Annotated in this window: 102 protein-coding genes and 2 pseudogenes (2 of these 104 cut by a window edge); 21 read left to right on the top strand and 83 right to left on the bottom strand. The window is 50.0% G+C overall.

From position 1 onward, the window contains the following. From araA to M1L66_RS05960, 9 genes are all read right to left on the bottom strand, one after another. Nucleotides 1-1,082: the 5' portion of an L-arabinose isomerase gene (gene araA, locus M1L66_RS06000; RefSeq protein ID WP_187023215.1), read on the bottom strand. Its footprint begins 412 nt before the window's first position; the window shows 1,082 of its 1,494 coding nt (coding positions 1-1,082); it begins with the start codon at nucleotides 1,080-1,082; its stop codon lies off the left edge, out of view. A 248-nt stretch (nucleotides 1,083-1,330) separates the two neighbouring features. Further along, entirely contained in the window at nucleotides 1,331-2,401 is a 1,071-nt protein-coding gene (locus M1L66_RS05995) for a hypothetical protein (protein WP_187023216.1), read from the bottom strand. Further along, on the bottom strand, nucleotides 2,391-3,254 hold the full coding sequence (locus M1L66_RS05990) for an L-ribulose-5-phosphate 3-epimerase (RefSeq protein WP_187023217.1): 864 nt from the start codon (nucleotides 3,252-3,254) through the stop codon (nucleotides 2,391-2,393). The genes M1L66_RS05995 and M1L66_RS05990 overlap by 11 nt, the downstream gene beginning before the upstream one ends. Before the next feature lie 21 nt (nucleotides 3,255-3,275). Further along, nucleotides 3,276-4,334, bottom strand: coding sequence for an L-ascorbate 6-phosphate lactonase (ulaG, locus tag M1L66_RS05985; protein WP_002601332.1), 1,059 nt, complete (start codon nucleotides 4,332-4,334; stop codon nucleotides 3,276-3,278). Between the two features lie 68 nt (nucleotides 4,335-4,402). Then, the gene (locus M1L66_RS05980; protein WP_434691533.1) at nucleotides 4,403-5,548 is read right to left on the bottom strand and encodes a glycoside hydrolase family 88 protein; all 1,146 of its coding nucleotides are present in this window, start codon (nucleotides 5,546-5,548) and stop codon (nucleotides 4,403-4,405) included. A gap of 31 nt (nucleotides 5,549-5,579) precedes the next feature. Next, entirely contained in the window at nucleotides 5,580-7,292 is a 1,713-nt protein-coding gene (locus tag M1L66_RS05975; protein ID WP_187023219.1) for a glycoside hydrolase family 3 protein, read from the bottom strand. A 16-nt stretch (nucleotides 7,293-7,308) separates the two neighbouring features. Next, complete coding sequence (locus tag M1L66_RS05970) at nucleotides 7,309-8,154, bottom strand: carbohydrate ABC transporter permease (protein ID WP_002601335.1); 846 nt, start codon at nucleotides 8,152-8,154, stop codon at nucleotides 7,309-7,311. Between the two features lie 12 nt (nucleotides 8,155-8,166). Beyond that, nucleotides 8,167-9,063: a carbohydrate ABC transporter permease gene (locus M1L66_RS05965; protein WP_002601336.1), complete on the bottom strand. Its 897-nt coding sequence runs from the start codon at nucleotides 9,061-9,063 to the stop codon at nucleotides 8,167-8,169. A 181-nt stretch (nucleotides 9,064-9,244) separates the two neighbouring features. Then, nucleotides 9,245-10,564 (bottom strand): extracellular solute-binding protein, encoded by a 1,320-nt coding sequence (locus M1L66_RS05960; RefSeq protein WP_187023220.1) that lies wholly within the window; start codon nucleotides 10,562-10,564, stop codon nucleotides 9,245-9,247. Between the two features lie 320 nt (nucleotides 10,565-10,884). On the opposite strand from M1L66_RS05960, the gene M1L66_RS05955 reads away from it, so the two are divergent. Then, entirely contained in the window at nucleotides 10,885-12,357 is a 1,473-nt protein-coding gene (locus M1L66_RS05955; protein WP_434691527.1) for an FGGY-family carbohydrate kinase, read from the top strand. A gap of 25 nt (nucleotides 12,358-12,382) precedes the next feature. Here the strand turns inward: M1L66_RS05955 and M1L66_RS05950 are convergent, their stop codons facing one another. The 6 genes from M1L66_RS05950 to M1L66_RS05925 form a co-directional block, all read right to left on the bottom strand. Beyond that, nucleotides 12,383-13,183 (bottom strand): DeoR/GlpR family DNA-binding transcription regulator, encoded by an 801-nt coding sequence (locus tag M1L66_RS05950; protein ID WP_002601339.1) that lies wholly within the window; start codon nucleotides 13,181-13,183, stop codon nucleotides 12,383-12,385. Nucleotides 13,184-13,496: 313 nt separating this feature from the next. Then, the gene (locus M1L66_RS05945; protein WP_434691525.1) at nucleotides 13,497-14,567 is read right to left on the bottom strand and encodes an ethanolamine utilization protein EutH; all 1,071 of its coding nucleotides are present in this window, start codon (nucleotides 14,565-14,567) and stop codon (nucleotides 13,497-13,499) included. 118 nt (nucleotides 14,568-14,685) lie between these two features. Beyond that, the gene (locus M1L66_RS05940; RefSeq protein WP_434691522.1) at nucleotides 14,686-15,873 is read right to left on the bottom strand and encodes a MalY/PatB family protein; all 1,188 of its coding nucleotides are present in this window, start codon (nucleotides 15,871-15,873) and stop codon (nucleotides 14,686-14,688) included. Nucleotides 15,874-15,883: 10 nt separating this feature from the next. Continuing rightward, on the bottom strand, nucleotides 15,884-16,714 hold the full coding sequence (locus M1L66_RS05935; RefSeq protein ID WP_187023223.1) for a carbohydrate ABC transporter permease: 831 nt from the start codon (nucleotides 16,712-16,714) through the stop codon (nucleotides 15,884-15,886). A gap of 10 nt (nucleotides 16,715-16,724) precedes the next feature. After that, on the bottom strand, nucleotides 16,725-17,603 hold the full coding sequence (locus M1L66_RS05930; RefSeq protein ID WP_002601343.1) for a carbohydrate ABC transporter permease: 879 nt from the start codon (nucleotides 17,601-17,603) through the stop codon (nucleotides 16,725-16,727). A 95-nt stretch (nucleotides 17,604-17,698) separates the two neighbouring features. Next, nucleotides 17,699-19,048, bottom strand: a complete 1,350-nt coding sequence (locus tag M1L66_RS05925) for an extracellular solute-binding protein (RefSeq protein ID WP_117622126.1) — start codon at nucleotides 19,046-19,048, stop codon at nucleotides 17,699-17,701. Nucleotides 19,049-19,330: 282 nt separating this feature from the next. On the opposite strand from M1L66_RS05925, the gene M1L66_RS05920 reads away from it, so the two are divergent. The 4 genes from M1L66_RS05920 (at nucleotide 19,331) to M1L66_RS05905 (ending at nucleotide 24,635) form a co-directional block, all read left to right on the top strand. Next, on the top strand, nucleotides 19,331-21,082 hold the full coding sequence (locus M1L66_RS05920; protein ID WP_434691518.1) for a cache domain-containing sensor histidine kinase: 1,752 nt from the start codon (nucleotides 19,331-19,333) through the stop codon (nucleotides 21,080-21,082). A 13-nt stretch (nucleotides 21,083-21,095) separates the two neighbouring features. Then, the gene (locus tag M1L66_RS05915; protein ID WP_434691515.1) at nucleotides 21,096-22,712 is read left to right on the top strand and encodes a response regulator; all 1,617 of its coding nucleotides are present in this window, start codon (nucleotides 21,096-21,098) and stop codon (nucleotides 22,710-22,712) included. A 1-nt stretch (nucleotide 22,713) separates the two neighbouring features. Further along, nucleotides 22,714-23,907 (top strand): M20 metallopeptidase family protein, encoded by a 1,194-nt coding sequence (locus M1L66_RS05910; RefSeq protein ID WP_434691513.1) that lies wholly within the window; start codon nucleotides 22,714-22,716, stop codon nucleotides 23,905-23,907. Between the two features lie 155 nt (nucleotides 23,908-24,062). Beyond that, nucleotides 24,063-24,635: a DNA-3-methyladenine glycosylase I gene (locus M1L66_RS05905; RefSeq protein ID WP_434691510.1), complete on the top strand. Its 573-nt coding sequence runs from the start codon at nucleotides 24,063-24,065 to the stop codon at nucleotides 24,633-24,635. Between the two features lie 51 nt (nucleotides 24,636-24,686). Here the strand turns inward: M1L66_RS05905 and M1L66_RS05900 are convergent, their stop codons facing one another. From M1L66_RS05900 to M1L66_RS05870, 7 genes are read right to left on the bottom strand one after another with little or no spacing between them, the layout of a single operon-like run. After that, nucleotides 24,687-25,175, bottom strand: a complete 489-nt coding sequence (locus tag M1L66_RS05900) for a PTS system mannose/fructose/N-acetylgalactosamine-transporter subunit IIB (protein WP_034533246.1) — start codon at nucleotides 25,173-25,175, stop codon at nucleotides 24,687-24,689. A gap of 4 nt (nucleotides 25,176-25,179) precedes the next feature. After that, on the bottom strand, nucleotides 25,180-26,742 hold the full coding sequence (locus tag M1L66_RS05895) for a hypothetical protein (protein ID WP_434691507.1): 1,563 nt from the start codon (nucleotides 26,740-26,742) through the stop codon (nucleotides 25,180-25,182). Between the two features lie 13 nt (nucleotides 26,743-26,755). Continuing rightward, the gene (locus tag M1L66_RS05890; RefSeq protein WP_434691504.1) at nucleotides 26,756-28,180 is read right to left on the bottom strand and encodes a sulfatase-like hydrolase/transferase; all 1,425 of its coding nucleotides are present in this window, start codon (nucleotides 28,178-28,180) and stop codon (nucleotides 26,756-26,758) included. Nucleotides 28,181-28,212: 32 nt separating this feature from the next. Beyond that, nucleotides 28,213-29,052, bottom strand: a complete 840-nt coding sequence (locus M1L66_RS05885) for a PTS system mannose/fructose/sorbose family transporter subunit IID (protein WP_029467392.1) — start codon at nucleotides 29,050-29,052, stop codon at nucleotides 28,213-28,215. After that, nucleotides 29,042-29,851: a PTS mannose/fructose/sorbose/N-acetylgalactosamine transporter subunit IIC gene (locus M1L66_RS05880; protein ID WP_055658897.1), complete on the bottom strand. Its 810-nt coding sequence runs from the start codon at nucleotides 29,849-29,851 to the stop codon at nucleotides 29,042-29,044. Before M1L66_RS05880 ends, M1L66_RS05885 begins: the two co-directional genes overlap by 11 nt. Nucleotides 29,852-29,869: 18 nt before the next feature. Continuing rightward, on the bottom strand, nucleotides 29,870-30,367 hold the full coding sequence (locus M1L66_RS05875; RefSeq protein WP_434691501.1) for a PTS fructose transporter subunit IIA: 498 nt from the start codon (nucleotides 30,365-30,367) through the stop codon (nucleotides 29,870-29,872). A gap of 52 nt (nucleotides 30,368-30,419) precedes the next feature. Further along, nucleotides 30,420-31,799, bottom strand: coding sequence for a sulfatase family protein (locus M1L66_RS05870; protein WP_434691498.1), 1,380 nt, complete (start codon nucleotides 31,797-31,799; stop codon nucleotides 30,420-30,422). A 233-nt stretch (nucleotides 31,800-32,032) separates the two neighbouring features. Here M1L66_RS05870 and M1L66_RS05865 point away from each other — a divergent pair, with 233 nt between their 5' ends. Further along, the gene (locus tag M1L66_RS05865; RefSeq protein WP_029467397.1) at nucleotides 32,033-32,746 is read left to right on the top strand and encodes a GntR family transcriptional regulator; all 714 of its coding nucleotides are present in this window, start codon (nucleotides 32,033-32,035) and stop codon (nucleotides 32,744-32,746) included. An 8-nt stretch (nucleotides 32,747-32,754) separates the two neighbouring features. Then, the gene (locus M1L66_RS05860; RefSeq protein WP_187023233.1) at nucleotides 32,755-33,423 is read left to right on the top strand and encodes a lactate utilization protein; all 669 of its coding nucleotides are present in this window, start codon (nucleotides 32,755-32,757) and stop codon (nucleotides 33,421-33,423) included. Nucleotides 33,424-33,541: 118 nt separating this feature from the next. Here M1L66_RS05860 and M1L66_RS05855 read toward each other — a convergent pair whose 3' ends face one another. The 14 genes from M1L66_RS05855 to M1L66_RS05790 all read right to left on the bottom strand — a co-directional run bounded on the left by M1L66_RS05855 (nucleotide 33,542) and on the right by M1L66_RS05790 (nucleotide 46,414). Then, the gene (locus M1L66_RS05855; protein WP_434691495.1) at nucleotides 33,542-33,991 is read right to left on the bottom strand and encodes a cytidine deaminase; all 450 of its coding nucleotides are present in this window, start codon (nucleotides 33,989-33,991) and stop codon (nucleotides 33,542-33,544) included. 40 nt (nucleotides 33,992-34,031) lie between these two features. Then, the gene (gene deoC, locus M1L66_RS05850) at nucleotides 34,032-34,700 is read right to left on the bottom strand and encodes a deoxyribose-phosphate aldolase (protein WP_434691493.1); all 669 of its coding nucleotides are present in this window, start codon (nucleotides 34,698-34,700) and stop codon (nucleotides 34,032-34,034) included. Nucleotides 34,701-34,719: 19 nt separating this feature from the next. Continuing rightward, a complete protein-coding gene (gene deoD, locus M1L66_RS05845; protein ID WP_187023236.1) occupies nucleotides 34,720-35,427 on the bottom strand; it encodes a purine-nucleoside phosphorylase in 708 nt (235 codons plus the stop codon). Between the two features lie 15 nt (nucleotides 35,428-35,442). Continuing rightward, on the bottom strand, nucleotides 35,443-36,225 hold the full coding sequence (udp, locus tag M1L66_RS05840) for a uridine phosphorylase (protein ID WP_187023237.1): 783 nt from the start codon (nucleotides 36,223-36,225) through the stop codon (nucleotides 35,443-35,445). A 26-nt stretch (nucleotides 36,226-36,251) separates the two neighbouring features. After that, the gene (locus M1L66_RS05835) at nucleotides 36,252-36,971 is read right to left on the bottom strand and encodes a Crp/Fnr family transcriptional regulator (protein WP_002601355.1); all 720 of its coding nucleotides are present in this window, start codon (nucleotides 36,969-36,971) and stop codon (nucleotides 36,252-36,254) included. Nucleotides 36,972-37,493: 522 nt separating this feature from the next. Then, nucleotides 37,494-38,414, bottom strand: coding sequence for an ABC transporter permease (locus M1L66_RS05830; protein WP_110323911.1), 921 nt, complete (start codon nucleotides 38,412-38,414; stop codon nucleotides 37,494-37,496). Then, nucleotides 38,407-39,531 (bottom strand): ABC transporter permease, encoded by a 1,125-nt coding sequence (locus M1L66_RS05825; RefSeq protein ID WP_187023238.1) that lies wholly within the window; start codon nucleotides 39,529-39,531, stop codon nucleotides 38,407-38,409. Before M1L66_RS05825 ends, M1L66_RS05830 begins: the two co-directional genes overlap by 8 nt. Then, nucleotides 39,524-41,059, bottom strand: a complete 1,536-nt coding sequence (locus tag M1L66_RS05820) for an ABC transporter ATP-binding protein (RefSeq protein ID WP_270811403.1) — start codon at nucleotides 41,057-41,059, stop codon at nucleotides 39,524-39,526. The genes M1L66_RS05825 and M1L66_RS05820 overlap by 8 nt, the downstream gene beginning before the upstream one ends. Before the next feature lie 65 nt (nucleotides 41,060-41,124). After that, nucleotides 41,125-42,216 carry a BMP family ABC transporter substrate-binding protein gene (locus tag M1L66_RS05815; RefSeq protein WP_187023239.1) on the bottom strand — a complete coding sequence of 364 codons (1,092 nt, stop codon included), beginning with the start codon at nucleotides 42,214-42,216 and terminating at the stop codon, nucleotides 41,125-41,127. 68 nt (nucleotides 42,217-42,284) lie between these two features. Next, the gene (locus tag M1L66_RS05810; RefSeq protein ID WP_434691486.1) at nucleotides 42,285-43,238 is read right to left on the bottom strand and encodes a YjjW family glycine radical enzyme activase; all 954 of its coding nucleotides are present in this window, start codon (nucleotides 43,236-43,238) and stop codon (nucleotides 42,285-42,287) included. Continuing rightward, nucleotides 43,235-44,728, bottom strand: coding sequence for a YjjI family glycine radical enzyme (locus M1L66_RS05805; RefSeq protein ID WP_187023241.1), 1,494 nt, complete (start codon nucleotides 44,726-44,728; stop codon nucleotides 43,235-43,237). The genes M1L66_RS05810 and M1L66_RS05805 overlap by 4 nt, the downstream gene beginning before the upstream one ends. 491 nt (nucleotides 44,729-45,219) lie before the next feature. Next, nucleotides 45,220-45,498, bottom strand: a complete 279-nt coding sequence (locus M1L66_RS05800; RefSeq protein ID WP_187023242.1) for a type II toxin-antitoxin system YafQ family toxin — start codon at nucleotides 45,496-45,498, stop codon at nucleotides 45,220-45,222. Then, complete coding sequence (locus M1L66_RS05795) at nucleotides 45,491-45,760, bottom strand: type II toxin-antitoxin system RelB/DinJ family antitoxin (protein WP_055659015.1); 270 nt, start codon at nucleotides 45,758-45,760, stop codon at nucleotides 45,491-45,493. The genes M1L66_RS05800 and M1L66_RS05795 overlap by 8 nt, the downstream gene beginning before the upstream one ends. Nucleotides 45,761-45,844: 84 nt before the next feature. Next, nucleotides 45,845-46,414, bottom strand: a complete 570-nt coding sequence (locus M1L66_RS05790) for a ferritin-like domain-containing protein (protein WP_025529219.1) — start codon at nucleotides 46,412-46,414, stop codon at nucleotides 45,845-45,847. 439 nt (nucleotides 46,415-46,853) lie between these two features. Here M1L66_RS05790 and M1L66_RS05785 point away from each other — a divergent pair, with 439 nt between their 5' ends. Further along, nucleotides 46,854-47,876: a PTS transporter subunit IIC gene (locus tag M1L66_RS05785; RefSeq protein WP_187023243.1), complete on the top strand. Its 1,023-nt coding sequence runs from the start codon at nucleotides 46,854-46,856 to the stop codon at nucleotides 47,874-47,876. A gap of 104 nt (nucleotides 47,877-47,980) precedes the next feature. Here the strand turns inward: M1L66_RS05785 and M1L66_RS05780 are convergent, their stop codons facing one another. The 11 genes and pseudogenes from M1L66_RS05780 to M1L66_RS05730 all read right to left on the bottom strand — a co-directional run bounded on the left by M1L66_RS05780 (nucleotide 47,981) and on the right by M1L66_RS05730 (nucleotide 57,504). Then, nucleotides 47,981-50,668, bottom strand: a complete 2,688-nt coding sequence (locus M1L66_RS05780) for an ABC transporter permease (RefSeq protein WP_434694203.1) — start codon at nucleotides 50,666-50,668, stop codon at nucleotides 47,981-47,983. 2 nt (nucleotides 50,669-50,670) lie between these two features. Then, a complete protein-coding gene (locus tag M1L66_RS05775; protein WP_002601366.1) occupies nucleotides 50,671-51,351 on the bottom strand; it encodes an ABC transporter ATP-binding protein in 681 nt (226 codons plus the stop codon). A gap of 82 nt (nucleotides 51,352-51,433) precedes the next feature. Next, nucleotides 51,434-52,441, bottom strand: coding sequence for a sensor histidine kinase (locus tag M1L66_RS05770; RefSeq protein ID WP_434691480.1), 1,008 nt, complete (start codon nucleotides 52,439-52,441; stop codon nucleotides 51,434-51,436). Further along, a complete protein-coding gene (locus M1L66_RS05765) occupies nucleotides 52,428-53,114 on the bottom strand; it encodes a response regulator transcription factor (RefSeq protein WP_434691478.1) in 687 nt (228 codons plus the stop codon). Before M1L66_RS05765 ends, M1L66_RS05770 begins: the two co-directional genes overlap by 14 nt. A 41-nt stretch (nucleotides 53,115-53,155) precedes the next feature. Next, entirely contained in the window at nucleotides 53,156-53,863 is a 708-nt protein-coding gene (locus M1L66_RS05760; RefSeq protein WP_434691476.1) for a DUF5131 family protein, read from the bottom strand. 51 nt (nucleotides 53,864-53,914) lie between these two features. Beyond that, entirely contained in the window at nucleotides 53,915-54,067 is a 153-nt protein-coding gene (locus tag M1L66_RS05755; RefSeq protein WP_434694372.1) for a hypothetical protein, read from the bottom strand. Then, on the bottom strand, nucleotides 54,016-54,480 hold the full coding sequence (locus M1L66_RS05750) for a class I SAM-dependent methyltransferase (RefSeq protein ID WP_434694201.1): 465 nt from the start codon (nucleotides 54,478-54,480) through the stop codon (nucleotides 54,016-54,018). The genes M1L66_RS05755 and M1L66_RS05750 overlap by 52 nt, the downstream gene beginning before the upstream one ends. 116 nt (nucleotides 54,481-54,596) lie before the next feature. Then, the gene (locus M1L66_RS05745; RefSeq protein ID WP_187023248.1) at nucleotides 54,597-55,592 is read right to left on the bottom strand and encodes a DUF4825 domain-containing protein; all 996 of its coding nucleotides are present in this window, start codon (nucleotides 55,590-55,592) and stop codon (nucleotides 54,597-54,599) included. 188 nt (nucleotides 55,593-55,780) lie between these two features. Next, nucleotides 55,781-56,230, bottom strand: a pseudogene (locus M1L66_RS05740) (RNA polymerase sigma factor); the annotation flags it as partial. Nucleotides 56,231-56,365: 135 nt separating this feature from the next. Beyond that, nucleotides 56,366-56,860 carry a hypothetical protein gene (locus M1L66_RS05735; RefSeq protein WP_434691473.1) on the bottom strand — a complete coding sequence of 165 codons (495 nt, stop codon included), beginning with the start codon at nucleotides 56,858-56,860 and terminating at the stop codon, nucleotides 56,366-56,368. 38 nt (nucleotides 56,861-56,898) lie between these two features. Continuing rightward, on the bottom strand, nucleotides 56,899-57,504 hold the full coding sequence (locus M1L66_RS05730) for a TetR/AcrR family transcriptional regulator (protein ID WP_434691472.1): 606 nt from the start codon (nucleotides 57,502-57,504) through the stop codon (nucleotides 56,899-56,901). A 211-nt stretch (nucleotides 57,505-57,715) separates the two neighbouring features. Here M1L66_RS05730 and M1L66_RS05725 point away from each other — a divergent pair, with 211 nt between their 5' ends. From M1L66_RS05725 to M1L66_RS05715, 3 genes are read left to right on the top strand one after another with little or no spacing between them, the layout of a single operon-like run. Next, nucleotides 57,716-58,060 (top strand): HXXEE domain-containing protein, encoded by a 345-nt coding sequence (locus M1L66_RS05725; RefSeq protein WP_187023251.1) that lies wholly within the window; start codon nucleotides 57,716-57,718, stop codon nucleotides 58,058-58,060. Then, entirely contained in the window at nucleotides 58,038-58,364 is a 327-nt protein-coding gene (locus M1L66_RS05720) for a hypothetical protein (protein ID WP_434691469.1), read from the top strand. Before M1L66_RS05725 ends, M1L66_RS05720 begins: the two co-directional genes overlap by 23 nt. Further along, nucleotides 58,346-58,876, top strand: coding sequence for a hypothetical protein (locus tag M1L66_RS05715; RefSeq protein WP_434691466.1), 531 nt, complete (start codon nucleotides 58,346-58,348; stop codon nucleotides 58,874-58,876). Before M1L66_RS05720 ends, M1L66_RS05715 begins: the two co-directional genes overlap by 19 nt. Before the next feature lie 407 nt (nucleotides 58,877-59,283). Here the strand turns inward: M1L66_RS05715 and M1L66_RS05710 are convergent, their stop codons facing one another. The 14 genes from M1L66_RS05710 to recA all read right to left on the bottom strand — a co-directional run bounded on the left by M1L66_RS05710 (nucleotide 59,284) and on the right by recA (nucleotide 73,891). Beyond that, nucleotides 59,284-59,649 (bottom strand): ACT domain-containing protein, encoded by a 366-nt coding sequence (locus M1L66_RS05710; protein WP_434691464.1) that lies wholly within the window; start codon nucleotides 59,647-59,649, stop codon nucleotides 59,284-59,286. Between the two features lie 19 nt (nucleotides 59,650-59,668). Beyond that, a complete protein-coding gene (locus tag M1L66_RS05705; RefSeq protein WP_434691461.1) occupies nucleotides 59,669-61,333 on the bottom strand; it encodes a methyl-accepting chemotaxis protein in 1,665 nt (554 codons plus the stop codon). Nucleotides 61,334-61,465: 132 nt separating this feature from the next. Continuing rightward, on the bottom strand, nucleotides 61,466-62,344 hold the full coding sequence (locus M1L66_RS05700) for a helix-turn-helix domain-containing protein (RefSeq protein ID WP_434691458.1): 879 nt from the start codon (nucleotides 62,342-62,344) through the stop codon (nucleotides 61,466-61,468). Between the two features lie 271 nt (nucleotides 62,345-62,615). Next, nucleotides 62,616-62,855, bottom strand: coding sequence for a ribonuclease HII (locus M1L66_RS05695; RefSeq protein ID WP_187023256.1), 240 nt, complete (start codon nucleotides 62,853-62,855; stop codon nucleotides 62,616-62,618). Nucleotides 62,856-62,974: 119 nt separating this feature from the next. Beyond that, complete coding sequence (locus tag M1L66_RS05690) at nucleotides 62,975-63,889, bottom strand: helix-turn-helix domain-containing protein (protein ID WP_434691456.1); 915 nt, start codon at nucleotides 63,887-63,889, stop codon at nucleotides 62,975-62,977. Nucleotides 63,890-63,914: 25 nt separating this feature from the next. Then, nucleotides 63,915-65,990 carry a HelD family protein gene (locus M1L66_RS05685; protein ID WP_434694200.1) on the bottom strand — a complete coding sequence of 692 codons (2,076 nt, stop codon included), beginning with the start codon at nucleotides 65,988-65,990 and terminating at the stop codon, nucleotides 63,915-63,917. Next, a complete protein-coding gene (locus M1L66_RS05680; RefSeq protein ID WP_187023258.1) occupies nucleotides 65,977-66,828 on the bottom strand; it encodes a helix-turn-helix domain-containing protein in 852 nt (283 codons plus the stop codon). The genes M1L66_RS05685 and M1L66_RS05680 overlap by 14 nt, the downstream gene beginning before the upstream one ends. 295 nt (nucleotides 66,829-67,123) lie before the next feature. After that, entirely contained in the window at nucleotides 67,124-68,338 is a 1,215-nt protein-coding gene (locus M1L66_RS05675) for a sensor histidine kinase (protein WP_187023259.1), read from the bottom strand. Further along, entirely contained in the window at nucleotides 68,335-69,015 is a 681-nt protein-coding gene (locus tag M1L66_RS05670) for a response regulator transcription factor (protein WP_187023260.1), read from the bottom strand. Before M1L66_RS05670 ends, M1L66_RS05675 begins: the two co-directional genes overlap by 4 nt. A gap of 48 nt (nucleotides 69,016-69,063) precedes the next feature. Beyond that, the gene (locus M1L66_RS05665) at nucleotides 69,064-69,369 is read right to left on the bottom strand and encodes a choline transporter (protein WP_187023261.1); all 306 of its coding nucleotides are present in this window, start codon (nucleotides 69,367-69,369) and stop codon (nucleotides 69,064-69,066) included. Between the two features lie 498 nt (nucleotides 69,370-69,867). Beyond that, on the bottom strand, nucleotides 69,868-70,017 hold the full coding sequence (locus tag M1L66_RS05660; RefSeq protein ID WP_187023262.1) for a hypothetical protein: 150 nt from the start codon (nucleotides 70,015-70,017) through the stop codon (nucleotides 69,868-69,870). A 225-nt stretch (nucleotides 70,018-70,242) separates the two neighbouring features. After that, nucleotides 70,243-71,802 carry a ribonuclease Y gene (gene rny / locus M1L66_RS05655; protein WP_187024247.1) on the bottom strand — a complete coding sequence of 520 codons (1,560 nt, stop codon included), beginning with the start codon at nucleotides 71,800-71,802 and terminating at the stop codon, nucleotides 70,243-70,245. A 276-nt stretch (nucleotides 71,803-72,078) separates the two neighbouring features. Continuing rightward, nucleotides 72,079-72,696, bottom strand: a complete 618-nt coding sequence (locus M1L66_RS05650; RefSeq protein WP_434691450.1) for a regulatory protein RecX — start codon at nucleotides 72,694-72,696, stop codon at nucleotides 72,079-72,081. 82 nt (nucleotides 72,697-72,778) lie between these two features. Then, a complete protein-coding gene (gene recA / locus M1L66_RS05645; RefSeq protein ID WP_434691447.1) occupies nucleotides 72,779-73,891 on the bottom strand; it encodes a recombinase RecA in 1,113 nt (370 codons plus the stop codon). A 661-nt stretch (nucleotides 73,892-74,552) separates the two neighbouring features. Here recA and M1L66_RS05640 point away from each other — a divergent pair. Next, the gene (locus tag M1L66_RS05640; protein ID WP_187024245.1) at nucleotides 74,553-75,413 is read left to right on the top strand and encodes a 3-isopropylmalate dehydrogenase; all 861 of its coding nucleotides are present in this window, start codon (nucleotides 74,553-74,555) and stop codon (nucleotides 75,411-75,413) included. A gap of 48 nt (nucleotides 75,414-75,461) precedes the next feature. Here M1L66_RS05640 and M1L66_RS05635 read toward each other — a convergent pair whose 3' ends face one another. Beyond that, the gene (locus M1L66_RS05635; protein ID WP_187024244.1) at nucleotides 75,462-78,539 is read right to left on the bottom strand and encodes a glycoside hydrolase family 2 TIM barrel-domain containing protein; all 3,078 of its coding nucleotides are present in this window, start codon (nucleotides 78,537-78,539) and stop codon (nucleotides 75,462-75,464) included. Nucleotides 78,540-78,683: 144 nt separating this feature from the next. Here M1L66_RS05635 and M1L66_RS05630 point away from each other — a divergent pair, with 144 nt between their 5' ends. After that, nucleotides 78,684-79,535 (top strand): AraC family transcriptional regulator, encoded by an 852-nt coding sequence (locus tag M1L66_RS05630; protein ID WP_187024243.1) that lies wholly within the window; start codon nucleotides 78,684-78,686, stop codon nucleotides 79,533-79,535. A 150-nt stretch (nucleotides 79,536-79,685) separates the two neighbouring features. Here the strand turns inward: M1L66_RS05630 and M1L66_RS05625 are convergent, their stop codons facing one another. From M1L66_RS05625 to M1L66_RS05615, 3 genes are all read right to left on the bottom strand, one after another. Continuing rightward, nucleotides 79,686-81,551 carry an aryl-sulfate sulfotransferase gene (locus M1L66_RS05625; protein ID WP_434691444.1) on the bottom strand — a complete coding sequence of 622 codons (1,866 nt, stop codon included), beginning with the start codon at nucleotides 81,549-81,551 and terminating at the stop codon, nucleotides 79,686-79,688. A gap of 116 nt (nucleotides 81,552-81,667) precedes the next feature. Then, on the bottom strand, nucleotides 81,668-82,063 hold the full coding sequence (locus tag M1L66_RS05620; protein ID WP_434691443.1) for a nucleoside 2-deoxyribosyltransferase: 396 nt from the start codon (nucleotides 82,061-82,063) through the stop codon (nucleotides 81,668-81,670). 26 nt (nucleotides 82,064-82,089) lie between these two features. Beyond that, on the bottom strand, nucleotides 82,090-82,770 hold the full coding sequence (locus tag M1L66_RS05615; RefSeq protein ID WP_187024240.1) for a Crp/Fnr family transcriptional regulator: 681 nt from the start codon (nucleotides 82,768-82,770) through the stop codon (nucleotides 82,090-82,092). A 175-nt stretch (nucleotides 82,771-82,945) separates the two neighbouring features. Between M1L66_RS05615 and M1L66_RS05610 the strand changes: the two genes are divergently transcribed. Continuing rightward, entirely contained in the window at nucleotides 82,946-84,409 is a 1,464-nt protein-coding gene (locus M1L66_RS05610) for an SLC13 family permease (protein WP_434691441.1), read from the top strand. A 95-nt stretch (nucleotides 84,410-84,504) separates the two neighbouring features. Here M1L66_RS05610 and M1L66_RS05605 read toward each other — a convergent pair whose 3' ends face one another. After that, complete coding sequence (locus M1L66_RS05605) at nucleotides 84,505-84,864, bottom strand: helix-turn-helix domain-containing protein (RefSeq protein ID WP_187024238.1); 360 nt, start codon at nucleotides 84,862-84,864, stop codon at nucleotides 84,505-84,507. 210 nt (nucleotides 84,865-85,074) lie between these two features. Between M1L66_RS05605 and M1L66_RS05600 the strand changes: the two genes are divergently transcribed. Then, nucleotides 85,075-86,376 carry a DEAD/DEAH box helicase gene (locus M1L66_RS05600; RefSeq protein ID WP_187024237.1) on the top strand — a complete coding sequence of 434 codons (1,302 nt, stop codon included), beginning with the start codon at nucleotides 85,075-85,077 and terminating at the stop codon, nucleotides 86,374-86,376. 91 nt (nucleotides 86,377-86,467) lie between these two features. Here M1L66_RS05600 and M1L66_RS05595 read toward each other — a convergent pair whose 3' ends face one another. Further along, nucleotides 86,468-87,358 (bottom strand): S8 family peptidase, encoded by an 891-nt coding sequence (locus tag M1L66_RS05595; RefSeq protein WP_002601427.1) that lies wholly within the window; start codon nucleotides 87,356-87,358, stop codon nucleotides 86,468-86,470. A 99-nt stretch (nucleotides 87,359-87,457) separates the two neighbouring features. Here M1L66_RS05595 and M1L66_RS05590 point away from each other — a divergent pair, with 99 nt between their 5' ends. Further along, nucleotides 87,458-88,618 carry a M20 family metallopeptidase gene (locus M1L66_RS05590; protein ID WP_187024236.1) on the top strand — a complete coding sequence of 387 codons (1,161 nt, stop codon included), beginning with the start codon at nucleotides 87,458-87,460 and terminating at the stop codon, nucleotides 88,616-88,618. Nucleotides 88,619-88,714: 96 nt separating this feature from the next. Here the strand turns inward: M1L66_RS05590 and M1L66_RS05585 are convergent, their stop codons facing one another. The 6 genes from M1L66_RS05585 to M1L66_RS05560 all read right to left on the bottom strand — a co-directional run bounded on the left by M1L66_RS05585 (nucleotide 88,715) and on the right by M1L66_RS05560 (nucleotide 97,349). After that, complete coding sequence (locus M1L66_RS05585; RefSeq protein WP_187024235.1) at nucleotides 88,715-91,183, bottom strand: transporter substrate-binding domain-containing diguanylate cyclase; 2,469 nt, start codon at nucleotides 91,181-91,183, stop codon at nucleotides 88,715-88,717. A 248-nt stretch (nucleotides 91,184-91,431) separates the two neighbouring features. Beyond that, nucleotides 91,432-92,142 (bottom strand): Bax inhibitor-1/YccA family protein, encoded by a 711-nt coding sequence (locus tag M1L66_RS05580; protein ID WP_187024234.1) that lies wholly within the window; start codon nucleotides 92,140-92,142, stop codon nucleotides 91,432-91,434. Nucleotides 92,143-92,586: 444 nt separating this feature from the next. Further along, nucleotides 92,587-93,855 carry a diaminopimelate decarboxylase gene (locus M1L66_RS05575; RefSeq protein WP_187024233.1) on the bottom strand — a complete coding sequence of 423 codons (1,269 nt, stop codon included), beginning with the start codon at nucleotides 93,853-93,855 and terminating at the stop codon, nucleotides 92,587-92,589. Nucleotides 93,856-94,073: 218 nt separating this feature from the next. Continuing rightward, nucleotides 94,074-95,510, bottom strand: a complete 1,437-nt coding sequence (pyk, locus tag M1L66_RS05570; protein WP_187024232.1) for a pyruvate kinase — start codon at nucleotides 95,508-95,510, stop codon at nucleotides 94,074-94,076. 18 nt (nucleotides 95,511-95,528) lie between these two features. Next, nucleotides 95,529-96,374, bottom strand: coding sequence for a rhomboid family intramembrane serine protease (locus M1L66_RS05565; protein WP_055659672.1), 846 nt, complete (start codon nucleotides 96,372-96,374; stop codon nucleotides 95,529-95,531). Between the two features lie 33 nt (nucleotides 96,375-96,407). Next, nucleotides 96,408-97,349 carry a magnesium transporter CorA family protein gene (locus M1L66_RS05560; RefSeq protein ID WP_002601434.1) on the bottom strand — a complete coding sequence of 314 codons (942 nt, stop codon included), beginning with the start codon at nucleotides 97,347-97,349 and terminating at the stop codon, nucleotides 96,408-96,410. Nucleotides 97,350-97,583: 234 nt separating this feature from the next. Between M1L66_RS05560 and M1L66_RS05555 the strand changes: the two are divergent. After that, nucleotides 97,584-101,833 (top strand): annotated as a pseudogene (locus M1L66_RS05555) (acyl-CoA dehydratase activase-related protein). 68 nt (nucleotides 101,834-101,901) lie between these two features. Here the strand turns inward: M1L66_RS05555 and M1L66_RS05550 are convergent. The 7 genes from M1L66_RS05550 to M1L66_RS05520 are packed head-to-tail and all read right to left on the bottom strand — an operon-like array spanning nucleotide 101,902 to nucleotide 108,134. After that, nucleotides 101,902-102,618, bottom strand: a complete 717-nt coding sequence (locus M1L66_RS05550; protein ID WP_187024230.1) for a creatininase family protein — start codon at nucleotides 102,616-102,618, stop codon at nucleotides 101,902-101,904. A gap of 4 nt (nucleotides 102,619-102,622) precedes the next feature. Continuing rightward, entirely contained in the window at nucleotides 102,623-103,243 is a 621-nt protein-coding gene (locus tag M1L66_RS05545; protein ID WP_187024229.1) for a bifunctional 4-hydroxy-2-oxoglutarate aldolase/2-dehydro-3-deoxy-phosphogluconate aldolase, read from the bottom strand. A gap of 11 nt (nucleotides 103,244-103,254) precedes the next feature. After that, nucleotides 103,255-104,172: a phosphotriesterase family protein gene (locus M1L66_RS05540; protein ID WP_187024228.1), complete on the bottom strand. Its 918-nt coding sequence runs from the start codon at nucleotides 104,170-104,172 to the stop codon at nucleotides 103,255-103,257. Nucleotides 104,173-104,215: 43 nt separating this feature from the next. Then, a complete protein-coding gene (locus M1L66_RS05535) occupies nucleotides 104,216-105,499 on the bottom strand; it encodes a PTS ascorbate transporter subunit IIC (RefSeq protein WP_110325532.1) in 1,284 nt (427 codons plus the stop codon). Nucleotides 105,500-105,529: 30 nt separating this feature from the next. Continuing rightward, complete coding sequence (locus M1L66_RS05530) at nucleotides 105,530-105,793, bottom strand: PTS sugar transporter subunit IIB (RefSeq protein ID WP_002601440.1); 264 nt, start codon at nucleotides 105,791-105,793, stop codon at nucleotides 105,530-105,532. Nucleotides 105,794-105,804: 11 nt separating this feature from the next. Then, nucleotides 105,805-106,242: a PTS sugar transporter subunit IIA gene (locus M1L66_RS05525; protein ID WP_002601441.1), complete on the bottom strand. Its 438-nt coding sequence runs from the start codon at nucleotides 106,240-106,242 to the stop codon at nucleotides 105,805-105,807. Beyond that, the gene (locus M1L66_RS05520; RefSeq protein ID WP_187024227.1) at nucleotides 106,236-108,134 is read right to left on the bottom strand and encodes a BglG family transcription antiterminator; all 1,899 of its coding nucleotides are present in this window, start codon (nucleotides 108,132-108,134) and stop codon (nucleotides 106,236-106,238) included. The genes M1L66_RS05525 and M1L66_RS05520 overlap by 7 nt, the downstream gene beginning before the upstream one ends. A gap of 379 nt (nucleotides 108,135-108,513) precedes the next feature. Here M1L66_RS05520 and M1L66_RS05515 point away from each other — a divergent pair, with 379 nt between their 5' ends. The 4 genes from M1L66_RS05515 to M1L66_RS05500 all read left to right on the top strand — a co-directional run bounded on the left by M1L66_RS05515 (nucleotide 108,514) and on the right by M1L66_RS05500 (nucleotide 112,526). After that, nucleotides 108,514-109,932 (top strand): cell wall-binding protein, encoded by a 1,419-nt coding sequence (locus tag M1L66_RS05515; protein WP_187024226.1) that lies wholly within the window; start codon nucleotides 108,514-108,516, stop codon nucleotides 109,930-109,932. A gap of 190 nt (nucleotides 109,933-110,122) precedes the next feature. Then, on the top strand, nucleotides 110,123-110,767 hold the full coding sequence (locus M1L66_RS05510) for an ABC transporter permease (protein WP_187024225.1): 645 nt from the start codon (nucleotides 110,123-110,125) through the stop codon (nucleotides 110,765-110,767). Between the two features lie 29 nt (nucleotides 110,768-110,796). After that, nucleotides 110,797-111,519, top strand: coding sequence for an ATP-binding cassette domain-containing protein (locus M1L66_RS05505; RefSeq protein WP_187024224.1), 723 nt, complete (start codon nucleotides 110,797-110,799; stop codon nucleotides 111,517-111,519). Between the two features lie 101 nt (nucleotides 111,520-111,620). Then, nucleotides 111,621-112,526 (top strand): glycine betaine ABC transporter substrate-binding protein, encoded by a 906-nt coding sequence (locus M1L66_RS05500; RefSeq protein ID WP_434691430.1) that lies wholly within the window; start codon nucleotides 111,621-111,623, stop codon nucleotides 112,524-112,526. A gap of 144 nt (nucleotides 112,527-112,670) precedes the next feature. Here the strand turns inward: M1L66_RS05500 and M1L66_RS05495 are convergent, their stop codons facing one another. From M1L66_RS05495 to M1L66_RS05485, 3 genes are all read right to left on the bottom strand, one after another. Then, entirely contained in the window at nucleotides 112,671-113,480 is an 810-nt protein-coding gene (locus M1L66_RS05495) for a hypothetical protein (RefSeq protein ID WP_434691427.1), read from the bottom strand. A gap of 6 nt (nucleotides 113,481-113,486) precedes the next feature. Next, a complete protein-coding gene (locus tag M1L66_RS05490) occupies nucleotides 113,487-114,035 on the bottom strand; it encodes a helix-turn-helix domain-containing protein (protein WP_025529170.1) in 549 nt (182 codons plus the stop codon). Between the two features lie 231 nt (nucleotides 114,036-114,266). After that, nucleotides 114,267-115,343: the end of a xanthine dehydrogenase family protein molybdopterin-binding subunit gene (locus M1L66_RS05485; RefSeq protein ID WP_434694197.1), read on the bottom strand. 1,209 nt of this gene lie beyond the right edge of the window; 1,077 of the gene's 2,286 nt are visible here — the last part of the coding sequence; the start codon falls outside the window, past its right edge — the gene reads right to left on this strand; the stop codon is at nucleotides 114,267-114,269.

Here is a 115,343-nt window from a genome sequence, read left to right as displayed (position 1 = left end):
TCCGCGATTGACGGGCATACCTCCAGCATATGTGCCTGCAGTATGCCTTCTTTTCCCGGAACCAGGTTATACGTGTAGTCTTCCATAAAGGAAGTTCCCTTCGCGCCTTTCATACCGGCTGTCATGATCTTCATCAAACGCACCATGGCGGCAGTCTTCCAGTCGCCCTCGCCTCCGAAGCCGTATCCTTTTTCCATCAGACGCTGAATCGCCAGACCCGGAAGCTGCTTTAAGGAACCTAGGTCTCCGAAATGAGTCACGATCGCCTGATAATCCTTTTCCACCAGGAATTTCTCAAATCCCAGCTCGATCTGTGCCTGTACGGCCACGTGATTCTTAAACTCTCCGGCATCTCTTCCCTCTAACAGAATATCGTACTTATCGTAGTACTCTTCCACCAGAGCGCTTACATCGCCTGCTGCCACGTCGTTTACATAATCTGCAATCTCGTTCACCGGATAGGCGTCGATCTCCCAGCCGAACTTCATCTGGGCCTCCACCTTATCGCCCTCGGTTACTGCTACATTTCTCATATTGTCAGCCACGCGGACGACACGGATATGGCTGCTCTCCATGATGCCCACCGCGGTTCTCATCCAGGAGCCGATCGCCGCCTGCACCGAACTCTCATCCCAGAAACCGACGATAACCTTTCTCTCAATGCCCATTCTCGTCACCATGTGGCCGAATTCCCGGTCTCCGTGAGCGGACTGGTTCTCATTCATGAAATCCATGTCAATGGTGTCATAGGGAATCTCCTGATTAAACTGCGTATGTAAATGAAGCAGAGGCTTTCTGTACTCCTGAAGGCCGAGAATCCAGGACTTGGCCGGTGAAAACGTATGCATCCACGTGATGACACCCGCGCATTCCCCGTCACTGTTGGCCTCATGAAACAATGCGCGGATCGATGTATTGTCGATCAGAGTCGGTTTCCAGATCACTTCATAAGGCAGAAGTCCCGACCGGTTAAGCCCCTCTACAATGATTCTGGAATGCTCTGCCACCTTTCTCAGACACTCATCTCCATAAAGATCCTGTGACCCCGTTGCGAACCAGAACTTGTATGCTTTCCTCTCCATAAAAAAATCCTCCTTATCACTGATATTATTATACTACAACAGTACCACTTGTACCATAGTGTGAACAAGTTGTTTTTTTATAATAATTGCACTGGTGAAATCGGAGTTCTGTCCCAATGATATTATTTTTCATGGGAAACGAGCACCCCGCCTGAGCAATAGCTGTACGGCAAAATACCCATTTCCCTTTCAATATATTTTTATGTGAAATATGGATTTGTCAATAGAAAAAGGAGGAGAAGCAATTTTCAGACACGCTCCAGTTCGTCAGAAGACGGCGTCACCGTATACATGGCGATTTCGTCGGTTTCCCGGTTGGCGGATATGATCACATCGTTCTGATTCACCATGTAATGACAGACATTGGCCGGACCACAGTCCCTGTCAATGATTTCGCGCTCATACGTCCCGCTCTCCCTGCAATAAGAAAATGATACGAGATTTCGTTCGCCCTTCCGGAAACCGATTACGACCCGGGGAATCCGGCACAGCGGGCCGCCATAAACGGCATGTAAGAATTCCATTTTATCCGGGCATTCATATACCTTAAAAAAGCCTTCTCCCCGGTCCTGATAGATCGAAAACGTATCTCCATGAAACGGCGACAGCACCGCCAGTTCCTTTCTGCCGTCCCCGTCCAGATCCAGCAGCACCGCATCGGAAGCCGGTATATCGAGGAGTTCCCGGATCTCCCACTCCCCGTTCCTCTGTTCCGGCGGAAGGAACTGAAATATACCGTTTTCACAGGAGATCACCGCCGTATCCATGCCGCCGTCTTCTGTCCTGGCGTAGCCATGGTTTTTCGTCAGCCCTTCCTTTAAGACCGTAAGCGGCAGCGGATGGGCCTCGTCAAAAGTGCTCAAATCATCCGGAAGCACGGCGCAGTAAACCTTTCCGGGGCAGCTCCAGTCATCCTTATATGTATGGCCGGACTTCAGCGTACAGGCGATCAAGTACTTTACACCGTTTCTGATGAGAATATCGAACCGGTGCACAAACGGAAGCTCCGCCAGGGTTTTCACCTCCCAGACTCCGTCTGCAGGCGTTACGGTTACAAGCTTTGCTTCTTTGGAATCATTGGGGGAATAGAACTTATGGGTCGCCAGAAACTGGCCGTCACTTCCCGGCACCTGGACCATCGTCATGACTCCGCCCGGCCCCTCCCATACGGTGTCCACCTCCTTTCCCGTCTCATCGAACAGGATACAGCGGTCTGTCTTCTCTGCTGCCACCAGAAAATGAAACCTTCCCTGATACGTCAGGGGGGCGATGGAATAGCACTTTGTTAAATTGGCCAGCACCTTTTTTTCAACTTGCATGTTCATCCTCCTTCGCCTGTCTGCCAAGTATGTCGGTCATCATCCGATTCGCCTTCCGGAGTTCATCCTTCCAGTCGCCGCCTCCTGTATACCAGAATTCCGTCACATATCTTCGGATACCCAGCCGCCACGCCTCTCTGATCGCCTCTTCAAAATTCACGTGGCCGCTTCCGTACGGAATCTCCCGGTATTTCCCCGGCACCGTCTCTTTTAAATGCATGGCCAGCAAACGGCCGCTCCCCGACTTTAAATCCTCAATCACATCAGTCTTATACTGCTTCGCCGCATTGGTGATATTGCCGATGTCGGGATATACTCCCAGATAATCCGATCCCATCAGCTGCACATATTTCATGGCCTTTCCAACCGTATTCATAAACTCGGTTTCCATGGTCTCGAAGCCCAGCAGTATGCTCCTGCTGGCGGCCATATCCACCGCTTTTCTCAAATTCATTTCAAACATCTTTTTTGTAAATTCGCTGGACTCCTCATAATACACGTCATATCCCGCCAGCATGATAATTCTGATTCCCAGGTCATCCGCCAGATTGATGGCCTTTTCCATGATTTCCATGCCGCGGATCCGAACGGATTCCTCGCTGCTTCCCAACGGGTATTTCCGGTGGCCGCTTAAACACATGGTCCGGATCGGAAGCCCCGCCTCGTACATATCCTGTACGAGAGAGGCCCGCTTTTCCACGCTCCAGTCCAGCCGCGCCAGTTTTTCTTCGGTTTCATCGATACTCATTTCCAGGAAATCATACCCCGCCTCTCTGGCATACGTGAGCTTTTCCCGAAAGCTTAACTCATTTGGCATGGATTTCTCATAAAGTCCCAAGGTATATAATTTCATCGTTACTCCTTTGCCCCGGTCTTACAGCAGGGAACGGAACGGTACGTTAGGCTCATCCGTAAAGCAGTCTTCAAAGCCGCGTCTGTAATGGTACTGGATCTTATCCCGGTCCACCGGCCAGACGTATTTGCCGCCCACGTCCCAGATAAACGGATGGAACTGGTACTGTAAAACGTCTTTCTTATAGTTGTAAAGCATGAGAATCTCAAGGGGATCTGCCTTAAAGTTGGTCCATACGTCGTAATGGATCGGAATCACCACCCTGCACTTTAATGCCTCCGCCATACGAAGAATATCCACGGATGTCATCTTATCCTGATTGCCCGCCGGATTCTCTCCGTAGGAACCAAAGGCAATATCAATGTCGAAATCCTTTCCGTGTTTGGCATAGTATGTACTGTAATGGGAATCCCCGGAATGGTACACGGTTCCGGCCGGTGTCTTAATCACATAGTTCACAGCCTTGTCGTCCATATCGTCCGGCAGCACGCCCCGGATGTCCTCATCCGCCGTGACGAGACACGTTCTGTCAAAGGAATCCGTGACCATGATTTCCACGTCCTTTATTTTAATCGTATCTCCCGGTTTGACCACTCTGCATCTCGATTCCGGAACGCCGTAGCTCAGCCACTTTTCCACGCTCTTCAGCGGACCGATAAAGGGTACCTCGCCGCCGCAGTTCTGCATCACAGCCGCCGCAAAGAACGGATCAATATGGTCATTGTGGTAATGGGTGGACAGTACCGCGTCAACGGCTGTAACAGCAAACGGGTCGTAGACGATGGGCGCAGCCCGGAGATTCGGCTGTGTCGCACGGCCGCCGGTCATATTCCGCATCTGATGAAACGGGTCCATCTCCTTCGTTTTCTGAGACCGTTTTCCATTGCCAAACCACAGATCGATGGCAATATTCGTTTTATTTTCTGTTTTGATCCAGAGTCCGGTACAGCCGATCCACCACATCGCAAAGGTTCCCGGCTTTACCTCCTCCTGGTCGATCTCTTCATTCAGCCATGTCCCCCATTCCGGAAACGCGCCTAAAATCCATTTTTCTCTCGTCAGTTCTGTTACTTTGCTCATATTTGCTTCCTCCATTTTCTACCGAGTGCCCTCGGAAACGCTTTCTGTCCGGTTTCTGTGAGTGCCCGTTACCACATTTGATAAGTTTCACCCCGAAGCTTAAAGATTGCTTCGATAAAATAGTAATCTCCATAAATGATGTGAAACTCATGATTTTTATGGTGATATGCCGCTGTACACTTTTCCAGGATACAGTCGCTGCCTTTTGAGAAATTGCACCGTTTCTCGTACAATGCCTTCAATAGCTTTTCTGCTGCGCGCCGATAGACCTCCGATTCACACGCTGCGGTCAGCCGCGCAAGCTCCAGAAGCGCGCTGGCTGCTGCCGCTGCCGCCGAGGAATCCTCATAATACGGCTGCTTCGGCGCCCGGAAATCAACCGGGATCAGGCCGTTTTCCGGTATATTGGCTATAAAGTAATGCGCCGTCCGTTTGGCGGTGTCTAAATAGCGTTCATCCTTCGTATGGATATAGCTCGACGCAAATCCATACATGGCCCAGGCCTGGCCTCTGGTCCAGCTGGAGCCCTCCGCATATCCCTGGCCGCCCAGAGCCCCTGTGAGCTCCCCGGTCACCGGATCGAACCTCATGATATGATTGGAGGAGCCATCCGGCCTGATATAGTATTTCATCACCTGGTCGGCATACATCACCGCCTGTTCCCGGAATCTGGGATCACCGGTTTCATCGGAGGCCCAGTAGAGCAGATTGATGTTCATCATGCAGTCAATAATGGCCCATCCCGCCGTGTCCTCATCCGGCGCGCCGCTCCACTGATCCCATGCCCGGAAGATCCGGGCCGCCGGATTGAAGCGGCCGGAAAGGATGGTGGCTGCCATCAGGCCGCGTTTTCTCGACTCCGGATTTCCCGTGATCCTGTAATCGGCCACCGCAGACGGAAGCCATACAAAGCCCATATCGTGATGCAGTCCATAGAAATCGGCAAATGCCTGATCCAGCTTTTTTTCCGCATACCGGGCGATATCCACATACCTTTGGTCCCCGGTGCGCAGATAGAGAAGCCACATGATTCCCGGCCAGAAGCCGTTGGTCCACCAGGAAACGCCGTCATCCCAGCCAAACTGCCGGTCCTCGTCAATCTTGTTGTCATGAGTTCCCGAAACCGTCGTATACGGGATTTTAAATCTGGATTTTTCTGAAACCCAGTCCATTTTTTCAATAATTTTTCGTTCTGCCTCGCAGGTCCAGTCCATCTCATTCTCACTTTCTGATGTCAAGCAGTCTTTAAAGCCGGGTATGGAACAGCCCGCAAAACGGATCCACCGGATTTTTCCCTGTAAACCGGCTTCTCCCCATTATTTTTTCGACTATGGCATCGATTACGTATCTGCTGGGTGTATAACCATTAATGTACGTCCTGACCTTTGGCACATCCAGGAGCATATAAGGGTTATCCACAGATATAAAGAGTGTCGGGATTTCATAAATGTATCTGGGTGTGTTGCATCCGCCCGGCGCGGTCCAGGAAATTCTGGAAACATTGTCACTGCCGGAAGTTTTCACGCTGCAGTAATACAGAATCAGGTCAAACCGCTTCGTCATGCTCTCTATGCTGTTCCCAATTGGAAGCAGATCTTTTCTGGAAGCATCGTAGACGGTTACTTCAAACCCTTCTCTCTCCAGCAGCCCGGCCAGATACTCCGCCTGATTGCAGATGGGATCGTGGTAACCGCCCTTGTCGCCCAGGACATGGAGCAGGATCCGTCTCTGCGTTTTGGGGCTTATGGGGAGCAGGTTCTGGGTGTCCTTAACCAGGGTAACCGACCGGTCCGCGCACTCCCTGGCCAGATTGCGGTTATCCTCGCGTTCAAACACCTTCAGCGCCTCATCTCCCGGAAACAGGGTTCCCTCCTCCATCTTTTTATGAAGCTTTAGATGAGCCTTCAATGCCAGAATCCGTGCAACCGCTTCGTCCAGACGTTCCCTGCTGATGGTCCCGTCTGCTGCCGCGTCCAGCACGTACTGGTAATCTTCTTTTAAATCCAGGGTAAACAGGATCATATCACAGCCTGCCGCCACCGCAAGGGGCAGGGCATCTCTTCTGGCCATGGTCTGCATGAATCCGGTCATCGTCGTGGCATCCGTCACCACCAGCCCGTTAAATCCCAGCTGCTCCCGCAGGAGCCTTGTGGTCAGATCGCAGGACAGGGAGCCGGGAAGAATCTCCTCATCCCGGATATCCGGATTCATCTTTCTGGAGTATGCCGGCAGCATGATATGGGCGGCCATGACGGTTTCCGCGCCGTCTTCTATCAATGCTTTATAAATCTTTCCATAGGAGGCATCCCACTCCCTGGCCGTGCAGTCGTTGATGGTGGTTACCATATGCTGGTCCCGTTCATCCCGCCCGTCTCCGGGCCAGTGCTTCAAGCATACGGCCATACCGTTTTCCATCTGTCCTCTGACAAACTCCCTGGACATCTGAAGGACCGTTTCCTGGTCGGAACTGAACACTCTCGTATTCGTAATGGGATTGTGATAATTCGTGTCAATATCCAGAATCGGCCCAAAGTTCCAATTGGCCCCGGTTGCCGCCGCCTCCTCCCCACAGACCCGCCCCAGTTCATACGCCCATCTCTTATCTCCGGCTGCCGCAACCTGCATCTGCGTTCCGAATAAAGTGCCTTCTTTGCAGATCCCATCCGCTCCCCGCTCGAGATTGGATGCGAACAGCAGAGGAATCCCGGTTCTGGCCTGAAGCTTTTTGAAATTTTCTTTTACTTTCCCCGCCGGAAAAACATCGGTCATATAGCCGCCCGGATAAAAGCCCAGGGCATCCATTTCCGCGGCCATCTCTTCCACCGGTTTATCCTTGATTAAAATACAGAACAGATGGCTGACCTTCTCTTCCACGGTCATTTTCTTCATACAGTCCTGTACCCATGCAATATCACTCTCATCCAGGAAGAATGGCTTTGCCTTAAAATCCACGTTCATACCGTACGCTCCTTTCTTATCCCTTGACACCGGAGGATGCCAGACTCTGCTCGAAGAAACTCTGGAAACACAGGAATACGATCAGGATCGGTATAATCGAGATGACCGATGCCGCCATGATCGGCCCGTACTCTGCCGTAAACTCGCTGATCATGTTGCGCAGTCCCAGCTGAATCGTATACAGTTCCCTGGAGTTAATGTAGATAAGCGGAGCCAGAAAATCGTTCCATACGGACACAGAGGTCAGGATCACCAGCGTTCCGATTACCGATTTGGAAAGAGGCATGATGATTTTGGAATAGATGCCGAACTCATTCAGGCCATCAATCCGCGCCGCCTCGCTCAATTCATTGGGAATTCCATCGAAGAACTGCTTCATCAGGAATACACCCATGGGGTTAAACGCCTGAATCAGGATCAGCGCCATATGGGTATTGGTGAGTCCGAATATCTTGATAACGGAAAACTGAGGAATCATAACCACCTGGTAGGGAAGCATCAGGGTTGCCAGGTACAGGATGAAGATCTTATCTCTCTCCGGAAATACCAGCTTGCTGAATGCGTAAGCCGCCAGGCTGCACGTCACGATCTGCAGAATGGTAATCACCACCGTCAGCTTCAGTGTGTTAAAAAACAGCTGCGGATAATTGGCCTTATTCCAGATATAGGAGTAATTTTCCAGTTTCAGATTCTGAGGGATCCACTGGATGGGGAAATTGAAGACTTCCAGACTGTCTTTAAAGGAAGAAGACAGCATCCAGAGGAACGGAAGAATCATAGTTAAAGACGATGCGATGACGACCGTATACTTGACAATCGATAAGAACAGCGCAAGTCCGGTTTTTTTCTTTTTTTCTGCCATGCTCTCTCCCTCCTAATCCTGTTTTTGACGTTTGAACTGAATCAACGTCACCACTAAGATACAGGCAAACAGTACCATAGCCTCTGCCGATGCGTAGCCAAACTTGTAATTCTGGAATGCCTCTTTGTAAATCTGGAGCACCAGCACGGATGTAGCGCGTCCCGGACCGCCCTTTGTCATGATGAAAATCGGCGTAAATACCTGGAACGAGTTGATGATGCACATGATGGTTATGTAAAAGGTAACCGGTTTAAGCTGTGGAATCGTAATAAACCGGAAGCGCTGGAACGAATTGGCCCCGTCTACGGTAGCCGCCTCATACAGCGAGTTATCAATCCCCTTTAAGCCCGCCAGATAAATGATCATATAGTATCCGATTCCTTTCCAGATAATCATGATCATCACAGCCAGCAGCGCCCAGTCCTTATCCGACAGCCACGCGGGAACATTTTGAAGGCCAATGCTGTGCAGGATCTGATTTAAGGGGCCGTTCTTGGAATAAAGAAACTGCCATACAACCGAAATCGCAACAATAGAGGAAATATGCGGAAAGAAATGCGCCGCACGGATTGCAGAAGAAAACTTAATGCCGGAATCCAGAATAAATGCCATAACCAGCGACAGCATGATGATAAACGGCACAGTCCCCACCGTATAAATAATGGTATTCCAAAGGGATATCGTAAAGTTTGAATCGCGAAACAGATTGATATAGTTTTTAATTCCCACAAACTTAGCAGCACCGGACCCGTCCCAATTCGTAAAGCTTAAACCGATTGCCCAAACAGCCGGTATTAAGGTAAAAACTGCAAATCCGATGATATTTGGCAGCAAAAAACAGAACGCCATCTTCCTGTTCCGGTTGACCACTACCTGGTTCGACTTGTATACTGCTGTCGTTTTTGCCATATCGTCCCTCCTTGTTATGAGCACTTCGCGGCGTTCCCTGGCCGCTCACGTGCAATACATGTCATCTCCGCTCAGCGCGTGACGCTTTTTAAAGTCTGAGCCGGCAGACTTGAATGCTGCACTGCGTAATAAACGGCGCAGTGCAGTGCTCAAAATATCGTACCGGCTCAGGAACCACCCCTTAGTTCTGAGACAGAATCTCTTCACGGCGGGTATTTAAGTTATCAGCCATCTCTTCCGGAGACTGGTTGTCTGTAAGAACAAGCTCAAGTTCTTCGTTTACCGCACTTGACATCTGGCCTAAATTCACGCTTGCCTCTCCAAGGCCGTAGCTGACATTATCCGTCAGCGCTTCCATGGATGATTCGTCAAGCCCTGTGCTCTCTTTAAATGTGGTCATAATCTCATCTGTCATGTATCCCGGAACCAGCATGGATTCTGCAACGATCTTTGCGCCCTCTTCTCCGCAGAGAAATGTCATCAAATCCCATGCCGCATCTAATTTTTCCGTCTTAGGATTGATCAGTACCGGCGTAGAGGTTGCGAAGCCCTTCTTCTCGGTTCCTTCCCAATAAGGAGATTTCACAATGCCGTAATCAAATCCAAGATCCTGTGCTTCCAGAAGCTGCGTCATCCAGGAACCGTTATACAGCATGCCCCATTTTCCCTGGTAGAAGTATGTCTGATCCTTCGACATGGAGACAGACTCCGCATAGTCTTCCCAGACTCCGTCTTTCATCGCTGCCATAACCTTTGCAGCTGCCGGCACCAGCTCATTAAAATCGCTGGAGGTAATATCAAACCCGTTTACGGCTCCTACGAGACACGGTGCGATAAATCCTGGTTTTGGATAGAACGCGCATCCGTAGACATCGTCATGGCTTAACTGCTTTCCGAGTTCAAAGAACTGCTCCCATGTCATATCATTGGTGGGATATGCAACTCCTGCATCATCAAAAATCTTCTTATTATAATAGATCACCCAGTCATTGGTCCGGAACGGAAGGGCATAGAGGCCGCCGTCAATCACATAATGCTGTTCCAGAACAGTTCCGTAAGGGGTGAGGTCAAATCCTTTTTCTTTCGCTATGGCATTTAAGTCGAGGGCAAAATTCTTCTGTACCAGCGTCGGATAAGAAGTATTGGATTTTGCAAAATATACGTCAATGTCGTCGCCGGAAGCCAGCATCGTGGTAAGCTTTGTCTCGTAATCGTTGGCTGGCGCGTTGATGACTTCCACTTCAATATCAGGATATTTCTGGTTAAACGCCTCCATCATGGCCGGGTATACAGAGCCCTCCACGTCATAGTCCCAAAGAGCCAGTTTTAATTTCGTCTTTTCTCCTGACGCATCTTTGCTTTCTCCCGCCATTGTTGTCGCAGACTCAGTCGCCGGAGCTGCTGTTGTGGTCTCTGTCTTTGTTCCGGTACCGCTGCATCCTGCTAGAACTGTCACTGCGGCTGCGGCTGCCAGCATTACACTTACGTTTCTTTTCTTCATGTGAATAATCCCTCCATTTTGAATGCCAATAAAAACCGCCAATCACTTTTACGATCATTTATTGGTTTTACGATTGTTTTGTACGTTCATTATATTCTTTTATGTACGTTATGTCAATAGTGTCAAGAAATATTTTTCGTTTCTTGTTGTTTTTATGCGTTTTTTCGTCTCAAGCTGTTCATTTAAGTACTTTTATGAATTCTATTTTTATCTTTTATTGCAATGCGTGCGATTTTCTATTGATTTATTGTACATTTTTTGGTATGCTGTCCCTGTATTCTCAAGTTTTTTCTATTTTTTCGTTCATTCAGGAGGATTATATGAACGTTTTAGTGATTGATGTTGGTACTTCCAGCATGAGGGGGATTTTATACGATGCGCACGCAGCTGAACTGAAAAAGATTCAAATTCCCTATTCCCCGTTCTATATTGATCAGATTTGTGTAGAGCAGAATGCTTCTGACTGGACCTCGGCACTGATCCGGATCTGTTCCGGATTGGCGCAGGCCGCCAAAGAAGAAAACAGGAAGATTGATGTGATGTCTCTCACCTCACAGCGATCCTCCGTGCTTCCTCTGTCGAAGGATATGGAACCGCTGTCTCCGGCAATCATGTGGCAGGACAAACGCACAATGTCTCTCTGCCATGATTTAAAGAAGTCTGATCCTGTCATAATCCAAAAGGCAGGAAGCCGGATTAATCCGGTTTACTCCGGCAGTAAAATGGCCTGGATCCGCAGAAATCAGCCGGAGCTGTTTGAACATGCGGCAAAACTGGCGGTCATTCCCGATTATCTGGTATGGTTTATGACGGGTACTCTGGTCACCGACCATACCTACGGGAGCCGCTCTCTTCTCATGAATCTGGGAACCCGGGAGTGGGATGAGGAGCTTCTGCGGCTCTTTGAACTCCCCCGCTCCAAGCTCTGTGATCTCATATCTCCCGGCACTGTGGCGGGACACATATCCAGCCCATTTTCGCGGCTCACCGGACTTTTGGAAGGGACGCCGCTCATATCGGCCGGAGGCGATCAGCAGTGCTCCGCGCTGGGCCAGGGGGTGATCCACCACGGAGACGCCCAGATCACGACAGGTACCGGCGCTTACATCATCAGCGGCTGCGATGAACTGCCTGTGATTAAAGGCAGCGAAGTCATCGCGGGCGCCAGTGCAATACCAGGAAAATACGTTTTAGAGAGCAGTATTCTGGCCTGCTGTTCCGCCTTTAACTGGTTTCATAACACCTTTTATCCTGACAGCGACCGCGGCTTCGATTCGATCAACCGGGAAATTGTGGATTCGCCTCCTGCGGCAGGCGGCATCATTGCTCTGCCTTATTTTCAGGGGCAGGGGACGCCTGACTGGAACAGCATGGCCACGGCCTCCCTCCTGGGTCTCACGCTGTCCTCTTCAAGAGGGGATATGGCAAGAGCCATCTTAGAAGGGATCTGCTATGAAATAAAGGTCAATATGGAGTGCATGGCACGGTATCTTCCCGCCCCCTCGTCCATTGTCTTAAGCGGCGGCCTTACGAAATGCCCGTCCCTGGCGCCGTCCCTGGCCGGAATCCTGGGTACGCCGGTCACCCAGTACAGCAATCCGGAGTCCACTGCCTTAGGCGCATGGATGTCCGCCGCCGTAGCCACCGGGCTGTATTCCGGCTGGGAAGAAGCCTTTCGGGCAGCCCGGGCAGCCGATGCCGTTACTCAGACACTCCCGGAGAACAGGGACAACTACAAAAAAGGATACAGTCTGTATCAGGAATCTTATTCCAGACTGTATCCTTACACTTAAATATTCTGTTATCTGTCCTTACATATCAATCGGTAACGTGGCCCTTCAATATGGTCACGTTATCTTTTTCCAGCCTTGACGTAACCGCCTCGTCGGCCAGCTCGTCCGTAACGATATGGGTAATCTGATGGGTATCCGCGATGATAAAATTATGCAGCTTGCCGATCCGCTTATGATCCGCCAGTATGACAACCATATCCTTTGCCCGCTCGATCATCAGGCTGTTTACCATGGTTTCCTGAAGCACCGCCGTGCTGATCTCGCCTTCTGCCGTGATCCCGCTGACTCCGATGAAGCACTTGTTCGCCCGGATCTTCCGTATGGTGGCGAGTGCAAAATCCCCTACCAGGGAACATTTCGTTCCGTGCAGCTCTCCGCCGGTCAGAATAATGCTGACCAGCGGATCGTGACTGCTGGTAATGGCATTTCCATTATTCGTTATCACGCTGACCCGCTTGCCGGATATATAGTCCAGCATTAAAAGAGCCGTCTTACTGCTGTTGACGAATATTATATCGCCCTCCTCAATCAGTTCTGCAGCCTTCTTTGCAACGACTCTTCTGTAATCCGTCGTTCCGTCCTGACCGGTGGCAGGCGGGACATCCAGCGTCGGATCTTCAAAAAGGGTGCCTTCTATCAATTTTGCACCGCCGTAATGGCGTTTCACAAATCCCTGATTTTCAAATTCAATCAAATCCCGTCTTATGGTAAGCGGTGAGACTCCCAGTTCATTGGCTAATTGATCGACCGATACTTCTTTCTCTTTCTGCAGTCTCTGTAAAATCGTCTGCTGCCTTTTTACAATGACACCCTTTTTGTTTTTCACTTCGACAACCTCTTATATCCTGTTATAGTTTCGTTTCCTGCCTTCCGCAGAAGACATTTTCACTTAAAATACATTTTCCTGATCGTTTCATTCAGATGCATCGCATTTCACGAACGTTTCTTAATGAAAAAGGATTCGTTCAGAACGTTTTATCGAACGTTGCAGCAAATATCTGCGGTGTTTCAGTCCGGCATTCCCCGCCAAATGCTTATATAGTACATATCATACCATATATTTCATTATTTGAACAGTTCAATAGCCAGGAACTTAAAATTTGAATTTAAAATTCCTGGCTATAAACAGTAACCTATAATCACTTCTTTGTTTTTGACGTTATGAATCCCAGCGCAATCGCAGCCGCGCACCCGGCCAGTTTGGACACCAGCAGCGCAGGCAGCATGTCCGGCTCGGTGCTCACGGTAAATCCCAGATGGGCGGCCAGCATGGAGGCGGAGCTCACCATATACGCCACATTGACAAGCTTGCCAAACGTGTTCATGTCCTTCATCATGACGAGCGCCGGTATGGGACTCACGATACTGACCAGCAGCCCCAGGACACTGATGCTGTCCAGCCCCATTCTGGCGCCCAGCGCGGTACAGGGCCGTTTCAGCCGGCGCTGTAAAAATTCCGTCACGGGAAGGCTGCCCAGAAGCACCACACCAATGGAGGAAACCACCGCCATGGCCTCCTCGATGGGAGCCATTCCGGGAATCACCACAAATCCTGTCATATATGTAACCGCCGCCAGCACAAGCCCGGCGGTTATCACGGTACGGATAAGAACAGCAAACACCTCAAAGCCTTTCACCATGCCATCAGGAATGCGGAACAGACCGATTCCCAGCAGAAGGGCCAGAACCAGAACAAGAAGATTCTGATGCAGAATCTCCCCGATCCCCAGGCCGCACACAGCCCCTCCGGTGATCAGCGCCGCCGGCATGGCAGCCAGTCCCAGCATAATCCCCTTTGCAAATACAGGGCGGTCGCCCTCTTCGATCAGCCCCATCCCTACCGGAATGGTAAAGACAATCGTACAGCCAAACACGGAGGCCGCCACGATTCCCGCGTACCTTCCGATCAGCGGATTCTCCGCCAGCTCCATGGAAAGCTGATATCCGCCCATATCGATGGCCAGAAGGCTTCCAAACATGGCGGGGTCCACCCCAAGGAACCGGTAAACCGGAATGATAAGCCTTCCCAGCGTCCCCGATACCAGCGGGGCCAGGCAGATGATCCCCACCATGGACAGCGCGGTCGGCCCCAGATACTGAAAGCCTTCCTCAAATTTCTTCCCATACCCAAAACGGTTCCCCAGGATACGGTCAATTCCCCCAGCCACGGCGCCCAGCGCCATAATGATCATAATAATCCGGTTTATCATATCTCTGTCTCCAAAATCAAATTTAATCTCTCACCGGACACTGTCGGCTGTGTCTCATTGTACCACAAACACGATACTCGTGGAAGACCTCATTCGCTTTTGAGCAGGTATGAATCTTCTATTCTTTACCGCTGAATCTCAAAGAATACGCGTTTCTCGTCCAGTCCAGAATCTCCTCCAGCACACGTTTCGGAACCGCCGCATTCAGCCGGATAAATCCCAGCCCGGCTTCCCCAAAATGGCTGCCTTCATAGACGGATACCTTCGCCTCCTCCAGAAAAAACTTAACAATCTGCGCTTCCGTCATCCCTGTCTTTCTGTAATCAATCCATGCCAGGAAGGTTCCTTCCGGTTCCCTCAGTTCAAGCAGCGGCATGTGTTCCTTTAAATATCCGGCCAGAAAGCTCATATTTTCATCCAGACAGCGATTTAATTCCTCTTTCCACGTTCCACACTCACGATACGCGGGTTTTATCACTGCCGCCGCAAATATGTTTGGATTATGGAATCCCTCCCGGTCTACCGTCGCCTTCATCGCCTGACGCATGGAATCATCGGGTATGATCATATTGGAAAACATAATTCCCGGAATGTTGAACGTCTTCGTCACGGACTGGTATACGATCATCCTCTTCCTCATTGGTTCGGAGAGCGACAGTATGCTGCAAAACCGTCTGCCTTTCCTTATTATATCGGCGTGAATCTCATCGGATAAAAGAAACAGTTCATGGCGCAGGCAGAAGGACTCCACCGCCTTTAATTCCTCCGCTTCCCAGACCCTGCCCGTCGGATTGTGGGGATTGCAGAGAATCATCATTTTCACAGAAGCATCCATCTTCGATTCCAATGCGTCAAAATTCATACTCCAGCGTGTTCCGTCCCATTCCAGCGGACTCCCGATCATGATTCTGCCATGCTTATTCACCGCATCCGTAAGGGCCGGGTAAGCCGGCGTATGAACAATGATCCTGTCTCCCGGCTTTGTAAACGTCTCCACGGCCATGTTTAGCCCAATATTGATTCGCGGGGAAAACAGGATCCACTCATCTTCGACCCTGCATCCGTATTCTCTGCGGATCCACTCCCCCACAACAGCGGGATAACAGGACGGAAGATTGGTATAGCCATATATTCCGTGATCTGTCACCTTCCGGCACGCCTCCCGTATGGGTTCCGGCGCGCGAAAATCCATATCGGCCACACCGCAGTGCAGGATGTCTTTCCCGTACTTTTCATCCATTTCATCGTATTTCGCGCAGTTGGTCCCTCTTCTGCTGATCACCTCATCAAAACAGCCTGTATTCATCTCCGCTCACCTACCCTTTTACGGAACCGGCAATCAGGCTCTGCTGCACCTGCCTGCTCAATATCACATAGATAATGATAATGGGGAACGTGGCGACCACCAGCCCGGCCCCGATGGGGCCCCAGTCTGTCGTATACTGCCCTACCAGGGACTGTATTCCAACCGTCAGCGTCCGGTATGCCGGCTTGCTGATAAACACGACCGCAAACATCAGCTCATTCCAGGACTGCAAAAACGTAAAAATGGCAATCGTGGCCAGCGACGGCTTCATCAGCGGGAGTATAATCTGAATAAAGATTTTATATATATTGCATCCATCGATACACGCGGCTTCTTCCAGTTCCACCGGAATGGAAGAGATAAAACCGGAGCTGATCATAATCGCCATCGGCACTGCGAAGGCCGAGTACGGAATAATCAAGCACCAGTAAGTATTGATTAAATGCACCTGCCGCATCATGATAAATACGGGCAGCAGCGCTGCGTGGATCGGTATGGTGATTCCCATGATAAAAATCAGCTGAAAGGTCCTCTGAAGCTTCCATTTCATCCGGATCAGAGCGTAGGAAGCCATCAGAGATGCAATACAGACAATCAGAATGGTGGCCGCCGTAACAATAATACTGTTGGCCAGATAGCGCCCCACATTTCCGCCCATAAAGGCATGGGTGTAATTCTCAAAGCGCCAGACAGAGGGGAGGCCAACCATATTTCCCTGAAATATCTCTGTGTTGTCCTTCAGTGAAAACGTCAAAAGCCAGTATAAGGGGAATATCTGAAGCGCGGCCCAAAAGATCAGACACGCCTGAATGACTGCCCGGGATAAATTTATTTTTTTCATATGTCCTCCCTTACTCATTGTCACGAAATGCCCCACGAATCAGCCATGCAAAAAGGAAGCATTCCAGAATAATGAAAATTGCCATCGAGCTTCCATAACCATACATATTTCTGGAGAAAATGGTCTCAACCATCAGCGTACTCGGAAGCTGGCTCGCTCCCGCCGGTCCGCCGCCCGTCATAACGTACACAAGATCGAAGTTCTTTAAAGACCCAACCACCGCAAAGGTCACGCAGACCTTCAGAATCGGCTTCATAAGCGGAATGGTAATATGTAATGCAGTCTGAATCCCATTGGCGCCGTCGATACGGGCCGCTTCGAAAATCTCCTCTGAGATGGAGCGCACCGAGGCGTACATCAGCAGCATGTGGTAACCGATGTATTGCCACAGCACCGGCACGATCACGGCAAAGATCACCTTTTTTGTGTCTCCGAGCCAGTTCCCCGTAAGCTGTTCTAAGCCCATGGATCTTAAGACCGTATTCAGAAGCCCGTACTGCGGATTGTAAATCTTCATCCAGAGCTGTCCGATCACCACGGTAGAAATCAGAACCGGGATGAAATAGACGCTGACGTAAAAACGTTCCCCCTTTACTCCTCTTGCCAGAATCAGCGCCAGGATGAGAGAAATCGGCAGCTGCACAAAGACAGAACCCGCTGCAAAAATCAAAGAATTCTTAACTGCCCTCCAGAATCCATCACTGTTGGTGAGGAACAGCTCCTTATAGTTATCAAACCCCGTAAATACCTTTTTCCCGATCCCATCCCACTCTGTGAGGCTGTAAGTCACGGACATAAAGATCGGCACGATAATAATGGTCAAAAACAGGACCAGCGCCGGAAGCAGGAAAATAAACACGGCTTTTTTATTTGACAGTACCCGGTTCACAAAAAACCTCCTATCTTTTTATGAAGGGGACTGTCTCCAGTCCCCTTTCGGTTTGGAGTCGCTCTCAAAAAAACGTTTCCGGGAGCGCTCCTCGTTTACTGATTTAATTTCTGCAGTTCAGCCACATACTGTTCCGGTGTAATACTGCCGACAAACAGCTCCTGAAGCTTGTTTAAATATACGGTTGCATCTTTTCCTTCCATCAGATTATCCCACCAGATTGTATAGCTTGTGGCGTCTTTTGTGAAATCATAGATCTCCATTAAGAGCGGATTGATTTCAGACTTATCTACGTCCACGTTTACATACGGAAGGATGCTGGAACCGATCTTGTACTTTCCGATCGCCAGTTCATAGGCAATATACTGAGCAACTTCGGTTGTAAGCTTCGGATCCCTGGTGGCTGCGCTGACCGCAAAGGCCGTATCCGGCCCGCCGGTAAAGTCTGTCACTCCTGATTTTCCATCCTTTAATACCGGGAATGGGAATACTCCGATTTTTCCCTGTACCAGGGAAGAGTCCTTATACACTCTCGTCGCCGTCCAGCTTCCGTTTAAGTACATCGGAATCTGTCCCTGAAGGAACGGAACCTCCGATTCTTCTCTCGAGATACCGGCGGAGCCATCCGGAAATGCGCCCATATCCACCAGCTTCTTCAGGCACTGGGCCGCCTCTAAGAATCCAGGATCGTCATATCCCGTCTCTTTTCCGGTGGCAGCCTTTACGCCCTCGCTTCCAACCGCCCTTAAGGCCAGAAGATCGTGATACATGGCAATCGTCCACGGTTCCTTTCCGCCTACGGTGAGCGGTGTGATTCCGTTGTCTAGGAAGGTCTGGCATACTGTCAGGAAGTCATCAAAGGTCTCCGGAACTTCCAGATTCAGTTTTTCGAACATCTCTTTATTATAAAACATGCAGGCTACCGACTGGTCTGTCGTAAGCGCATACGTTTTTTCATCGAACTGGAAGCCGGTCAAGGTTGACGGCCCCAGATGTGACTTGAAATCATCGGTCAGATAATCGTCCAGCGCCTCTACCTTTCCCGCTTCGACAAACGGCTTGATGAAGCCATGGCCCCAGGTATAGAAGATGTCCGGCGTTTCATTGGCCGCAATGGCCGCCTTTAATTTCATCTTATATGCCTCATTTTCAGCCGTGTCGGATTCTATCTTTACATGGAACTTTTCTTCCGCATCTTTTACGACCTGATCGATAATTGCCTTATTGGGATCGGTATCCCCTCCGAATATATGCCACAGCTTGATCACAGGCACTTCCCCCGTGTCACCACTGGCCTCCTGTGTGGTTTCCTTAGCCGTTTGTGCAGCACTGGTATCTCCTCCGGCTGTACTGTTTACTGCACCTGAGCCGCAGGCAGTCAGTCCCATCGCCATAGTACCCGCAAGTGCAAGTGCCATGACGGTTCTCCATGTTTTCTTTTTCATGATTCCGCTCCTCCAATATTATTAAGTTGTCTGATTCAAAAGCGCTTGTGAATGTAACTCTATTTTACACAGTTCAGCGTTTTCACGGAAGAGAGAGATTTTACTGTTTCTGGTGATTAACTTACTATTTTACCGGAGGTTCACGTCTCATTTTCCGGCTTTGCCATTAGCCGTATAGTAAATCGCTTACTTTCTCTAGTAGATTTTTTACTTCATTTTCCGCTTTGTTTACTTTTAAAATTCACCGTGATATGATGACATAATAGCAGGGGGGATGCATTTATGGGGAAACGGAAAGCGAGCGCTTTAAATCTGTGGAACTGGGCGTTTCACAGTAAAATATCGAGAAAAATCAGCACGGTCTTTTTTGGTTTTCTGCTGCTCAGTGTTATTCTGACTTACTTTTCATACCGCTATGTATCGAAAGAATACGTCCTGTCCAACATGGAACAGCATTCCAGACAGACGCTCACTTCGATCCGCTCCAACATCGTGGAAATGGTGGAAAATACCAATAACAGCTACAGCCTTCTGCTGAAAAGCGGTATCTCTGATCTCACAAAGCTTCCACTGAAACCAACTGACCGGAAATTTTATGACAATTATCTTTTTACCATTATCGACAGCTATAATCATCTCGATTCTATCTATATTATGAATCTAAAGGGGCAGCTCTATGGAGTCGATAAGTTCGGAATCAAGACGCCGGTGATTCACTCTGTCACAGAGGCCCCCTGGTATCAAAGCGTCATGGACGCCAAGGGGAGCTGTATTCTTTCTCTTCATGCCGGCAATATTTTTCTTCCCGACTACTCCGAAGATTTTCTGTCGGCAGTCCGGGTCATCAATGACTTAGAAACCCAGAAACCGATCGGCTTCTCTATTATGAACATACCGACGCGCTCCATCAACCAGATATTTGAGCACGTCTTTCAGCCATCCGATATCGAGATTACCCTGTATGACGCTTCCGGGGAGATCATCAGCACCTACGGCGATACAAAGGAAGGGGAAAATCACCACAATATCAGCCCCTTCATCGGTCCTACGTCTGCTTACTACAGTGCCAGCGGCAAAAATTCGCTGTCAGCCGGAATCTATATTCCAGAATACCAGTGGAGATTAACCGCCACCTTCCCTCTAAAATACGAGTCCACGCTGAGCACCTCCCTGCTCCAGATCTCCTTCTGGATTTTCTTCATCAATATGGTGCTCATGCTGATCTGTGTCATCGTTATTGCAAAATCGATTCAGACGCCTGTCTCCCAGATGATTCAGGCCATGGGCCGCGCGGAAAACGGAAATTTCGAACCGGTGGCCGTCCGCCACCCGAACAGCGAACTGGGTCTTCTGGAGATACATTACAACCATTTAATAGAAAGGCTTCAGTTTCTTATGGAACGGCTGGTGCAGGAACAGAAGCTGAAAAGAAAGACGGAGCTCCGCGCGCTTCAGGAACAAATGAAACCGCATTTTCTGTATAACACGCTGGATACCATCGGATACATTGTGCTCACCGGAGACACCAATCAGGCCTATGACGCCATCACCGCGCTGGGCAGTTTTTACCGTCAGAGTCTGAGTAAGGGCAAACAGTTCATCACCCTGGAGCAGGAACTGCAGATCATAAAGGATTACACCTCCCTTCTCTCCCTGCGCTATGAGGAATTATTTACCGTAAACTATGATGTAGATGAAACGCTGTACCAGCACGAGATCATAAAACTCCTGCTTCAGCCCCTGGTCGAAAACTCGGTCTACCACGGTATCAAACCGCTTGGGGAACCCGGTACCATCCTGATATCCGTCAAACGCCAGGAGACCCTGATCTGTCTCACGGTTACCGACAACGGGGTAGGAATGGACGATCAATTGCTGCAAAGCCTGCGCTCCTTAAGCCCCTCACCCAGAGACAGCTTCGGTCTGGCAGGCACAATTGAGCGGGTCCATATTTCTTACCCGGAAAAGGGCGCCGTAGAGCTGCTCAGCCAAAAAGGGAAGGGAACTTCTGTCATCATTAAAATACCGTTTTAGGAGGTCTGCCGATATGTATCAGCCACAGCCCATAAAAGTGATGCTCGTAGACGATGAAGATAAAATGAGGGGACTGCTGCGGATCTGCATCCCATGGGAGGAACTGGACTATGTCATTACGGATGATGTATCCAGCGCAAACCAGGCGTTGGAGCTGATTGCCGAACGAAAACCGGATGTCATCATCACCGATATTGAAATGCCGTTTATAAACGGCCTGGACTTTGCAGAAATGGTTCTGGAAGAATATCCGCACATTAAAATCATCATTCTTACCGCCCACGATGAATTCGACTACGCCAAGCAGGGGCTGGAAATCGGAATATCGAGTTTTCTTTTAAAACCCATTAAACGTGAGGAACTGATCAGGACTGTGACCGATATCCGCAATTCCATCCGGGAAGAGCAGAAAAAACTTTACCAGCACGAACTCCTTCAAAAGAAGCTGAACGAAAACCGGGACTACATAATCCAGAATTTTTTCAGCAACATGATGGTCAGCAGCCTCCCCTCCGATTACCTTTGGGAGAATTTGAGCTATTACCAGATACCGCTGCATCGTGATTCCGGTTTCTTCAATATCCTTCTCCTGACACTAAATGTCAGCCAGGACATCGAAGCCAGCATCATGCAGCAGTTCCAGTGCCGGGAAATCATCCAAACGGCGGCAGAGCGGCTAAGCGGCCTCCTGGTCTTTCAGGATATTCATATGAACCTGGTCCTGCTGACTGAAAACAGAAAAATCAACTTATACAATTACGGCTTCCATTTTTCTACCCTGCTGAAGGACAAACTGGGGATCAAATCGTATGTGGGCGTCGGCACGCCGGTGGAGCGCCTCGAGGATATCCGCAGCTCCTACCGTCAGGCCTACCAGAACTCCCAGGTCGCCAAATACAGCCATAACAAGTCATTTCTGGCCAATCCGCCCCAGGAACAGAATCAGCAGGAATTACAGAATTTAATCAATACGGTGACGGAAGAGCTTCCCTTGTATATGCAGCTTCCCCAGGAGGATACCGCTCTGCGGCGCGTTGATGCGGCCTATGATTCGCTGGAACGAATCCCCAGCCATGTTCTCTCCGATGTCATGGTGCTGTCGCTCTCCATCGTAAATATCGTGCTCGCAACACTGAGAGACAAGGGAATCTCCTACAATGAAATTTACAATACGGATCACCTGCCCTACACGCATATCCTGAAGCTGACCGACGAAAAAGACATCCGGCAATACGTCCTTCAGATGGTGCGCTTCACGCTTTACCAGGTAAATCTATATACTGATGCCAAGGGAAACAAGCTCATCCACACGATTTTGCAGTATCTCAACGAGAATCTGTCCACGTCGACTCTGACGCTGAAAAAAATCGCGGAGATCAATTACGTCAATCCGTCCTATCTAAGCCGGATTTTCAAGGAAGTCACTCAAATGAATTTTGTAGACTACTTAGCGAGCCTGCGGATTGAGAAAGCAAAGAGACTGCTTCAGACCGGTAATCTCCGGATTTACGAAATTGCAGAATCGGTCGGCATCAGCGACCCCAACTATTTTTCGAAGCTGTTTAAAAAATATACAAATATGACACCGGCACAGTACAAAGAAGAGACACACCGACAGGAGGATTATTAATATGACCGATTTTTCAATGTTGTCCGACTATATCATTGGCATACGGAGAACGCTTCACAAGCATCCGGAGCTGAGCGGCCAGGAATTTCAGACCCAGCAGTTAATCAGAAATGAACTGGACAAACTGGGGATTCCACACCGTACACTGCATAAAACAGATATTCTGGCTGAGATCGCCGGTTTGCAGACGCGCCCGGAGGAAACCGCTGCCTTACCACCTGAAAAGTACAGTAAAACAGTTTTGCTGCGCGCAGATCTGGATGCCCTGCCTATTACGGAAAATTCAGACGCGCCCTATGTCTCACAGTCTCCCGGTGTCATGCACGCCTGCGGACACGACTCCCATACGGCCATGCTGCTGGGGGCGGCAAAGCTTCTTTGGGACAGCCGTTACCATTTTTCCGGCACCGTGCGGCTCATGTTTCAGCCGGCGGAGGAAACCGGCAGAGAAACCAGAATGCTGATCGATCACGGGATGCTTGACGGAGTGGATACCGTATTTGCGATCCATGTGGCGCCCGATCTTCCAACGGGAAAAATCTGTATTCTGCCCGGCCCCTGCATGGCAGGTGTAGATGACTTTTCCATCCGCCTTACCAGCCCCGGAGGCCACGGCGCGACACCCCATCTCGGATCGGATACGCTCCTTGCCGGCGCCCATCTGGCTGTCAATCTTCAGCAAATCATCAGCAGAGAAATTGATCCGCAGAAACCGGCTGTCCTTACCATCGGAATCTTCCAGGCCGGCACAAAGGTCAATCTGCTGGCTCAGGAAGCTGTATTATCCGGAAATATCCGTTTCTTCGACAAGGAGCTCAGCGGTTATTTTAAGGAAGCCCTTACCCGTTACAGCGAACACACAGCCGCGATGTACCGCTGCTCCTCTGAAGTCACCTACACGCCGTCCCTGCTCCCGACTGTCAATGATGCCGCCTGCTGCTGCACGGCAAAAAACGCGGCCATGACCGTGTGGGGGGAAGACAACTTAATAAAACGTCCAGCCAGCATGACCTCTGAAGATTTCTCCCGATATTTAGAGGCTGTCCCCGGCGTCATGGTATTCTTAGGAACGAGTGACGGAACCCAGAAAACCTCCTGGCCGCTCCACCACGAGTGTTTTGATCTGGACGAATCGGCTTTACTAAATGGCTGCCGCCTCTATGCGGCGTATGCTTGGGAATGGCTATTTCAATAGCCTTCGGTTCGCCATCACAGCCAGGTATAAACTTTTTACTCTCAAGTATTGATGCGAGCAGAAATTTCTATTATAATAGGCTGAAGAATATGGAACCACTGGCAAGAGCACACAAAAAGGCAGATTTCAACACCAACACAGAAAGAGGAGAACCAATGTCAGACAAACTCACACGGTGTGACTGGGCCGCCCACGATATACTGAACCAGGAGTATCACGATAACGAATGGGGGAAACCCGTTCACGATGACAGAACACTGTTTAAAATGCTGATTCTGGAGGGTATGCAGGCAGGTTTAAGCTGGATTACCATCCTGAAGAAGCGGGATGCCTTTATAAAGGCCTTCGATGATTTCGATCCGGCCATCATCAGTACATACGGTGACGAGAAGATCGAAGAGCTGATGCAGAACGCCGGAATTATCCGAAACCGTTTAAAGATCAACGCGGCCATCTTAAACGCCAGGGCTTACTTCGTGTTATGTGAAAAATACGGTTCCCTGGACCAGTTCTTATGGTCCTATGTGGATAACAAACCCATCAAAAATGCCTGGGAAACTATGGCTGACGTTCCTGCCAGCACTCCGTTAGCAGAAAAAATCAGTAAGGATTTAAAGAACCTGGGATTTAAATTTGTAGGCCCTACCATTATTTATGCCTACATGCAGTCGGTCGGACTGGTCAACGATCATATGACCTCCTGCTTCTGTTATAATCGCGAAGAGTAGAGAGAAAAAGAGGATTCCGGCAGGTTCTTTCCCGGAATCCTCTTTTTCTCTCTATTTCGCTTCCTCAATCAGCTTTATAAAGTCTGCCGCTTCCTCCGTCGGCACCATGCGGGCCGTAACCTTCACACCGTGCCCGGCCAGATACAGGAAGTTTTCGATATCCTCCTCCGACACACTGACGGCCTTTTTCAGCATTCTGGTATTCTGCTTACCGCCCATATTGCCCACATTGACGGAATCCATCACAAACCCATGATCCAGAATGGAACGGATCGTCTTCGGATTCTTCGCCACAATAAATACCTTTTCTCCATCGTATTTACCCGCGCATAAATTAGCCGCTGCTTTTTCCGCTGTCAGAATAGACAGCTTGCACTGCTGCGGGCAGGCCATCTTCAGCGCCTCTTTATTGACCACGTCATGCACGACCTGGTCGTCCACCACCATAATTCTGGTTGCCTTCGTATACTGGCTCCATACAGCGGCCACCTGACCGTGAATCAGGCGGTCATCGATTCTTACATTCACAATTTCCTGCATCCGGTTAATCCTCCTTCTTCTCTGCCAGCCCATGGCCGGTTCTTAAAAATACAGGGGAAGTCCACGCGGCGTCATTATTTTTCTGCCATACGCGCAGGCGGTAGCAGCAGTCCTCTTCCACGTTTATCGTCTCATGGTGCTCCAGTAAGTAGCTGTCCTCCGGATATGCACGGCCTACTTTAAACTTGTATGCATTGTGCCACCACGGGTCATCTCTGTAATGGGTGATTTTTCCCCAGGTATCCTCCGTCAGTTTTTCCACTTCGTCCCACAGCGCCGTTACGCTGGAGCTTTTCAGCATATCCCTTACCAGAAATGCGTACTCTTTTCCTTCTACAGTCAGATGAATGAAGCTGTCTGCATCCGCTTCCACCTCGAAGATAAAGCCTTCTGTTGTCACATTGCTGGGCCCCATCCATTTACCGGTAGCCGTGGACTGATAGGTGGTAAGCGCGAATTCACAGGAATCCTCCGTTTGTGAGGTCAGCTCCTGTCCGAAATTATTCCAGCATTTTTCCACGCCCAGCAGCTTTCCTTCCACTTTCAGCAGCCCGTTCCATACCCGGCAGATTGCATCCGGATAGACACGGATATCCGGTCCCCAGCCAAATTCCAGGCGGAATTTAAACCGGATCACGCCAGACTGTTCTTTTCTTTCCCATGTTCCTGAATGCACTACCATTTTTTCCAGAATGTTATCTCTCAGTATTTCCACACGGTCGACCGCAGCCGTTCCCTTGATCCGGAACGAAAGCTCCGCCTCCCCACCGGTCGTGATCTCGCTTCCCATTTCGGCTCCATCGACGAAGAAATCCACCTCGATCCGGCTCTGAGATACCCCGTATACCCTGCGGTTCACAAAAGCCTCCCAGATCGCTTCCTTCGTACAGTCTGCGGCCAGAGCGCACATGCTGCCATGCTCAAAGACCGCAGGCACGCTGTGATTGTCGCCTGCCGCGATCATTCCGATCCGGTATCCCTTCTCGATCGCCCGCTCGAATACCGTCTCTCCCGTCCTCGGCCCCATGTGGACATGGCGCTTCATAAGAAGCGGACCGTCATCCGTCTCGCTGCATCCGTGGCAGGAATAAATTTCCGCAAACGGAGAAAATACTTCATCGTGAGTATCCCAGTTTTTTCCTCTCGATCCGGGCTGATACGCCACGTGATGCGGGATTCCAATTACCGGCTCACCCTTATAGGCGGCCGCCAGTTCCCGGTAGGTATCCGGATGCTTCTGCTCTCCGTCATTATTTAAAAAGAACACGTTGTGATCTCCGTCTTTTCCCGTTCCCTGCCACTCATAGCCCATGAACACGGGATAGCCCTCTTTGTTTGCCTGATTCGCAAATTCACGAATCTGCTCCCAGTCCATTTTGATCAGTCCATCCTCGTACCGGTCTTCCACCTTAAGTCCTGACTCTGTCGGTCTCATATAAAAGGGATAATAGGCGACCGGCCAGAAATCCATGATTTTCTTTACCTGCCCAAACCATTCAGGCAGCAGCTCCATCTGTTCATGATGGATATTACTGTGCATATCTGTCCAAAGTTTTTTATATTCCATTCTTTCTACCACCTTATTCCACAGGTTTGTGACGCGCCCATTCTGGAACCGGCATAACCGCCCATTCATGAGGCTTCTTTCTCTTTCCCCATTCCTTCAGCTGTTTTACCCGTTCTCTCTGCGTTATTTCCGTTTCAATACAGGCGGAAATCTCCGGTAATGTCAGGAAATACGTTTCTGCCGCTTCCATCCATTCCGGGTATTCTCCTGCGATGTTTCGTTCCTCCAGTGGGTCGTCCTCCAGATCATACAGGAAGTAGGCCGTACCACCGTATTTCACGGCCTTATACCGTCTCCACACCACGGCTTCAGCCATCATGGGTTCTGACCGGTAATCCAGAATCTGCTGAATCACCGCAGGCCTGTCGAATTCGCCGGACCCTGCGGAATGCTTTACCAACTCACCCACATCGGGCAGCCCTGATAAATCAATCTCCCGGCCGTCGTGCCAGTCTGCCGAAGTTCCGGCCTGAGCCAGAATTGTTTTTGAAATGTCCAGAAGGCTGACGCATTCACGCCTTCTTCCCACAGGCACACCTGTTCCGGCCGCCACGAAGGGGACGCGGACGGCGTCCTCATACAGGGTCTGCTTTCCGAAAATACCTCTCTTTCCCAACTGTTCTCCATGATCTGACACGTAAAGGAAGAGTTTCCGGCCTTTTCTGCCTTGAAAGGCGTCATACAGGCGCCCAATATACCGGTCTGTCTCTTCCACGGCTCCGCAGTAGGCAGCCTTACAGCACACGGCCTTCTCCTCGCTGCACTCCATGACGTAATCCTCATAGAACCGGAGAGGCGCTGCCGCAGGGCGCCTCTCCCCTGCGAACTGTTTTTTATACAACTGATACGTATCCGGTTCCGCAACAAAGGGAAAATGCGGGGAATAAAATCCCACCACCAAAAACAGAGGTTCTTCATGCTCCTGCTCCAGGTACCGGAGCGCGCACTCATATACTTCTCTGTCATAGGCCATAACCGGCGAGATTCCACCTCCAACAGCCTCCAGACAGTGTTTCCGGTTCGTCGTCCCGGTATAGGCGCCGAAATCCACCCGCTCTTTTCCGCCTGTTCCCCAGTACTGGGAGGTGATATCCCCCACCAGTCTTTCGTCAAAGCCATGTTTCTGTTCGTCCCCCTTAAAATGCATCCGTCCGATCAGCACGGTGTGATAACCGGCGGCTCCCAGAGCATGGGCGATCGTCGGCACATCCGCCGGCAGCACCGTATCGTTATTGAAAATGTTTAAGTCAGACGGACGCTTTCCGCTTAAAAAGGACATGCGTGAGGGCACGCAGAGAGGGGCGCTGCAGTAGCAGCGTTCAAAATACAGTCCCTCCCCTGCAATCCGCATAAGCGCAGGCGTCCTCACTCTGTCGTCTTCCATGCCGGTATACGCCCCGCCATGCTGATCCGACATGATGAGCATGATATCTTTCATGGATTTACCTTTCACGAATTTACTTTCACGAATCACATGATCCCAAGAACCACCATGACTGCGGAAAAGATAACGATGCCGAGAATAATTTTATTTGCCGACCATTTTTTCTTATCCATCAGATACCAGACTGCAAGCGTCAGGCAGAGCGGCACGATAGCCGGCATAATCTTGTCAAATACCTGCTCCTGGATGGAGATTGCCATATCCCCGCTGACAAACTTATAGATAAAGTTCGCCTTAACGGTTGTGGAAGCCACACCGCCGATTACGATCAGACCCATCATCGTAAGGCCAGTTGTAATTTTATTTGTAATATCCTTATTTTTGAAAAATGTATTAGCCGCATCCAGTCCCATGGAATATCCCTTGTGGAACAGGAACCACTGCAGGCCAACGATCGTTACCAGCCATACCGCGCAAAAAAAGAGCGGGCCGACAGGATTTCCATCGTCAATACACATGCTCATGGCAATACTGAGTAAGATCGGGCTGTATGTACCAATCAGAAGAGAGTCGCCGATTCCGGCAAATGGGCCCATCAGGGCGTTTTTGGTATTTACGATCAGCTCCTCGCTGACGTCGTCTCCCTTGGCTCTGGCCTCCTCCATGGCAATGGTGATGCCAGGAATCAGGGAGCCTAACTGCGGTTCCGTGTTATAGAACTGCATATGGCGTTTTAATGCATTTTTGTATTCCTCATCGTTATTCTTATAGAGCTTGCGCAGAATTGGCTCCACCACGTGGCAGAATGCCAGCCCCATCATACGTTCAAAGTTCTGTGTCGCCTGCGAAAAGAAAATATAACTCCACGCCGCACGGTCAATATCTTTTTTGGTTAACAGTCCGTCTGATGTATTCTTATTCTTCATAGCAGTCATCCTCCTCTATTCCTTTAGCCGGCTGAGCCGCTGCCTGTACTGCAGGCTGTCCCTGTGCCATGACAAAAATAAATGCCAGGGCGGTTGCGAATATCGCAAGAGCCGTAACAGACATGCTGGTAGATCCGATCAGCACCCATCCCATAAGGAACAATACGATCATCCACGACCTGGACAGCGACTGCTTTAACAGCATGGCAAATCCGATTGCCGGAAGCAGTTTGCCGGCCACTTCGAAGAAATGAAGCATCAGGTCAGGCATGTTGTTGAGCAATACCTCGGTGAGCGGAGTTCCGAGATAACAGATCAGCATAGCCGAACCGGCTCGCAGAATGAAGCTCGGCACTGCCGCCAGATAGGTGGCACGGTGAATACCGGCGCCGTCTCCTCTTTCCGCGGCCTTGTCTCCCATATGAGGGAAGTATGCATTTATGGTCATGATAAAGTTAAAGAGTCCCAGTCCCAGCATGCTGAGCGGAACTGCCAGTGCCACCGCCTGTTCTCCGGTACCGCCAGCCGCCAGTGCCAGCGGAATGCCGATATAGGCCGCCCAATTCACATCGGCCGGCATCGCGCCGCCCGGAGTAATCTGACCGATAAACAGCGCCTGAACCATGGCGCCTGCAATTACGCCGCTTCTCACATCCCCCAGAATCAGGCCGATGATCAGACCTGCCACGAGAGGCCTTCCTATCATGTTCCATCCGCCTGTCACGCCAAAGAACCACGGGGTTCGCTTAGAGCCGAGATAAGCAAAAATACCGATTAGTATTGCCTGAAATAAACTCATACCTTTTCCTCCTGTCTTTTACTCTTCAAATTCGTCTTCCCCATCATCCACGGAAGGCACATAGACAACCAGCTGGCCTTTTCCTGCTTCGCAGGCCGCATCGGCCAGTCCCGCCACATTTCCCTTCCGCAATCCCTCCGGAAATTCGTCCTTCTCTGCGGCGTGCTGTCCGGAGGGCGTCCCAGCCCCCTCATACATGGCGCGCGACAGATACGCTTCTAAAAGCACCGGCAGATTCGTTCCGCCGATTACCTCGATTGCTTCCGTCCTCGTAAGCTTCAGCTTCAGCGATACGTTAAACGGAGATCCTCCCGCGATGTCCGTGAGGATTAAAATTCCTTCCAGCCCGCTTAAGGCCTCCACCGCCCTCAGCAGCTTCTCTGTCAGGGCTTCCACCGAATCCTCCGGCAGGAAATCCACCGCTTCATAATACGCCGTCTCTCCTGCCAGCAGCTTTAACCCGCTGGTAATTCCGGTGGCAAAAGAACCATGACCCGTGACAATGATTCCTATCATACCATTCCCCTTTCTGCAAGCACTTCCGGAAACTCTGCATTCTCCGGTATGCTTATGACTTTTTTCTGTTGCTGTTTACTGCAGACACATAGTCCTCCGGATTCTTCGAGCTTGCCGTAAGGCATTCCTTCCGGTTGACCTTCCACTCCGGCGAAACAGAAATCCCCCCGATCCTTATGGGATCGTCCGTTTCCCGCAAATGGCGGTCCAGCCGGGCTGCAAGTACTTGCTCCACTGCTGCGAACTCCGGAAGCCCCGCTAAGTTTCTGCGCTCCCCCACATCGAATACAAGATCGTAGAGCGCTTCCTCGTATTTATGCTGCTCCTTTAGCCCCCTTTCGTTAAAGTAATCTTTCGTAAGCGACTCGTCTATATTGGACTGATTGATTCGCAGATACGATGCGTCATAATACCGGATATACTTGTACCGTTCTGTACGGATACAGCGGATGGGCTCATAGGAGGTGTGGAAATTCACCTCTGCAAATATCTCATCCCGGATCTTTGCTTCCGGGTCGTCCAGCATGGGAACCGCCGACACGCCCTCCAGGTAACCGGGTTTTTCAATTCCCAGCAGATCGCAGAGCGTCGGAAATACATCCAGATGGGATACCAGCCCATCGATCACATGTCCGTTAGCCCGCTTTCCCGGAGCCCTTATAAGAAGCGCTACCCCGATGCCGCTGTCAAATAGTGTGCATTTACAGAACGGCTCCGCAAGGCCATGGTCCGTCGTAATCAGTATAACAGTCTCCTCCATAAGACCCTTTTCCTTCAGGGCGTCAAGCACCCTGCCCACGCAGAGATCTGCTGATTTCGCACTCGTCATGTATCTGGCAAAATCCTTTCTCGTCTCCCTGCTGTCCGGTATAGGGCCAGGCGGCAGGACAAGGTCCTCGTTAATATCGCGATCAATGACATCCGGAAATCTTCTGTGTGTGGCGTACATTCCATAGGACAGGAAGAACGGCTTTTTCCCGTCGTAGTTCCCGATCCATTCCGCCGCACGGTCCGCGTTCTTCTTATCCCATTCCGTCAAATCTTCCTGCCTGTATCCATCACTCAGACAGCTGATCTCCTCCTGGTATCCAATGGTTTCAGCCCCCTGCTTTGTATCTAAGTACCAGCCCGCTTCATGCTGGATTCCGTCTAAAACAGTCCGGTAGCCGTTTCTATTTAAAAAACGGACCAGATGTTTCTCATAATCCATGGAAAATCCTCTCTGTGCAAGTCCCAGCATCCCGTTCTGATGGGGATACGTCCCGCTCAGCATCGCCGCCCGGCTGGGAGAACAGGTCGGCCCCGCACAGTAGCAGTTTCGAAATACCGCCGCCTGTTTCGCAAATGCCTCCAGATTCGGTGTGGGGACCGCATAACCGTACGGGCCCAGCACTCTGCCCGAGTCATGAGTATGTATATACAAGATATTCAAAGACTGCGCCTCCTCCCTATTGTCTATTTTTACATATTTTCCAACACTCATAGGTAAAATATACAACCTTATGGCCCAAATGTCAATACATTTAATTTTATTTGTATTGTTATTATGTCGGTCATATGTATTGAATTCTAGCATCATATATGTATACATTATATAAAAAAGCAAATTGCCTTTTCTCCGGTTATGTATTATAATGATTGCAGTACATTTTGGCAGGTGATAATATGGCAGAAAAAAGAATTGCCCAATACAGACAGATAGAAAATGATTTGCTGGAGCAGATTAATCTTGGATACTACAAAAAGGGAGACTTGATTCCCACGGAGCTGGAATTGTCGGCCACCTACCACGTTTCCAGAGTTACGGTACGCAAGGCCACGGACAATCTGGTGGCCAAAGGCATTCTCCAGAGAGTGGCTGGTGTCGGAACTTTCGTGAGCCGATCCGCCGTCACGCAAAACCCGCCGCCGATCCAGGGCTTTACGGACTTAATGAGAGAACAGGGGCTGGAGCCGACGACGAAGGTCGATGTGTTTACATTACAGAAGTCCCCCGCCAATATCGCCTCCATATTGGGAATCGAAAAGGAAGACCCGATTTACTACATTCACCGCCAGCGCTATGGCGACGGAGAACTGCTTCAGCTGGAGACCACCTATATGTCCGCCAGGCTGTATCCTGACATCTCCATTCAGATTCTGGAATCCTCCAAATACCAGTATTTTGAAAAGGTCAAGGGGATCAAGATCGCCTACAGCCACCACGCCGTGACTCCGATTCACCCCTCGAAGGAGGTGGCGGAGCTTTTTGGAATTGCGCAGAACACCCCCATCATCAAGGCGGCTAATGTGACACATCTGGAGAACGGGCAGATTATGGATTACACGGAGCTGATCCTGAACTCACCCAAGTATCAGCTGACCTATATCAAACGTTAGGAGATAGAATGCAGAATTCCCTTACAGAGATTTCATCTGATTGTATTCAGACCGTCATGGACGGTCTGCGGAAAAATAATATGGACGTGCAGTATGTTCCTCACAAGGAAGAGGCCGCCGCTGCGGTTGCCTCCCTGTTAAAAGAGGGGGATACCATTGCCGTCGGCGGATCGGTCACGCTGGAAGAGACCGGCGTGCTGGAGCTGGTACAGAACGGGCGCTACCATTTTATCGACCGCTATGAAGACGGACTATCGGACCGGGAAAGGAAGGACCGTCTGACAGAAGCATTTCGTTCCGACGTGTTTCTCTGCTCTGCTAATGCAATTACAAAGAACGGGGAGATCTATCAGGTTGACGGATTAAGCAACCGGATCGCGCCGCTCGTATTCGGTCCCGACAGCGTTATTATTGTAGCCGGTATCAACAAAATAGCGGCGGATATCGAGGCCGCCGTCTATCGTGTCAAAACCGTCACCGTACCTGCCATTGTAAAAAGAAGAGGCCTGGATGCGCCCTGCGCCCGTTTGGGAAGCTGCATCGCGGCCGACCAGAAGAACATGGCTTCCGGATGCATGTGTGATGCAAGGCGCTGCTGCAATTATCTGGTGCTCGGACGCCAGAGAGTCAAAGGCCGTATCAAAGTCATTCTCGTTGGAGAATCTTTAGGATTTTAAAAAGAAGCGCTTTTCCGGTGCAACCATGACCGGAAAAGCGCTTCTTCTATTCTTTGTTACTCTTTATTATTCGTTATTTTTCTTTTTTACCAGCTTTTAATTACCGCTCTTTCCATCTCTACAGCAAATTCTTTGGTCCGAACCCGATCGGCAGCAATTCCTTCAGCGTAAAGATTTCATACTCCTCCCTGCTGGAAGGCAGAATAATCTGAAACGTCTCCGGGTCGCAGAATTCCATCATCACCTGGCGGCAGACGCCGCAGGGAGCCGTCAATCCTTCCGGGACACCATCCTTCCCGCCGACGATACAGATCGCAGTAAACTCTCTCACCCCTTCGCTGACCGCCTTGAAGAACGCCGTCCGTTCCGCACAGTTGCTGGGGGTATACGCCGCGTTTTCAATGTTGCAGCCCTGATAGATTATTCCGTCAGCCGTGAGCAGCGCTGCTCCGACTTTAAATCCGGAATAAGGGGCGTAGGCCTTCGCCATGGCCGAAAATGCCTGGGATATCATCTCCTCAGCGGGAAGCTTTGTCCTAAGCGCAGCCATTCTCTCCGTACAATCCATAACGGCCTCCTTTCCTCTACCAAACAGTCTAGTGCCGCCCTTAATATCCGCCGTCACTCTTCTCCTGCTTTACCAGCTTGATCATCCGGCTGGTTCCCAGGCGCTCCGCGCCCAGCTCCAGGAACCTTTCCGCATCTGAGAGCGACGAGATGCCGCCTGCGGCTTTGATCTTTACCTCTTTTCCCACATGAGCCTTGAAAAGAGCCACATCGTCAAAGGTTGCTCCCGCTTTGGAAAATCCGGTGGATGTCTTGATAAAGTCCGCGCCGGAACGGGTTACGACCTCGCACATACGGATCTTCTCCTCATCGGTGAGAAGGCAGGTCTCGATGATGACCTTTAATGTCTTATCTTTGCAGCATTCCTTTAACGTGCGGATCTCCTCCTCCACGCGGTCGTATCTGCCGTCTTTCACCCAGCCGATGTTGATGACCATGTCAATCTCATCGGCTCCGTTCGCAATCGCGTCCTTTGTCTCATACGCTTTTACCGCGGTCGTGGAATAACCGTTCGGAAAACCGATCACCGTGCAGACCGCCATGCGGTCCTTCATATATTCTTTGGCCGCCTTCACATAGGAAGGAGGAATGCAGACCGACGCGGTCCCAAATTCCATGGCCTCATCACAGATCTTCCTGATTTCTTCCCAGGTTGCCGTCTGGGTCAGCAGCGTATGATCCACATACTTTAACGTTTCTTTTCCGTCCATATTTTCCTCCTGTGCCTCCTTACAGTTCCAGAGCAATCTCCATCATCTTACCGAATCCCAGCTGGCGCTCCTCGGCGCTTAATTTCTCCTCGCCGTAGATCAGATCCGAGATTGTCAGCATACAAAGCGCTTTCTTTCCCGCAGCCGCGGCGTTCATATACAGCGCGGCAGCTTCCATCTCCACGGCCAATACGCCCATACTGCGCCACTTGTCATTTACGGTAGTGTCCGCGTTATAGAAAATGTCGGAAGAAAGGATATTGCCTACCACCACATGGGTCCCCTGTGCTTTCGCCGTATCCACCGCTTTCGCCAGCAGACCGTAGTCAGCAATAGGGGCAAATGTCCCAGGGAGGCCGTACTGATAAGCATAGTTGGAATCCGTGCAGGCGCCCATGCCGATTACCACGTCCATAAGCTTTACCCCATCCTGTAAGGCTCCTGCGGAACCGATGCGGATAATCTGCTCCACGCCATAGAAATGGAACAGCTCATACGTGTAAATGCCCACAGACGGCATTCCCATTCCGCCGCCCATGACGGAGATCTCTCTTCCCTTATACGTTCCGGTATAACCGAACATGTTGCGCACCGATGTCACCAGCACCGGATTTTCCAAATACGTCTCCGCAATATATTTTGCACGCAGAGGGTCGCCCGGCATCAGTACTGTCTTCGCTATCTCTCCCTGTTTCGCCCCGTTGTGGGCTGTTGGTATCATACTCATTTGCCTGTCTCCTTCTCAATTTCTGCTGTTTTCTTCCTGAATCATCATCCGAATAGCCTCGACAGCTGTCCGGATGGCCGCATCCGTGTCATGGACGATCGGGTTCTCAAGCCCTTCCTTTGCCCTCTCCTGGTTAGCCATAACGAGAAATACCGATCCCGCTCTCACCTTCAGCGCGCTGGCCACAATAAACAGCGCCGCCGACTCCATCTCAGAAGCCTTGCAGCCCAGACGCAGCCAGGCGTTCCACTTATTCATCAGCTCATACGATACCGGCTTCGTCTCCGGTGAATGCTGGCCATAGAAAGAATCCTTGCACTGGACGACGCCGACGTGATACGGTTTTTCCAGCTTCTTCGCCGCCGCTGCCAGGGCGTTCGTCACATCAAAATCGGGAACCGCCGGAAATTCGATAGGCGCATATTCGCGGCTGGTGCCCTCCATGCGGATAGCTCCATTGGCAATCACCAGGTCCCCGCTCTTAACATTGATATCCATCCCGCCGCAGGTGCCGATACGGATAAAGGTATCCGCCCCCGACATCACCAGCTCTTCCATGGCGATCGAAGCCGACGGTCCGCCGATTCCAGTGGAGGTAACGCTGACAGGCGTTCCGTCAAGCGTTCCGGTATACGTCACATACTCCCGGTTGTCCGCGATCAGCTTTGGATCGTCAAAATATTTCGCAATAAGCGCGCACCGCTTCGGGTCGCCCGGCATAATAACGTACCGGCCCACATCACCTCTTCCCACCTGGATATGATACTGTTTCCCTTCGTTTTCCGAATAGTTTGTCATAAATGACCTCCCTTTCTCTCAATCCGTTATATATCATTCTCATCTATCTTATCCGCCATAGCCGATTTAATTCTCTGGTACTGTTCTTCACTGATTAAGATTCCCCTTCCCTCCCGGGAAATGTATCCCTCTTCCTCCATCTGGCTTACGCACCGGTTTACCGTCTTCACACACAGCCCCGTACTGTTGGACAAATCCTTTCTCGTCAAATGAATCCGGCAGACACCCCGTCTGGCTGAATCCCGGTATATCTGCATAAACAGAAGAAAAAGCCGGTCGATTCCCTGAAGGAAGAGAAAGAGACGCTCCTTCCTCACCTGCTCCACGAGATAAACGCTCATAGCCTTCACCTGTTCCAGCACCGCGTGGATATCCGTCAGCATCCAACGGCTGAACTGGTCCTTGGACACGCAGAGGAAGCGGCAGTCCGTCTCCGTCATTAAGGTCGTCTTATATAAATCGTATCCCATGAGAAATTCCATGGCCCCGAACACCTCGATGGGATAAAATCGCGTGTAATCGTATGCCACCTCCTGAATGCGGTAATCCGTCGCCTTCACAATTCCCTCTACCAGAATGTATACAGTGTCCACATGCGCGTTTTCATGGATGAACGTGGTTCCCTTCTTCAGACGCACGATCTGAAATGCTTCCAACAGCCACTTAGGCGCGTTTGCCAGATAATTATTCAGATACTCGCGTTCTTCGCTGCGCAGCTCGTTGATCAAAGATACAACATCATTCATGGTCTACCTCCTTCATCCATCCTCGCTATCCTCTCCCTCTAGTTTGCATCATTTCACAAAAAAAGTCTACTGTTCCTCATAAATTTTTTTAATATTTTCCCTCTATGACTTACCATCCCCAGCCTGACGCCAGTCCAATCCGCCAGTCTGCTCCGCCTGGGACGGGAAGGGGACTTTTCCGTACCCTGGCCGGAAAAAGGCGGAAGCCGGCGGGCAGAAGACGGCGATTTTTTCCGGAGTGTGGCGGGACTTAGGGCGGGCAGGGGGCAAACGGGGGGCAGATTTTCGTTTACAGGACGAAAATCTGAGGGCACTGAGAGCGAACTCATCAAGAGTTCGGTCGAATTGCCCGGTACCCCCGTTTGGCCCCTGCCCGCCCTTAGTCCCGTCCACTCAGGAAACATGAGCCGTCTTCTGCCCGCCGGCTTCCGGCTTTTTCCTCACACCGCCGCCAAAGTCCCATTCCCGTTCCAGGCGGAGCAGACTGGCGGATTGGACTGGCGGCAGGCGTCCCCTTCAATTTTATCTGGCTCCCTTCTCGTACGGCTGGCCGCTTGCCTTAGGTGCAGAGGACTTGCCAACAAAGAGAATTAGAATCACAATCGTAATAAAATACGGCAGCATAGCGAGAATCTGTGACGGGACTGCGAAGTTCCCGCCTCCCAGCGTTACCGTCAGCGCCTGGGCCGCGCCGAACAGAAGACATGCGCCATACGCCCCGTGTGGCGTCCACTTACCGAAAATAACGGCCGCCAGCGCGATAAATCCCTGGCCGCTGATAGCGGTCGGCGTAAACTGCGGAATAATGGCCAGAGTCATGGCGGCTCCGCCAAATCCCGCTAACAATCCGGAAACCAGAACACAGATGTAGCGGATCACATACACATTGATACCCATGGTATCGGCAGCAGCCGGATGTTCCCCCACGGCCCGGATGTGAAGACCCCATTTTGTCTTATACAGAAAGAACCAGATGAACACAGCCAGCAAAAGCGCGAGAACAACGGTCACATCCACATTTAAATTCTGAAGAGCCCCCTGTACTTTCAGTCCTCCGAACAGCTTGGGAATCTTGTTTGGTACCGGCTGCGACATGGTCGCACCGTCGAATAACAGCCGGCAGACGAAGAGCGCCACACCCGGTCCGATTAAGTTAATGGCAATTCCGGAGATCGTCTGGTCCGCTTTGCAGGTAATGGCGGCAAACGCATGGAGAAGCGCAATCAGTCCGCCTGCCAGCCCCGCGGCGATAAATCCGGCCCAGGCGCTTCCCGAGTAATATCCCACCGTAGCTCCCGTGACCGCTCCGATTGTCATCATTCCCTCAATCCCCAGGTTTGTCACTCCGGACCTCTCTGACACGACTCCGCCCAGTGCGGCGAAAACCAGAGGAGTTGAATACATCAGTGTAATGCCGATAAACAATGTCAGACTGTTAATCATGTTTTTTTCCTCCCTTTGACAGACGTTCCACCAGCGGCGGAATAATATGGGTCAGCGCAACAAAGAACACGATAATGCCGATGACAATGTTGATAATCTCGGACGGTGCGCCCACCTCGTACTGCAGTGTCTGGCCGCCATAAATGAGACCGCCGAACAGAAGTCCCGCAAAGATACAGCCAACCGGAGAGCTTGCCGCGATCAGACAGACTGCCAGCCCATTAAAACCGGTATTCTCAAATGCCGCCAGTGTAGCGATTCCGTGGGGAGAGTTGCCTGTTATGTAAAGAGCTGCCGCCAGCCCGCAGATCGCGCCGGAAATCAGCATGGAATGCAGGATATTCCGGTTCACATTAATTCCCGTAAACTCCGCCGCAAACCGGTTTGCGCCGACCGCGCGAAGCTCAAATCCCTTTGCCGTCTTGTAAAGCAGAAAAGATACGAGCACGGCAAGGATGATGGCAATGAGAAATCCGGCGTTGACGTCTGTCTTTAAAAGCGTATTTTTCAGGAATTCATTTTGCATCAGTGCGGCCTTCCCGCCTTCCGTCGCCTTGTAATTTCCCAGAATCATCGTATAGCCGGAACGGTTGATCGCATACGTTCCGATGGTGTCCGGCTTATGGAAGCGCTCCAGTCCGCACACATAGTTGGAGAAATAGAGCGCAATCCAGTTGAGCATGATGCTGGTGAGAACCTCATGGATACCGAATTTTGCTTTCAGAAAGCCTGCAATTCCTCCGTATACCGCGCCTGCCGCTACTCCCGCTCCCAGCACCAGGGGGATCTGAATCACCGGTGGGAAATCACAGACAATTCCGACCACGGTGGCCGCGACACAGCCCATAATAAACTGCCCCTCCGCACCGATGTTAAAGAGGCCGGTTTTAAATGCAAAGGCCACTCCGATTCCGGTCAGAATCAGAGGCGTGCTTTTGATAATCACGTTAGACATATGCTTGGGACTCGAAAAAACACCGTTTAACAGAACGCCCAGCGACTGAACAGGCGGATATCCGACCGCAGCCAGAATGATTCCGGCGACCAAAAACCCAAAAAAGATGGCAATCAGGGTCATCGTGAGCGGCTTTTTCAAAATATGAACAGTTTTATTCATGATTCTTTCCTCCTGCCATCAACAGGCCAATCGTATTTTCATCCACGGTCCCCTGTGGAAACGTATCCTGGATTTTTCCATCGTAGATCACCGCAATGGTATCAGAGACATTCATTACCTCATCCAGCTCAAAAGAAATGAGGAGCACCGCCTTTCCCTTGTCGCGCTCGCGGATCAGTGTCTTATGCACGGTCTCGATGGCTCCCACATCCAGTCCGCGGGTGGGTTGAACCGCAATCAGCACATCCGGGTTCATGGAGATTTCACGGCCGATAATGACCTTCTGCTGGTTTCCTCCAGATAAGCCGCCTGCCCGCTTCGAACCACAGTCCTCCGGCCTGACGTCAAATTCCCCGATCAGTTTTTTGGTGAACAGCTCCATCTCCCTCTTATTCAGAATACCTTTTCTGGAAAATGGTTCCTGGCGGTATCTCTCCAGCACCGCGTTCTCATTGACCGTGAAATCCAGTACCAGGCCGCGTTTCTGCCGGTCCTCCGGTATCGTGCTGATCCCACTGTCGATGACGGTGCGCGGATTTGTGTTGCCAACCGCTTTTCCATTGACTGTAATGGTTCCCTTCTCCGCGGGCACGAGACAGTTAATCGCTTCTACCAGTTCCTTCTGGCCGTTGCCGTCGATACCCGCAATCCCCACGATCTCGCCCTTCCGCACGGTTAAGTTAAGCCCCTTTACCGCGTCCAGCTTCCTCTCGTTCTTCACAACCAGATCTTTAATCTCCAACACGGTTTCCCCGGGCTTTGCAGGTGTCTTGTCCACCACCAGCTTCACCTCATGGCCCACCATGAGCGTTGCCAGCTCCTGCTCCGTCACCTCTTCGACCGATATGGTATTGATATACTCTCCGCGGCGAATGATTGTGCAGGTATCGGAGGACGCCTTGATTTCCTTTAGCTTGTGGGTGATAATAATGATGGCTTTTCCGTCATCCACCAGATTGTGCATGATGGAAAGAAGATCTTCGATTTCCTGAGGAGTCAGCACCGCAGTAGGCTCATCCAGGATCAGCAGTTCAGCTCCCCGGTACAAGGCTTTTAAAATCTCCACTCGCTGCTGCATTCCCACGGAAATATCACTGATTTTTGCATCCGGATCAACCTCCAGACCATACTTTTCGACGATTTCCAGAATCTGTTTTCTGGCCCTTTTCATATCCACGATTCCTGCGTGGGAAGTGGTCTCATTGCCAAGAATGATGTTCTGCGTCACCGTAAAATCCTCTACCAGCATAAAGTGCTGATGAACCATACCGATGCCGCTCATGATCGCCGTATTGGGATTTTTAATATCCTTCTTCTTTCCGCCTATGTAAATATCGCCCTCGTCGGCCTGATAAAGACCGTACAGCACATTCATCAGTGTACTTTTTCCTGCCCCATTTTCACCCAGAAGGGAATGGATGCTGCCCTTTTTTACGTCCAGATTCATATTTTTCAAAGCGTAAAATGCCCCGAAACGCTTTGTGATCCCATGCATCTGAACCGCATAGTCGCTGCTCACCGTGGCCATCTCGATTTCTCCTTTCATTTTTACACCGCAGCCCTGCTGGTACTGCGGTGTAAAATCATTCGTCCCTATTCTGCTATGAATGCTTCGTACGTTTCTTTTGTGGTTGGCGGAACCAGTTCCCCGTTTTTGATGGATTCCGCTACCTTCAGCGTATCCTCATAAACGCCGTCCGCCATGTTGCCGTGTTCTTCCGGAATGCCTACACAGTCCTCCTTTAAGCCGAATGTCAGTGTCTGTCCGCCAATCGTTTCGCCTTCCATTGCTTCGATGGAAACTTCCTTAACAGCTTTACCAACCAGCTTAAGCGCTGATGTCAGAACGTTTTCCGGCGCTAAGTAAGCCTGGTCTCTATCCACGCCGATTACCCATTTGTCCGCTTCCTTTGCAGCCTCGATCACGCCGGTTCCGCTTCCGCCTGCGGCATGGTAAATCACGTCACAGCCGTCTGAATACATCTTTGTGGCAATGGCTTTTCCTTTCGCCGCATCGCTGAAGCTTTCCGCATACTGAACGGAAATATCGATATCCCTGCCCAGTTCCTTTGCCGCGTACTTGACGCCCGCCTCATAACCGTACTGGAACTGGTCAATCAGACCGGAAGATATGCCTCCCACGAAGCCGACCTTGCCGGTCTCCGTCATACGGCCCGCCACGTAACCGACCATAAAGGAGGGCTCCTCAGCCCGGAACATTACTCCCGTTACGTTGTCCGGCGTATCATCATAGGCATTGTCAATAATTGCATACTGAATATCCGGATTGCTGTCCGCTGCTTCCAGTACTGCATCCGCACAGGCGTAGCCCACGCCCCATAAAAGGTTGGCGCCGTTGTCTCCCAGCCTCTCCAGGTTCGTAACGAAATCCGACGCCTGTTTTGATTCAATATAGTTAACTTCTACTCCTTTTTCTTCTTTTAACTCGGTCAGACCTTCCCATGCCGACTGGTTGAAGGACTGGTCGTTGATTCCGCCCGTGTCCGTGATCATCGCAACAGAAAAGCTGCTCTTGCCTTCCGATGTCCCACCGCCTGCATTTTCTGTGTTCTCTGTCTTTGCACTTTCCGCTGTTGTACTTCCTGTCTTTGCGCCTCCGCATGCTGTAAGAGACAGTGCCATTGCCGCCGTTAATCCAAATACAATTCCTTTTCTGAGTTTCATAATGCCAATTCCTCCATCTGCATTTTTTAATTTATAGTCACGTATAGTTTTTTACCCTGTACGATCCTTTATACAACCTGAATATCCTGAAACCCGTATCTGACCGCCAAATTCTTAAGCGCTTCCATGCGTTCCCGGGACGGACTTTTCGCCTCCTTAAGACTTCCAGTCACTCCATATTGACGGAAGGTGATCAGCTTCAGCCGGAACTCCTTCAAATAGGGAGCTGCTTCCCGGGATACGCCTGCGATGACCGCCTCCATATCCACTTCGGGAACCCGTTCCTGCCGGTTTTCCCCCTCGTGCTCCGAGTCCAGGCAGACCAGCCGCACTTCGAATAATTTTCCGTGTTCCGCCAGATATTTAAGATTCTTCTTTACTATGGAAACATCTCCGCCTGTCAGCCGTCCAAAGACTTTGTGATCCCACGCCTTTACATCTAACATCACCTGATCCGTCACCTGCATGAGCCGTGGATATTGGGACAAATCCACACAGCCGTTGCTGTCCAGGAAACAGGAAAGCCCCGCTTTTCCTGCCCGCCGGAACAACTCTGTGAGGAACTCCGGATACAAGGCACATTCACCTCCGGAAACGGTGATTCCCTGGATAAACGGCATGTTTTTTTCAATTTCCTTCCACACGTCTTCTGCGCTCATCCGGCGCACCTTTGGAGACGCATGGCTGGGACAGACGCGAATACAGGTATCGCACTGCATACAAAGGCTCTCATCCCAGATTACGCTGTCATGCTTATATTCCTTCGATACTGCTCCGCCATTCCGTGCTTCTCCGCCCTCCGGCTCGTCTCCTCCATTTACCTGAATCGACAGCGCTCCCGCCGGGCACTGGCTGACACAGAGGCCGCAGCCGCTGCACAACTGCTGTGTCTCAGGGTTGTGGCAATAGGCGCAGGCGATATTGCAGCCCTGGACGAATACGGAGGTGCGGCAGCCCGGACCGTCCACAACGCTTAATGGAATAATCTTATTAATCACGGCCTCGGGAGGGACCATGCTCATAGCGCCCTCACCTTCCTGTTTTCCAGATGTGCATTCCGGTAGTTATCTCCTCCGAGATACACCGTATTCTGAAGCACCGCCTCGCCCTCGTAATATTTTTCCATCTCGCTCCGTTTCACCAGATAGCCGGTAATCCGGACTAAATCGCTGTCCGACGCATAAAAGCTTATGTATTTATCCCCCAGGGAAAATGCCCCCTTAACGATATCCAGCATGGCCGCCGGATTATTTCTGCCGGTTGGGTCAAAGGAAAAGATATCCGCGCATCCGGTCGGGAAAAAGCGATGGAAACGCGCGCTGTGGCGAAGGTGGTCATACATGCGTTCCGGTTCCATTCCAACCGGAATCCTCACTCCGGACGTAATTCCGTGGTCCGAGTCGATGCCGACCTGCGCGTGGAGTGCAAAATGGCCATGAAATACCTCCGAGTAAAGCGCCTTCGATGTCTCCGCATATTCCGCGATGACCTGCATGATCTGGTCTGCCAGCTGGTCCGCTTCCTGATCGCTTCCGTAGATCTTATCCGGGTCATCCATCAGCAGATTTGTGCATTCCGCCAGCCCCACGACTCCGAACATGGCAAGGAATTTATCCCTGGAAATAAACCCCTCTCTGGAGAGGAACGAGGTCTCGAAGAAATTTGATTCTTCCACGAGGAACCGGATTCTCTCGTTCATATAGTCCCCCATACGCTGCAGACAGTCCGGAAGGACCTCCGTCAGAAACTGTTCTCTGCTCTCTGCCTCGGGAACCAGCTTCGGAAGGACGATTCTCGTCAGTGTGTAGGAGCCGCCTCCAATGGGCAGAATGTTGTAACAGCTGGAAATGCCGTAGTCCCCATACGTATCCTTGTGCATCCGGTGGTTGCAGATGGCCGGATTTGCGCAGTAAAGGGAGGTATAGAGCGCCAGTTCTCCATAGGAGTCCGGCGTAATATCCGGATCATATTTCAGTGTCAGATTCGGCACCGCATTTTGAAGCTCTTTTTCCAGCTTCAGGATGATCCGTCCGGTTCTCGTCTCCTCCGGGCCAAGGTTTGCATGACAGAACCCGTCGGTAATGGTTCGGTCCAGATAAATCAGGAACAATCTCAGCTTTTTCTCCGCTTCCTCATCGCTCACACCTTCGAGAAACGGTTCGATCAGGCGGTCGATGCTGCCAAGATAAACGGGATAACTGGTAATGGAGGGCACATGGCGGTACAAAATCTCCAGGAACTGAATCACCTCGTCAAGATCCTTCGGCGGGTCAAGCTGCAGAAATTCACACCCTTTTTTTATCGCCGCTTCGTAATCCGGCATGATATATCTTGGCCGGTACGGTGCATGGCCTTCGTCCAGGTCACAGATGGCTCCGGTCTCCATATAGTGACGGGTCTTCTCCGGTATCTCCAGTACCTCCAGACTGTTCTCCGCCGCATGGGCCAGGGCCACCACCTTCTGTTCATACGTCAGTCCCTTCGATGTCACAATGTCTAAAACCTTATTCATGCATTCCACCTCTTTCTTTTTCAATGGAGCTTATGTCTCTTTTCATTTTGGAATAATCACATTGTAGCAATGGTTTTTTTATTTTAAAAGGACTTATGTCCCTTTTTATGGAAATATTATCCACTTTGTGAAAATATCACATTTTTACGAGCCATTTTTTAGGCAAAAAGTAGATGTGAAAAGGACACAAGTCCTCTTTTTAACGACTGTGATCGAAAAATTAGTAATTTGCAATAAAGGGGTGGGGGGATTTCGGGAAGGTGCACCAGTCCGGATAGGAGAATGTTCATTACACATTTTAGCAATAAAGAACGACAGTGTTTTCAGAATAAAAAATAAGATATGAAAAAAACAAAACGCCAACTTAAACAACTCATTGAATATACATATTGTGCAAAAAGCAGCTTCCTGCCGCAAAAGCTCGCAGAGAATGCTTCAGACTTAGCAGAAAAAGCAATAGCGCCCTAAACCAGAATGGTTCAGGGCGTCCTTCAGAACAAATCACTGTGAGTACCGGTTCTAATTAACCGAAGAATTAACATTTCGTTGTTGATTTGGTATACCAGCAGCCAGTCAGGCTGTATGTGGCACTCCCTCATTCCTTTATAATTCCGGGAATCTGCCAAGCTATGGTCTTTGTACTTTGGCGGCAGCGGCTTCTCATTTACCAGCATGGTAATTACATCGGCCAGAAGCTTCGGGTTACAGCCTCTTTTAACTGCCAGCTTATAATCCTTTTTAAATTGCCCCTGATACTCGACTTTAAGCATTGAGATCCTCCATCAAAGCTTCCACACTGTCAAAGGGACCATGTATATCTTTTCCATTAACGGCATCATCCATAGCAGCTGAAGTAACCGCATTTGGCTTCTCAACTTTTAACTCAAATGGAATTCCGCCAACGTTAATACTTTGATGAAGAAACATATTTATTGCATCTGTAATCGTTATTCCAAACTTTGAAAACAAATGCTCGGCCTGCTCTTTAATGTCAGGGTCAATCCGAATATTTATGTTTGATGTCTTTGCCATTGTTATCATCTCCTTTAATAAGATTATAGCACAATGTGTTAACAACGTCAATACATTCAAATGCGATATATACTACAATTCTGATTAGATTTGCGATAAAAAATCACTGAATATTTTATAATGCAGCTTCTCGTCCAGAGACAGACGAGCGAGCATTTTGGATACCTGAGGGTCCTTGATCTTTTGAGACTGATCGGCATATGCCTGGGCGGCGAACTTCTCGGACTCGGCGTCTGTCGCCAGCACGGTACGGATATCGCAGCTGTAATCTACCATATTTCCGCGCCAGTACGAACACGGCTCCGCCGAACGGCATTCCGGCTGGCCGCCAAGAAGAGTAATGAGCTGTCCGATAATGGTAAAATGGTGTTGTTCAACCACAGCGATGCGCTGGATCACACGGCGTATGTTTTTATGTAAGGCGCGGGAATCCGGCTTGCAGGACTCGTTATTATAATTGCTGCCGGCAGTCCAGGACTGATACAGATATTGGTGTACCGTGGTCATTTCGCTGGCCGCTGCGGCTAAGTCCGGCATGAGGATCTGCGCGTACTGAAGATTTTTTTCGGTGACGGCGACCGGAGGATACCAGTTCGAATGGATAACCGGTATGGAGTCCGGATTCGCATGGATACTATACGGAGTATTATTCATAAAATCGCTTCCTCAAAAGATCTGTTAAAGTAGTTAAGTAATCTTTATGAGAAAAAGCCCTGATATAGAACCTTGTATATTATGACCTATCCCCACCGCTTCACACACTGTTTTTATCTAATTTTTATAACCAATATTTTTATACTGGTAAAACGCACAATTTTTTATTTTGATTTTTCCAAAGTTTGTGAACACTTTTTTGTGGGAATGAGTTATATTAATAATCGTAAACCCCCCCAATATATTATATAGTTTTTGCTACACCCCATAAGAAACGAAATACCTTCTCCGAAAAAAGGATCAGCTCCCCCGGCTGGTCCTTTTTCATGTTATTCTTGCAATTTTCCAATTCTATGGTAAAATACATAACTAACTGCTTTGGCATTTTCGCCAAATGTGTGCACCTGTAACAGACAAATACATAAAGGAGATTTCTAACATGGAAAAAACAGGCGTGAAAGAGTTTTTGAAACGTAAAAACGTCAACATCACCGTCCAGACCTATCTCATTGATGCATTGGGTGCCATGGCATTTGGCTTATTTGCCTCGCTGCTGATCGGCACCATCTTTGCAACGCTGGGTGACAAGACAGGTGTCGCGTTATTTGGCACCATTGCGGGCTACGCAAAAAGTGCGACCGGCGCAGCTCTGGGAGTATCGATCGCTTACGCGCTGAAGGCGCCGCAGCTGGTCTTATTCTCCGCCGCTACCGTCGGGATCGCCGGCAACGAGCTGGGCGGACCGGTCGGCGCACTGGTGGCCACCGTCGTGGCAGCGGAACTCGGAAAAATCGTATCGAAGGAAACCCGGGTTGACATCATCGTCACCCCCGGCGTCACCATCATCTCCGGCGTCCTGATCGCTCAGTTTGTAGGGCCGGGTGTGGCTGCCTTTATGGCCGCCTTCGGAAATCTGGTAAAAACAGCCACGGAGATGCAGCCCTTCTTCATGGGAATTTTGGTATCCGGCCTCATCGGAATCGCCTTGACGCTGCCGATCAGCAGCGCCGCTATCTGTATTATGCTGGCGCTCGACGGTCTGGCAGGCGGCGCGGCCACGGCCGGCTGCTGCGCCCAGATGATCGGGTTTGCCGTTTTAAGCTTCCGGGAAAATGGCTGGGGCGGTTTGCTGGCCCAGGGGCTCGGCACCTCCATGCTCCAGATGGGCAACATCGTAAAGAATCCGAAAATCTGGATTGCGCCCACGCTGGCCTCCCTCGTAACCGGTCCGGTCGCCACTGTGATCTTCCAGATGAAAAACATCGAGACGGCCTCCGGCATGGGAACCTGCGGGCTGGTTGGTCCAATTGGCGTCTATACCGCGATGGGCGGAGGTTCCAGAATGTGGATCGGAATTCTGCTGGTCTGCTTCCTGCTTCCCGCCGTTCTGACGCTGGTCTTCGGAGAATTTTTAAGGAAAGCCGGCTGGATCAGGGAAGGGGATTTAAAACTGGATCTGTAGCACGACATACTGTACTGCCGCACGTCATGCTGCACTGCAGAACAAAACAACCAAACTTTTTTCAAAACAGGGCCTGGCTTTTTCCGCCAGGCCCTGATCTTTTGTTAAGCCATATCATCTCGAAGCGCATCAATGATATTCTCTTTCTTTAATTTTCCGACTGCAAACACCATTGTGATAAACACGATAAAGAACACACTGAACGCGCTGACTGCCATACTTGCCCATGGAAATACGAAGCTTACGTCCGCTCCCCCGGCAGCCATGCCGCAGTAGATCAGCCAGGAGCAGATTCCCGCCGCCGGCAGCCCAAACAGCAGCGTCCGCATACCGTAGAAGGCACACTCAAAATTCATCATCTTATTGAAATCACGGTCAGACATTCCTATCGACCGGAGCATGGCGAGTTCCCGCCTGCGCAGCTTAATATTGGTGGAAATGGTATTGAACACATTGGCCGCCGCAATCAGCGAAATCATCATCACAAAAACATACGTAAACACATGAATGACAAACAGAATGCTGCGGTTTTCTTCAAACATCCGGTTCACATTATACAGGGTGTAATCGGTTCCTATTCCCGCTTCCTGAATCATTTCCGACATCTCCGCCGTCACCTGGGAGGGCTTATCTGCCAGAAAGGTCAGTCCCATTATCTCCCCCGCATCCGGAGATACAAACTGTTCTCTTAGCTGCCATGGTGCGACGATCATAAAGATAAACGGCTTCACATCGGAAGAGTTCTTTGGAAGTGTATCGAGAGGTATGGTATCGACGAAGGTGATACTTATCTGCTTCTCTTTGTCTGCCGATGGATTCCCTTTCACCTCCCCGGGCAGTTCGGCTCCGGGAGTGACCGATCCGCTCACAGAATCACCCACAAACATATTAACCAGCCCGCTCCGGCCGCTTTTCGTCTCATCTGATTTTTGCTTCGCTACGGCAATCATTTTCGCATTCTGGCCGGTATATTCTTCCGGAGACAATCCCTGGCTTTCGATAAAATTACGGAATTCTCTGTCCTCAATGAACTGGATATCTATCGGCAGTGTGACTGTCTCATCCGGATTCTCATACCCCATGTATTTCCGGTATTCGTCTGACAAGTCGCCAGCCCTGACCGCGCAGGAATATGACATAAGCGCCTGATAAGAGCTTTCTTTGATCCCATCCGCAGTTTTAAGCCTACCGTAAAGACGGAATAATTCATTTTCATCAATTTTCGGCGACGAAAAACAGATGTCAAAATCCGTATTTACCACGGACCGCTTCGCTCCCTGATTCAGGCAGCTTCCAAAAGCATTGGCCGATACAAACAGAACGACGCTTAAAGAGAGGGAAAGCACGATGCTGCGGCAGCGCTTCTTATTTCTTTTAAAATTTTTCAGAGCCAGCGTTCCCTCCAGGCCGCAGAGGCGCTGCGCCAGCTTCGATGTTCTCACGGCTCCCGTTTCGATTTTGATCTCATTGGTCTGGCGTATGCTTTCCATCACAGGTCTGGACGCCGCTTTCCTGGCCGGAATATAGGCGGCAAACAGAATTGTGACCAGACTGATCACCGCCGCCCCCGCTATGGCTGTACCGGACACAGTCAGCGAAAGAGACACGGCACTGTAGCCGAAGTTTTTGAACTTCTCGGCCACAAAGGATATTACAAGGCCAATGCTGCCAAGGCCCACAAGGATACCGATGGGAATACCAGCCGCACCGATACAGAGCCCCTCAAACAGCACCGAATTCCGCAGCTGTCCGGCCGTAGCCCCCACCGATGCCAGAATCCCGAACTGGCGCGTCCGTTCGTTCAGCGAGATGGTAAAGGAATTGTAAATCAGAAAAATCGAACCGGTCATGATCAAAGCCATCAAAATTCCGCCGATGGAATATAAAAGCATGTTAAACAGGTAATCGCTGGACACCCCCAGAAAACGCAGCACATTGTCATTCAGGACATATGCGCTTTGCCCGGCAGACCTTTCAATATAAGCCTTCACTTTTCCCGGATTTTTCAGTGTGACAAAGATGCTTAAGCTGGCCGTCTGATCTGTCAGGCCTGCCGTCTGACCTGCTGCCGTATCTGCTGCTGTATCTGCTGCTGTATCTTCTGTCGTATCTGCTGCTGTATCTTCTGTCGTATCTTCTGTCGTTATCAAGGTATAACCCGGCGCAGTAAATTCCTCGAAAGCCGGTCTTTCGCAGATGCCGACAACCGTATAGGTTCTTTCTTCCCGAGGCACAAAGGTTTCGTTTTCCTTCCCCGGCTCATTTCTGGCAGGAAAGGGATCATGCTGGCCGAGACGGCCTTCCCCAGCCATACGGCTTCCGATGGCAAGCGAAAGTGTGTCCCCCACTGCATAAGCAACGCCGCCGTTTGACGCGACATGGGCCGGAACCAGAATCTCCCCGCTGTTCTCAGGAAGTCTGCCAGAGACTAACTCAATGGGAACCGTGTCAAAAGCCTCTTTGCTGAATCCCGCAATAAAGAGATAGGGCTTGTTGGGATTTTTCCCGCCTTTCAGCTCCGCATAGCCAATATTTTCGGATATCGCTGTGCCAGCCACACCGTCGTCCCGGGCCCGCGCCTCCGCGAATGAGGAATCGACATCCAAAAACTCGACGTGCCATCCGCCATATTTCACGGTTGCGCCCTTAATCATGTAGTTCAGCAGAGAAACGGAGAACGTCGTGACAGCCGTGATCATAGCCGCGGACAGAATTACCCCGATCACGGTGACAATTGTCCGCGTGCGGCTCTTTTTCATGCTCTGCAGGGTGACCTTGTGAAAGATATTCATCATCACACCATCCTCTCATCCCGCACTACCTTACCATCCGAGATACCGATGATGCGGTCTGCCTGCAGGGCGATATTTTCATCATGCGTGACGACGATGAGGGTCTGCCGGTATTTTTTGTTGCTTAATTTCAGCAGATTGATGATCTCATGGCCGTTGTGGCTGTCCAGACTGCCTGTCGGTTCGTCGGCCAGGCAGACAGACGGCGCATTCATCAGCGCGCGCCCAACGGATACCCGTTGCTGCTGCCCCCCGGACAGCTGATTAGGCAAATGCGTTCTCCGGTCTTTCAGACCGAGCATTTCCAGCAATTCCTCCAGTCGTTCCTCGTTGACCTTCCTTTTGTCCATCAGGATGGGCAAGGTAATATTCTCCACCACATTCAGGGTGGGAATGAGGTTGTGAAACTGGTAGATCAGCCCCACCTGCCGCCTGCGGAAAATGGCCAGCTTTTCACTGTTTCCTGCATACACATCCTGCCCGTCTAAATACACCTTTCCGCTGGTCGGCACGTCCACGCCGCCGATGATGTGGAGCAATGTCGATTTGCCGGAGCCGGAGGGGCCGATGATCGCGGCAAACTCGCCCTTTTCGATTGTGAGTGAAACGTGGTCAAGGGCAGTAACCTGATTTTCACCCCTGCCGTAGACCTTGCATAGATTATCAATTTTTAAAAGCTCCATTATGTGAGCCTCCTTCCTCATGGTATACTCATATAATAGAGAATTCACCTTACATCTCTGTGACTTTTCAGTGAGATATCCGTCACTTTGGAAAACGGATGGTAAATACCGCGCCTCCCTGCGGATGATTTTTTGCAGTAATCGTCCCTCCCTGCCGGATGATAATCATCCTGCAGAGAGCCAGCCCGATCCCATATCCCGCCCTGTTTGCGCTTTTTCCACTGTAAAACCGCTCAAATATGTGAGGCAGAGCTTCTTTTTCAAATCCCGCGCCGCTGTCATGAATCGTAATCTCAGTGAACAGAACCGTATCCGTACAGTCAATCGCAATCGTTCCGTGATCCCCCGCGCTTTCCATACAGTTTTTAAGGATGTTCTGTACTGCCTCCGCCAGCCAGCCCGGGTCGCCCTGAACGATTATGGGGAATGCCGTCTTTGCATCTGCACGCACCTCTCTCTGCACCACAATCCCATGCAGTTCCATAGGGATCAGCAACGGCCGGAGAGCCGCGCTTATGAGGTCGTTTACGTCAACCGGCTCTCGTTGAAATACCACAACGCCCGCGTCCAGACGAGACAATTTAAGCAAAGACGTGATCAGCCAGTCCATGCGCACCAGCAGTTCCTCTGTTTCCCGAATAAAGGCCCTCCGTTCGTTTTCATCCGGATTTTTCTCCAGCAGGGAAAGCGTTAAGTTTGCAGACGTAAGAGGTGTGCGGAGCTGATGGGCGATATCGGCCAGCGAATCGGCAAGATGCATTTTTTCATTTTTCAGCGCCTCGTTCTGTTCCCGAATGCGCAGCAGCATTTTCGTTATTTCGCTGTGGAGAATAGACAGCTCGCCCTCTTCCAGTTCGTCGAGATCCAGACGGTCGGCATTGTGCAGCACGAGATCGATCTGATTGGAAAGCCGTGCGATACTCCTGTATCGGGCTTTCGTAAACAGGAAAAAGGCGATGCCGAAAACAGAAGTTGAAACGGCGGTAAGAATTCCGGCCGCCGTATTGATGGTAAATCCAAGTGCTGCCGTGACGGCTGCCGTCAGGACGAACACCATGGCAAACTGCCGAAACTCCTTATTCCGAAACATTTCCGCCCCCCAATCGATACCCGGTTCCGCGGACAGTCAGAATAATCTGCGGATTTGCAGGATCATCCTCTATCTTCTCCCGCAACCGCTTGATATACACAGTCAATGTATTATCATTGACAAATTCGCCCGCCACGTCCCACAATTCATCAAGCAGCCTGCTTCTCGTGATAATATTCCTGGAATTATTAACAAACACCAGCAGTAAACGGTACTCCAGCGCTGAGAGGAAAACCTCGCGCCCGTTTTTTTTCACAACGCCGCCCGCCATATCGACGGAAAGCCCGCCGATTTCAAATGCCGCCCCGCTGCGCCCATTTTTTCGCAGCGCAGCCCCGATCCGCGCGATCAGCTCCCGCGGGCGGAAAGGCTTGGTAATATAGTCGTCAGCCCCCATATTAAGCCCTGTGACAACACTCGTCTCATCGCCCGAGGCAGTCAGAAAGATCACTGGAATATCCTGGGTCTCCTTGATCTTTGTATATACGGTAAAACCATTTCCATCGGGCAGCGCAATATCAATCAGCGCCAGATCAAATTTATTGCCGTCTGCTGCGGCAAATGCTTCCTCCCGCGTGGGGGCGTGGGTGACCGTAAATCCCTCCGAGCGCAGCAGAAGCATAAGGTTTTTCGCAATCTCCCTGTCATCCTCTACCAAAAATATCCGCGGCATTCGTCATTCCTCCAATCTTTCCATAGCTTCATCGGCCGGCACTAGATATCGATCCCTGCCTTGCGCGCCTGGCTTCCCAAGTCCTTCACCGCCAGCGTGTACCGTTTGCCGTCCTTGATAAAATGAGTCCCGCACTGCCTGAATTCAAAATGAATCCCGTTTTCCATACACTGCTGCCTCAGCCAGAGCACCCACTCATAATCCAGGGGCCGCGCATTCCGGTCGGATTCGCCGCCGGCCACCACCAGTTCAACCCCGGATAAATACGGACGTATATCGATCCTTTCAATCAGCGGCTGGCAGATGATATTTTTATGCCTGATCGGAAGGCCGGAAAAGATGGAAAGCCGTTCATCGGCCCTGGCCTGATTTTCTACTGTACAGCATACCGTCACATTGTCATATCCATTTTCCCAGTCGGGAGGAATACACTGCATAAACCGTTCAATACGTTTCGTCAGAAAGAGAAAATGCAGGTCCGTTCTCTGACGAATCATCTTCCAGCATTCTTCCCGCCACGCATCAGCCTCGTCAACCAGAAAATCGGACTGGAAGCAGAGATATACCACCTGGCCCGGCTTCATTTTGTATTCACCGTTCTTCTTTTTCTCGATGGGCGCAAAGAATTTATCCGTACGGATCACCTCGGCCGTATTGATCCCTTTTCTTGCATCGCCTTTGTGAATATAGCAGTATCTGCAGCCCTCGCTGTGCCGGTGGCACCCACGCCACGGATTCCAGACAGCCATCCTGGTTCCTCCTGTTCTTACTGAGAGTTTTCACTAAGTCATTTTAAATTATCAGAAGCTGCACTCATACAAAAACATTTCCGAGCAGTTATCTTCAGCTATCTCTTTTTCAAAGGATGAATATACGAGAACCGTTGTAAATCCGATTTCTTTCAGAATCGATTCCATTTCTCCCAATTCATAGAGATGCGTCTGAAAATCCATCCGCTCCTCCTGCAATAATTCCGTACCGCAATATAATTCATAAAGTCCCGGTCCAAACTGTGTATGGCTTGTCTTATACTCATCGGTATCGGGGCAGCGGTTTGCCGTCGTATCGACTGCGAAAACAAATTTTCCGCCTTTTTTAACAGGGTCTTCATCTTGCTTAAAATGCTTTTACAGGACTCCATATCCGTAAACAAGGATACGGAACCTGATGAGATAAAAATGTAATCAAAGCTCTCCTGCGTCTGATATTTCTCTATATCGTTCTGTTCTACCATGGAATCCGGTGCTTTTTGCTTCAGCTTTTCAAGCATTTCCCTGGAATTATCGACACCTTTGATCTGATACCCTTTTTCCAGAAACGGGATCAGGAATCTCCCGCTTCCGCATAAGGGCTCTAAAATTGACATTTCTTTTTCGGCGTATGAAAGATAAAATTCCAACTCATCCTGCGGCGCCTTTTCATGCAAAATCTCGTACATTTCCGTACACAAACTGCCATAATAATTTTTCTTTAATTCCATATTTACTCCTTCGTCACACCAGTCAGATCAAGCAGCCTCTGAACCGCTTCCGGACTCTCTGCAAATGTCTCAATGGGTTCTCCCGCCCACTCAGAACAGGCCTCCCTGGTCATGGTCCCCTGTCTTACCTGCGGCCCGTCTTCCAGTTCGACCGTGTAAGTCCAATTGACCTCTCCCAGATTTCCGGTCAGAGCCATCAGGACACAGGCGTATCCCTTCATTTGCTCTTCAAACACAGCCGAATTCGCCGCGCTGTTCTCAAAGTTCAATGTCCATCCAAACGGTTCCTCCGAAGTCTGAAGCTCATTTTTAAAGCTGCCAAGCGCCCTGCCGATTCCGAGCAGCTGTGCGACTCTGCCGTTGGCGGACATATCTCCCACATACGGATGCTTCGCGGCGAATAATTCATTTGCCTGCCTGCTTACAATGGTTCCGTCCTGCTTCACACTCATTCCATTGATGGAAAGATCCGTTCCCACCTCCGTTAAATCAATGTTCAGGTTAAATACTCCGCTCCTGTTCCAGACAGACGGCAGACACGCATAGATCACCATTTTTGTATTTCCATCATCCTCTCCAACCAGTTTATACCTCCGGTACACAGAGGCGGAATCGTAAAAGACACCTCCGACCGCCAGCATGTGTTCGTTCACATTTGCATACGTCACCAGATAGGAATCCACCGGGTATCCGATGACAAACAGCTTTAAAAACAGGGCCAGCAGGACTACGGCAAATGCGGAGCCAATGCCTAAAAGTACTTTTCGCAGATTGCTCTTCCTGATTTTTTTCAAATAATCAATTTCCCGTTCATTTTCTTTTCGTTTTACATCCGTTTCACGTCCAAGGTCCTCTTTCATCCGCAGATACCGGCCGCGGCAGTCCTCACAGTTCTCCATATGCGCCTCGATCTGCCTGCCGCTCTCCTCGGACGTCAGCCCTTCCACATACAGCGGAAGAAGATCGCGGATCATTTCACAGGGTATGTTCTGTTTCATTTTCCTTCGCCTCCTTTACAATTCTTGAGTACTCTCGGAAACTCCTTGTGCTCAGATTTGTGAGATGATTTTTCGTCAGATGTGCACAAATTTACGAGGCGTACACGGTGTGTACGTTGAATAAATTTGTGTGCATATGGCGGAAAATCAGCCACAAAGATGAGTGCAAAGGAGTTTCCGAGAGTGCTCTTCTTTCCCCGATAGAAAGTCACTCTCGCCCAGTTCTCGCTCTTCCCCATGATCTCTCCGATCTGGCCAAAGGTCAGACTGCCGGTCAGGCGCAGATACATCACCTCCCGCATGGGGTCCTCCAGATGATGAAGCAGCTTCATGACCGAAAGCTGATCCCAGGAACAGAACACTTCCTCCTCCGCGGAAGGGACTGCAATCTCTTCCGCTTCCTCGAAATCGGCCCTGCCCTTCTGCTTCCGCAGATGATCGAACCATACGTTCCGCGCAATGCCGCAGAGCCAGGTAGATACACTGCTCTGCTCTTTGAATTTATGGATGCTTTTCACCGCCTGATAGAATGTTTCCTGGGTCAGTTCCTCCGCCAGATCCGGGTTCTGTGTCTTCGTCAGGAGAAAGGCATATACTGTTTTGGCGTGTGATAAATAGATCTGTTCCATGGAATCCATATATGTGTTTCCTCCTCTCTGTTAATTAGTGTTGCAGAAACCCGATTCGTTACAGGCCAGTTACAATTTTTTTCATTTAGCTTCTATAAAACTTTTTCTTCGACCGTATCTGCTGTTTCCATTTACAGCAGTCGTTTAAATGCAGCATGGGGTCCCGTGTCGGCGGCATGAGCAAAAGCCCTGCCCCGTCCTTCTGCCGACCGCGCTCCTGTATTGCAGCAGTTCGGCGGGGCGCAGCGCCTTGCTGAGCTCCATGATCTGATCGTCACTCATCGCGTTGCCGGTATCTGCAACTGCTGTTCCCAGACACCGGGCCCACTCCCTGTTCCATACCTGCTCCCCTCCGGAGACCAGAAGATTCATGGTCAAATCCTCCAGCCTGGCTATATGCCAGAGTGCCCATGCGATCGTCTCATCCTTTGATGTCACCATCACCGCATACTCCGGGTCCTCCAGGTCTCCGGTCAGCCGGTCCAGCTCATTCTCCTCGCCCCCCGACACCTCCGAAAGATGCAGGGCGCCATGAAGCTCTGAAAACAGACGCCCGGCATCAGCCAGACAATCTGCCTTCCGTATAATCTTCCCCAGTTCCTTATGCACTTCACCCAGTCCTGCTCCAAAATATTTCATAGTTTCTCTCCCTGTTCTTTGCATTTATGTTATAGTTGTTATAAATCCTGTTTTGTCTGCTGCCCCTCCTCCCCCGACTGCTGGAACTCCTGCATTGCCAGAAGGATATTGCGGACAAAGGGCGGAACTACCTCACGCACCGTATCATAGTCATGATTCAGACACCATTTTAAGGACGACATGGTCAGAGCCGCGTAGGTTCCGGACAAATAATCCATTTGGGTGGCATTGCCGATAAATCCTGAACTGTAGGCAGCAATAAACCGGTGCTTTAAATAATCCGCCATCTCGTTCTCCAGATTAACCTCATCCGTATGTATTTTCCAAAGATTCAGAAATGCTTCCCGCTTATCATACAGCACCTCGTAAATCATATCGATGGTCTCATAAACTTCCCTGTTCTGCGATGCATTAAAACGGTTTTCCAGCATAAGCTGAAACTCCTGAAACATCCGGTCCGACAGCAGTCTGGCCAAATCGTATTTGTCTGAATAGTGTTTGTAAAAGGTTGATCGGTTGATCATCGCCTCGTCCAGAATATTCTGCACCGTGATCTCGGAAAAGGACCTCTTTTCCAGCAGCCGCAGAAATGACTGTTCTATGTTTTTCTTCGTTTTAATCACACGCAAATCCTGCTGATTCATGTCATTTCCTCCTCGCTATGAGCGTTTAGCGGACATCTTTTGGCCGCTTACGTGCAAGAATAGCTGCTTGATACGAGCAGAATAGCACATTCCGTATGGTTAAGCAACTGCTTGTCGCATTTTATTGCTTTTCCTATAACTTCCGTTCTATCTGGTGATTGAAACTTTTTTCCGGCCCCCTTACAATCGGTGGGAAAGGAGATGATTATTTATGAAAGCAATTGTATGGCTGCTGCCGCTGCTATTTATTCTCCATGATATGGAAGAGATCATTCTTGCTATCCCACGGAAAAGCAGTGAGGCTCTAAAGAAACAATTTATTCGGGTACGTTTCGTCCCATTCGGCACATTTTTCAATACGGAAAGCTTCTCGATCGCTGTCTGCAAGCAATTGCTGCTTCTAACCTTTGTATCGGCGTTCGGTTACTTTACGGGACACTATGAATTGTGGCTTGGCTTCCTGGCCGCCGGAACCGTAGTGGCTGCAGTCAATATGAAACTGCTTCATCGATGCGGGGAGGTGTTTACAGACTATGTTTCTTCTTTTTTCCGATAATGAACAGATGAATTTTCAGATCAACCGCGCGCTGATGTCCGTCCTATCTGAACCTGCACTGCCGTCACAGACAGACGAAAACGCCCGGACACTGGCCGATCAAAATGCCCGGACACTGGCCGAGATAACGGCAGCGGCTTCCAAAATCACCGATATGGAAAGTTGGTCGGCCACCTGGTGGGCCGCAGCTGAAAAAGCCCGCACGGAGCAGCGTTTCAAACATGCAGCCGCTTATTACCGCATGGCAGAATTTTACCTCCCCGATACATCAGTCCGAAAAGAAGAGTGCCTGCAATCCGCTTAAAAGCCAGACCGGGAAGTGCCCCTCATCTCTGTTCGTCAGACATTGTAAGCCCTCCTAACCGATCTTCGGCAAAAAATGAGCGGGGTGTTATCCTGATTCACGGCGGCTACGATTCCTTTACGGAAGTATTCTATCCGCTCCTAAAAGAATATCCGGATAAAGGCTATACCATCTTATTATTTGAAGGGCCGGGGCAGGGACAAGCGAGAAAAAATGGCCTCGTCTTTACTTACGAGTGGGAAAAACCGGTAAAGGCCATTCACCGTCTCTCACCGTTAAAAGGAACTGTTCTCCGGCTGCTTTTATTAACCGGGAGGAGAGAGCTTATCAATTCCCTGATACGGCGGAAAATGGAGTCTGACCTGGACCTAAACTGGAAAATAACGCATGACTCCTCTGTCACTAGCCGGATATTTACTGCGCTGGAAGGCGGAGAACAGTACTGTCAGGTCGGCGGCTTTGAACTGGCTCGGGCAGAAATAGAAAAGTTTCTTTCTTTAATGATCACTTGACACTCTGAGCAGCAAAATACGAGAATGGCAATACAACCGACGCGAATACTCATCAAATACAAACTGGAAGCCAGCCTCTGTAAAGCGTCTAAATGACGGATCCCAGTCAATAAAATCAGTGGATTTTTATCCATTTCCGACAATCAATATTTTTTTACTGGTAAAACGCACAATTTTATCTTTGAAATTTCCTGAAGTTTGTGAACACTTTTGTAGGGATTATGGTGTATATTAATAATTGTAACCCCCCCCAATACATTATATAGTTTTTGCTACACCCCATAAGAAACGAAATACCTTCTCCGAAAAAAGGACCAGCTCCCCCGGCTGATCCTTTTTCATTGTCTTAATATATTATTTTGCCCTGTGAGAAAGGGGCGGCAGACTCGCGTCCGCCGCCCCTTTCCCTATTTTACCAGATAGCCCTTCTCCGCGAGCGCTTCCGCCGTCCGCAGGAAATCTTCTTTCTTCGTCAGAACGTAATCGGTGTTATACGTGGAAACAACGAAAATACCGATCGAATGCTTCGCCAGGACTGCCGATATATCCGCCAGGATTCCAATCAGGGAAAAATCCAGCACTCCCTCGATCCGAAATGCCTTCCAGCCATCCTCTCGGTCCGTCGTCTCCTCCGGAACATGCTCCGTTCTGCACACCAGTGATAATTCCTCATCCGTTTTCCCGATAAAATAAAACGAATCCGTCAGATTGACTCCTGACAGGTCCCGGATTTTACAAACCGAGAAATCGTCGTTTAAAAGCTTTATTTCCATGTAACTTCCTCCTGTCACCTTATTTCATCATATTATCACGTTTGAGCTGAAAGGCAGCCACTATACCGTCTAATCTTCTCGCTTCGGCGGAGAGCGTCTGGCTGGCCGCCGCTTCCTCCTCGGCGGTTGCCGAATTGGACTGCACGATCTCGGCAATCTGTTCCATGCCGCCGCGTAAGAGCCTGATGTGCTCCGCCTGCTGGGCCGACGCGGCCGATATCTCCCGCACCAGTCCCATCGCCTGATTGGAAGCAGACACGCCCTGCTCTATAGCTTCGGCTGTGGCAGCGGCGATCTCTCTGCCCTTTCTGACCGCCGTGTTGGCATTCTCGATCAGCTTCGCCGTATCCCTGGAAGCCGCGGAGCTCTTCCCCGCCAGACTCCTCACTTCCTCCGCAACCACGGAAAAGCCTCTGCCCGCCTCCCCGGCCCGCGCGGCTTCGACGGCAGCGTTCAGCGCCAGCAGATTCGTCTGCAGGGCAATATCCTCGATCACCTTTGTGATTCGCTCAATCTCTTCGGAAGCGTGTGTGATATCATTCATGGCGGCCGTCAGCTGTTCCATCTGAGCCTTTCCCGCCTCCAGCACCCGGACCGCGTCCTGGGAGACGAGACTGGCCTCGCCCGCGTTGCGAGCCGTACTGTCAACCTCATCCGAGGCGGCTTCCAGCGTCGCCGCCAGTTCCTCCACCGAAGCGGCCTGTTCCTGGGCCCCCTCACTCAGCGTCATGGCGCCGTCTGCCACCATACCGGCACCATCTGCCACCTGGGCGGACGACCGGACGATCTCTTCCAGCGTATGATTTAACCGCAGCGTAATATGAACCAGAGATTCCCGGATGGAGCTGAAATCCCCGACGTAATCCAGTGTGGGACTCACCGTCAGGTCATTGGCCGAAATCCGTTCCAGCACGTATGCCAGCTCTCCAATATACTCTCTCAGCCGCTTTACGGTAAGTTCAAAGGTTCCTGCCAGCTCTCCGATCTCATCTCCCGACGTAATTCCAGATACCACAGGAGTATTAGAGGCAATTCCAAAATCTCCCTGTTCCACCGTGCGGGCAAACTTCCTGAGGCTGGCGAAGGGAAGCGATATGGCCCTCTTCGTAAAAAACAGAATCAGTCCAACGCCCACCGCCGCGCAGATCAGCCCCGCAAGCCCCATAGCCCACAGCGCCCGATACATCGTGGACTTCGCCTCATAACTCGAGACTCCCGAAAAAATGAGCCCTTCAATCGTCCCATCCACTCTATACAGCGGTACATAGGAGCAGACATGGGGTACACCCAGGATCAGGGTCTCTCCTACAAATGATTTCCCCTCTGAAAGGACTATCTTCGCAACAGCCGGATCCAGCGTCGTTCCGGTGACGCGCTCTCCAGCCTTTATGATCGTGGTGGCTGTCCGCTTATCTCCCTGAAAGATCGTATACTCGTAACCGGTCTGAGCCTTCAGTTCATCGAGAAGCTGCGTCCTGTCCCGATCCCCATTTTCCGCCTTCGAAAGCTCATAATTCAGCAGATTCGTTCCCTGCACACATTCCGCCTTCAGCATGTCCATGAACTGCCTGTGGAAAATGATTCCACAGAGAGTAATAACAATAGCTGTGCTCGCACACAGCAGGGCACCAGCCAGAATACTGAATCTGGCGCCTAGTTTCAGTGACTTTTTATGGCGCTCCATACGTGGCCCTCCTGGAATTAATTTCCTGTTCCTTTCTGTTAATAAGAAATATTCTGCTTAAACATATCACGAGGGCTTATGTCTGTCAAGAACTTTGAAAGGGCTTTCAATTCCAGGAGGAACGGCCTGTTTTTACAGTTTTTTCACCGGAAGCAGTTCAATATATCCTCTTGTACCGACCGGTTCCAGCTGAATCCGGGGATTTTCGCTGTCCCACCGGTATCCCGCGGCCGACGGCTCGTATCTCTTTATCGCTGTCTGAACCGCCTCGATCGCTGCGCAGTAGTCTTCTTCCTCAAAGGTTTCCCCCTGGAACATGAGGTATTTGGCCGCAGGGAGTTCGATCACATCGAAGCCCTCCGGAACCGGACCGTCGTAATCCATGGTGACCTCCACGCCCTGTACATAGACTGAGGTCCCAGGCTTACGCAAGGCCTCCGGAAGCCAGAGGCATACCGGTTCCCCGCAGAGGGATTTCATGCTGGTTAAGAGTCCCCAGACATCGCAGCCCACCTCTTCACAGTAGGGGAAGTAGTCCTCCGCCTTCACCCCTCTCTTGATAATCACTTTGCGCTCTGGTTTGTCAATTGCCTGAATAAACACATTTCTCACATTTTCCATTGCATTCCATTCCTTTCTGATCTCTCTGTATTTGACGCCATACGGGGTAAACAGATACAACGGAATCGGATTCCCGGCGTATTCACGCGGATTGCAGCCAAACTCCCGGAAGAACGCCCTCTGGTATCCATCCACGCTGCCGAACCCATACTCAAACGCCACGTCTGCGATTCTGCACTGCTCGTCTCTCAATTTCAGTGCGGATTCGGAGAGGCGCAGCCGCCTGATATAGTCGGCCGGAGTCTGGTTCGTCCACTGCCGGAACAAACGGTAGGAATGCCACGGCGAGAACAGCGATACCCTGGATAAATCAGCCAGCGTAACCGTCTCCCTTAAATGCTCCTGAATATAGTCCTGCATCCTCTGAACCGCTTCCACCTGTTCCTTCATAACTGTCTCCTCCTGTTCTGTGCACCCAGCGGGCGTCTTGAAACCGCTTGCGTGCTATTTTGTCATCTTCACCTAAAAAGTTTCTTCACGAACTTTCTGATGTATCTGACACGCTTATCATACAAAAAATCATAAAAATACTCTCGACCTTTTTTGCTGAACGGAATTCTGATACAGCCGCCCTCTGCACTGAATTACCGGGCGTATTTCAAAACAGCCCGGTGTGCTATTTCAGCACATCGGGCCGTTTCGTTGAATTCCATGGCGGCGCTCAGCAGTCGCCCACATAATAATTCACAATGTTCAGGTAATCCGCTGGTGTGGGAACCTCCAGGCACAGACTCAGAATCTTCCTGTTCCTCTGATATTCCGCCTGAAGCTTCGCCTGGATTCCGTATTCATTGTTTATATTTTCTTTTCTTCCATCAGAGTCCACCATATAAACGGGCCCCGTACATTCATTGACAGCTTTCAAAAATTCCTTCATATCTAAAATCCTGAGTTTCATCATATCTATCCCTCCTGAATAAAACCGTCCGGCACGCCGGACACCTGCACTGTCTGATCTGTTGTCTTCTCTTTACAATATCATTATAGTGCAGTTTATTTCAGGAAAATATCATCTTACTGTCAATCTATATCATAATTCCGCCATTTGCTTCGGTACTCCATGGGACTGCATCCGATGCGTTCCCGGAATACCTTTCCGAAATAGCTGCTGCTTCCCAGTCCGCAGGACTGACATATCCTGGTGACGGAGTCATCCCCTTCCGCCAGCATGTGGCACGCCTTCTGTAAGCGGTAATCTGTCATATATTCCACTGGCGTCATCTTCAGGCAGTCATGAAACGTGCGGAAGCACTCCCTCTCGCTGATATAGGCGGCTGCCGCAAGCTCTGCCACCGAAATCTTATCCGCGCAGTGTTCATGGATATACACCATCATCATCTTAATCTTTTCACTCGGCCTGCTGCCCTGGGCGCCATCACCGAAAAGTGGCTCTGCGATCGCAAGCAGACGGCACCACAGCTCCGAGAGAAGGGCCCGCAGGCGGATCTCGTAACCATACTCATCCTCCGAAAGTTCAAACGATTCCCGGAGCATCCCAAGGAACTCCGCGTGCTCCGGCCGGTCCGGATAAAGCCCGATCATCTCGATACCAGGGGCTGTGACCAGCGGCCGCACGTATTTCTGGTCAATCCGGCTTCCCGTCTGCCCGCTCACCAGCAGCGGATCGAAAATATGAATCATGGAAACCGACGTCTTCTCCCCCTCCTTCACCCGCGACATGTGGAGTACATTGGAGTTGACGAAGCCGGCGGAGCCCTGTGGGAGGATGATCTTCCCCTGGGGTGTGACATACTCCACCGCCCCCTCTTTCATATAAAACAGTTCGACTTCCTTATGCCAATGCCACGGCGACTGCTTCCCCAGATGCTTCTCCAGTTCCACATAGGAAGCGATATAAGGAAAATCCGGCGAAAAATCAGGCAGCTGCTCTTCATAGCTTCCCGGCTTTAATTCTACAGTATGGATAACTTTCATGGCGACCTCCTGTCTCTGGTCTTTATTATACCAGAACGAGAGGCCGCTGTAAAAAGGAACTGCTGACCAGTTCCGTTCTTTTTCCAGAGTAAAGCAGCGTCAGTTCATGCATGGCCCTCGTACAGGCAATGTAAAGCAGGCTGCGGTCATACTCTGTCCTGTAGTTTTCATGGTCTGCATCCGCAAGGATTACCTCGTCGAACTCCAACCCTTTTGCCATCTGAATGGAGGTAACTGTTACCCCATTCTGAAAACTTGAACTTTCCGGAGTAATTAAACTTACGTTACAGTCCGCAGAAAGAATCTCATACATCTGTGCAGCCGATCGATTTGTCTTTAAAATAACTCCCAGGGAAACGTTTCCCCCATTTTCAAAATTACGGATTTTCCGCTTAATCTCACGGATCTTTTCCTGCTCATCAGCACAGGAGATTATGACCGGCGCTCTCCCATGCCGTTCTACCGGCTCTAAGGACACAACATTCTGAACGCTTTTGGCAAATGTCATAATTTCATATGTAGACCGGTAGCTCCTACTCAGCGTGACAAACTCTGCTTCCGGATAAATTGTTCTTAAATCCTCCAGAGAATAACGGTAATGGGGATTGATGGACTGACCAAAATCTCCCAAAATTGTTTTGGGACACGGAAACATCTGATTCAACACCGCGTACTGAACCGGCGTATAATCCTGCATCTCATCGACCACCAGATGTTTCGTAACTCCGCTTTTCTTTATCCCGTCAAAAGCCGCCCGCAGGTACATAAACGGATAGACATCCGCCCACTCCAGTGTCTTTTTAGATGGCATGACAAACAATTCCGGCCGTCCAAGCCACTTATAAAACGCCCGATAGAGAGCAAACAAATTCTTAATCGTGAGCATGGAGTTTAAACTCTTCAAAATCGTTCCCCGCCGCGGAAGATCTTCTTCCATAATATTCTCGCTCCGGAACCGTTCATAAATATCATCCGCTGTCATGGAAAGCCTCTGCTTTACCGGATAACCGCTGTAGGCGCGGAATCTGGTCCTGATCCACTCCCTGTCCGCCTTAAATCTCCCAAAAATATAATCGGTTGGTACAAACAGGAGGTCCGGCAGCTGTCTGATGTATTCATCCATCTCTGAGACGAATTTCATTGAAGACTTGTACCGTGCTCTTTGTATCCACGCTTCCTCCCTCGCTTCAAGCGGGTCGTGTTCCTTCTCAAAACCAATGATGCCTTCCAGCTGTATATCAGCAAGTTCAGCAAATCCCAGTTCATAGATTGGTTCCTCTCCAAGCTCCGGTATAACATTAGAAATATAATCTCCAAACACTTTATTCGGAGACAGTATTGTCACATTTCTGGCACTCAGCTGCCGTTTATGCCGATAGAGCAGAAATGCGATCCGGTGCAGTGCAATAGAGGTCTTCCCCGAACCCGCGACCCCCTGTATCACCAGGGTTTCCGCCTTTTCGTTTCTAATGATCCGGTTCTGCTCCTTTTGAATGGTGGAGATGATAGATTTCATCTTCTCATCGGAGGTATGGCTCAGCTCCCTCTGCAGAATCTCGTCCTGTACGTTAGCGGAGCTTTCCAAAGCGTATTCCATCACCCCGTCCTTTATTTTAAACTGGCGTTTCCTTGTCAGTCTCCCTTCGATCCTTCCGGATGGCGAGTCATAGAAGGCCGGCCCGGTTTCAAAATCATAAAACAGACCGGAAACCGGGGCACGCCAGTCATAGATCAAGAGGTCATTTTCATATTTAAAGGTAAATTTGCCAATATAAAAGGGGTCCTCTTCCGTTTCGTCTTCCCCACAAAAATCAACTCTGGCAAAGTACGGAGATTCCTTCAGTTTCATGAGCCGGTTACGCACCTCCACGGAAAATGCCCCCGTCCGATCCGTCTGTTTTAAAAGAAGCTCATTCTGAAACATTTCATGGGGATCGATTTCGCCCCTGTTCTCCGCCATATACCGCTTGGAAGCCTTATACTCCCGGTCCAGCTTCTCTACATCTTTTTCCGCCCTCTCAAGAGCATACTCCAGCTTCTTATTCATATCCTCCAGATGAGCCGCCTCATCCGGAAACGGAATACTGCTATTGTCCATTATTATTTTCCTCCTGCGGCAGAATAAACCGCTGAGTCGGATATCCATACTCCACCAGAAGTTCTGCCTCTGCAAATCCAAGTCCCTGAATCTGCTTTCGCTGCCCTGTATCCGCCCGATCTCCTTCTCTGTATGTGGTAATACTTATTTCCTTCCCTTTCATCAGTTCTCCCATCACCTTATGCAGAAATGCTCTGGGGATCCCCTTTTTACGATACAGCGGATGACTTCCCATGAAATCAATACTCCCAGTCTCACTGGAGAATAAAAGAATTCCTACTGCAGTATTCCCATCCTTCAATATCAGGGCTTCTTTTGCCTCTATTTTCTGCTTAAGCACACCAATATACTCGTCCTCACACAAATATGGAAATCCGTCCACCACCAGTCTTACCAATTCCATCCAGCATGAGATATCCTCTTCATCTGCAAATGTGATATCCCAGGGTATCTCTTTCCTTTCACTCAACATAGCATAACTCCCTTCAAACCTAAATCTCATCTGCAACGGATAGAACCTCTCATTTTCCCGATACTTATTCGGCGGCATCTTATACATATCCGTAAAAATAGTGGTAAAGGCCTGTTGGCTCTTATAGCCGGCCATCAGCGCGATATCAATAATAGGCCTGTCTGAAAAAACCAGAAGTTTTGCTGCTTCTGTCAACTGCCTCCGTTTAATATAATCATGGATCGTAAGGCCCACTGTATCCGAAAATACACGGTGCAAATGGTATTTGGAATAATGAACCTCTTCTGCGATCTCGTCCAGTTCCAGCTTTTCAGTCAGATTATCCTCGATAAACCCAATTACCTTCCTTACTTTATCGATGCGTTTCACGGGCTGCCTCCTTTCTGTCAGGTACCCATTATAAACGATAAATAGCTTACTGTTTTTATCAATCTTGCTCATTTTATAACATTAACAGTTTACATAATCTTAATACAAAAAGTGATTAAAAACCAATTGCTGATTTTTAATCACTCCCGAATAAAACAGTATCCTGTATATTATCTGATTTTCCTATGGCATATATCCCCGCCGATATCTTTGGCAGCTTGAACATACACTTAATATCATATGATTCAATTATACTTCCCTATCATAGCACAAAGTTCCGTTCTGTTCCACCTGCTTAATCATTGCCGCAGACTACTGTTCCATGTCGAGGAGATACACATCCGCGTCTTTCCACACCGTGGTATGAGGCAGGGAACCGCAGTATAAATGTCGTTCCCTCACCGGCCGTGCTCTTCACCGCGACCTCTCCCCCGTGCTTCTCCACGATGTCCTTTACGAGGGGAAGTCCCAGACCGGCTCCGCCCACGGTGCGGGACCGGGACTGATCCACCCGGTAAAACGGTTCAAAAATATGAGGAAGCGCTTCTTCCGGGATTCCAATTCCCGTGTCTTCGATCTTCACAGTCACATCATTATCTTCTCTGCCTGTGACAATTGAGATGGACCCATGCTCCCTGTTGTATTTTGCCGCGTTCTCCAGCAGATTGCTTATAACGCGGTAAAGCATGATGCGGTTGCCGGTCAGGCTGATATCCGGCGTATTCTCGATGGAGACGGTCAAGTCCTTTTTCCGGATCAGCGGTGAAAGCTCATAAAGCGTTATGGCAAACACTTCGCCCAGTTCCACTTCCTCCTCCATCTCGTGGTCCTCATCTGACGTCAGACGCATCAGGTCCTCCACCAGACGGATCATCCGCTCCGTATTCGCTTTTACGATGGTCAGCACCTTTTCCATGCGGTCCGGCGAAGTCTTCCCGTCCAGCTCCAGGACCTCCAGATTCACCAGAATCGTGGCAAGCGGCGTCTTCAGCTCATGGGCGGCACTGGCGGAAAAACGTTTCTGCCGTTCAAATGAAGCGCTGACTTTGTCCATCATATGATTAAAAGACCGGGCCAGCCGGCCGATCTCATCCTGTCCGCCCTGTATCTCCACGCGGTTCGACAAATCATTGCCGCTGATTTCCTCAATCGCGGACGACAGCTCCTTCAGCGGCTTCAGCACATGGCCCGCCATCAGCCACGTCGCCCCGGTTCCCAGAATAAGGACCAGAAAAAGGGCCGCCATCCCCCATAGATTAAACTGCGTGCCCGCCTTTTTCAAGGAAACGGTAATCTCCTGCAAGTCCATATTTTCGTTAGGGACTCCCTCTTTCTTAACACTGGTGATGATAATATCCTGGGGCTGAAACGTCATCTTCTGCTCTAAGTCTCGTACGAAAATGCGGTCTGCCCCAAATAAAAACATGCTGGTCAGTATGACTGCCACACTGGCCATCACCAGGGCCGAGAGCAGGGTCAGCCGCATGCGAAGTGACAATTTCCTCATCATAGAGGTTCCTCCTTATCGATCAGATATCCGGCGCCGCGGATACTGCGGATGATTTCCTCATCCGTAACCGCCAGCAGCTTGCGCCGTATGACGCTGATATAGACCTTCACCTGATTGGAAAAGGGATCGGCCTCCCTGTCCCACACATGCTCCAGCAGTTCCTCTGCACTGACCGGCCTGCCCATATGAATCATCAGATATTCCAGAATTGCGAATTCACGCATGGAGAATTCCAGCTGCTTTCCCTGAAAAGCAGCTGTCTTTAAATTGGAATCCAGACAGAGACCTCCCCTCGTCAGGGCGGCCTCTGTCTGGATAAATGATCTTCTCAGCAGCATACGAATGCGTGCCTCTAATTCCTCAAAATGAAACGGCTTGGTGAGATAGTCGCTGGCTCCGCTGTCCAGCCCGCTGATCTTGTCTGCAAGCTCCGAGCGGGCAGAGAGAATCAGCACCTTCGCCGGGTTCTCCATGGACCGAATGTGCTTCAGCACTTCCATGCCATCCAGACCGGGGAGATTTAAGTCGAGCACCACCAGATCATACTCATTGATCCCGCACTGTTCGACCGCGTCGGTGCCGTCACCTGCAGCGTCCACCGCATACCCGCGTCTGCGCAGGCCGTAGCACAGCGCCTCCCGCATATCTTCCTCATCTTCCACAATCAAAAGTCTCATGGTAAATCAAATCCTCTCATCCTTTTTGGTATCCCGATAAAAATCCTTCTACTCAGCCGCGACGACGCTGTATATGACACTGCCGTCATTGCCGATTCCTTTTTCCGTCCAGCTGATATAAATCTTCGATCCATCATCCGCGATAATATACGATTCTCCATTTTCATCGGTTCTGATCTCAGACTTATATTGTCTATTCCCGTCCGCATGGTCCATAACGTTGGAAGTGCATACGGCGGATTTGCTGGTATCCGCCTGTACATCCTTTACAGCTGCAGATGCAGTAAAGGCTAATGTCGTGGTTGCTACGGCTGCTGCTGCCAAAATGGCTGTTGTTCTGTGTTTTAACATCATAAATGCCTCCTGTTATTCGTTCTTTTATTTTCTGTGTTATGCGATCACAGGCTTATTATACAGAAGCCATGGTTAAAGTACGGTTAGAAATTCACGATTCCTTCCGGAAAAATCCTCCGTCCGGCGCCCGGTTGTGAATATCCGCAAAGATGTCCATGGCTGTCCACCAATTATACACAGTAAACTTATTGAGTATCAATTATAACATTACGGCGATTCATAATGCCACAGAATGTAAAAAACTTAAATTTAATGTAAAAACTCTGCCGGATCACCGGGAGACGCTCCCTGCAATAAAAATACCTCACAACTGCAAAGATACAAGTTCTCTGCGGCTGTGAGGCATTCGTGCTGAATTCACCGGTATTTGTGCATGCAGTACCAATAATATATAAAACACCGTCCGCCAGTTTACAGACGGCCTCCGTTTCTTCGTCAATCCGGATCAGGTCCCCACTACGTTAGACACCTCTGCCGGTGATCTCCTCGATCGCCACTTTATAATTTCCACGTGTCACAGGAATGAAACGGAAACTGTTTCTCCACCTCATGGTCCGGCGCGGCAAACGGCACCAGCGTACAGATAAACTGGGCCTCCTCCCTGCTTACAATCACAGAAAACAGCTTGTCCCTGGAAACCTCTATCACCGTATCCGGGCCAAATTCCTCTTTTATCGCCCCTGTCAGCCCAGCCTCCGAAAGCTCAGCCCTATTAAGAAGGGCGAACCTCCCCCCGTTTTGACAGCAGATTGTATAAGTCTCTATGGTTCTGTCAAAAACTCCTGAAAAGTTACAAGCATTAAAAAATGCCCCAAACCTTTAGGAATATTGATTTCCTTAGGTTATAGGGCATTTATCTTTCACTCCGAACAATTACTTCGCGTAATCTGTCACTCTGGACTCTCTGATCACGTTGACCTTAATCTGTCCCGGATATTCCAGGGCTTCTTCGATCTTCTTGGAAATATCGCGCGCCAATAAGATCATTCCGTCATCGTTAATCTGTTCCGGTACTACCATAATCCGAACTTCGCGTCCCGCCTGAATGGCGAAAGACTTGTCTACTCCCTTGAAGGAGTTTGTAATATCTTCTAACTGTTTCAATCTGTTTGTATATGTTTCCAGTGTCTCTCTTCTTGCACCCGGTCTTGCGGCAGAAATCGTGTCCGCCGCCTGTACGATGCAGGCGATAAGACTCTGTGGTTCAACGTCACCATGATGGGATTCTACGGTATTCAGCACAACTGCAGGCTCTCTATACTTCTTACAGAGCTCCGCTCCCAGCTGAATGTGGGAACCTTCCATCTCGTGGTCAACGGCTTTCCCAATGTCATGTAATAAACCGGCACGTTTAGCCATACGGACATCAAGCCCGATCTCTCCGGCAAGAAGCCCGGATAACTGGGCTACTTCCATGGAATGCTTTAATGCATTCTGTCCGTAGCTTGTCCTGTACTTCAGTTTACCAAGCAGTCTGATGAGTTCCGGATGCAGACCGTGAATACCGACCTCAAGGGCCGCGGCCTCACCTTCCTCACGCATGTTGGTTTCCACTTCTTTCTGTGCTTTTTCTACCATTTCCTCAATTCTGGCCGGATGAATACGTCCGTCCACAATGAGCCGTTCCAATGCGATTCTGGCTACTTCTCTTCGAACCGGATCAAATCCGGATAAAACAACCGCCTCAGGGGTATCATCGATAATGAGTTCCACGCCCGTCAGGGTTTCTAACGTACGAATGTTGCGTCCTTCACGTCCGATGATTCGGCCTTTCATCTCATCGTTCGGAAGCTGCACAACGGAAACTGTCGTCTCTGCAACGTGGTCCGCAGCACATCTCTGGATGGCTGTCACCACATATTCCCTCGCCTTTTTATCGGCTTCCTCTTTTGCTTTGTTGTCGAGTTCCTTGATTAATTTCGCAGTGTCATGTTTTACATCATCTTCAACAGATTTTAAAAGATATTCTTTTGCTTGTTCGGAGGTTAATCCGGAAATCTTTTCCAGTTCCTGTATCCCTTTTTCATAGAGAGACTCTACTTCGGCGTTTCTCTTATTCAGGGCTTCCTCTCGAGCAGCAAGACCTGCTTCTCTTTTTTCCATTGCGTCGGACTTCTTGTCCAGGTTTTCTTCCTTGCTTAGTACTCGTCTTTCATAACGTTGAAGCTCAGCTCTTCTTTCTCTGGTCTCTTTTTCCAGTTCATTCTTAGTCTTCAAAGACTCTTCTTTTGCTTCAAGGAGAGCTTCGCGCTTCTTTGTCTCAGCGGTTTTTAATGCTTCATCTATTATTTCCCGGGATTTTTCTTCTGCAGAACCAATCTTGCTCTCATACGATTTCGTACGATACGCGATGGCAGCAGTCCAGGCAATAAAAGCAACTACAACTGATGCGACGATTGCAATCAATGCAGCCGTGAATACTGATACTGACACAGGAGCACCTCCTTATTTAATTTTCATTGTACATCAATACAACACTACAATTTTAAACTGTTTTATACATTATGTCAAGTATTTAACCGCTGTTTCCAGTATACTTATACACATTTTTGGTAACAGTTCAGACGGTACATTTTCTTGACCGAAAAAGCCGGTCAAGAAGCATCAGATATTCATCCGATGTAAAAATTAGCGCATAAAGCCGCTTACAAGCAAGCTTGACGCGGCTTCCTGCGCCAATTTTCCCGCCGTCTGAACTGTTACAAATTTTCAGAATGCCCCGTCATCACCGTATTTACTGCCGAAAACCCGGTTGACCGTCTCAAAGGAAAATCCTTTTCTTCCCAGCGCTGCCATGGCTTTTCTCCGCTCTTCCAGTGTCATGGATTCCGGCTCCAGTCTCTTCCGCCTGATGTAGTCCCTGATCTGCGCCTCCTCATCCACCGGATGCTCCTCCAAAATGTCGGTAACCGCCTCCTTGGAAAGCCCCTTTCGCTGAAGCTCGTACTGAATCTGCCTCTTGCTTTTCTTCGTGGAGTGGTACTCCACGTAGCGTCTGCCATACTCTTCATCGTTGATATACCGGTGCTTCTTCAGTAATTCGATGGCATAATCAATGGCTTCCCCGGGATAGTATCCGTCCTTCAGCTTCTTCCGCAGCTCCTGTTCCGTCTTATCGGAAGACTTCAGCAGGTAACAGACCCGCTCCACCGCACGCTTTAAAAGGATCTCTTCCATGATCTCCCGATACGTCTCCTCCGGCAGTTCCTCTCCCGTCTCAATGTGATACCGCTTTATTTCCCCGTTATAAAGCGCAAGAGCAAAGTCTTCATCCAGAATGACTTTACTCCTGCGCTTATCAAGGGGTGTGATCTCCGTAACTGTCATACCTGCCCCTTACTTTTCTTATTTACTTATTTTATGAATCGCTGTCTTTATGGCTCACTTTTTATGATTCCTTGCCATCTTATTAGCCAGACTTATGATTCCTTCGGTTCGGCCTTAATTCTCTTACTCTCTTTTTCCGGAGCAGCTTCTCCCGCGGGAGCGCCGCCTGCCGGAGCACTTGCCGGAGCCGCACCATCTTCACCGAGTCCGTAACGGGCGCGCGCACCTTATTCTCGATCTCCTCACAGACAGCAGGATTATCCTGGAGATAAATTTTAGAATTCTCACGGCCCTGGCCGATCTTTGCTCCGCCGTAAGCGAACCATGCGCCGCTCTTCTCCACAATATCTTCCTTCACCGCCAGATCGAGCACATCGCCTTCTTTGGAAATACCCTTTCCAAACATGATATCAAACTCCGCTTCTTTGAATGGCGGAGCAATCTTATTCTTAACAACCTTCACACGCACGCGGTTACCAACCACTTCGCCGCCCTGCTTTAAGGATTCAATTCTTCTGATATCCATACGTACAGAAGCGTAGAATTTCAGTGCACGGCCGCCAGTCGTTGTCTCAGGGCTGCCGAACATAACGCCTACCTTCTCACGCAGCTGGTTGATAAAGAGTACCGTACAGTTGGACTTACTGATGACACCGGTCAGCTTTCTTAACGCCTGAGACATCAGACGGGCCTGCAGACCTACATGAGAGTCACCCATGTCGCCTTCGATCTCCGCCTTCGGAACAAGGGCTGCAACCGAGTCCACGATGATAATGTCAACCGCGCCGGAACGCACCATCGTCTCTGTGATCTCCAGCGCCTGCTCTCCGTTATCCGGCTGAGAGATATATAAATTATCGATATCCACGCCGATCTTCTTCGCATACACCGGATCAAGGGCATGCTCGGCGTCAATAAAGCCCGCGATGCCGCCGCGCTTCTGAACTTCTGCAATCATATGTAAAGCCACGGTCGTCTTACCACTGGACTCCGGGCCATAGATCTCCACGACTCTTCCCTTCGGGATTCCCCCGAGTCCCAGGGCGATATCAAGGCTTAAGGAACCGGTCGGAATAGTCTCCACGTTCATCTTCACGCCGCCTTCTCCCAGCTTCATCACGGAACCCTTGCCATATGCTTTCTCAATCTGTGTAATGGCGGCATCAAGTGCCTTTAATTTATCATCTTTATTCATGTTATCCTCCAATGCGAACAAATGTTCTTTTCCTGTTTATAATCATAGTATACTTGTCCCTAAATGTCAACTGGAATTTTCCTGAATTCCCGCGTTTTTACACCGCTGAAAGCTAAAAAATTCCTGCCCCTATCCTTTCAAAACGCATCACTCTCCTGTTTTCTATTCTCTTTTGTAGCTTTTCCTGGAACTGCGGCGAACTGCCGGTGAACTGCAGAAATAGAGAACGGAACGCTCTCCGATACCCTTTTACTATATCATAGGGACGGTCTTCATGCAATTGGTATTTTCTGTTTCTGGTAAGTATACCGATGCTATTTTTAATTTTATGTTTAAATAATTTTTCTGGATTTCTATTGTGTAATTTTTTTGTATGTATTGTAATTTTTTTCTGGCTTTCTACCGTAAATATGGTAAAATAAAAGCAGTCTCTGCCGCACATTCCTGTGCGCAGAACCGCTCATCAAGTCCGTGGCTGTCATCTGTACAGCATACGGCGTCATACGGGATCAGACGATCCCGTCAGGGCCAGTTCGGCCATAAGTTTCCATCACTCATTTTGGATACACCGCAAACAAAATATCTGACTCAAAGGGGGAATGTCTGTGAATACCTGTTGATACCTGACGCATTTTTGATTATAATAACAGGAGAGGAATTGATGACGAAAAAAGCTTTACAGTGGCATCCGGCTTTCCAGGCAGCCTTACAGATTGAGTTTATGGATGAGCCCTGCCAGCTCGAATTTCTGAAAGAATTCAATCTGACCGAAAAACCGCTTCAGATTGATACCCTTGTGATCAAACCGGAGCCGGATAAAATTCTTTCTAAAAGTATCGGTCATATTTTCCGGAAGTACAATATTATTGAGTATAAGAACCCGGAAGATTATTTCAGCATCAACGATTATTACAGGGTAACAGGGTACGCCTGCATTTACCAGTCCAACACAGAAAAAGAACGGGAAATTCCTCCGGAGGAGCTTACCATCTCACTGGCTGTCAGCCACTATCCCAGGAAGCTGGCTGCATTTTTAAAGGATCTCTATCATGCAGACATCTCTCAAAAATATCCGGGGATCTACTATGTGACGGGACTCATGTTCCCGATGCAGATTCTGATTCTCCCCAGGCTTTCCAGAAAAGAGTTCACCTGGCTGAGCCGTCTTCGGACGAACCTGAGCCTTCAGGAGGATATCGAACCGCTGGCCAAAGCCTATGCAGGGAAAGAAAAGAACCCGCTCTACGAGGCGGCCATGGATTTTATTGTACGTGCAAACTGGAAAAAATATAAGGAGGGACGCGACATGTGCAACGCATTGGAAGAATTATTTGCAGATAAGCTGGAGGAACGGGAAAAGCTCGGCGTGGAACAGGGGATGGAACAGGGCATCCGTGCATTCATCCTGGACCATATTGAAGAAGGCACTCCTAAAAACATAATCCTTCAGAAGCTGGAAAAGCGTTTTTCCCTTTCGCTGGAGCAGGCAGAGGAGTACTTCTGCCGCTTCCGGGAATGCTGACTTGAAAAAAATGCCGGTACGGTCTGGGTCCGTACCGGCATTCTCATTTTATTCCGCTTTCACCTCCGGAATCAAGCTGATTCCAAAAGAAAATTCTTCTTCATCCAACCGATACTTTTCAATCAGTCTCGGTCCGCAGCTGTTGGAACCGATGCCATTCATCCGGTAATCGAGACACAGCACCGTATAAGGCGAACGGACCAACTCGTAATTATGGTCTTTTTCCGTCAGTTCCTCCTGGGTATACACGGAAGCGTTAAAGGAGAAGGTCTTATCTCCCGCTGCCGTCAAACCGGCTCTCCGGCCAGCCAGCGATACGAAATCGCAGTCATCGTGGCTTCCGTTTTCCTGCGGACGGATATAGTCCTCATGAAGCTCTGTCACATGAGCCGTAAATGTCCCGTGGCTGGACGCCCTTCTCTTGTCACAGTAGCTCTCCACCGGCCCCAGTCCGTAGTAGGTGACGTCCTCCATGTCCTTCGGCAGGAATAAACGGAGGCCAAATCTCGGAAGCTCCGGCAGCTCGGTGTCGCGCTTCACGTTTAAGTTCACATCCACACTTCCGTCTGCTCCGATCAGCCACTCAGCCTCCATATTTAAAATTCTCTGGATAACTGGTGAGAGGATCGCAAGTACCGAATGGATACGCACGCCTTCCGCTGTGACAGAGTAATCCGTATGATACGCCCTCGAATACGTGATATCGTAATGGGCCTTCTGCCATTTCATTTTGATGTAGCGGTCATTATCCGTAGGCGCCCGCCATATATTGTATTCCACAGGCCGTTCCAGGAGGCGGCACTGATTGACATTCATCTCTTCCAGAACACCGGTCAGTTTATTGTAAACGTGAGCAAAATTCGGTCCGGACACAAAGAGACGGCGGTCGTCTTCTTTTACCGTGAACGGGCTGGACTGGTTCCTGTCCGCACACGCCTTACCGCACCGTTCCAGCATGCGCAGGGCGGCCTGGTTTCTTCCGTCTTCGTTCTCCAGCAGAATTTCATCGAATCCAAGTTCTGTCCCTGCCTCTGTCAGTCTCGTGCTCTCTCTGCGGATATAGCGGAGCTTTAAGAAACATTTCCCCGCTTCTGGCACTTGAAAGTCCAGGTGGATGGCGGCTTCCCCGTGAGGCAGAATATCCGGCATTGCAGCCCCTTCCAGCACGCCGTCTGCGATGCACGCTCCATCACACGTCACTTCCCATGCAACAGACGCGTACTCCTTTAAATTGGTAAAATCCAGATAGTTACGGATCACGGCTTCCCGTGTCTCCTGACAGAAGGAAACGACTCTCGCCGGACGGTTCACATTTTTCAGTTCCTTAAGGCCTGTATGAGGCGTTCTGTCCGGATAGACCAGTCCATCCATACAGAAATTACTGTCGTGAGGATATTCTTTATGGTCTCCGCCGTAGAGATACATCGGGCGTCCCTCCAGGGTTCTGCCCTGGTAAATTCCGTGATCGCACCACTCCCATACAAATCCGCCGCAGAGGCCGTCATACTGCTCGATCACTTCGAAATAATCCTCGAGGTCTCCAGGCCCGTTGCCCATGGCATGGCAGTATTCGCACATGACAAACGGCTTCTTCGGATTCTCCGCAAAATACGTGTGAATGTCCTCCAGAGGCGGATACATCCGGCTGTATAAGTCAATGTTGGAGAAATCGTACGTTTTTTTGCTGTCTCTGTAGCGGGCGCTCTCATAGTGAGTCAGTCTCGTGGAATCAAATGCTTTCGTCCATGCTAAGGCAGCCTCAAAGGTGCAGCCGTAGGCGCATTCATTTCCCATGGACCAGATGAGGACACAGGGGCGGTTCTTATCGCGTTCCACCAGACGTTTTGCACGGTCCACCGTGGCCTCTGTAAATGCAGGGTTATCGGAAATCGCGTGGTTCCAGCGCTCTCTCCATCCGGCCTCGTGGTCCTCTTCCATGTAAATATCGTTGGTTCCGTGGCTCTCATTATCCGCCTCATCAATCACATAGAAGCCAAGCTCATCGCAAAGCTGGTAAAACTGCGGGGCGTTAGGGTAATGGCTGGTGCGGATCGCATTGACGTTATGCTGCTTCATCACCTGGAAATCCTTCTTCATCTGATCCAGGCTGATCACAAAGCCGGTGACCGGATCGCTGTCGTGGCGGTTTACACCGCGGAACTTGATTTTCGTTCCATTGACCAGTACAACTCCGTCCTTTACTTCGATCTCCCGGATTCCAAGGCGGTCTGTGATGACCTCCTTGCCGCACTCGTATACCACGGTGTAAAGATAAGGCTGTTCCGCATTCCACAGAACCGGACGCTCTACCGTAAGGGATAATCCAGCTTCTCCCGGTACGCTTTCCGCCGACGCGGCCAGATTTCCTTCCTGATCGTATACCGAGCATTTGACCGGCATCTTCTCATCGAAGAAGGAAAATGTCACATCAATCTGCGCCTGCTGATCACCAGTCTGCGTTTTCAGGAAGTAATCAAAGATACCCTGTTCCGGCCTCTTTAACAGATAGACATCCCGGAAAATACCGCTCATGCGGAATTTGTCCTGGTCCTCTAAGTAGCTTCCGTCACACCATTTTAAGACGAGAACCGCAAGCTTATTTTCGCCTGCCCGGATATAAGGCGTTACATCAAATTCGCTGGTAGAGTGGGACACCTGGCTGTAGCCCACATAGCTTCCGTTCAGCCATACGTAGAAACAGGAATCCACGCCCTCAAAATTCAAAAACGCCTTCGGCGCCGCCCCGCCCGGCTCATAGACAAAATGATGGATATACGCTCCGCAGGGATTTTCCTCGGGAACATAAGGCGGGTCCATGGGGAACGGGTATCTCGTGTTCGTATACTGATGTCCGTCAAAACCGTAATTCTGCCAGCAGCCCGGCACCGGAATCTCTCCGAATCCCTCTTCCCCGTATCCTTCCTTGTAAAATTCATCCTTTAAATCGTAAATACTGTCAAAATACCGGAAACTCCACATTCCGTTCAACAGCTGAAAGCGTCCGGAATGCTCCCTGTTTTCCACCAGATCGTCAAACCGTTCTTCCGCCGGAATGTAATAGGATCGGTTCGCCACCGTATTCTCATGCAGCACATGCAGATTTTCGTAATGTCTCGGTATTATCATGGATTTTCAATCCTCCTCTTTCATTCTTTCCTTTATTATAAAATAGCGGGCTGAAAAATCCATATCCTTCGTTAGACAAAACATGCACAAAATGATACAATCATGGAATAGAAGGTATCGCAGACATGAAAGGAGAATCAAGCCATGTATACGAATACGGGATATCTGGATATATCCGACGCGGAACTGGAAGATAATTCGATCCCCCTGCGGATCAACTGCTGCGGAGTCTACCGCCTGCTGACCCGCGTCTCCATGACCACCATCAGGGCCACAGGCCGGCCCGATTACCAGCTTCTCTATATCGCCTCAGGCAAAGCCGAATTTGTCTTAAACGGTGAGGCCGTCACCATTCCCGCCGGGAGCATGGTTTTGTATGGGCCGGGAGAATACCAGCAGTATACGTATCTCCTGGAGGACAGGCCGGAGGTCTTCTGGGTTCATTTCACGGGATATGAGGCGGCGGGGCTTCTCTCCAGCACCGGCTTGAGTCTGGAAGGCCGCCGCATTCTGCGCACCGGATGTGTCTCCCGCTACCAGGAGCTCTTTCTCTCCATGATCCGGGAGCTGCAGCTGCCGCGACCCTTAAGCGGTGATTTCTCCTCGCTGTATTTTAAACAGCTTCTTCTGACCGTACAGCGCCAGATCGCAGAGGGCGGAAAGAATAAACCGCAGATCCAAAAAGATATGGAGCACGCGGTTCAGTTCTTCCATGAAAATTTTTCTGCGGACATCGATATTTCCAATTACGCGGCCAGCCTTCATATGAGTACCTGCTGGTTTATCCGGAGCTTTAAGCAGTATGTGGGTGTGCCGCCCTGTAAATATCTGACTTCCATCCGGATCAATAAAGCGAAGGAACTCTTAGAAAGCACCGACTGCCCGGTCAGCGAGATCGGTTCCATCATCGGCTACGAAAATCCGCTGTATTTCAGCAGAATATTTAAAAAACAGACAGGACTTTCACCGGCTGCTTACCGGAAAGTCCTGCCATAACAGTGCCGCATCAGGGAAAGCTCCCCGTTATAGGGTACGGGGAAGCGGATGCGGCCTCCTCAGTCTTTTCCCTGACATTTTTATGATTTTATGACGCGCCCTGAAGCGCGGCGGAAAATATTTTCAAACACGCTCCCGGGCAAAACAGCTTTAGCACTTAATCGATACTCCGCACGGATACTTGGTATCGTCGATCACAACAAAGACTTCGTACGTTCCCTTCATTCCCGCCTTGTTCACATTGGTCTTCGTCACACGCTCATCGGACTCCAGGAACGTTCCGCAGCACATGGCCTTGTGGGAAACTGCTGTGGTGGAAATATAGTAACGGTGTTTCTCTTCGCCCTGCTCCAGCATGAGCATAACCAGCTGACCCTTCTCGAATTTCGCATGGAAGGTGAAACGGTCATCCTCATCCTCGATTCTCGCCTCATAGCGGTCCGGAATCAGTTCGCTGCTTACCAGAGCCGGGATATCTGTGTCAAATTCCTTCGTGATGCCCATTTCGCCCAGCACGGAGCCCTCACCCAGCTCTAAATTGCCCTGGTCCGCGTACAGCTTCATCTTCTCAGCCCTGTAGTAATTGCCCTTGGTATGCAGCTCCAGCATCTTCCTGTCGTCGCAGAGCTCCACGGTTGTAGCAAAAAGCGTGCCGCCCATGTTCTGCTCCAGCGCGCCCAGGGACTCGGAAATCTCGCCGTCCTTATTGTAGGCGCTTCCCCCGGAATGAACCATGTAATGGCCTTCGTTATAGTATTCTACGTTGCAGATATAGGGGGAGAAGAACCTGGCGCCGCGGTCTTTTCCGTACTGCCAGATCTGCTCGATCGTCATATCCTTCGTATTAATCCTGTAACGCACGCCTCGGGAATAATTATTCTTCGCCGCGCGGTAGTTCTCCTTTATCTTGGATCCCCAGTGGTGGTTGTCAAAGCACATGACGTCGCCGTCCGGGGTGATCAGGCACGCGTGCTGCTCATACTGCCACTCGAAGTCGGTTCCTACAGGCTTGAAGAAATAGCGGTCCACCCACTCCTGCGGCCATCCTTCCGGATCAGACAGGATCCAGTTAAGCTTTCCGGTCTCAAAATCGATGTTGACGATGGAATCCATATGTCTTCCGGAAAATGTCAGGCTGTGGCTCTTCTCATCGTACCACACCGCGTTGTTGTGGAACCAGTCCTTCTCTGACCAGCTGCCGCTCTTTCCCAGTCCAGGCTCCAGAAAATTCTTATAATCCCAGGTCTTTAAAATATCACCCGTTTCCCTGTCAATCAGCACGCACATATCTTCCACGGTACCCGATGTCAGATCCTCGGTCAGGCAGAGAAGGCTGCCGTCCGGCATCTCAAACGCATCATGGTGAGAGCCGCCAGGCAGACGGTACTCGTGGTAAATCTTGCCGCAGGCACTGGTCTCATACATGCCGGACATATAATACGGCATCTGCACGAGACGGTCCGTACCCATGAGAATATGTCCATTTTTCAGCCGTTTCATATCGAATACGCATTTGATGTTCAGGCACCATCGGATATCTCCCGCATAGTCAACAGCCACCGCCAGCTCCGCCCCCGACGGAGATAAGAAAATGCAGTCGTCCTGTAAGTATTCCGGCGTCGTATCCATGGATTCAACTGGTGAATTCCCTTCAAATACATCCGGCACCTCGATCTCTACCGTATGTACTTTTCCACGGTATTCCCGCACCTCCACCCGGTTTACGTGTCCGGAATAAAGGCCTACCACCGGCAGGACATGCTCTTTCGCCCTTGGAAATGTATGTGTGATATTGCCTTCCTTTGCTTTTCCAAATACAGTCACTGTAACGGCGGTCTCTTCCTCTGTATAAAAGGAGATTACCGCGGAAAGCGGATTAATCAGATAGAGATTGTACGATACCAGCGGATTGTCAATGGTATACGCTCCGGAACGGAGTTCCTTTAACATTGCGTCCTCCGCTCTGGCCTGTTTTTTAATCATGTGTTCTTCAAATGAGTATACTGCACCTGCCATAAATTTTCTTCTCCTTCTTCCGGCGCCTGCCGGTTTTTCGTTTGACAAAAGTATAACACACGGGGAGAAGGCAGGAAATTAGCCTTGACTATATTCTGGAATTTTTTTCTGTCCTCTTACTGTAACTTTAACACCTCTTCCGCAATTTCCTGCGTATTTCCAATGAACTGTTTTACTTGCGGGAGCCAATAAAATGTTGATGTATTCTTATCGCACTTGAAGTACGTATCGTCATGGTGACACAGGTAAATTATTTTGTTCAGCGCGATTGCCATCCCCAGTTCTATATGAGTTCCTCTGCCCTGGGGAGTTAAAATTATCACAACATCCGACTGCCTGATCCCCTCATATTCCTTTTCCCCGACAGACATCAGTGTCTCCGCGTCGTTTTCTTTCACCGGGCAGTATAATGTCCAGTCGAAGGTATGCTCCCATCCGGCATTTCTCAGAAGGCGTGAAAGGTCACGCACCTGTTCATAGTTTACAAGACTTGAAGCGATGTAGAATTTCATATGTCCCCTCCCGTTGTATAATACTGTTATATAAGAGCTTTTAAGCGGGCCTCGTCGATGATGAGGATGCGGCCTTTTTCTTTTTTAATGATGCCGGCTTTTTTCAGGGCGGAGGAGAGTTTGGAGACGGTGACCGGATGCATGCCTAAGTATTTGGCGATCTCGGCGTAGGTGAAGCCGTGGGGAACCGCGCGGTACTGGCCCTCGCGGCTGCTGAAGGCGAGAAACCATTTATAGAGGCGCTTCGAGGCGCATTCCTCCTGGGTATCGTGGAATTTGCGGACCAGGGTGACGTAGTTGCAGGTCACAGCCTCCATGATGTAGGAGAGGAAACAGGAGTCTTCTTCCAGCAGAATCTCGAAGGTTCTCTCATCCAGACGGTAGAAGACGCAGTCTGTCTTTGTGTCAATACCGAACGGGATCTTTTCCTGTAAGCAGTCGTCTCCGGACAGCGTATGCTTTTCTCCGCGAATTTTTCTGTAGTGGCGCATCAGGGCCGGAGCAAAGCCAAGGAGATGGTCGTGTGGGAAATAGATGAAGTCTTTTTCTTCTCCGTCCATGGTCAGGGAGGTCAGACTTGCGATTCCTTCCACCAGGTAATAAATATAGGAGTCGGACAGCCTGGGATTACAGATCGATGTCTCCCTCTTTACTTCAATTCTCATACCGTAACGCTCAAAGTATTGTTTCACTCCGTTTTGATCCATTTCTCCGAAGTCCTCCCGTCAAATTGTCACTTTTATATCTGATTACTTCTTAATTATATCTTTTTACAAATATTGGAATAAAAATATAACCAAGACTATATTTTACTCTTTGTTAATATATTATCATATTTCTATGAAATTTAAAACAGCAAAGAAAAACAATAGGGGGTTCACTATGGCACAAACGAAAAAAAAGGATTTCTACTCCATTCATCTGGTAATCGGAATTGGTATTATGCTTCTGTTCCGTTACCTTCCGTTCCAGCTTCCCTGTATCACGCCAATTGGCATGGAAATTCTGGGTATTTTCATCGGTACGCTGTATTTATGGACGACTTCCGACCCGATTATTTCCAGTATTCTCTCTATCTTTTTAGTGGGGCTTTCCGGATACAGCACCATGAACGAGGTGCTGACCGCAACCTTTGGCAACCCGATTCTCGTTCAGGTTCTCTTTCTGCTGACAGCGATCAACTGTCTCATCGAGAACAACTTAACGGAATACTGCGGACGATTTTTCCTGACCAGAAAGATCTGCCTCGGCCGTCCCTGGGTGCTGGCATTCTTCATCATGCTTGGCTCCATGCTCATGGGCGCGTTTATGGGCGGCTTTACCCCGATCTTCTTATTCTGCCCGATCCTCTATGATATTTTTGAAACAGTAGGCCTCAGGAAACATGACAAGTTCCCGACCATCATGCTGATTCTCGTCACCGTTGCGACCCTGCTGGGCTTCCCCATCCCGCCGTTCATGGGAAATGGACTCGCCCTTATCAGCAACTACGCTTCCGTGACCGGCAACATGGGAACCGTAATCGAGATCAATAACGCCGGCTACCTGCTTACCGGCCTGATCCATGCGACCGTCTGTATCGTGGTTCTGGTTCTGTTCTGTAAGTTTGTACTGAGACCGGATACCAGCAAGCTGAAAGAATTAAAGATGGAAACGTTAAATAAGAATCCGCTTCCGCCAATGAGCCTGCGCCAGAAATTCATTGCAATTTCTTTCACCGTGTTCATCCTGATCCTTTTAATTCCCAGCGTACTGCCATCGCACCCGGTCGGACGCTTCGTAAAAGCCAATACATACGGCATCGCCGCCTTCTATGTGTTCCTGCTGTGCGCGATCCGGATCTCCAAGAAGCCGCTGATGGATTTCTCCAGCACCATGAAGAGATTTTCCTGGAGTACCTATTTCCTCATCGCTTCCGCGATCCTGCTGGGAAATGCACTGACCAACGAGAGTACAGGCGTGTCCGCATTCTTAAACACCGTACTGATGCCGGTACTTCAGAACGTCCCGGCCTCCGCATTTGCCGTAATCATCATGGTTCTTACCGTGATCTTAACGAACGTGTGCAACAGCTTCGTAATCGGCCTCTTAATGCAGCCGGTTATCGCAACCTTCTGCATGGCGACAGGAATGAACTCCGCTCCGGTGGTGTCCATGATGATTTTGTTCGTGCTCTCCTCCGCGGCCATAACACCGGCAGCCTCCCCATTTGCCGCACTGCTTTTCGGCAACAAGGACTGGCTGAAATCCGGAGAAATATACAAATATACGACCATCTTTGTGGTGATCGAGCTGGCTGTCGTGCTGCTGATCAGTATGCCGGTTGCTAATCTGCTGATTCATTAAACATGAAAGGTCTGCAGACTGCCGTTGAAAAAAGAAAAGACTTGAAAGGCTGACTGATACAGCCTTCAAGTCTTTTTTTCCCTGTTAAGCCCCGCTCACTTCTCCTGCCGTTTTGCATCCAGCCTGGTTTCATAATTGATCATGGTCTCTACCACAGTCAGAATACGGTCCTGAGCCGTGATGGAAAGATCGCCTATTTTTTCATCAATATATTTAAATCTCTCCTCCCGCTCTTTCCTGTGTTCGCTGGGTTCAATTCCCAGAAGCCAGTCAGCGGAAACATCCAGCACGTTGATCAGTTTGGTAAAGGTCTGGATACTGGGTTTCTTCCTGTCCCCCTCCAGCGCGACGATAAAGTTATAGGACAGCCCCAGCACCTCCGCCAAAGCCTCCTGCGTATAGTGCAGTTCTTCCCTTCGTTCCTGTACTCTCCCCCCAAATGTAGCCTTCTTCATACAGTATCCTATCCTTTCAGTATCATAAAAATTACTAAAAGTATATCCATTATCCCACCGCCGAAACAGAGACCACAAGTATCCATACTATTACTTCCAGTATCATAATTTTATTATTTTTCTAACTATGTCTGGTATTTTTCATAAATCTGTGGTAGCATAAGGCGTTCACCATTAACAACCATAGAAGAAAAGGAAAACTACAAATACATGACTTTTAAAGACTTACAACTATCTCCGCTGCTGTTAAAGGCACTGGAAGAAAAGGGCTATATAACACCATCCCCCATTCAGCAGCAGGCAATTCCCTATGCGCTGGCCGGACGGGATGTATTGGGCTGCGCCCAGACAGGCACCGGAAAGACGGCCGCATTTGCCTTACCAATTATACAAAACCTGATGAAACCATCGGATAAAAAACATTCCAAAAAAGTGATCCGCTCCCTCATTCTCACACCGACCAGGGAGCTGGCCCTGCAGATTGCGGAAAATTTAAATGAATATGGTTCCCATACCCAGGTGAGGAGCGCCGTCATCTTCGGCGGAGTCTCCGCAAATCCTCAGATCAAAGAGCTGCGGCGCGGTATCGATATCCTGGTTGCCACCCCCGGACGGTTAAATGATTTAATCGGCCAGGGAGAGATAAGCCTGTCTCATGTGGAAATCTTCGTTTTGGATGAGGCGGACCGCATGCTGGACATGGGCTTTATCCATGATGTAAAGAAGATCCTTGCACTGCTTCCTGTCAAAAAACAGACGCTGTTCTTTTCGGCAACCATGCCCGCCGAGATTCAGGCGCTGACCGAAAAACTATTGAAAAATCCAGCCCGGGTGGAGGTGACTCCGGTCTCTTCCACCGTGGATATCATAGACGGCTCTCTCTACTATGTGGATAAAGAGAATAAGCGCGCGCTGTTAGTCCACCTGCTGAAGCGTGAGGCCATCACCTCTACCCTGGTCTTTACCCGCACCAAGCACGGCGCCGACCGGGTAGCCAAATTTCTGACAAAAAACAAAGTAAACGCCGCCGCAATTCACGGTGACAAATCCCAGGGCGCGCGTCAGAGAGCGCTGGGTCAGTTTAAATCCGGGGAAATCCAGGTACTGGTAGCCACTGACATCGCAGCCAGAGGCATTGACATCGAGGAGCTTTCCTGTGTGATCAACTATGATCTGCCAAACGTTCCGGAAACCTATGTCCATCGAATCGGCAGGACCGGACGTGCCGGTCTCGGAGGACGGGCCATCTCCTTCAGCGATATCGAAGAAAAAGAATATGTGAAGGATATCGAAAAGCTCATTGGAAAGACGATTCCTGTCGTGGAAGACCACCCGTTCCCCATGTCCGTATTCATCGTTCCTCCGAAGGAGACAAAACCGCGGCCTGTAAAGAGCGCACGTAAAAATGATGGGAAACGCCCGGCCAAACCATCGGTTAAACCATCGGCCAAGCCACAGCAGCGCGCCTTTCAAAAACCGGCCGCCGGCCGCAAAACAGCCAAAGTCAAATAGGGATCATATCTGTCTTACTCAGAATCTAACAGCAGAAGACCGGACGGAAGGTTTACGCCTTTCGTCCGGTCTTCTGTGTTAAAGCCAGTTCTTATTCGATCAGCCGTTCCACATCAAGCATTCCCCATCCCTGCTGGTTCATAGGCAGCCCCAAATCCACCGCCCGCTCTCTCAGCCTGAGTTTTACATCCCGGTTGCTCATATAGGGATATTTCTGCAGTAAAAGCGCAATCGCCCCTGAGACCAGGGGCGTGGACATGGACGTTCCGCTTTTTGACTGGTAGCCCCCTGTTTCCGGGGCACAGCTGATGATTCCGGCTCCGGGAGCGATAATTTCCGGCTTACAGATACAGGCCCCGGTAGGCCCTCTGCCGGAATAGTCGATCATGCGGTTTCCCATCACATTCACTTCTTTATAGTCATCAGAGCATCCCACCGTAATCACCTTCCGGCTGATGCCCGGCGTAGTTATGGTGTTCTTTCCGGGCCCCATGTTGCCGGCAGCCACACAGACCACCAGACCGTCGTCCCAAGCGGCATTGACGCCGCGCACCAGGACGGAGTTTTCAGTCATGCCTTTCTTACTGAAAGAACCGACCGATATATTTACAATCCGGATTCCCAGCCGTTCCCGGTTCTCCCGGATCCATTTGATACCGGCCAGAACATCGGAGGCATATCCGTTTCCTTTCTGGTCCAGCACCTTGACCATAATTATATGGCACTCCGGCGCTACCCCCTGATACCTTCCATCGGAAGAATTCCCGCTTCCGCCAATGATTCCTGAAATATGCGTTCCATGACCGTTGTCATCATATGGCTCCCGTCTCCGGTGCACCATATCCGTAAACGCAGCTACTCTATGTTCAAAATCTTCATGAAGATAAATTCCCGTATCCAGCACGGCCACACCGATACCGCGGCCAGTCAGGCCCATACGGTAGGCCGCTTCACATCGGATTACTTCTCTCGCATGGTTCACAGTCCACTTACCTGATTCCTTTTTTATTAGCATATTCCATTTACATTCCCATGTTTCACCCCTATAATGGAAATAACTGAAAAAAAGGAGAATCGTATTATGGATAACCACAATTCAGACGCCATGGAGCTGACCATGAACCTGGTTCGCATCGACAGCACCGATCCCGGCGCCTATGAAGGAGAAATCGGAGAATTCATTTTCCAATATCTGAAAGGCCTGGACGTTCCCGTCATCAAAAAGGAGGTCCTCCCGGGCCGTTTTAACGTCATGGCGAGGCTGGAGGGGGAGGAACAGGCTCCCCCGCTCGTCTATATCTGCCACATGGACACCGTCACCACCGGGGAGGGCTGGACCGTATCCCCCTTTGGCGCCGAAGTGATCAAAGGCCGCATCTACGGCCGGGGAGCCTGCGACATGAAATCAGGCCTCGCCTGCGCCCTGTCCGCCTTTACCTCCATGGCTCTCAACGCCCGGGACGGCAGGAAACCGAAGCGTACCCTCGTCTTCATCGGGACGGTGGATGAGGAAGACTTCATGCGCGGGGCCGAGGCCGCCATCGCGGATGGCTGGGTCACGAAGGACTGCTGGGTCCTGGATACCGAACCCACGAACGGCCGGATCGAGGTGGCCCACAAGGGCCGCACCTGGTTTGAGATTACAGTGAAGGGTATCACGGCTCACGCCAGCACGCCGTGGAAGGGCGCGGATGCCATCGCGGCCATGGCGGAGATCATCTCTATCATACGCCGCCGGATCGCCTCCTGCCCGGTCCATCCGGATCTGGGCGCTTCCACTGTGACTTTCGGACAGATTGAGGGGGGCTACCGTCCCTACGTGGTACCCGATTCCTGCCGTGTCTGGATCGACATGCGCCTCGTCCCGCCGACGGACACGACAAGCGCCGTGACGATCGTGGAGGACGCCATCGCGGCCGCGATACAGGAGATTCCCGGCATCACCGCATCGTATCAGATCACCGGGAACCGCCCCTATGTGGAAAAAGACGAGCAGTCGCCGCTCTTAAAGGCGCTGGGGGAAGCCTGCCAAAAGGTCACAGGAGAACCGGCGTCCGTAAGCTTTTTTCCCGGTTACACGGACACCGCCGTCATTGCCGGGACACTCGGCAGCCGCAACTGCATGTCCTACGGCCCCGGCGACTTAGAGCTGGCCCACAAACCGGACGAATACGTGCCCTGCGAGGATATTCTGCGCTGTGAAGAGGTGCTGACTCAGCTGGCAAAAGATTTGCTGTTCTGATTTTCCGCCGGAGTAAAACGACTGCACAAAAACGGCTGCATAAAAATACGCCCGTCCGGGATTCCATTCTCTATGGTATCCCGGCGGGCGTATTCCTTATTCCACAACTAAAACCCCACTCCTGCCATGCTTCTTGATCTGATACAGCGCCTGGTCCGCCTTCCGGTAGAGCACATCGTAATCCTTTTCCCCGCCCGCCATGGCCGCGCCAATGCTCAGCGTCACTTCTTTGCCATGTTTCTCCATAGTCACCTCCTTCACGCGGTCCAGCACCTCGGTGCAGCGCTGCTTCACAATCTCCGGATCGCTCACCGCCTTCATGAAGACCACAAACTCGTCGCCGCCCAGTCTGCCGACTATATCCTCCGTGCGGAAACACGCCTGCAGAATCTCAGCCGTCTCTTCCAGCACCTGATCACCTGTATAATGGCCCAGGTAGTCGTTAATCTGCTTGAAATAGTCGATATCCATGATAATCATGGCTCCTGCACCGTTCCGGTCCTCCTCCACCAGCACCTGCCTCATCAGCTGATGGCTGGTAGCCGAATTGTAGACCCCGGTCAGGCTGTCCCGTTGGGCTTTCGCTTCCAGCTGATCCTTAATCTCTCGTTCCATCTGAATATCAATCAGCTTCCCTACCGCGTACCACGGTCTTCCCGTAGTATCCAGAACCATCTTGGAGATGACCTTCAGCCACCGCACATTTCCTCCCGGAAGCAGACATTCGTGTTCCGTATTGTTCTCTTCCTGTGAAATCATATAGCTAAATACTGGAAACTTCTGTTTCATGGTCTCCGGGTTTTGTATCTTCCTTTCGCACCCCAGAAATCCGGCCGTCTGTTCCGTCAGATTTAAAATGCCTTCCCTGATATTATACTCGTACAGGAACTCGTTGGACAGCTCACTGAGCTGTTCATACCGCTGGTTCTCCAGCGCTTTCCTGGCCATATTCCTCCTTCTTGCGATCTCTACGGTAATAAACACAGCAGTGACCACGGCCAGAAGAAAAAGGGCCAGATAGAGCACGCTCTGTTCCGGATTCCGCATCACATATTCGGAAAATGTCAGGTCTCCGGCGTCATACACATTCTCGTAAAGAAAATGGTTTACCCGGTCCTCCGGAAGCACCCGGATCACCTTGTTCATAATCGAGAGCAGCATAATATCCACCGGTCTTCTGATTCCAAAACAGTATTTCTGCGTCCAGTTTTCTGATTGTGCAAATGTGAGCAGATTTTTATAATTATGGGCAGCCAAATAGTACTGAACTGCATAGCTGTTGCCGTAACAGTAATCCGCTTCCCCCTTATGAACTGCCTCCATGCATTCTTCTATACTGTCATAATAGAGCGGTTCTCCCGTCGTATCTTGATCCTTCAGCAATGATTTTTGCAGCGCAAGCCTTTTTCCCGACATTTTCGCAAGATTTTCTACTTTATCATTCATGATCAGCTGCAGAGAGACAGACAGATAGGGAAGTGTCAGCGCACAGCTGTCAGCCCCGGTTCCTTCATAATCGTCCACGATCCCAATTACCATGTCGATAGTACCTTCTTCCACCGCTCTGGAATACTCTTCCCAATTATGAAAGGGAACGATCTCATACATCAATCCGGTCTGTTCCTCTATATACTTCAATACCTCGATGGAAATTCCCCTGATCTCTCCGTTCTTCGCCTGATACTGCAGCGGCGCGCGCCCCAACATGACTCCGGCCCTGATGGTCTTCTTCCGGCCGATGTATTCCAGTTCCGAATTCGAAAGTACCAGCCCTTCATCTCCAGTAAAATACTTCTTGTTCAGTTCCGCGGACAAGTAGGGATTGGTGGAGGTGATAATCTCCATCGCCTTATTGAGCGCTCCCGCCACCTCCTGATTCCCCTTTGTCACTCCGAAATAAAAGGGCCGGGAATCAAACCGTGAAATTACACGCAGTTCACTGTTTTCCAGGGCGACATCCATCCCCAGCATCGCATCTACGTTTCCAGATCTCAGCTGTTCCGACTGCTCCGCGCTCGTACTGCACAATACCTGATTCACATGAAATCCGTTCATCTTCGCAAAAGAATTTAATTTCTCATCTTCCTTGCCGTCATAACTGACTACCGCAACCCGGATATTATCAAATGATTCGTAGTCAAACTCCGTATACTCCAGGTTATCCTTCAAAACAGAGAGCGTCTTATGCGCGGTTCCGTAGCTGTATTCGGGATAATCCAGGATCGCGGCAAGCCCATCTGTGTAATTCATGGCTCCCATCAAATCAAGATCGCCGTTTATCAGCATAGTGAGCATCTCCGACAGCTGCTCATCCAGCGTCCCTTCCATGGTAAAGAATTCGTATTCCCAATTGGTATACCGTGCGATCTCCTGTAAGTAGTCATACGTATATCCGCTGTAATTTCCATTTTCATCGATCTCTGTAAAACCCTGCTGGATCGGATATCCCACCCTGACCACCCGGGTACCGTTCTCCGCCGCCCCGGCTGTAAACGAAAACAAAAGCAGACAGAACAGTGCCGCAAATGGGATCACCATCTTATACCGCCATTTTCTGTCACTCATGTTTTTACCTCCTGCAAGTAAATCTTTAACCTTTATACCCAATCATAATCCAGAATCTTCAGATCGTCAAACACTTCCGGCAGATTCTTCCTGTCTATGCCGAAAATTGATTTTTTCAGCGACTTTTCTCACTGCTTACGCCTGATTCAGGCTGTACATTTCATGTTATGACAATCAGAGCAAAACACGCTGCCGCACATAAAAAGAAAAAAGGCGGCCCGCACTGGACCGCCTCATTCTGACAATTCTTATTTACGTCTGCCCACAATTCTGATGATATAGAGGAACAGGTTCACAAAATCCAGGTATAACTGAAGTGCGGAAAAGATGGATGCCTTCGCCGCCATATCCGGATCCTGTGCGTAATACTGGTGATAAGCTCTGATCTTCTGTGTATCATAAGCGGTAAATCCAAGGAAAATGAAGATACCGATGTAACATACGATCAGTTCAAACTGTCCCAGATTTATAAACATGGATAATACCCAGAATACAACCAGGAAGATCAGTCCGCCCATTAAGAAGTTGCGGATACGGCTGAAATCCGCATTGGTTACGTATCCGACCACGGCCATAACGCCAAAAAAGATGGAAGTAGCGCCAAAGACCAGAATCAGGTCAACCATGTCGTACATTAAGAAGTATGCGGAAAAGACGATGCCATTTAAAACCGCATAGGTAAAGAACAGCGCTCTCGCCGTGCCGACAGACATCTTACTGATACGCGCGGATAAGAAGATAACCACTGCAATCTCCGCCACACCTAAAACCAGATATGCATAAGGAATCGCAAATACGTAGATAATCGTTCCGGTCGTATAACCAAACATGGCTACCAGGAATGTGATAAGAAGTCCGGCAAACATCCAGCCGAAAGTTTTTGCAGTGTATTTGCCCAGCGGTTCCACGCTGGTGCTGTCGGAATAAACGTAAGGCTGATTTGTTGAATTATAATCCATATGTATAATCCCCTCTTTCTTTTTTTTACATTTTACTATATTTCATAGGAAAAGTCTATGAATTATTTCACAAAGTAGGGCCTCAAAAGCAAATATGTCACCAATTGTCGCTTCTCTGTCACCAAATGTAAAAAAACCGTTATCTTTTTTAAGTTTTCATTTTCAGCAAAATGGGAAGCGCCGCCCTCACTGGCCTCCCCATTTTATGGAAGCAGATGATGAATTAAGAAAATCTTCATAATCTATTCAAACAATATACAAACATTTCCAAGGGCAGTATGCTATACTAAGTACATAAGAAATGCACAAAGTAACAAATTATCCTTTCACCCTTTTTGAAAATCCGAAAATCCTAAAGAAAAATCAACCCTGTGTCGAAAGACACAGGGATTTTTCTTTTCTATGACCAAAACGCCTCATTCACACTGCCCTCAGGCAAAAATCCTATATAAGCTCCTTTAAGATATCACAGAAATCAAAGGTTGCAAAGTAATCCTTTGGCGTCTCCGCCCTCCGGATCATTTCCACAGAGCCGTCTTCCCGGAGAAGAAGCTCGGCTGATTTCAGTTTCCCGTTGTAATTATATCCCATGGCGAACCCGTGGGCTCCCGTGTCGTGAATGTAGAGCAGATCCCCTTTGTGAATCTCCGGCAGCATCCGGTCGATGGCAAACTTGTCATTATTCTCGCAGAGGGAACCGACCACATCGTACTTATGGTCGCACGGGTCGTTTTCGCGCCCCATAACGGTCACATGGTGATACGCTCCGTACATGGCCGGACGCATCAGGTTCACCGCGCAGGCGTCCACGCCCACGTACTCCTTGTGCGTGTGTTTCTCATGGATGGCTCTCGTCACCAGCGCGCCGTAGGGCCCCAGCATGTAGCGGCCCAGCTCCGTGTAAATCGCCACATCGTCCATGTCCGCAGGCACCAGAATCTCCTCGTAAGCCTTTCTTACGCCCTCGCCGATGGCCATGATATCGTTCGGCTCCTGGTCCGGACGGTACGGAATCCCGATTCCGCCCGACAGGTTGATAAACTTAATATGGGCTCCGGTCTCCTCTTTGAGCTTCACCGCCAGCTCAAATAATATCTTGGCCAGCAGCGGATAATATTCGTTCGTCACCGTATTGCTGGCTAAAAATGCATGGATTCCGAAATGCTTCGCGCCCTTTTCCTTTAATATCTTATACGCCTCAAACATCTGCTCCGTCGTCATGCCATACTTGGAATCGCCGGGATTATCCATGATGTCGTTGCTGATCTTGAACACGCCGCCCGGATTATAACGGCAGCTGATGGTCTCCGGGATCTCCCCGATGGCCTTTTCCAGATACTCAATATGGGTGATATCATCGAGATTGATAATCGCGCCGATCTTATGGGCAAACTGAAACTCTTCCGCAGGTGTGTCGTTGGAAGAAAACATGATATCGCCGCCGGAAAATCCCAGGGCATCCGCCATCATCAGCTCCGTCTCAGAGGAACAGTCTGTCCCGCATCCGAATTCCTTCAGAATATTTAAAATAAACGGATTCGGGGTCGCCTTCACCGCGAAGTACTCTTTATAGCCGGGGTTCCATGCAAACGCCTCCTTCAGCTTCCTCGCATTCTCCCTGATTCCCTTTTCATCATATATATGAAATGGAGTTGGATACAGTTCCGCAATCTCTTCCAGTTTTTCTTTCGTCACAAATGGTCTTTTCTCCAAAGCCTTGTCTCCTCCTTTGATAAAAACTTTCCATACTCCTGGCATTTTCCCAGATTCTTCCGCAATTCCTTCTATCATAATAAAAAGGTCTGACCGGGTACAGATTCCGTTACGAACCATTGTACTGGGGACAGACCTTTTTGTCTATACTTTTTTTAGTAAATAATCAAAATAGCGGATGGCCAATTATATCTTCCACCACAAAACCACTATTTTACTTAATCAACCGTTACCACCCGTAAGATATTGGTGTGTGCCGCAGGCTCATGCTTACTGGTTGGACCTACCACTCCCGCCGTCACAACGACAATATCGTCTTCCTTCACGATATCCTTAGACTTTAACAGCTCAATGGAGGAATAGATCAGAACGTCGGTGGACTCCGCACGTTTCGCATGGAACGGCTTTACGCCCCAGTAGAGCTGCATCTGACGCACAGCGGAAGCGCTCGGTGACAGGCCGATTACCAGAGACTCCGGTCTCCATTTGGAAAGCATTCTCGTCGTAAATCCGGTGATGCTCGGTGCAACGATGGCTTTCGCGTTTAAGTCGTGGGCGGTTCCCACGGATGAAGAACAGACGGCGTTGGAGATGTTATGCACGTTGGCAGCGGATACACGGCGTTTCCGGTACGCGGAGTAATCGAGATGCTTCTCTGTCTCCTCCACGATGGATGCCATCATCGACAGCGCTTCCACCGGATACTTGCCCATAGCAGTCTCGCCGGACAGCATCACCGCGTCGGTTCCGTCATATACGGCGTTGGCCACGTCGGTAACCTCGGCTCTCGTCGGGCGCGGATTGCGGATCATGGAATCCAGCATCTGAGTCGCGGTGATAACCGGTTTGCAGGCTACGTTGCATTTTTCAATAATCATCTTCTGGATATACGGTACTTCCTGAGCCGGGATCTCCACACCCATGTCGCCGCGGGCTACCATGATTCCGTCGCTGGCCTCGATGATCGCGTCCAGGTTCTCAATGCCCTCCGCGTTCTCAATCTTAGCGATTACAGCCATGTTGGAGCCATGCTCGGAAAGGATTTCCTTAATCTCAAGAATCGCCGCAGCGGTTCTTACAAATGACGCCGCAATAAAATCAAAGCCCTGCTCGATACCGAATAAGATATCGGCTTTATCCTTCTCTGTCAGCGCCGGAAGCTTAACCTTTACGTTCGGTACGTTCACGCCCTTCTTCTCGCCCAGCTCGCCGCCGTTTACAACGCTGCAGACAATGTTGTTTCCATTTACTTCCACAACATCCAGTTCGATCAGGCCGTCGTCGATCAGAATCTTGTTGCCTGCCTTCACATCCTCATGCAGACGCTCATAGGTGATGTGGCCCATCGTCTCGTCGCCGATGATGTCATCGGTTGTGAGCGTATACGTCTGGCCTTCCACCAGGGTAACCTTCTTTCCGTCCTTTAAAACGCCGGTACGGATCTCCGGTCCCTTTGTATCTAAAAGAGCGGCGATCGGTAAATCCAGCTCCTCTCTGACACTCTTTAACATATCGAGACGCGTTTTCTGCTCCTCGTAATCTCCATGGGAAAAATTAAATCTTGCAACATCCATGCCGTTCTCGGCAAGTGCCTTCATTAAATTGCGGTCATTCGTGTTCGGACCCATGGTGCAGATAATTTTAGTTCTCTTCATTGATTTCCTCCAAGCTGGTTATTTCGTGGTTTTCCGGGCTTCGTCTTCCTCCCGGGTAACGTGTTTATGTGTATATAAATGCTCGGAACAGTACTCATAACTGCCTTCGCATTTGGAACAATAGCGGAATTCCAAGTTCGGATCATCCTTCTCCGTCCTGCCGCAGACTGCGCATTTATGATGGGTGCTTCCCTGGGGCATGATCTTCGTCTGCCTCTGGAAATCCCGTTTGCGCTTGATCTCTTTCGGATTCACCCGGTTAAAGTTCCTCGTCATAAAGAAGAACAGGATGAAGTTTAACAGAGACAACACGATGGTGACACGAACACTCGTTCCCCCTTTGACAAAGCCGTACAGGAAGTAGATACCATTAAACAGAGCCAGCCATTTCGCCTTGATCGGAATAACGAAAAACAGCAGAAATTCCAGATCGGGAAATGTTGCAGCAAAGGCAAAAAACAGGGAAAAGTTTAAGAATTCGGTTGTCAGATACACCGGCGTGCCAAAGAACACATACAGAATCAGCGACGCCGCCACATGGCCGATAATTCCCATGAAGAAATACACATTAAACCGGAATGCCCCCCATACACGTTCCAGCGTATTTCCTACCATATAGTATAAATACATGGAAATCAGGCTTCCAAAGATACCGCCTCCCGGCGGGTAAATCATAAATGTCACGATTCTCCAGATCTGACCGTGCAGAATCGCCTGCGCGTCCAGCGATAAAAACCGCCAGTAAAATCCCGGGGCGAACATCTCCATTAAGAGTCCGACGCCGTACATCAGGATAATATAATACATCAGGTTCGGAATCGCATACCGTTTAAACTTGCGTTCCAGATTGTAAAAAAATTTCATTCTTCCATCCTTCTCACATACATTGATAACAGATCAGAACAGATCTTTTTTTGAAAAGATCCAGGCTACGATCAGCGTCAGCACCAGCGTAAATCCCAGGACAATCAAAAATCCGTAAGGGCTGTCTGCAAACGGCATTCCACTTGAATTCACGTTCATTCCGTAGAAGCTAGCCACCATGGTCGGTATGGACATGACGATGGTGATGGTCGCCAGAAACTTCATGACGATATTTAAGTTGTTGGAAATAACGGAGGCAAATGCATCCATGGTGCCGCTCAAAATTCCGCTGTAAATGTTGGCCATCTCGATGGCCTGCTTGTTCTCGATGATAACGTCCTCCAAAAGGTCCGTGTCCTCCGGATACTTCTTGATTTTCTCGTTTCTCATCAGCTTTTCCAGTACGACTTCGTTGGACCGTAAGGAGGTCGTGAAGTATACAAGGCTCTTCTCCAGCTCCAGGAGCTCGATGAGTTCCCGGTTCTTCGTGGACTTGTGAAGCTTTTCCTCGATAACGCCGCTCTTCTTGTCGATGATTCTCAGATACTGAAGGAAAAGCGATGCGTTTTTATAAAGCACCTGCAGAATGAACCTGGTCTTCATATACGTGTGGAAATCCCTCACACGGCCGTCCATAAACGCCCCCAGTACCGGTGTCTCTTCCAGGCAGACCGTGATGATGACCTCTTCCGTCGTGATGATGCCCATAGGGATCGTCACATACCAGTCCTTGTCGTTTCGTTCCTCGATACTCGGGATATCCACCAGGATTAAGGTGTAATTATCCTCGGTTTCAATACGGGAACGCTCTTCTTCATCCAGAGGCGCCCTTAAATCATCGGGATCAATCCCGTAAGTGTTGGCAATCTCCAGAATCTCCGTTGCCGTAGGGTTTGTAAGCGCGATCCAGGATCCTGGTGACAGCTCATCCTTCTGGTGAATCAGACCGTTCTCTGTTTTAAAAATGCGAATCATGAGATACTTCCCCCTTTACTTGGCATATTTAGACTTATACATTATAGAGTCCCATACCTTTTTTGTCAAACGAACTTTAAACAGATTTGGCGATCTTACACAAATTTTACTATTTTTTAACACTTTTTAACACGGCACGGCGATTGTATTATTTCTTATTTTATGGTAAACTGGGTGCGGTGAGCCCGACAACTTACTTATACACGAAGGAGGCAGGGGAGTATCCCCGCGCATATGACTACATATAACACGTTAGGAATCGATATCGGTTCTACCACCGTTAAGATTGCAATATTAGACGGTGATCATCACATATTGTTCGCTGATTACGAACGGCATTTTGCCAATATACAGGAAACGCTGGCGAGTCTCCTTAAAAAAGCCTGCGACTTGCTCGGTCCCATGGACTTACGGCCTGCCATTACCGGCTCCGGCGGACTCACGCTGTCGAAGCATCTGGAGATTCCATTTATTCAGGAAGTCGTTGCGGTAGCCGCTTCTCTTACTGATTATGCCCCACAGACCGATGTTGCAATCGAACTTGGCGGAGAAGATGCAAAAATCATCTATTTTACCGGAGGCATCGACCAGCGTATGAACGGTATCTGCGCAGGCGGCACCGGTTCTTTTATTGACCAGATGGCTGCGCTCTTACAGACAGACGCGGCCGGACTCAATGAATATGCGGCGGATTACAAAGCGATCTACCCGATCGCGGCCCGCTGCGGCGTTTTCGCTAAATCTGATATCCAGCCTCTCATCAACGAGGGCGCTACGAGAGAAGACTTAGCGGCATCCATCTTTCAGGCGGTGGTCAACCAGACCATCAGCGGCCTGGCCTGCGGGAAGCCAATCCGGGGCAATGTAGCATTTCTGGGAGGTCCGCTTCATTTCCTGCCGGAGCTCCGTAAGGCATTTATCCGCACGCTGCATCTGAGCGGAGACGCGATCATCGCCCCGGAGAACTCTCATTTATTTGCCGCCATCGGCGCGGCCTTAAACGCGGAGGAACGCGGCGCGCTCCTGTCCGTGGAAGATTTAATTACCCGCTTATCCTCCGGAATCCGTATGGAATTCGAGGTAAAGCGCATGGATCCGCTGTTTGCAGACCAGGCGGACTACGATGAATTCACAAGACGCCACGAGAATCACCGCGTGACAAAGGGCGATTTATCCTCTTATCACGGGAAATGCTTCCTGGGTATCGACGCCGGTTCCACCACCACCAAGGTGGCTTTAGTCGGTGAGGACGGTACGCTCCTGTACAGCTTTTACAGCAGCAATAACGGCAGCCCTCTGGCCACGGCGATCCGGGCCATGAGCGAGATCGACAGCCAGCTGCCCGGGGACAGTGAGATCGTCTACTCCTGCTCCACCGGATACGGCGAGGCGCTATTAAAAGCCGCATTTCTGCTGGACGAAGGGGAAGTGGAGACCATTTCCCACTACTACGCCGCGGCGTTTTTCGAGCCGGACGTGGACTGCATCCTGGACATCGGCGGCCAGGACATGAAGTGCATCCGCATCAAGAACGGCACCGTGGACAGCGTTCAGCTAAACGAGGCCTGTTCCTCCGGCTGCGGTTCTTTCATCGAGACATTTGCCAATTCCCTGAATTTCAGTGTGGAGGACTTTGCGAGGGAAGCGCTCTTTGCAAAAAATCCCACAGATCTCGGTACCCGCTGCACTGTGTTCATGAACTCCAATGTAAAGCAGGCGCAGAAGGAAGGGGCGACCGTGGCCGACATTTCCGCCGGTCTCGCCTACTCCGTCATCAAGAACGCCTTATTTAAGGTAATCAAGATTACCAGTGCCTCCGATTTGGGTGAACACGTCGTCGTACAGGGCGGTACGTTCTACAACGACGCGGTTTTAAGAAGCTTCGAGAAGATCGCAGAGTGTGACGCGGTACGCCCCGACATCGCCGGCATCATGGGGGCCTTCGGAGCCGCGCTGATCGCCAGAGAGCGGTATGACAGTACGAAGACCACCTCCATGTTAAGCATGGAGAAGATTCTGAGCCTTCACTACGAGACCTCCATGACGCGCTGCAAGGGCTGTACCAACAGCTGCGTTCTGACGATCAACCGTTTCGACGGCGGCCGGCAGTTCATCACCGGCAACCGCTGTGAGAGAGGGCTGGGTAAGGAACGGGCCAAGAGGGAGATCCCCAACTTATTTGATTACAAATACCACCGCATGTTCGATTACGAGCCGCTGAGCGCTGATTTAGCCACAAGAGGCGTGCTCGGTATCCCGCGGGTGCTGAACATGTATGAGAACTATCCCTTCTGGGCTGTCTTTTTAAAGGAGCTGAAGTTCCGCACGGTACTCTCCCCGCAGTCCACCAGGAAGATATACGAGCTGGGAATCGAATCCATCCCCAGCGAATCGGAATGCTATCCGGCCAAGATCACTCACGGCCACATCGAGTGGCTGATCAAGCAGGGCATTAAGACTATCTTCTATCCCTGTATTCCGTACGAGCGCAACGAGACTCCTGACGCCGGCAACCATTTTAACTGCCCTATCGTCACCTCTTACGCTGAAAACATCAAAAACAACGTGGAAGAGCTGGGTACGGAAAACGTCCGTTTCTCAATCCTTTTATGGCGTTTACCAACGAAGAGGTGCTGACAAAGCGGCTGACCGAGGTCTTTTTTGAGGATTTCCAGATACCCGCTGAGGAAGTGAAAGCGGCCGCCCACAAAGCGTGGGAGGAGCTTCTGGCCTCCCGTCTGGATATGGAGAAAAAGGGCGAGGAGACACTGAAGTGGATGGAAGAAAACGACCGCCACGGCATCGTCCTTGCAGGCCGTCCTTACCATGTGGATCCGGAGATCAACCACGGAATTCCGGAATTGATCACCTCCTACGGCTTCGCGGTCCTGACAGAGGATTCCATCTCCCATTTGGGAGAGATCGAACGGCCTCTTGTCGTCACGGACCAGTGGATGTACCACACCCGCCTCTACCGTGCCGCAAGCTACGTAAAATCACAGAACAACCTGGATTTAATCCAGTTAAACTCCTTTGGCTGCGGCCTCGACGCTGTCACCACGGACCAGGTAAATGATATCTTAACCGGCTCTGGAAAGATTTATACGGTGCTCAAGATCGACGAGGTCAACAATTTAGGCGCAGCCAGAATCCGCGTCCGCTCTCTCATAGCCGCGCTCCGCGTGCGCGATAAGAAGCACTATGAGCGGAAAGTGATTTCCAGCGCCTACCACCGCATAACATTTACGAAGGACATGAAGAAGGATTATACCATCCTCTGCCCGCAGATGTCGCCGATCCATTTCGACTTAATCGAACCGGCGATCCGCTCCTTCGGCTACAAGGTGGAGGTCCTGCAGAATGACAACCGCTCCGCCATCGACACAGGCTTAAAGTACGTCAACAACGACGCCTGCTACCCCTCTTTAATCGTGGTAGGCCAGATCATGGACGCCCTGCTGTCCGGCAAATACGATTTAGACCACACAGCCATTTTCATGAGCCAGACCGGAGGCGGCTGCCGTGCGTCCAACTATATCGGCTTTATCCGCCGTGCCTTAGAGCGCGCCGGCATGGGCCAGATTCCGGTCATCTCCGTCAACGCCAACGGCATGGAGACGAACCCCGGATTTGCCATCACGCTGCCGCTGCTTACCAAGGCCATGCAGGCTGTCGTCTACGGCGACATTTTCATGAGGGTCCTCTACGCCACAAGGCCATACGAGACGGAGCCCGGCTCCGCCAATGCGCTTCACCAGAAATGGAAAGAGCGGTGCATCAAGTCCCTGTCGAAGCGGATCCCGAATATGATGGAGTTTTCCCGCAATATTTCGGGAATCATCCGGGATTTCGATGAGCTTCCCAGAATTCCGGGACTCCAGAAGCCAAAGGTCGGAATCGTCGGAGAAATCCTCGTCAAGTTCTCGCCCCTGGCCAACAACCACATCGTGGAACTGCTGGAATCCGAGGGCGCCGAGGCCGTGATGCCGGATCTGATGGATTTCCTCTTATATTGCTTCTATAACAGCAACTTTAAGGCCGCCAACTTAGGAGGCAAAAAATCGAGCGCTAATCTCTGCAACATGGGAATCTCACTCCTTGAGTATTTCCGCAGGGTAGCCCGCAGGGAACTGGTAAAGAGCAAACACTTTACCGCACCGGCCCGCATCGCTAATTTGGCAGACATGGCCAAGGACTTCGTCTCCATCGGCAACCAGACCGGCGAGGGCTGGTTCCTGACCGGTGAGATGCTGGAGCTCATCCACAGCGGCGTCGGCAACATCGTCTGCACGCAGCCGTTCGGCTGCCTTCCGAACCACATCGTGGGCAAGGGCGTCATCAAGGAGCTTCGGAGGGCATATCCGAATTCCAACATCATCGCCGTGGACTACGATCCGGGCGCAAGCGAGGTAAACCAGTTAAACCGAATTAAACTGATGCTGTCTACCGCGCAGAAGAATATGCGTGTGCAGGATACAAAATAAAAAGAAGGCCGCCGCAGGGTTTTTAAGCCCTGCAGCGGCCTTCTTTTCGATACTGCGCATCTTATTCTTTATTGCCTGGTAATCAGATCCGCTGCTTTCGCGGCGAACTCCTCAAACATGCGGTCCCCCTTATCCTTGGCCGCGGCCGTGGGATCGCCGTATGTACCGGACACGCTCAAGTCGCCGATGGAGGTATTGTCCATTCCGTAAAGGGGTGGCCGGTCCGGATACTCAGCCCGGGCTAAGTCCATGTGAACCAGCTCCTCCCTGGCAGACAGCATGAGTGATGTCTCAAACTCGCAGGCGTGGAACATGCCTCCCCAGGTAGGACTCTCCATATATTTGTCGTAAATGGGCTGAAGGCCCGGGTAAAACATTCCCAGAACCTTCACAGAGGTGGTGTCCTGGATATCACGGATCGCATACTTCATGGAGGCGCCGTTGGCCTCGTGGCCGTTTAAAAAGACGAGCTTCGTCACGCCGTACCGCTCCACGGATTTTACGATGTCCTTTAATATAAGCTGCAAATGGTCCTGAGGGAGGGATATGGTGCCGATCCGGTCGCGCCATACCCAGGAATAGCCGAAATTGAGTGTTGGAAATACCAGCGCCCCCGTACGGTCGGATATGAGCCGCGCCAGATGTTCCGCCAGGAAGACGTCGGTTCCCAGAGGGAGGTGATAGCCGTGCTGTTCCGTGGAGCCTATGGGTACGATGGCGGTGGAACACACCTCCAGCCGTTCTTTCACCATGGGCCAGGTCATATTCTGGACGATAAATGCCATCGCTTTATGCCTCCCTTTCCATTGCCTGTACGTACAGCCGGGCTTTCTGCCGGATCAGCTCCAGATTCCCGTCCGTGGACTTACGCGGCACCAGATTGCTGCCGGCGGCCGCGCCGGCAAAACCTGCCTTCAGAAACTGGGACACATTAGTCTCATTCACGCCTCCCACAGCCACAAATTCCGCCTGCGGAAAAGGCCCCTTCAGACTTTTAATATAAGACATTCCAAAGGCATCGGCCGGGAACAGCTTGAGACGCCTGACGCCTCTGTTAAGCGCCTTCTGAACTTCTCCCGGTGTCAGGACGCCAGGCAGAACCTCCATGCCCTTTGACAGGCCGTAAGCCACCAGTTCGTCGTCGTAGCCCGGAGTTAAGAAGAAAGGAATCTTCATGGCGGCCAGCCGGTCCACCTCTTCCTTCTTCGTAACCGTGCCGGCTCCCAAACAGATTTCATCCGGCGAAAACCTCTTCTGAATGTTCTCAATACAGCCGAATCCTTTTTCCGCGTCACTTAAGGACACTTCAATGCCGGTTATTCCTTCGCTCACCAGCGTCTCTGCGATGGGGACAGCGTAAAGTGGCTCCACATCCCGGATAATTGCCATGAGTCTGATCGATTCAATCATGTGCGCCCTCCTTAAAATACGGCCAGCCACCGCTTGGGATTCTCGATAAAGATCGTGTCGATATCCTGTTTACTGATACCCTCGTCCAGAAGACGGGCGATAAATTTCGTCTTGATAAAGCGGAATCCCGGACCTCCGCCGTAAGCCTCTAAATAGGAGGCGCGTCCCATATCCCCGGATATAAGCAGCTGCCTGCCGTAACCATGCCCGATCAGGGAACGGATGAGGGCTACTCTTGTAGAATCGGGATGGTATTTTACCTTGCCTGGCCCGTCAAACTGAATATAGATTCCCCGGTCGGCCAGCTTAAGCAGATAGTACTCGTCCGGATTGCGGTCCAGATGGCCCAGGGCCACCGTGGTTAAATCCACGCCTTCATTTTCCAGGATATCAAGCACTTCCATGCCCATGGTGCCGGCCTCCGTATGCCCCCAGATCGGCGCTTTGCAGACTTTCTGTGCGGTGGCCGCCGCGATTGTCGTCTTCTTCTCCAGAGGATGGATCATATTGTAATACGTGCCGATTTTGATGAATCCGGCTCTCGCATCCGATCCGTCGCCGCCTTCCATCACATCCTTTGCCAGCATACCCGCGATCTCTTCCATGGACTTTTCCGCCACCCAGGACGGATAGTATATGTGCTTATTAAAGCCGGTGGTAGCGATGATATGAACCCCTGTCTCCTGAGCCATCCGTTTCAGAATATTCAAATCCCTGCCATAGTCCAGCGTAGAGGCTTCCACCAGGGTACATCCCCCTACCTCCTTAAAATTCAGGAGCTCCTGCACACTGTTTTCATAGCTGCTCAGTTCTAAATCCCTGTCCTTCTGGCATGGCGGCGGAACCGCGTGGAGATGTTCATGGGGATACGTAAATCCCATCTTCTCTCCCTTGATGTCACCCAAAACTGTCCTTGCGAATCTTTCCATTTTATGTCCTTCTTTCTAATTAAAATTGCAGCAGTCAACCGGCTTACAGCGGGATACCGAACACCATGCCCACAAGGCGCATCAGCACCGATACGATAATGGCATCCGTCGAAGCAAACCATAAGCCTTCCACTCCGTAAGCGCCCACATTGACGAAGGGATATGCAACCGCCACAATCAGGGTGAAGAATACACCGAGGAAGAGGCCTGCTGCCACAGCGCCCTTTTTGCCGCCCAGTTTATCGCCGAACACGCCTGCCGCGCCGCCCATGAAGAAGAGGCCAATCACGCCCGGAAGCACGACAACGTTCATTCTGGTAGTAATCATGGTGCTGATGATACCGCCCACCATCGCCGCCAGGAAACCAACAGTGGTTGCCATCGGTCCGACGCTGTAGAAGATCGGGATATCCAGGGCCGGTCTGGCGCCTGGAACCAGCTTCTCACTGATGCCCTTAAACGCGGGAATAATTTCCCCCAGGAACATGCGGACTCCCTGTAAGAGGACGAGTACGCCTGCCACAAAGGTGAGAGCCTGAATCAGGGTATAGATGATGTAGTTCTGTCCGCCGGACAGCGCCGTCACCGTCTCACGGCCTGCGATCAGTGCGGTCAGGATATATACCACAATCATGACGATGGCCATGAGGATAGACATATCCTTCAGGAAACCCAATTTGTCGGATACGTGAACCTGTTCCCAGGTGTCCTGTTCCGGATCACGGTCCTTTTTGCCGAACAGGCCGCCTACAAATCCGCTCAGACAGACCAGGGAGCTTCCCCAGAAACCAAATGCCACCTCATCCGTTTTTAATATTTTTCTCACAAACGGCTGGGCGATAGCCGGGAATACGATCATGGATATTCCCTGGATTACAGAGCCAATTGCCACCGCTTCCCAGCCCCTGATTCCCATCTGATCCAGGACGATCGCCATGGTACCAGCGAATGAGAACATCATATGTCCGGTCAGGAAAATATACTTAAACGGCGTGATGCGCGCCAGAAGCAGATTGATCAGGAATGAGAACAGCATGATGAGAGGCGTCTCAAATCCCAATACGACCTGCACCGCAGCCACCAGAGAGTTATCCTCCGGCACGATCCCCGCCATGCCGAACGCGCTGTTAAACATAGAACTGAACGGAATCAAAGCCCCCACAATGACATTGGATCCGGCGCTCAGTATTAAAAATCCCAGAATCGTCTTAAAGGTTCCTGAAATAACGTCCGACACACTGTTTTTCATAGCGATCAGACCAATCATAGCTACAAGGCCTAACACAACCGTAGGCTGGCTTAAGAAATCAACTAAAAATTTTATCATACCGTTCTTCTCCTTTTGTCTTCTCCTCAGTTATTTCATATAAGGAAGAATCATTTCTTCGATCCCCTTTTTGTCGAGTAAATTGGTAACCGACAGAACCGGCACATCGGCCACGATCTGTTTGGCGATCTCCGAGGAAGCCGCAATCAGATCACAGGGCTTTCCTTTGTAGGAACCCAGATCCACCGCTTCCCCTTCCACTGCTACGTGATGCTTCTTACCGATATCCTTAATCGTCATCAGAAGCATAAGACTGGTACCAAATCCCATTCCACACACTGTTATCACTCTCATAAATTCTCCTTCTATATTAATTTTGCCAGTTCCCCGTAAGAGGTGATTGTCAATAGCCGTTCTCTGACGTTATCGTCCTCCAGAAATCTCCCCAGTTCCTGAAGCAATGCCAGATGGCTGTCGTTTTCCACACCGCCCAGAGCAAACACGAGTCTCACCGGATCATTAAAGGGGTGATGAAACGACACAGGTTCTTTGAGCCTGATGAAGCTGATGCAGGGCTCAGACACATCTCCCGATGGTCTTGCGTGAGGCATTGCGATTCCCGGCGCCATGACCATATAGGGACCCAGGTCATGGAATGCCTCCTCCATTTTTTCAATATAAGTTTCCTTCACTTTCCCACTGTTCACTAACAGCTGACCACTAAAATGAATTACCTCCTCCGGTGTTGTAAGTCCTTCCACATCCAGCCGGACTACGTCCTTTGTCAATATGTCTGTCAGCATAGGTACCCTCCATCAAATTCCCTTAAATATGTAATAAATTCTTCATAGCATTTACTGCCTGCCAGTTTATTGATCCACTCTTCATCCGATACCAGCAGAAACAATCGTTCCAGCACTTCCTTGATTTTCTCATCTCCTCTTTTAAAGCAGCCCAGGATCACCAGCCTTACGTTGGCCTTTCCCCATGGAACGGGATTTTTCATCAGTACGAAGACGAAAAAGCTCTCTCCGTCAATCAGACAGTGAGGCAGTGCCGCAAAGGGCGATATCTCCGTGGACACCAGATTCTCCCGCTTCATGACGGCAATCTTCTGTTCCTCTAAAAGCCGTCCCTGCTCGATCAGCAGATCGCAGATTCTGGTGAGCACGCCTTTTTTTCTCATGGGCTTGTCCCACAGATAAAAACCGTCCCGCCTGCACAGGGTCTCTAAGCTTTCCCGCCTTTTTAACCGCATCAGGGCGAAATTGATTCTCATCTGGTCCTTTTCATTCAGAAACGGGCTGACTGTGACCACTTCCTTTTCCAGGCTGCTCTCCTGGCCGCAGGGAAGCATCGTGATATAAAAGTCCGCCTCCTCCGGAAGTGCATCTCCTTCTCTGTAATTCCCCATATCCATTACTTCCAGCCCGGTATAGGTCTGCTCCAGCCGGCTCTTTAAGAGGCGCGCAGCACCAGGCATGGTCTCACTGATTAAAACAGTCTTAAACTTACGGATCTTATTCTCCTGTTCCAGGGAAGATGCAAAGTACATGGTGAGGAATCCCAGTTCCCCGACGGAGAGATTCTGTTTTGTGTACTCCGTAATGCATTCCGCAAGCTCGATGGCGTAATAGTAGGCCGTCGGATATATCTTCTGCAGTTCCTCATAAAACGGATTCTCCGTCTCCATATGTACCAGATATTTGCCGTAACTGGAGGCCACATGGAGGATCAGGCCGTTGACCAGCACTTCATCGCCGTTCAAATCCACACCGTAGTTATCCTGGATTTTTTTCAGCCCCTTCATGACCAGACCGTGGAAAAACATGAGATTGTGCTCGTCGATCTGGTTGATCCGGCTGTTTCCGCCAAACGTCTGCATCCAGATCAGAGTCAAATACATGCACTCCCCTTCCAGCCTGTTATTGGGAAAATACTTCTTTAACAGACACCTGGTCGTCTTCATCTGCGCTTTGAACGGCTCTTTTCCGTCCAGATGAGCCAGATAGCCGAAGTAAATCTCCTTTCCGAGAGAGATTCTCTTGATCGTAATAGCCAGGTATTTGAAAAACTGCTGCTCTTCTTTTTCCTTTGCACAGAGCCCGTATTTTTTGAAGCATCTGTCCATCCACCTGCGAATATCCCTCTCCTGCACCTCCCGGATATCGAGGGCGTTCCAGATTTCCTCTTCCTCTGTCTTTTCCAGCAGATGGTACATACAGTCCCGGATGCTGATCTCATTCCCGCTGATGTAGAGTCCCGTATAGGCTTTGCTGAACAGCTCCAGTCCGAAATTCTCCAGATAGGAGTTGGACAGCGTCGTAATTCTGGACATGCTGGAACGGCTGTAATTGAACAGCTCTTCCAGCTCATCCATTTTACATCCGTCACAGATCAGGATCCGTCTCACCACTTCCCGTATCAGCTCATCCCCCTGACTGCCCGTGTGGCCTCCCATGTCCTTAAAAAATGCCTGGCAGCGCACCTGATCTGTGATTTTTATTTGATACCCCCTTCCCTTATAAGAACGGATTTCAAATCCGTTCTCCCTTCCCAGCGCTTCTGCTTCCTTGACATAGCGAAGAATCATCCTGCTGCTGACTCCCAGATGTGCCCCCAGCTGTCCGGAGGTGACATAACTATCCAGAGTGTCAGCCAGGTATTGGACAACCTGAAATGTTTTTGTATACATAATGTTTTCCTCTCTGTTGCAGCCCTGCCTGTCTCCTGTAACTTCATTATAATAATCTGACAATAAGATGTCGATTTCAACAAATGACGGTTAGTAAGTGACATTATCATTATAATGCTATCATAGCATGACAGGCTTGGGATTATATGGTTATTATGGTACATGTCCAGTATCTTTTTACTAAAAAATTTTAATTTTAAACCATGGAGCAGCTCCAATGTCAAGCATCATTACTCTTAATTTCTCCTTATTTTCTTACGCATTCTTACGCCTTTTTTACTCCACTTGACCTTGGAGCCGCTCCATGGTTTAAAGTCGTGTTATCAGCAGGAGAGCTGCTGAAAGGATACGATTTTCTTTTGAAAGGGGAAATTAATTTATGAAGAAACAGATGAAAAAATGGATTCTTCCATGTGCTGCCGCGCTATTTACCATAGGCGCATCTATGACAGCATTTGCAGCACAGGGCTGGACTATGGAAGGCGACAACTGGGTCTATATCGACTCCAGCGGAAGCAGAGTGACCGATGCCTGGAAGAAATCAGGCGACAACTGGTTCTATCTCGATTCATCAGGAGATATGGCCAGGAGCAGCGTCATTGAATATGACGATGACTACTATTATGTAAACTCCGTAGGTGCCATGGTATCCAACGAATGGCGGGAAATTCCTTCCGATTACGAGGAAGAGGACTCACCGGAGACATACTGGTACTACTTCCAGAACAACGGAAAAGCCTACAAGGCCTCCAGCTCCGGAAAGACCTCCTTTAAATCGATCCGCAAAGCCAACGGAGAATGGAAAAAATATGCGTTTGACTCAGAAGGAAGAATGCTCTTCGGATGGGTTGGCGAGGATTCCGAACGAATCACCGGCGATGACGCATGGAGAGAGGGCGTGTACTACTGCGGCAACTCCGATGACGGCGCTTCTGTATTAAACGCATGGAGCCTTCAGGAGGTCGATGATCCGGATACGGAAGAGGATAACTTCGACGGAACCTACTGGTTCTACTTCGGTAGCAACGGTAAAAAAGTAAAAGATACCACCAAGACCATCAACGGTTTAAAATACCGCTTCAATGAAAACGGCGCAGCAGAATCCGAGTGGTATGCCAAGGCTTCCACCACAACTGCAAGCGGAAGCAACTTATACTACAACCTTCCGGAACAGTGCTGGCTGGCCAAGGGCTGGTTCAAGACCATTCCAGGCGCAGAGGTAGATCCTGAAGCTTACGATGACGGAACAGAATACTGGTTCTACGCTCAGAACAACGGCGAACTCGTCAAGAGCCAGATCAAGACAATCAACAACTACCGCTACGCATTCAACGAAAAGGGCGAAATGCTTCACGGACTCTATATGCTGACCTTCGATGATGACAAGAAGATCGATTCCTACGAAGAGATCGAGGCAGAAAGCGATCTTCCGGATTCCGCTGACGAGCGCGACGTATACTACTTCGGAGATTCTCCTAAGGAAGGCGTCATGGCTACCGGCAAGACCACCATCGATATCGACGGCGAGAAATACACCTACAACTTCCGCAAGTCCGGCAGCGATAAGGGCGCCGGCTACAACGGAATCTATGACGATTCCATCTACATCAAGGGCCGCCTGCTGAAGGCTGACCGCGATGCAAAATACGAGGTTGTATCTTACAATGGCGAAGACTACTTAATCGGCACCTCAGGAAAACTCGCTAAGGGCAAGAAGAACTTAAAGAACGGCGACGACAAATACTTCAGCACGAATAAGCAGGGTATTGTCACCTACGAAGGTTACGAAAAAGAGTAATGAAATTCCGCCATCACAAGCACTCTTTTCTAAAAATAAAAGTGAGGTCTGTCAATCCGGCAGGCCTCATTTTCATTCTGTTATTTTTCCAGAATCTGGTTGCTTCCCCACCACTTTTGTAGTATAATAGTCAGAACGTGTGTTCTATCCCACGTATCATTCATACCAATGACAGAATGGAGGTCATCTCATGATTCACGGAATCTTTTCCCTCTACGCGGAACGCTGGCCGTTCTTCCAGGAGCTGATTCTTCAGCATATAAAGATCGCATCGACAGCGATTCTCATCTCCGGCTCCATCGGTCTCTTTCTCGGTATTTTAATCAGCGAGCACAGGCGGTTCGCCACATGGATCATCGGGGTCATCAACGTGGCCTATACGATTCCATCGATTTCCATGCTGGGCTTTTTAATCCCGTTTACCGGCATCGGCAATAAGACTGCGACCATCGCGCTCACCATCTATGGGCTTCTGCCTATGGTCCGCAACACCTATACCGGCATCACCACCATTGAGGCATCCACTATCGAGGTGGCTAAGGGCATGGGAAGTACGCCCTGGCAGATTCTTTATAAGGTCAAGCTGCCTCTGGCGCTCCCGGTCATCGTGGCGGGACTCCGCAGTATGGTGGTCATGACGATCTCACTCAGCGGTATCGCCTCCTATATCGGAGCCGGCGGCCTGGGAGTAGCCATCTACCGGGGTATCACGACGAACAACGCCGCCATGACGTATGCGGGCAGCATCCTGATCGCCCTCGTGGCTCTCGCATCCGATCAGCTGGTGGCTTATATTGAACGTCATATTCGTAAGAAATGGCATCTGTCTCCGTAAGGGGACAGACCGCTGTAAGGAGGATTATCATGAGCGTTATCGAATTAAAGGATATTACCATGTCCTATGGACCAAACCGGATCCTGGAACATTTTAATTTAAGTGTGGAACAGGGCACATTTTTAACCATGATCGGCAGTTCCGGCTGCGGCAAGACCACAGCCCTGAAGCTGATGAACGGGCTGCTCACACCGGAGCAGGGAACCGTCTGTATCAACGGCACGGACATTTCCCATACAGATATCAATGAGCTGCGGCGGGGCATCGGCTATGTCATTCAGGAGATCGGCCTCTTCCCGCATATGACCATCGAGAAAAATATCTGCTACGTGCCGAATCTCTATAAGTCCCCGGACAAAGCGGCCATCGCGGCCCGCGCCCGTCAGCTGGCGAAGACCGTCGGTCTGGATGCAGAGATGCTGAAGCGCTATCCCAGCGAATTATCCGGAGGTCAGCGCCAGAGAGTCGGAATCGCCAGAGCACTGATGAACTCTCCAAAGATCATCCTGATGGACGAGCCCTTCGGCGCAGTCGACGAGATCACCCGCAAGCGGCTTCAGGAGGAGATCCTTCGGATTCATGGGGAACTGGGCGGAACCATCGTCTTTGTCACCCACGATATCAAGGAAGCCTTAAAGCTTGGCAGCCGCGTCCTCGTCATGGATCAGGGACATATCATTCAGGACGGTACGCCAGCCCAGCTCCTGGAACATCCTGCAACGGATTTTGTCCGCCGACTGGTGGCCGGTTAAGGCGGAACCCATTGCTTTTATATAGAAAACTCCGCATCACACGGGGCCGTAAGTCACCCCTTGCTCGCGGGAATACAAATTGATCACAGGAGGAAACAGATATGAAAAAATGGAAAAAACTGGCCGCAGCCGCTGTCATCGGAACCGCAGCCATCGCTGCGCTGTCTCTTAGCGGATGCGCAAAAAAAGAACAGGGCACCATAAAGATCGCGTCCAAGCCCATGACAGAGCAGTACGTACTGACCGAGATCATCGGCCAGTTAATCGAGCACGATCTTGGTGTAAAAGTAGAGATTACCAAAGGGGTCGGCGGCGGTACCACGAACATCCAGCCGGCACTGCTTAAGGGGGATTTCGACTTATATCCGGAATACACCGGAACCGGCTGGCTCACCGTTTTAAAGAAGGAACAGGAGAACGATCCCGATATCCTCTATGAGAATCTTCAGAAGGGCTACGAAGAGATGGGACTCCACTGGACCGGCCTCTACGGCTTCCAGAATTCCTATACCCTGGCAGTGAGAAAAGAAGCTGCTGACCAGTATTCCCTCAAGACCTTCACAGACCTGGCCGCCGTGTCAGACCTGCTGGTATTCGGAGGGAATCCCGACTACATGGAGCGTGAGGATGGCTTCAACTACCTCGCGTCCGCCTACAACATGAACTTCAAGGATGTCAAGGACATCGATATCGCCTTAAAGTACACCGCCATGGCCGATAAACAGATCGATGTCACCAATGCATACACCACCGACGCCCAGCTGAGCGTGGCCGATGTATCCCTGCTGGAAGATGACCAGCATATTTTTGCCACCTATTACGGCGCCACCGTGGTCCGCCAGGACACCTTAAAGAAATATCCCAAGTTAAGTGAAACTCTGGAAAAACTGACAGGCCAGATCTCCGACGATGAGATGCGCGCCATGAACTACGCTGTGGAAGTGGATCAGAAGGATGAAAAAGATGTCGCAAAAGACTTTTTGACTGAGAAGGGGCTTTTAAAGTAAATTGAGCAGCATTGTGTAAGTTTCTGTGAATAATACTTTCATCATATACGAAACCGGACGGCCCCCGGGACCTTATCAGGTAATACACTTAAGGGGCCGTCCGGTTTCACATATGCAGTCCCTGCATAATTATAAATGCTGAATTCACAGGAATAAATAAGCGTACTTTTTCATCTGATACAAAAGGATATCTTCTGCTCTGTTTTTTATTTCTATTGGATAGTATGGCTCTGACATAATCAATCTGTGTACCTCCTGCTTTGTGAATCGAAAGGTGATCTGCCTCCCATACAGTTTTTCCACAATATCTAACTGCTCATCAAAACTGCTGCAAAACGTTTTGGATTTTACTTCATTCATCAGCGGATATACCTCCTGATTCAAAGGATAATCCATGGAGGTATCTGACAGCAGCGAGGCGCCATGATCAAAAAAAGGACAGTAGTGAAATTGGTTGTATGAATCTATAAGAACAGCTATATTGTGGGTATGCCTGTCTTCATTCAGAAAAAGGGCGTCAATTGTAATAAGCCTGCTTACATACTTTCCAAAATCCGTCAATCCGGTTATTCGGATAATCTGATCTACCATAAATTTAATTCTTTCTTCATAGGAAGTAATTTTATACATACTTGTCATCAAACTCTCTCCAAAAAAGTTTTTAAACAAGCGTTCCAATGTAATCAACTGCCAGCCATCCGATAAAAAATTCGTACTCTTACACCCATGAAACATATTCTTTTTATATCTTATCTGCTCTGTATCATAAAGACAGACATCATTCTTTTTCAGATCAGACAGAACCAGAAGATGGGAGACCATATATTCCGCCAAACCTTCATAGCCTGTATAATCAGCTTTATACCATGCATTCCCATTATACCATTTTAACTGATTTCCTTTAGAAGACTGCCTGTCATCCGTCTTTCTGTCCTGCTCAAATAATTCTGTCATATGAGATCACCTCTCAATTCTGATCCAGAAATCATCCTCCGCCATTTTGCCCTCTGTCTTTTCAATGATCAGCATCGGCTCATAGAACGGTATTCCCAGATCATCTAAAATTAATTTCATCTTATCTCTGTCTTTCGGGAAACATCGCGATTCGATAAATTCCTCATAATCCTGGTAGTTCGGCTCCGAATTCCTGCCGAAGGCCCTTTTCAAATAGCTGTCAGTAAAATTATAAAGCTTGATTCTCCTGTTTTTCTCGTCTACATCTATAACCGAGCATATCTCATCATGATACATATACCAAAGTCTTAAAGGAAAACATCTCTCAGGGATTGTATAGTATTCCATTAAAGCGGGATTTTCTTCCAATATCTTTAACAGAGTGACAACAGGCCCTGTAATTGGTTTCTTTTTTCGTTCCCAGTATTCTACTGTTTTTTTTGAAACATTCATAAAGTCTGCCAGTCTCTGCTGAGTTAAACTCAACCGTTTTCTAATTTTGATAATATCCTCTGCTGATGCCTGGCTTCTGATGGCAAACGTTTTATTCTCCACTTCATCACCTCCTCTTACAATAATTATATCCTAAATTTTAGGATATAACAACTCTGTTTTACCCTAAAATTTAGGATATTTTGTTTTTATACCACTCCACGATCCCCCTGCTGCTTTCTAAAACAACTGATTTTCTTATTATACCGGCGCCGTTCTCATGTTATACTCTTCTTATCATAAAAGAGGGACCAGAACATTGAGAATATTTCATGTTCCGGTCCCTCTATTATTTTACTCTTTTCCCTGCTCACGCATCCCCCGATACACTTTTTCCGCAGTGATCGGAAGCTCCCGAATCTGCACTCCGACCGCATTCGCCACAGCGCCCGCGATGGCAGGTGACGGAGTGTTGATCACGATCTCGCCGATGGACTTTGCGCCAAACGGGCCGATCGGCTCGTAGCTGCTCTCAAATTCCACCCGGATGTTTCCCACATCGATCCTGGTTGGAAGCTTATATTGAAGGAAGGAATTTTCAATCAGGTGACCCTTCTTCGTGTAGGTGATATCCTCATACAGCGCCATACCGATGCCCTGAGCGATTCCGCCCTCGGTCTGAACTCTCGCCAGATTCGGATTGATGACGGTTCCGCAGTCAACAACGGCCGCGTAATCGATCAGTTCCACCTCGCCGGTCTCCGTATCCACTTCCACCTCGGCCATTCCCACCATAAATGGAGGCGGTGATACCGGGGAAGTATGGGTGTATCCGGCTGACAGCATCTTCTCGTTGCAGCACATGATGCGGTTGCCGATATCCTTTAAGGAGATCTCTAATTCCCCTTCCGGCTGATAGACCCGTTTGCCGTCAAATTCCAGCTGCGCTGCATCGCATCCTAAATAATCCGCTCCCTTTTCCACGATTTTCTGCCTCAGTTCCTCACAGGCCCGGACAACCGCCATTCCCGTCAGATACGTGGTGCTGGAGGCATAGGAACCGGAATCGTAAGGAGAGACATCCGTATCGCTGCTGTGAACCACAATCTGGTCCATATCGCACTCCAGACAGTCTGCGGCCATCTGCGCCAGAATCGTATCGCAGCCGGTGCCCATGTCGGAGGCGCCGATCAGCAGAGTGTAGAAACCATCGTCATTGACACGGATCTCCACAGAGCCCACATCCACATTGGAAATGGATGAGCCCTGCATAGCCATGGCGACTCCGACTCCGCGGACCTTTCCATTGCCCAGATCCACGCGGGGGGCTTTCTGATCCCAGCCGATCATCTCCTTCGCTCTCGCCATACAGCGGTCCAGAGCGCAGCTGTTTAACTTTTCACCGTAGTAGGCAGGCATCACATCGCCTTC

Source organism: Hungatella sp. SB206 (assembly GCF_051132295.1).
GTDB lineage: Bacteria > Bacillota > Clostridia > Lachnospirales > Lachnospiraceae > Hungatella > Hungatella effluvii.
Note: the sequence above shows the minus strand (reverse complement) of the source record. Positions and strands in the feature narration are given on the sequence as shown.

What these genes read in the sequence shown, in the direction of transcription:
- M1L66_RS05995 (WP_187023216.1), bottom strand. Translation starts at nt 2,401, where the DNA reads ATGCAAGTTGAAAAAAAGGTGCTGGCCAATTTAACAAAGTGCTATTCC.
- M1L66_RS05990 (WP_187023217.1), bottom strand. Translation starts at nt 3,254, where the DNA reads ATGAAATTATATACCTTGGGACTTTATGAGAAATCCATGCCAAATGAG.
- ulaG (WP_002601332.1), bottom strand. Translation starts at nt 4,334, where the DNA reads ATGAGCAAAGTAACAGAACTGACGAGAGAAAAATGGATTTTAGGCGCG.
- M1L66_RS05980 (WP_434691533.1), bottom strand. Translation starts at nt 5,548, where the DNA reads ATGGACTGGACCTGCGAGGCAGAACGAAAAATTATTGAAAAAATGGAC.
- M1L66_RS05975 (WP_187023219.1), bottom strand. Translation starts at nt 7,292, where the DNA reads ATGAACGTGGATTTTAAGGCAAAGCCATTCTTCCTGGATGAGAGTGAT.
- M1L66_RS05970 (WP_002601335.1), bottom strand. Translation starts at nt 8,154, where the DNA reads ATGGCAGAAAAAAAGAAAAAAACCGGACTTGCGCTGTTCTTATCGATT.
- M1L66_RS05965 (WP_002601336.1), bottom strand. Translation starts at nt 9,063, where the DNA reads ATGGCAAAAACGACAGCAGTATACAAGTCGAACCAGGTAGTGGTCAAC.
- M1L66_RS05960 (WP_187023220.1), bottom strand. Translation starts at nt 10,564, where the DNA reads ATGAAGAAAAGAAACGTAAGTGTAATGCTGGCAGCCGCAGCCGCAGTG.
- M1L66_RS05955 (WP_434691527.1), top strand. Translation starts at nt 10,885, where the DNA reads ATGAACGTTTTAGTGATTGATGTTGGTACTTCCAGCATGAGGGGGATT.
- M1L66_RS05945 (WP_434691525.1), bottom strand. Translation starts at nt 14,567, where the DNA reads ATGATAAACCGGATTATTATGATCATTATGGCGCTGGGCGCCGTGGCT.
- M1L66_RS05940 (WP_434691522.1), bottom strand. Translation starts at nt 15,873, where the DNA reads ATGAATACAGGCTGTTTTGATGAGGTGATCAGCAGAAGAGGGACCAAC.
- M1L66_RS05935 (WP_187023223.1), bottom strand. Translation starts at nt 16,714, where the DNA reads ATGAAAAAAATAAATTTATCCCGGGCAGTCATTCAGGCGTGTCTGATC.
- M1L66_RS05925 (WP_117622126.1), bottom strand. Translation starts at nt 19,048, where the DNA reads ATGAAAAAGAAAACATGGAGAACCGTCATGGCACTTGCACTTGCGGGT.
- M1L66_RS05920 (WP_434691518.1), top strand. Translation starts at nt 19,331, where the DNA reads ATGGGGAAACGGAAAGCGAGCGCTTTAAATCTGTGGAACTGGGCGTTT.
- M1L66_RS05915 (WP_434691515.1), top strand. Translation starts at nt 21,096, where the DNA reads ATGTATCAGCCACAGCCCATAAAAGTGATGCTCGTAGACGATGAAGAT.
- M1L66_RS05910 (WP_434691513.1), top strand. Translation starts at nt 22,714, where the DNA reads ATGACCGATTTTTCAATGTTGTCCGACTATATCATTGGCATACGGAGA.
- M1L66_RS05905 (WP_434691510.1), top strand. Translation starts at nt 24,063, where the DNA reads ATGTCAGACAAACTCACACGGTGTGACTGGGCCGCCCACGATATACTG.
- M1L66_RS05900 (WP_034533246.1), bottom strand. Translation starts at nt 25,175, where the DNA reads ATGCAGGAAATTGTGAATGTAAGAATCGATGACCGCCTGATTCACGGT.
- M1L66_RS05895 (WP_434691507.1), bottom strand. Translation starts at nt 26,742, where the DNA reads ATGGAATATAAAAAACTTTGGACAGATATGCACAGTAATATCCATCAT.
- M1L66_RS05890 (WP_434691504.1), bottom strand. Translation starts at nt 28,180, where the DNA reads ATGAAAGATATCATGCTCATCATGTCGGATCAGCATGGCGGGGCGTAT.
- M1L66_RS05885 (WP_029467392.1), bottom strand. Translation starts at nt 29,052, where the DNA reads ATGAAGAATAAGAATACATCAGACGGACTGTTAACCAAAAAAGATATT.
- M1L66_RS05880 (WP_055658897.1), bottom strand. Translation starts at nt 29,851, where the DNA reads ATGAGTTTATTTCAGGCAATACTAATCGGTATTTTTGCTTATCTCGGC.
- M1L66_RS05875 (WP_434691501.1), bottom strand. Translation starts at nt 30,367, where the DNA reads ATGATAGGAATCATTGTCACGGGTCATGGTTCTTTTGCCACCGGAATT.
- M1L66_RS05865 (WP_029467397.1), top strand. Translation starts at nt 32,033, where the DNA reads ATGGCAGAAAAAAGAATTGCCCAATACAGACAGATAGAAAATGATTTG.
- M1L66_RS05860 (WP_187023233.1), top strand. Translation starts at nt 32,755, where the DNA reads ATGCAGAATTCCCTTACAGAGATTTCATCTGATTGTATTCAGACCGTC.
- M1L66_RS05855 (WP_434691495.1), bottom strand. Translation starts at nt 33,991, where the DNA reads ATGGATTGTACGGAGAGAATGGCTGCGCTTAGGACAAAGCTTCCCGCT.
- deoC (WP_434691493.1), bottom strand. Translation starts at nt 34,700, where the DNA reads ATGGACGGAAAAGAAACGTTAAAGTATGTGGATCATACGCTGCTGACC.
- deoD (WP_187023236.1), bottom strand. Translation starts at nt 35,427, where the DNA reads ATGAGTATGATACCAACAGCCCACAACGGGGCGAAACAGGGAGAGATA.
- udp (WP_187023237.1), bottom strand. Translation starts at nt 36,225, where the DNA reads ATGACAAACTATTCGGAAAACGAAGGGAAACAGTATCATATCCAGGTG.
- M1L66_RS05835 (WP_002601355.1), bottom strand. Translation starts at nt 36,971, where the DNA reads ATGAATGATGTTGTATCTTTGATCAACGAGCTGCGCAGCGAAGAACGC.
- M1L66_RS05830 (WP_110323911.1), bottom strand. Translation starts at nt 38,414, where the DNA reads ATGATTAACAGTCTGACATTGTTTATCGGCATTACACTGATGTATTCA.
- M1L66_RS05825 (WP_187023238.1), bottom strand. Translation starts at nt 39,531, where the DNA reads ATGAATAAAACTGTTCATATTTTGAAAAAGCCGCTCACGATGACCCTG.
- M1L66_RS05820 (WP_270811403.1), bottom strand. Translation starts at nt 41,059, where the DNA reads ATGGCCACGGTGAGCAGCGACTATGCGGTTCAGATGCATGGGATCACA.
- M1L66_RS05815 (WP_187023239.1), bottom strand. Translation starts at nt 42,216, where the DNA reads ATGAAACTCAGAAAAGGAATTGTATTTGGATTAACGGCGGCAATGGCA.
- M1L66_RS05810 (WP_434691486.1), bottom strand. Translation starts at nt 43,238, where the DNA reads ATGAGCATGGTCCCTCCCGAGGCCGTGATTAATAAGATTATTCCATTA.
- M1L66_RS05805 (WP_187023241.1), bottom strand. Translation starts at nt 44,728, where the DNA reads ATGAATAAGGTTTTAGACATTGTGACATCGAAGGGACTGACGTATGAA.
- M1L66_RS05800 (WP_187023242.1), bottom strand. Translation starts at nt 45,498, where the DNA reads ATGCTTAAAGTCGAGTATCAGGGGCAATTTAAAAAGGATTATAAGCTG.
- M1L66_RS05795 (WP_055659015.1), bottom strand. Translation starts at nt 45,760, where the DNA reads ATGGCAAAGACATCAAACATAAATATTCGGATTGACCCTGACATTAAA.
- M1L66_RS05790 (WP_025529219.1), bottom strand. Translation starts at nt 46,414, where the DNA reads ATGAATAATACTCCGTATAGTATCCATGCGAATCCGGACTCCATACCG.
- M1L66_RS05785 (WP_187023243.1), top strand. Translation starts at nt 46,854, where the DNA reads ATGGAAAAAACAGGCGTGAAAGAGTTTTTGAAACGTAAAAACGTCAAC.
- M1L66_RS05780 (WP_434694203.1), bottom strand. Translation starts at nt 50,668, where the DNA reads ATGAATATCTTTCACAAGGTCACCCTGCAGAGCATGAAAAAGAGCCGC.
- M1L66_RS05775 (WP_002601366.1), bottom strand. Translation starts at nt 51,351, where the DNA reads ATGGAGCTTTTAAAAATTGATAATCTATGCAAGGTCTACGGCAGGGGT.
- M1L66_RS05770 (WP_434691480.1), bottom strand. Translation starts at nt 52,441, where the DNA reads ATGTTTCGGAATAAGGAGTTTCGGCAGTTTGCCATGGTGTTCGTCCTG.
- M1L66_RS05765 (WP_434691478.1), bottom strand. Translation starts at nt 53,114, where the DNA reads ATGCCGCGGATATTTTTGGTAGAGGATGACAGGGAGATTGCGAAAAAC.
- M1L66_RS05760 (WP_434691476.1), bottom strand. Translation starts at nt 53,863, where the DNA reads ATGGCTGTCTGGAATCCGTGGCGTGGGTGCCACCGGCACAGCGAGGGC.
- M1L66_RS05755 (WP_434694372.1), bottom strand. Translation starts at nt 54,067, where the DNA reads ATGGATTTTCAGACGCATCTCTATGAATTGGGAGAAATGGAATCGATT.
- M1L66_RS05750 (WP_434694201.1), bottom strand. Translation starts at nt 54,480, where the DNA reads ATGTCAATTTTAGAGCCCTTATGCGGAAGCGGGAGATTCCTGATCCCG.
- M1L66_RS05745 (WP_187023248.1), bottom strand. Translation starts at nt 55,592, where the DNA reads ATGAAACAGAACATACCCTGTGAAATGATCCGCGATCTTCTTCCGCTG.
- M1L66_RS05735 (WP_434691473.1), bottom strand. Translation starts at nt 56,860, where the DNA reads ATGAAATATTTTGGAGCAGGACTGGGTGAAGTGCATAAGGAACTGGGG.
- M1L66_RS05730 (WP_434691472.1), bottom strand. Translation starts at nt 57,504, where the DNA reads ATGAATCAGCAGGATTTGCGTGTGATTAAAACGAAGAAAAACATAGAA.
- M1L66_RS05725 (WP_187023251.1), top strand. Translation starts at nt 57,716, where the DNA reads ATGAAAGCAATTGTATGGCTGCTGCCGCTGCTATTTATTCTCCATGAT.
- M1L66_RS05720 (WP_434691469.1), top strand. Translation starts at nt 58,038, where the DNA reads ATGTTTCTTCTTTTTTCCGATAATGAACAGATGAATTTTCAGATCAAC.
- M1L66_RS05710 (WP_434691464.1), bottom strand. Translation starts at nt 59,649, where the DNA reads ATGGAAATAAAGCTTTTAAACGACGATTTCTCGGTTTGTAAAATCCGG.
- M1L66_RS05705 (WP_434691461.1), bottom strand. Translation starts at nt 61,333, where the DNA reads ATGGAGCGCCATAAAAAGTCACTGAAACTAGGCGCCAGATTCAGTATT.
- M1L66_RS05700 (WP_434691458.1), bottom strand. Translation starts at nt 62,344, where the DNA reads ATGAAGGAACAGGTGGAAGCGGTTCAGAGGATGCAGGACTATATTCAG.
- M1L66_RS05695 (WP_187023256.1), bottom strand. Translation starts at nt 62,855, where the DNA reads ATGATGAAACTCAGGATTTTAGATATGAAGGAATTTTTGAAAGCTGTC.
- M1L66_RS05690 (WP_434691456.1), bottom strand. Translation starts at nt 63,889, where the DNA reads ATGAAAGTTATCCATACTGTAGAATTAAAGCCGGGAAGCTATGAAGAG.
- M1L66_RS05675 (WP_187023259.1), bottom strand. Translation starts at nt 68,338, where the DNA reads ATGATGAGGAAATTGTCACTTCGCATGCGGCTGACCCTGCTCTCGGCC.
- M1L66_RS05670 (WP_187023260.1), bottom strand. Translation starts at nt 69,015, where the DNA reads ATGAGACTTTTGATTGTGGAAGATGAGGAAGATATGCGGGAGGCGCTG.
- M1L66_RS05665 (WP_187023261.1), bottom strand. Translation starts at nt 69,369, where the DNA reads ATGATGTTAAAACACAGAACAACAGCCATTTTGGCAGCAGCAGCCGTA.
- M1L66_RS05650 (WP_434691450.1), bottom strand. Translation starts at nt 72,696, where the DNA reads ATGACAGTTACGGAGATCACACCCCTTGATAAGCGCAGGAGTAAAGTC.
- recA (WP_434691447.1), bottom strand. Translation starts at nt 73,891, where the DNA reads ATGAATAAAGATGATAAATTAAAGGCACTTGATGCCGCCATTACACAG.
- M1L66_RS05640 (WP_187024245.1), top strand. Translation starts at nt 74,553, where the DNA reads ATGACGAAAAAAGCTTTACAGTGGCATCCGGCTTTCCAGGCAGCCTTA.
- M1L66_RS05635 (WP_187024244.1), bottom strand. Translation starts at nt 78,539, where the DNA reads ATGATAATACCGAGACATTACGAAAATCTGCATGTGCTGCATGAGAAT.
- M1L66_RS05630 (WP_187024243.1), top strand. Translation starts at nt 78,684, where the DNA reads ATGTATACGAATACGGGATATCTGGATATATCCGACGCGGAACTGGAA.
- M1L66_RS05625 (WP_434691444.1), bottom strand. Translation starts at nt 81,551, where the DNA reads ATGGCAGGTGCAGTATACTCATTTGAAGAACACATGATTAAAAAACAG.
- M1L66_RS05620 (WP_434691443.1), bottom strand. Translation starts at nt 82,063, where the DNA reads ATGAAATTCTACATCGCTTCAAGTCTTGTAAACTATGAACAGGTGCGT.
- M1L66_RS05615 (WP_187024240.1), bottom strand. Translation starts at nt 82,770, where the DNA reads ATGGATCAAAACGGAGTGAAACAATACTTTGAGCGTTACGGTATGAGA.
- M1L66_RS05610 (WP_434691441.1), top strand. Translation starts at nt 82,946, where the DNA reads ATGGCACAAACGAAAAAAAAGGATTTCTACTCCATTCATCTGGTAATC.
- M1L66_RS05605 (WP_187024238.1), bottom strand. Translation starts at nt 84,864, where the DNA reads ATGAAGAAGGCTACATTTGGGGGGAGAGTACAGGAACGAAGGGAAGAA.
- M1L66_RS05600 (WP_187024237.1), top strand. Translation starts at nt 85,075, where the DNA reads ATGACTTTTAAAGACTTACAACTATCTCCGCTGCTGTTAAAGGCACTG.
- M1L66_RS05590 (WP_187024236.1), top strand. Translation starts at nt 87,458, where the DNA reads ATGGATAACCACAATTCAGACGCCATGGAGCTGACCATGAACCTGGTT.
- M1L66_RS05585 (WP_187024235.1), bottom strand. Translation starts at nt 91,183, where the DNA reads ATGAGTGACAGAAAATGGCGGTATAAGATGGTGATCCCATTTGCGGCA.
- M1L66_RS05580 (WP_187024234.1), bottom strand. Translation starts at nt 92,142, where the DNA reads ATGGATTATAATTCAACAAATCAGCCTTACGTTTATTCCGACAGCACC.
- pyk (WP_187024232.1), bottom strand. Translation starts at nt 95,510, where the DNA reads ATGAAGAGAACTAAAATTATCTGCACCATGGGTCCGAACACGAATGAC.
- M1L66_RS05565 (WP_055659672.1), bottom strand. Translation starts at nt 96,374, where the DNA reads ATGAAATTTTTTTACAATCTGGAACGCAAGTTTAAACGGTATGCGATT.
- M1L66_RS05560 (WP_002601434.1), bottom strand. Translation starts at nt 97,349, where the DNA reads ATGATTCGCATTTTTAAAACAGAGAACGGTCTGATTCACCAGAAGGAT.
- M1L66_RS05550 (WP_187024230.1), bottom strand. Translation starts at nt 102,618, where the DNA reads ATGGCATTTATCGTCCAGAATATGACCTGGCCCATGGTGAAAGAACGG.
- M1L66_RS05545 (WP_187024229.1), bottom strand. Translation starts at nt 103,243, where the DNA reads ATGATTGAATCGATCAGACTCATGGCAATTATCCGGGATGTGGAGCCA.
- M1L66_RS05540 (WP_187024228.1), bottom strand. Translation starts at nt 104,172, where the DNA reads ATGGAAAGATTCGCAAGGACAGTTTTGGGTGACATCAAGGGAGAGAAG.
- M1L66_RS05535 (WP_110325532.1), bottom strand. Translation starts at nt 105,499, where the DNA reads ATGATAAAATTTTTAGTTGATTTCTTAAGCCAGCCTACGGTTGTGTTA.
- M1L66_RS05530 (WP_002601440.1), bottom strand. Translation starts at nt 105,793, where the DNA reads ATGAGAGTGATAACAGTGTGTGGAATGGGATTTGGTACCAGTCTTATG.
- M1L66_RS05525 (WP_002601441.1), bottom strand. Translation starts at nt 106,242, where the DNA reads ATGCTGACAGACATATTGACAAAGGACGTAGTCCGGCTGGATGTGGAA.
- M1L66_RS05520 (WP_187024227.1), bottom strand. Translation starts at nt 108,134, where the DNA reads ATGTATACAAAAACATTTCAGGTTGTCCAATACCTGGCTGACACTCTG.
- M1L66_RS05515 (WP_187024226.1), top strand. Translation starts at nt 108,514, where the DNA reads ATGAAGAAACAGATGAAAAAATGGATTCTTCCATGTGCTGCCGCGCTA.
- M1L66_RS05510 (WP_187024225.1), top strand. Translation starts at nt 110,123, where the DNA reads ATGATTCACGGAATCTTTTCCCTCTACGCGGAACGCTGGCCGTTCTTC.
- M1L66_RS05505 (WP_187024224.1), top strand. Translation starts at nt 110,797, where the DNA reads ATGAGCGTTATCGAATTAAAGGATATTACCATGTCCTATGGACCAAAC.
- M1L66_RS05500 (WP_434691430.1), top strand. Translation starts at nt 111,621, where the DNA reads ATGAAAAAATGGAAAAAACTGGCCGCAGCCGCTGTCATCGGAACCGCA.
- M1L66_RS05495 (WP_434691427.1), bottom strand. Translation starts at nt 113,480, where the DNA reads ATGACAGAATTATTTGAGCAGGACAGAAAGACGGATGACAGGCAGTCT.